The organism is Gordonia terrae, assembly GCF_051789125.1.
In the GTDB taxonomy this organism is placed as follows: Bacteria; Actinomycetota; Actinomycetes; order Mycobacteriales; family Mycobacteriaceae; genus Gordonia; species Gordonia terrae_A.
The window spans coordinates 3,436,903-3,550,490 of the sequence record NZ_CP196526.1; the positions used below are offsets into that span (position 1 = coordinate 3,436,903).

Consider the following 113,588-nt stretch of genomic DNA (forward strand, 5'->3'; position numbering starts at 1 on the left):
GGCTTCGGTGACGCTGACGTCCACTTGGCCTCCCGGCGCGTGTCTGGTGGCGTTCGCGAGGGACTCCTGCACGATCCGGTAGATCACCAGCGCGGCCGATTCACCCACGTCACCCGGTTGCACCTCGCGGCGCAGGGTGACCTCTGCTCCTGCGCGACGCGTCTCCGAGACCAGCGAATCGAGTTCTGCCATGCCGGGATTCGGCGCGCCGACGGCGTCGGCGCCCTCGACGCGCAAGACGCCGAGCAGCTGCCGCACCTCATCGAGGGAGGTGCGCGCGGCCTCGGCTATGGCCTCGAATTCCGCTGCGGCCGAGGGACTCACATCGGGCACCCGGTAGCGGGCGGTCTGCGACATCACCACGACCATCGACATGCGGTGTGCCACCACGTCGTGCAGGTCGCGCGCGATCCGGGCACGTTCCTGCAGTACGGCCGCCTCCGCCTCGGCAGCCTGCGTCTGTTCGGTGCGTACCGCCAGCTGGCGACGTGAGGCCATCAGCCCGCGCAGCAGCGCGACCACGACGGCGAGCACCGAGATGCCGAACACCCAACCGATCCGTGCGGACGGTTGTACGGCGAACGCCATCACGATCGACGTCGACGCCCACACGACGGGAATCCATCGGAGCGGGCACCGGAGGAAGGCCATGAACGTCAGGACGAGCAGTTCGATGAGGTGGGTGACCTGGATGGTCAGTTCCCATGAGTCCCTGGCCGGCACGATGATCCCGATAAGCTGCGCCGAGACCACCGAGACGCCCCAGCCGACCAGCGGCGCCGACCACGCCAGCGCGATCGGCAGCGCCGCGAACGCCGCGACCACGGGAAGCACGAATGCCGGCACCGCATGGGTGATGGGCAGCGTCGGCCACGAGACCGAATACATGACGAGCGCCACGAACAGGAAGAACCAGTTGATGCGCGACGAGAAGTAGTGCCGCACCGCGGGGTCCTGTGCCACCGGCGCGGTCGCCGCCCACTCCAGCGAGGACGCACCCACCTTGCGGAGTGTCTTGCGGTATCCGAACATGCCTCAACCCTAGGCGTGCCGACCGCGGGGACACCTCATACTTTCGGGGGATACGACCTCGCGCGGCGGTAGGGATCTCGGGCGGCCGAGCCCCCCTCAGGACGAGGACGAACGGCCCCGGCGAACGATGTGGCGTCGCGGTCGTGCGCCATAGCGTCGACGTCCATGACCAGATCGTTGTTGCTCCGAAATCACTCTTCCGACATCGACTTCCATCATCCGACGGGTTCAGCGGCGCGCGGGTACGCGCGGTGGTGGGTGGCCGCGCTGACGCTGTCCGTTCTCCTCACCGGGCAGTGGTTCTCGACCGCCCATGCCGTCGCCGGACCGTCGGCCGGCGGCACACCGGTGACCGCACCCCCGGCCGACGCCGGCAATCCGTATGCCGCAGTCGTCGTCGCGCTGGCGGGTCCGCGTCCGGTCGAGGCGGTGTCGGTCCTGCCCGGGTCGTTCGCGTCGACCCAGGGCTACTCTCCCGAGGTCATCGACGGATACCCGGTCGACCCGCAGGGCGACTGCTCCTCGCCGGTACCGCTCCCCGCGCACTTCACCCCGCTGTGTCGCACACATGACTTCGGGTACGACCTCCTCCGTGCCGCGCAGAAGGACGGTGATCCGCTGGGCCCATGGGCACGTTTCGCCCTCGATCGGATGCTCGTCGACCGCATGTACGCTGCCTGCGGGTCGCCCGGCTGCACCGCGGCCGCTTCGGCAACCCGCGTGGGGCTGGCGTGGAACACGTGGCGACAGCGTGGCGGACCACCGGCGGGCAACGAGTCGATCACCGCGCTCGTGACCACCACTCTCGAACGCGCACTGGTGGATTCGACCCACGAGGCGGTGCGATCATGACGCGCTGGCCCCACCCGGCGATCAGCGTCGCGGTCACCGTCGGTTACATCGCCGCCCTCTATCCGGGGAGCCTGCCCCGCGGCGCCGTCACCGCGGCGCTCGTCGCCGCGGGCGCCACCGCCCTGGGCGCGATCATCGGCATGCTGGTGCGGCAGCGGAGTTCTCGCACCGCCGACGAACAGGCGAGCCGGATCACCTTCGGGGCGGGCATCGTGGTGATGGCCTGCACCGCGGGCGTCGCGCTCTGGTGGCAGAACGTCGTGCGTTCAGCGGTCGGGGCGGTTCCGGCCGGTTGGGAATGGTGCGCGGCGATCACTCTGATCCCGGCGGCGGTCGTGGTGGCGATCGTCACCGCACCGCGCGTCGCCGCGGTGGGCGCGGCATGCGCACTCGCGCTGACGGCCGGGTTGCTGGCGCCCGCCGATGCGGGAGCCGACGAGGCGGGAGCCGACGAGCAGCGCGTCACCCGTGTCACCGCTGTCACGGAGGCACCGGGTCCGGTATTGCGAGGAGCCCTGAGCGTCGACGACTTCGACCGTGCCGCAGGACAATTGATGCAGAACTGGGTGGCGTCGGGCGGACTGTCGGCTCGAGCGGTCGTGCTGGCCGTGCCGACGGGGTCCGGGTGGGTGGATCCCGCTGCGGTCGACGGATTCACGCGCAGGTTCGGCGATGTACGGGTCCTCACGCTTCCCTACGCCGACGTCCCGTCCTGGCAGGCCTTCCTGTCCGGCCGGTCGGGTGCCTCGAAGTCGGCGATCGCGACCGCCCGTGCGCTGGCCGCCGCGTTGCGGCACGCACCGCCTGAGAACCGACCGACGGTCGTGCTCTACGGGCAGAGCCTCGGCGCGGTCGGAGCCGACGCAGCCCGGCTCTGGCTGGAGGAACACCACCCGGAGCTGGTCGACGAGACGGTGCTCACCGCACCGCCGGCCGGCACGGTGGCGTCATCGTCGCGCACGCCCCGCACGATTCTCGCCAATCACAGCGATCCCGTCGTGCGGTGGTCGGTGTCGGGCCTGTGGCGTCCGCACTCCGACACCGCCGACACCCGCCGCGGCGGCCCACGGGTGCCCCAGGCACCCTGGGTGCCGGTGGTCAGCTTCGTGCAGTCGAGCGTCGACCTGCTCGCCGCCCTGGACGGCGACGCCGGTGTGGGACACCGTTACGGGACGGATCAGGCCGGTCAGACGATCGGTCCGCGAGCCGCCTCATAGGACGCGCCGACCCGGTACAACCGGTCGTCGGCGAGAGCGGGCGCCATGATCTGCAGGCCGACGGGCATGCCGTCGTCGGCCGACAATCCCGAGGGCACCGACATCGATCCGATGCCCGCAAGGTTCACCGGCAGGGTGCAGAGATCGAACAGGTACATCGCGAGCGGGTCGTCGACCTTCTCGCCGATCGGGAATGCTGTCGTCGGCGTCGTCGGCGAGATCAGGACGTCGACCTTCTCGAATGCCGAGGCGAAGTCGCGCGCGATCAGGGTACGGACCTTCTGCGCCTGACCGTAGTAGGCGTCGTAGTAGCCCGAGGACAGGGCGTACGTACCGATCATGATGCGGCGCTTGACCTCTGGGCCGAATCCCTGCTCGCGACTGAGCGCCATGACCTCGTCTGCCGAATGCGAGCCGTCGTCGCCGACACGCAATCCGTAACGCATCGCGTCGAAGCGGGCGAGGTTCGAGGACACCTCCGACGGCAGGATCAGGTAGTAGGCGCCGAGGGCGTAGGTGAAGTGCGGGCAGCTGACCTCGACCACCTCGGCGCCACGCTCGGTGAGCAGTGCGACGGCCTGCCGGAAGGACTCGAGTACACCGGCCTGATATCCCTCACCCTGCAGTTCGTTGACCACACCGATCCGCACACCCTTGAGATCCTGCTCGGCGCCGGCGCGCGCGGCACCGACGACATCGGGGACGGCGACATCGATCGACGTCGAGTCCCGCGGGTCGTGACCGGCGATGACCTCGTGCAGCATCGCGGTGTCGAGCACCGTGCGGCCGCAGGGTCCGCCCTGGTCGAGCGACGAGGCACACGCGACGAGGCCGTAACGCGAGACGGTGCCGTAGGTCGGCTTCACACCGACCGTCGCCGTGACCGCGGCCGGTTGACGGATGGAGCCGCCGGTATCGGTACCGATGGCCAGCGGCGCCTGGTACGACGCGAGCGCGGCGGCGCTGCCGCCCCCCGAACCGCCGGGGATCTTGCTCACATCCCACGGGTTACGGGTGAGCTGGTAGGCGGAGTTCTCGGTCGAGCTGCCCATGGCGAACTCGTCCATGTTGGTCTTGCCCAGGATCGGGATGCCTGCTGCGCGAAGGCGTTCGGTGACCGCGGCGTCGTACGGCGGCACCCAGCCCTCGAGAATTCGTGAGCCACACGTGGTGGGGGCGTCGACGGTGGTGAAGACGTCCTTCAGTGCGATGGGCACGCCCGCCAGCGCGGAGGGAGCGTCCCCCGCGGCGATGGCGTCGTCGGCGGCCTTGGCGGCGACGAGCGCCTCCGCTCCGCTGACGTGCAGGAAGGCTCCGAGCTGGTCGTCGACCTCGGCGATGCGGTCGAGGTGGGCCTGTGTGACCTCCACCGAGCTGATCTCGCGGGCACCGATCCTGGTGGCGAGTTCGGCGGCGGACAGACCGGTCAGGTCACCGGCGTCGCGCGGCGTGGCGAAGTTCGTCTCGGCGGCACTCACTGCTCTTCTCCCAGGATCTGCGGAACGGCGAATCGGTCCTGTTCGACGGCGGGCGCGCCGGACAGGGCCTCCGCGGTCGACAGTCCGGGGACGACCACGTCTGGACGCAGCACGTTGGCGAGCTCGGCGGGATGAGCCGTACCCGGAACGTCGTCGGCGGCCACCTCCGACACCGACGCGACGTGGGTCAGGATCGAATCCAGCTGCTCGGCGTAGACATCGAGTTCGTCCTCGCTCAGCGCCAGTCGCGACAGTCGCGCCAGGTGCGCGACCTCGTTCCGCGAAATGGACTTCGGTTCGCCAGCCACTTCAGCGTCCTTCCTCACACAACTTGCTCGTGGTTGTCCGTCACTGCGCGTGGGTGTCGTTCGGCGATCTCGTCCGAACCGGTCACGACGCAGGGTGTGACACCCAGACTATGGGAACGCGCGATCCCCGCTGTCCCCAGCCACCGGTTGCCGACCCGGGCGGTGCGCGCGTAGCGGGCGCGGGTGCGAGAATGACGCCGTGTCCTACCTCTTGCGGGTCTCGCTCGAAGACCGCCCGGGCAGTCTCGGCGTGCTCGCCGTGCAACTCGGGTCCGTCGGCGCAGATATCCTGTCTCTCGAGGTGGTCGAGCGCGGGAACGGGTATGCGGTCGACGATCTCGTGGTGGAGGTCGCGCCCGGCGCACTCCCCGACAGCCTCATCACCGCGGCCGAGAAGGTCAGCGGCGTGCGCGTCGACTCGATCCGGCCCTATTCGGGCGTTCTCGACACCCACCGCGAACTCGAGCTGGTCGATCAGGTCGCGACCGCGGGTCGCGACCGGCTGCAGGTCCTGGTCGACAACGCCCCGCGTGTCCTCCGGGTCTCGTGGGCCATGGTCCTCACACCCGCCAGCGGCGGCGTCCTGCAGCTGTTCGGCTCGTCCGGCGCCCCGGAGACACCGTTGACCACGGCCGACTGGTTGCCCCTGGAGCACGCGGCACAGCTCGATGCGGAGGGTGACTGGGTGCCCGGCGCATGGCAGGACATGGACACCCGACTGGCGGCGGCGCCGCTGGGCACCGACTCGAAGGCCATCCTCCTCGGCCGTATCGGCGGTCCGGATTTCCGGCCGTCGGAGGTCGCGCGGCTCGGCTACCTCGCGGGCATCGTGAGTACCGTGCTCCGCTCCGAGAGTTAGGCACATCCGGCCCGGAGTACGGGCATGATGGATCGATGACGTCCATCGAGCTCGTGCAGGGCGACATCACGACGCAGTCGGTCGACGCGATCGTCAACGCCGCGAACTCCACCCTGCTCGGCGGCGGCGGGGTGGACGGCGCGATCCATCGGCGCGGCGGTCCGGCGATTCTCGCCGAATGCAAGCAACTGCGCGCCGGCGCCTATGCACGCGGACTCCCCGTCGGCGAGGCGGTGGCCACCACCGCGGGCGATCTGGACGCGCGCTGGGTCATCCACACCGTCGGACCGGTTCATTCGTACGACGAGGACCGGTCGGCACTCCTCGTCTCGTGCTACCGCGAATCCCTTCGCGTCGCAACCGAACTGGGCGCCACCACGATCGCCTTCCCCGCGATCTCGACGGGTGTCTACGGCTGGCCGATGGACGACGGCGCCCGCCGGGCTGTCGACACCGTCCGGGCGACCCTGCCCGAGACCTCCATCGACGAGGTGCGCTTCGTCCTGTTCGACCAGCGCGCATACCGCGCGTTCGAGGCCGCGCTGGGCTGATCGGTCACTCCGGTGAGCCGGTCTCCAGCAACTTCTTGAACGCGTCCTCGTCGAGGACCGGCACACCGAGCTGTTCGGCTTTGTCGGCCTTGGTACCCGGTGACTCGCCGACCACCACGTAATCGGTCTTCTTCGACACCGAACCCGACGCCTTGCCGCCTCGCTGCAGGATCGCCTCCTTGGCACCGTCCCGGGAGAAGTCGACGAGCGATCCGGTCACGACGATCGTCTTGCCCTCTAGGGTCCGCGGGATCGACTCGTCGCGCTCGTCCTCCATGGAAACGCCTGCGGCGCGCCACTTCTCGACGATGTCCCGATGCCAGTCGACGGTGAACCAGTCGTGGATGGACTGGGCGAGGGTCATCCCCAGCCCTTCGACCCGGGCGAGCCGCTCGACATCGGCCTCCTCGATCGCCGCCAATGACCCGAACTCGGTGGCCAGGGCCCGCGCGGCGGTGGGACCGACATGCCGGATCGACAGACCCACGAGTACGCGCCACAGCGCCACGTCCCTGGCGTTGTCGAGGTTGGCCAGCAGGCGTTTGCCGTTGGCCGAGAGCGCGCCCGCCTTGGTGGTGAACAGGTCGGTGCGGACCAGATCGTCGGCGGTCAGCGAGAACAGATCGCCCTCGTTGGTGAGCACGCCCGCGGACAGGAGCGCTGTCGCCGCCTCGTAGCCCAGCGCCTCGATGTCGAAGGAGCCGCGTCCGGCGAGGTGAAACAGTCTCTCCCGCAACTGAGCCGGGCAACTCTCCTGATTGGGACAGCGGACGTCGACGTCGCTTTCTTTTTCCGGCCGCAGTGGCGTTCCACATTCGGGACAATTCTCCGGCATCTCGAACGCGCGCTCGGTGCCGTCGCGGAGGTCGACGACGGGCCCGAGGACCTCGGGGATCACGTCGCCGGCCTTGCGGATCGTGACGGTGTCGCCGATCAGCACGCCTTTGCGCTTGACCTCGGAACCGTTGTGCAGGGTCGCGCGCGAAACCGTGGAGCCGGCGACGAGCACCGGCTCGAGGACCGCGAAGGGCGTGACGCGTCCGGTGCGCCCCACACCGACCTGAATATCCAGGAGCTTGGTGGTCGCTTCCTCGGGCGGATACTTGTAGGCGATCGCCCACCGCGGCGCGCGCGATGTGGACCCGAGGCGGCGCTGCACGGTGACGTCGTCGACCTTGACCACGATGCCGTCGATCTCGTGTTCGACGTCGTGGCGGTGTTCGCCCCAGTAGGTGATCTTGTCGATGATCTCGTCGGCGCCGGACGCCTTGGTGGTGTGCGTCGACACCGGCAGTCCCCACTCACCGAGCGCGAGGTAGGCGTCGTGGAGCGACGCCGGTCGCCAGCCCTCGGTGTGGCCGATCCCATGACAGATCATGCGGAGTTTGCGACGCGCGGTGATCTGTGGGTTCTTCTGCCGGAGTGACCCCGCGGCCGAGTTGCGCGGATTGGCGAACGGGGGTTTGCCCTCGGCGACCAGCGAGGCGTTGAGCGCTTCGAAGTCCTCCACCCGGAAGAAGACCTCGCCGCGGACCTCGAGGACCTCGGGGACGGGGTATTTCTCGGACGCACTCAGCCGCATCGGGATGTCGTCGATGGTGCGCGCGTTCAGTGACACGTCTTCTCCGGTGCGGCCGTCGCCACGGGTGACGCCACGTTCGAGGACACCGTTGCGGTACACGAGCGCGAGAGCCACGCCGTCGATCTTGAGCTCGCAGAGGAAGTCCACCCGGGTGCCGGCGTCGGCGACCACGCGGTCGACCCAGGTGCGCATCTCATCGTGGTCGAAGACGTTGTCCAGGGACATCATTCGTTCGAGATGGTCGACCGGGGAGAAGGCGGTCGAGAAGCCGCCGCCGACGAGTTTGGTGGGCGAGTCGGGCGCCGCGAGCTCGGGATGGGCGTCCTCGAGTGACTGCAGACGACGCAGCAGCAGATCGAACTCGCCGTCGGTGATGACCGGCGCATCTTTCACGTAGTAGCGGAACTGGTGCTCGCGGATCTCCTCGGCGAGCGCCGACCACTCCTCGCGCAACTCCGCCGCGGGTCCCGATTCCGTTGTTTCTGCCACGTTCCGAGGGTATCGGAGTGCTCGGACAGGTCCGAAGGGCCAGTTCAGCCGGCGTCGGCGTCGAGCTTGGCCACCGAACGCCTCGGCGCGATCTGGCGGTAACTGGCGTCGAGCAGTTCGGCCACCTCATCCCAGTCGGTGGCGTCATCGAGGATCAGGCCCAGCCACCCGGAGGGACCGAGGTAGGCGGGTACGAAGAACCGCGGGTCCTCCTGGAGCGCCGGACGTTCGGACTCCTCGGCGATGAACAGGATGGACTGGTCATGCCGCACCTTGGTGCCCTTGACCCCGCCGCCGTAGTTGCCGAACATCTTGCCGCACCGGAACGTCGGACGACCGTGCGCGACGACCTCGGTGGCATCGGGGAGCGCGAGCGCGATCTCTCGTACCCGGCCCAGGAGGGGGTCGGCGTCGTCGAACATGATCGGGTGCGGCATACCGATGAGGATAGGTCGGACCCCGGTGATCCCGCAGTGGATTCCTAGAGCGCCGCCGGGTCGGTACCGATGAGCTGGCCGGCTTCGGCGGTGATCGACAGGGCCCGCTTGGCCCAGCCCGACGACGCCTCCGCGAGGCCGCACGTGGGTGTGACGATGACGTTCTCCGCCAGCACTTTTCGGTTCAGGCCGATCCGGTCGGTGATGGCGGCGAGATCGGTCGCCACCGTCTCGGCCTCGAGTCGACGGTCCGGCGCGGTCGACGGCACGACACCCGCCACGAGGGTGTCGCCGCGGTCGACGAGCATCCCGATGCCGTCGAGATCGGCGTCGCGGGGCCGGGTGACGTCGACGGAGTAGGCCGTCGGGCGCAGGTGCTCCAGCAGATCCCAGCGCGGTCGCCCGCAGTTGTGCAGGATCACCGGTACCTCGACGTGGTCGAAGAGTTCGGTGAGGGCGCGCGCGACCTCGATCACCGGCACCGCCCTGATCGGATCGAAGCGGGTCAGCGGCTTCACGGTGCCGTCGATGACCTGCCCCACCATCGGCTCGTCGAGCTGGAGGACGACCCGTGCACCCAGGCGGCGTCGTACCTCACGGACGTGTTCGCGAATGCCCTCGGCGGTCGATGCGACGATGTCGCGCACCGCGCCGGGATCCTTCAGCACGCGTTGCCCGTTGGCGAGTTCGACCGATGCCGCGGTCGTGAACGGGCCCGCGACCTGGATCTTGAAGGGCCGGTCGGTGCTGACGAAACCCGCTGTCTCCCAGAGCTCTTCGATGACGTCGAGATCCTCGTTGAGCAGGTCGGTGGCGCGGCGGGTCAACAGCGAGGAACGTTGCGCGAGCCGGTAACCCCAGGTCGCGGTGTCCATCGGCAGATCGACGAGGATCGCCGCCATGCGGCCGATCAGGTCGGAGCCGATGCCCCGGCCGGGGAGTTCGACGAGGTGGGCGAGGTCGAGTTCACCGTTCACGATCTCGGCGGCCGAGCGCGGGTCGGTGCCGGGCATCGAGCCCACACCGGTGCCCAGGCCGGTGGGCAGGACGGGGTCGGTCACCGAGCGGAGACCGGAGTCGGCGCAGCCGAGGTGGTGGCGATGCGCCCGCACCCGACAACCTGGTCGCCGCGTCGGGCATCCGGGAGGTAGAGCACCGCGGCCTGCCCGCGGGCCACCCCGGTGAGCGGCTCCTGCAGCGCGATCTCGATGCCGGGTTCGCCGTCGACCGTGATCGGGGTCGCCCGCACCGGCGCGAGGCCGCCGTGCGCGCGGACCTGGACCATGGCGTCGAAGGGCTCGCCCGGGGTCACACCCGACGTCCAGACCGCGCGGGTGGCGGTGATCCCCCAGACCTGGAGGTCGGCGGCCGTCCCGACGGTCACCGTCCCCGAGTCGGGATCGATCTCGGTGACATAGCGCGGCTTGCCATCAGCCGCAGGTGCGTCGATGCCCAGTCCCTTGCGTTGCCCGATCGTGAAACCGTGTACGCCGTCGTGTTCGGCGAGGCGCTCACCCGACGAGGCATCGACCACCGCGCCGGGCCGGACGCCGATGCGCGCGCCGAGGAACGCACGGGTGTCCCCGCTGGGGATGAAGCAGATGTCGTGTGAGTCGGGCTTGTCCGCGACGGCGAGTCCGCGTCGTGCGGCCTCGGCGCGGATCTCGCTCTTGGGTGTGTCCCCGATCGGGAACATCGCGCGCGACAGTTGGTCACGCGTGAGGACGGCGAGCACGTAGGACTGGTCCTTGTCCGCGTCGACCGCGCGGCGCAACTCTCCGTCGACGAGCTGGGCGTAGTGGCCGGTGGCGAGCGCGTCGAAACCGAGGGCGACGGCCTTGTCCGCGAGGGCCGCGAACTTGATCTTCTCGTTGCAGGTCAGGCACGGATTGGGGGTGCGGCCGGCGGCGTAGGCCTCGACGAATTCGTCGATGACGTCGTCTTTGAACCGGTCGGCGAAGTCCCACACGTAGAACGGGATGCCCAGGACGTCCGCGGCGCGCCGCGCGTCCGAGGCGTCCTCACGGGAGCAGCAACCGCGCGAACCGGTCCGCAGCGCCCCCGGTGCGGTGGACAGTGCCAAGTGCACACCGACCACCTCGTGACCGGCCTCGACCGCCCGTGCCGCCGCCACCGCGGAGTCGACACCGCCGCTCATCGCCGCGAGTACACGCATCAGGAGATCCTTCCACCGGGCGCGGACACGAGACCCGCAGCGCGCGCACGGTCGACGACCTCGTCGATGACCGCGGCGACCGCGTCGATGTCGGCGTCGGTTGTCGTGGGAGCGAGGGAGAACCGCAGCGACGACCGGGCTTCGGCCATGTCGAGCCCCATCGCGAGGAGTACGTGGCTGGCCTGCGCGACACCCGCCGTGCACGCGGAGCCGGTCGAGCACTCGACACCCTTCGCGTCCAGCAGCATCAGGAGAGAGTCGCCCTCACACCCGGCGAAGGACACGTGGACATTGCCCGGCAGCCGCTGATCGGAGTCGGCGCCGTTGCGGGTCGTACCGTCGACGCCGAGGAGGACGTCGGTGAGCCGGTCCTGCAGTGCGCGGACGTGCGCGGTGTTCTCGGCGAGGTGCTCGACACACCACGACAGCGCCGCTGCCATGCCGACGGCGCCCGCGACGTCCTGTGTTCCCGACCGGACGTCGCGCTCGTGTCCGCCGCCGTGCTGCACGGGCACACAGCCGACGTCGCGGCCGAGCAGCAGAGCGCCGACACCCTGTGGTCCGCCGAACTTGTGGGCGGTCAGCGAGAGCGCCGACAGCCCACTCGCCGCGAAGTCCACGGGGAGGTGGCCCACGGCCTGGATCGCGTCGGAATGGACTGGTACGTCGAACTCGGCGCCGAGCGCGGCGATCTCTGCGATCGGCTGGATGGACCCGACCTCGTTGTTGGCCCACATGACCGAGATGAGTGCGGTCTCCTCGGCGTGGGTCTCGAGTTCGGCGCGCAGGTCGGCGGCCGAGACCACGCCGTCGGCGTCGACGGGCAGGAGGACGAGCTCGGCATCCGCGGCGTCGGCCAGCCATTGGGCCGGATCGAGGACCGCGTGGTGTTCGATCGCGGAGGTGATGATCCGACGGCGTCGCTCATCGGCCCGTCGCCGAGACCAGTAGATTCCCTTGATCGCCAGATTGTCCGATTCGGTGCCGCCGCCGGTGAAGATGACCTCCGAGGGTCGGGCGCCGACGGCCGCGGCGATCGCTTCCCGCGCTTCTTCGAGTCGCCGACGCGCGGTGCGGCCGGAGCCGTGCAGCGAAGACGCGTTGCCCGGCTGTGCGAAGACAGCGGTCATCGCCTCGACGGCTTCGGGCAGCATCTGCGTCGAAGCGGCGTGATCGAGGTAGACAGGCGCCCCCTTGCTGTTCGGCACGGGCGGTCGGCTTGAGTCGGGCATCGCTAGCAAGGATAAACGCGTGTCGGTCGCCGACAAATTCCGTGACCGGCGATCCGACCGGTCCTGGCGACGAGTCGGTCAGGCGCGCTTGAGGTAGAAGTACAGGTGGCGGCCGTCGATGACGCCACCCTTGCCGTTCATGATGCCCATGACCGTCGTGTCGTCGACCCGCTTGAAGTGGTCGATGACCGGCTGACCGTCGTAGACCATCGACGCGGTGATCTCACCCCGGAACTCGATCGCCCACAGGCTCGCCTCGCCCTTGCCGAGCTTGGTGTTGGAGTACAGGTTGCCGTTCTCGTCGCGGCACACCAGCGGCTGGACGTCGCTGCGCGAGGTGAAGGTCTTGCCGTACCAGCCGGCCTTCCCGAGCATCCCGTTGATGGCGTGCCCGGTGGTGAACTCGCCGCCCTTCCACGCGCCGAGCATCTCCTCGGGACGAAGGGTGGCCAAGCCCGCCCACACGGTGTCGAGATCGGCGTCGTCGACGCGGCCGTCGACGTCGCGCAGCTCGAAGAACTTGGCGCGCGCAGCTTCTCGGGTCTGGGTGGACGTCATCGTCGGCCTCCTGGGTACACATCAGATCGTCCGCAGGGTACGGAACGGTACCGGAGAAACCTATATGAGAGAACGGATGATGTCACTTTTGTCCGGGGTTGCCGGACCGGCCACCACCCGCTCGCAGCGTCCCGCCAGTTCGCGACGATCACGCCCGGGCGACTCGACGGGGTGGATCACCATCGTGAGGGCCAGCCCGCGAGTCCGCAGCACGCGCCGCAGGGTGTCCGCCGGGGTGTCGGCACCGATGAAGCTCGGCGCCGTGGCGGTGGTCCCGTCGACACCGACGAACCGCAGACGGACCGGCACCACCGGGACGTCGGCGTCGATGGCGGCCTGGAAGAACGCCGGCCGGAAGGCACCGCCGGTGCGTCCGCAGTAGGTCGTGCCCTCGGGGAACACGATGACCGAGGTGTGCCCGTGGAGGCGGTCGGCCACCTCACCGACTGTCGACGGCAGTCCGCGCAGTGTGGCGCGGTCGACGGCGATCACCCCGAACCGGCGGGCCAGGGATGAGACCACCGGCATCGCGACGACATCGGACTTCGCGACCACGTGGGCCGGACTGATGAGGGCCAGGGCGAGGACGTCGAGGAAGGAGATGTGGTTGGCGACCACCAGTCCCGGACCGGACGGATCGCCGCGGAGGTCCTCGACGTCGACGCTGATGCCCAGGGCCCTCAGCAGAGCTGCGGAGGCCGGCCCACGCAGTGCGCGGGGCGGGCGGTGGCGCAGTCGCGCGGACACGCCGGCCGTCGAGGCCGCCCACACGATCCAGGCCACGACCGCGGTCAGGCGGAACAGGCGCCACAGGACGACCGTCGCGTCCGAGATCGCGGTCAGTCGCCGCGCCATGCGTGGGGCGATACACGAGTCACCGCAGGTGCTGATGGGGAACCACGGGTGCGATCGGGGGCCGACGTCGCCCGGGGTCCGGCATCCGAGCGGCCGGGGCCGGGAGGTGTGCGCTTCCGCGACCCGGCCGCGCTGCCCGGTGCCACTGGGTTCCGAAGCGGCGACGGGATTCGGGACACCTGCGCGCGTCGGGACCCCTGCGCGTTCGGTGGCGACCGGTCCGATCAGCAGGGCGGTCATCGCGCCGGGGTCCCCGGGTCCGGGGTGGCCGCGGGGGTCCGCGCCCCACCGAGGCGGCGGGCGCTGGATCGAAGACGGTCGAGGTACCGCTTGTTGGCGCCTTCGCGGTCGAGCAGCGTGAGGAAGTCCGCGACGTCGAAGACGTCGTCGACGGCGGGCTCGCCGCAGACGCGGGCGCCCAGCCGCAGATAGCCGCGCATCAGCGGTGGCATCGCCACCGTGTCGGCGGGCTCGATGTCGTCGAGCAGGCGTCCGCCGACCCGGGCGGCGACGAGCGGGTGCGCACGGCGGTGGGGGTCGGAATGCTCGGCCCGCAGCCGATCACGGAGTGCACGCATCGCCGATCCGGGTAGCCACTCCCCCGGGCTGTGGAGGGGCACCGACACACAGCCCATGAGATACCGGAGATCGGCGTCCTCCATGTACTGCAGCAGGGCGGCCCACATCAGCGCGGTGACCGACCCGTCGCGATGATCCGCGCGCACACACGCGCGGCCCAGTTCGACTGTGGCCGTGACGATGTCGCTCATCTCTGCAAGATCGAACTCGGTGGCGGAGTACCACCCGCCGGCAGCGATCGCGCGTGCCGGCGACAACATGCGGGCGCACCCGACGACCCCGTGGTCGTCGTGCCGGACGATCAGGTGTTCACAGAACGCGTCGAAGCGGTCGGCGTCGCGGCCGGTGGCGGCGTCACCGATGCGGTTGGAGAACCCGGGTTCGGCGGCGAAGACGTCGTAGCGCAACCGTTGCGCCGCGACGATGTCGGCGGGGTCGTCGGACACGAGGACGCGCACTGGTCCCGCGGACAACAGGGTGGTCGGTACGGCCCGCGAGAACCGGGCGCGCGCGACATGATCGGTGCGGACGGAGGACTGCATGGCGTTCATGTCTCGAATGAAAGCCAGGGCGGGCATCGACGGGGCCACCGCAGCGTGTCGTGTCGGTGCGGGTTGGGTGAACAGGGTTCGCCCAGGAACGCACGATGGCCCCCGACGACGAGTCGGGGGCCATCGGGTCGAGCTCGGTGATCAGCCGGTGATCACTTGCGCTTCTTGACCTCTTCGGTCAGCTGCGGGGCGACGTTGAACAGGTCGCCAACGATGCCGTAGTCGGCGATCTCGAAGATCGGGGCCTCTTCGTCCTTGTTGACGGCCACGATGGTCTTCGAGGTCTGCATGCCGGCGCGGTGCTGGATGGCGCCCGAGATACCGAGGGCGACATAGAGCTGCGGCGACACGGTCTTACCGGTCTGACCGACCTGGAACTGGCCCGGGTAGTAACCGGAGTCGACTGCCGCACGCGACGCACCGACAGCCGCGCCGAGCACGTCGGCGAGTTCCTCGACGACCGAGAACTTGTCGGCGCTGCCGACACCACGGCCACCCGAGACGACGATCGACGCCTCGGTGAGCTCCGGACGGTCGCCGCCGACGTTCGGCTCGACCTTGGTGATCTTCACCGCGCCCTCGCCCTGTGCGGGGACCTCGACGTCGACACGCTCGCCGGCACCGGCCTGCGGAGCGGCCTCGACGCCACCCGGGCGGACCGAGAAGACCGGGACCTCACCCTTGGCCTGCGCGTCGACGGTGAAGGCGCCACCGAAGATGGAGTGGATGCCCACGCCACCCTCCTGGACGTCGACGATGTCGGCGAGCACGCCGGACCCGAGACGTACGGCCAGACGGCCGGCGATCTCCTTGCCGTCCGCGGTCGCCGCGACCAGGATTCCGGCCGGGGACGCCGACTCGGCGATCGAGGCCAGGACGTCGACCTGCGGGGTGATCAGGTAGCCGGCCGCGTCGTCGGACTCGGCGACGTAGATCTTCTCCGCGCCGGCTTCCTTGAGTCCGTCGACGATGCCGTCGGCCGAGCCGGGCTTGCCGACGACGACTGCCGACGGGGTACCGAGCGCGCGGGCGGCGGTGATGAGCTCGCTGGTGACCTTCTTCAGGGCGCCTTCGGCGTCCTGCTCCACGAGCACGAGTACTTCTGACATGGTGGTTTTCTCCTGAATGTCTGGGGGTTCGCCGGTGGTCTGCGTCGGGAGATCAGATGATCTTCTGGCCGACCAGGTATTCGGCGACCTTGGTGCCGCCGTCGCCTTCGTCGGTGACGCGCTCGCCCGCGGTCTTCGGCGGCTTCGGCTTGGACGCGGTCACGACCGACCCCGCGTTCTCCAGGCCCACATCGCTCGCCTCGACGTCGATCTCGGCGAGGGTGAGGACGGTGACTTCCTTCTTCTTCGCGGCCATGATGCCCTTGAAGGACGGGAAGCGCGGCTCGTTGATCTTCTCGTTGACGCTCACGATGGCCGGCAGGGTGGCCTCGACGTGGAAGATGCCGTCGTCGGTCTCCCGCTCGCCCTTGAGGGTCTCGCCCTCGAGGGTCAGCGCACGCAGGTGGGTGAGGTGCGGGAGTTCGAGGTACTCGGCGATCATCGCGGGGATGGCACCGACGCGACCGTCGGTGGCCTCGTTGCCGGCGATGACCAGCTCGACGCCCTCGACCGTGCCGAGCGCGCGGGCCAGCACGTAGGCGGTCTGGACCGCGTCCGAGCCGTGCATGAGGTCGTCCTTGATGTGGATCGCCTTGTCCGCGCCCATCGACAATGCCTTGCGGATGGCATCGGTGGCGCGCTCGGGCCCCGCCGTCAGGATGGTGACCTCGCCCCCATCGGCCTCCTTGATCTTCAGCGCTTCCTCGACGGCACGCTCGTTGATCTCGTCCAGGACGGCGTCGGCGGCCTCACGGTCCAGGGTGTAGTCGTCGTCGGACAACTTGCGCTCGGACCACGTGTCGGGAACCTGCTTGATCAGTACGACAATGTTTGTCATGGGTCTTCGTCGACCTCCTGCATCGGGTTCGGCAACTTACCGGCGGGTAAGGCCATGGGTCCCCACCACTTTAGCGTCTCCTATCCTCTCACTAAACATCGACTACCTCACACAATGCGCTCGACCGTTCGCTCGGTCGGTGCGACCGCCCCAGGAGGCCCGAACCCATGCCCTACGCTCTGTCAGATGACTGACGCAGACCTCGGGTCCCCGCGTACCCAGGGACCGGTCGGGACCGGTACCGGCGGTTTCGAGGCGCTCGACATCGACCAGCAGCTCGCCCTCACCGGCGAGCGGACGGTTCCCGGGATACCCGCAGAGAACTACTGGTTTCGACGCCACGAGATCGCCTACCGGCACATCGCCGCGGACTGCGCCGGCCTGGACGTGCTCGAGGCCGGCTCCGGCGAGGGGTACGGGGCCGCGATGATCGCCGACGCCGGGGCGTCGTCGGTGATCTGCGTCGACTACGACACCGCCGCGGTCGAGCACACGAGGCGCCGTTACCCGGGGCTCGTCGTCCACCAGGGCAATCTCGTCGACCTGCCGCTGGATGCCGCGTCGGTCGACGTCGTGGTGAATTTCCAGGTGATCGAGCACCTGTGGGATCAGCCGCGGTTCATCGCCGAGTGCCGGCGCGTCCTGCGCCCGGGCGGCCGGCTCCTGATCTCCACCCCCAACCGGATCACCTTCTCCCCCGGCCGCGACACCCCGCTCAACCCGTTCCACACCCGGGAGCTCGACGCCGCCGAGCTCACCGCCTTGCTCGTCGACGGTGGATTCGAGGTCGAGGCGATGCTCGGTGTCGTGCACGGGTCCCGGCTCAAAGCGCTCGACGCCACCTGGGGTGGCTCGCTCATCGACGCCCAGATCGAGCGCGCCCTCGCCGGCGAGCCGTGGCCGAAGGGCCTCGCGAACGATGTCGCGGGCGTGACCGCCGCGGACTTCGACGTCGTCGGCTCGCACGAGGCCGACATCGACGAGTCGCTCGATCTGTTCGCCGTCGCGACCCGGGCCTGACCGATGACGATCAGCACCACCGCGGTCCCCGGTCAGTTCACCCTGGTCCTGCACTCGCACCTGCCGTGGCTCGCCAACCACGGACGGTGGCCGGTGGGTGAGGAATGGCTCTATCAGTCGTGGGCGTCGTCGTATCTCCCGCTGTTCGACGTGTTCGGGCGACTCGCGGCCGACGGCTACACCGATCAGGTGAGCCTGGGTCTGACACCGGTGCTCGCCGCGCAGCTCGACGACCCGCACTGCACCTCGTCGATGTACGAGTGGCTCGCCGACTGGCAGCTCCGCGCGACCGAGGCCGCGATGAGTCGCGACGCCGACCGCGCGGAGGCCGGTCGCCGCGAATTCCTCGACGCCGGGCGGGCACTGGAGACCTTCGAGACCCGCTGGCGTCACGGTGGCTCCCCGTTGATCCGCGGTCTCGCCACGAGCGGCGTCGTCGAGATCCTGGGCGGTCCGCTCGCGCATCCGTTCGCGCCGCTGCTCGACCAGCGCCTGCGGCAGTTCTCGCTGACCGAAGGTCTTGCGGACGCGCACGCACGGTGGGGCTTCGACCCCGCAGGTATCTGGGCGCCCGAATGCGCGTTCGCGCCGGGTATGGAGACGGAATACGACCGCGCGGGTGTCCGCCATTTCATGGTCGACGGCCCGACCCTGCACGGCGACACCGCGCTCGGCCGGCCCGTGGCCGACAGCGACGTCATCGCCTACGGTCGCGACCTACAGGTCAGCTACCGGGTCTGGTCGCCGAAGTCGGGCTATCCCGGTCACGCCGCCTACCGCGATTTTCACACCTACGACCACGTGTCGGGGCTCAAACGCTTCCGCGTGACGGGTCGCGCGGTCCCGGGTGAGGAGAAGAAGCCCTACGATCCGGCGCGCGTCGATGCCGTCATCGACCGCCACGTCGAGGACTTCGTCGCCCATGTACGGCAGCGACTGGTCGACGAGTCCGCGCGGATCGGGCGTCCGGCACTGGTCGTCGCGGCCTTCGACACCGAGCTGTTCGGGCACTGGTGGCACGAGGGGCCGGTCTGGTTGGAGCGCGTGCTGCGGCGGCTGCCCGAGGTCGGGGTGAATGTCGGAACACTCGCGGGCGCAACACGATCGGGCTTGGTGGGCAGTCCCGTGGACCTACCGGCGTCGTCGTGGGGATCGGGCAAGGACTGGCGGGTGTGGAACGGTCCCGCCGTCCGCCATCTGGTGGACCTCAACACCGAGGTCACCGACACCGCGCTCGACGCGGTCGCCAAACTGCTCGACCGGCGGCGGGGCCGTAGCCGTGTCGCCGATCAGATCGTGCGGGAGACGCTGCTCACGGTGTCCTCGGACTGGCCGTTCATGGTCTCGAAGGACACCGCGGCCGAATACGCCGTGTCCCGCGCCCACACCCACGCGCACGCCACTCGCGAGATCAGCGACGCGGCGATGCGTGGACGCGACGACGCGGCCGCGACCCTCGCCGAAAGCTGGTCTCGCGCGGACAATCTCTTCCCCGCACTCGACGCGCGTCGGCTGCGCGCGATCGGAAATGCCGAGGGGGGCATCGGATGAGGGTGTTGTTCGTGTCGTGGGAGTATCCACCGGTCGTGGTGGGCGGACTCGGGAGGCACGTGCACCATCTCGCCACCGAGATGGCGGCGGCCGGCCACGACGTGACGGTGCTGACGCGCCGCCCCTCGGGTACCGACGCGGTCACACATCCGACCACCGACACCGTCGTCGAGGGGGTGCGCATCCTGGCGGTCGCCGAGGACCCGCCGGAATTCGACTTCGCCCAGGACATGATGACGTGGACGCTGGCCATGGGGCACGCGTTCATTCGTGCAGGCGCGCGAATCCTCGCCGGAATCGAGGCGAGCGGGTCTGGCGGACAGTGGATTCCGGATGTCGTGCACGCGCATGACTGGCTGGTCGCCCATCCGGCGATCGCACTGGCCGAGTTGTTCGACGTCCCTCTGGTGTCCACCATCCACGCGACCGAGGCGGGCCGGCACAGCGGCTGGGTCAGCGGTCGGATCAATCGGCAGGTGCATTCGGTCGAGTGGTGGCTGGTGTCCGAATCCGATGCGCTCATCACGTGTTCGGCATCCATGCGCGACGAGGTGCACCGGCTGTTCGGCTACGAGGCCGCCGACATCTCGGTGATCCACAACGGAATCGACATCCGGACATGGCCGTTCGCGGAACGTTCGCACACGAACGGGCCGCCGGAACTGTTGTTCGCCGGGCGCCTGGAGTACGAGAAGGGCGTGCAGGATCTGCTGGCCGCGCTGCCGCGTATCCGTCGCAGTCACCCGGGGACGACACTGACCGTCGCCGGCGACGGGACGCAACGCGACTGGCTGATGGAACAGGCCCGCAGACACCGCGTGACGAGATCGGTGAACTTCATCGGCGCGGTCGACCACGATCAACTCGTGACCCTCATGCACCGATGCGACGCCATCGTCCTACCCAGCCGCTACGAGCCCTTCGGCATCGTGGCACTGGAGGCTGCCGCCACGGGGGCACCGCTGATCGTGTCGACGGCGGGCGGGCTGGGCGAGGCCGTGCAGGAACCCGACACCGGACTGTCGTTCGCACCCGCCGATGTCGCGGGACTGGCGGCCGCCGTACGTGCCACCCTGTCTGACCCGGGCGCCGCCGCTCAGCGAGCGCGGCGCGCCCGGGCCCGTCTCACCGCGGAGTTCTCGTGGGCGGAGGTTGCCGAACGCACCGCAAGCGTGCATCTGGCGGCGAAGCGTCGGGTGCGCCACCCCGTCGGCCGTCCCGACATCCCTGTTCGCCCGCTTCCGGAGCGTGACCCGGGACAACCCTGAGCTACTCCCCCCGCTCCGCTGCTGCCTTCTTGCGTTCGATGTCGGCGAGCGCACGCTCGAGTTCGGCCCGCTCGGCGGCGTTCGATGCCCAGTCGTCCATGCGGTTCTTCACCACACGGGCGGGTGCCCCCACCGCGATCGAATAGTCGGGGATCGTTCCCTTGACGACGGCATGCGAGCCGAGCACGCAACCGCGGCCGACGATGGTGTTGCGCAGCACCGAGACCTTTGCGGCGACCCAGGTGTCCGGGCCGATGCGGACCGGACCCTTCACGATGCCCTGGTCCTTGATGGGCAGCGTGATGTCGTCCATCTTGTGGTCGAAGTCGCAGATGTAGCACCAGTCGGCGATGAGGGTGGACCCGCCGATCTCGAGGTCGAGATAGGAGTTGACCACGTTGTTGCAGCCGAACACGGTCTTGTCGCCGATGCGGAGGCTGCCCTCGTGGCACCGGATGGAGTTGCCGTCACCGATGTGGACCCATCGGCCGATCTCCATGCGGGCCAGCTCGGGCGTCGCGTGGATCTCCACATTGCGTCCGAGGAACACCATGCCGCGCAGCACGATGTGCGGGTTGGCCATGCGAAACCGCGCCAGCCGGTAGTAACGCACGAGGTACCACGGGGTGTAGGCGCGATTGCGTTTCACCCAGCGCAGGGAGTCGAGAGTGAGGAAACGCGCCTGCTCGGGGTCACGGCGGCGGCCCGCGCGCCGGCGGGACCGGTACGAGGCGTTCCACATGGTGGTCATGACGAGAAACCCTAATCGACGCGATTTCGGCGCACGATAGGCTCACTGCTGGCACGCCCCCGTGCCGTTTTCGATCGCGCACCCCGCGCGCGGACACGATCAAGAGGAGCAGGATGGCCTTGGCACGACCGCAGGTGTCCCGACACCGCCGATCTGCGCTGACCCGCCTGCTCGTCATCCTCACGGCCGTGTGCTCGCTTGCCCTCGCTGCGTGCTCGGACGGTCACATCGACGTCCGCTCGGTCCCGAGTGTGGGTTGGCCCAGCTACGGCGGCGCGCCGGGCAACGGCAACTTCGCCTACGCCGACGTACCCGATGACCTGACCCTGAGCTGGACGCGCCCCACGGGCGGACCCGTCACGGCGCCGGTCACTGTCTCCGGCAAGGGGAACGTGGGCGTCACCTCGAATGCGGCCGAAGGGTGCAACGTCCTGGTCCTCGACGGACAGTCGGGACGAAAGAACTTCTGCAAGGACATGCGTCCGGGAGTCGAGATCAACGCGATGCTCGTCGACCAGTACGACCAGCCGTACCTCGGCGAGGAGACCACCTTCCTGGCGTACAACGCCGGTGGGGCGATCCGATGGCGTGCCGGGGTCATCGGAGTGCCGCTGTCGGCGAAGTTCGCGGCACCGAGCGTCGTGCTGATCGCCACCACACAGGGTCAGATCCTGCTCGTCGACTCCCAGCGCAACGAGCTCGTCGCGCCGGAGGTCCGGTTGCGCGACGATGCCGATCCCGCGCAGCCGCTGCGCGGTTTCGGGGACTGCGTGCGCAACGGCCCGCAGTGCGCGATTCCCGCACCGGCGGCGGTCGACACCGGCCGGGAACGCTTCTACCTCAACTTCTTTCCCGCGGATGCAGCCACGTCGCAGATCCGTGCGATGAAGTACGGCGAGGTGGGCGGTGCCCGCGAGGTACGCACCGCGTGGGAGGCCGACATCCCCACCGGTGTCGTCGGCACGCCCACCCTCTCGGCTGACGGAGCGACGCTCTACGCGTTCTCACGCGACGGCAAGATCGTCGCCCTCGACACCGAGGACGGATCGACCAGGTGGACGCAGGACATCGGCGGTCATGGTTTCGCCACGATGACCGTCTCACCCGATGGTCTGATCATCCCGACCGGTTCACTCGGAGCTCCGCTGACGTTGCTTCGCGATCGCGGGGACCGCGCCGAACAGGTCTGGCAGCGTAAGGATCTGGCCACCGTCAGCCTCTCGGCGCTGACGCAGCAGCAGACGGCGTGGACCGTGGTGCGCGATCCCGGCAAGGACACGCTGTCGCTGGTCGAGGTCTCCACCACCGACGGCACGACGAAACGCACTCTGGCACTGCCGAATTCGGCGGGTTTCGCGACCGGGGTCTCGGTCTCCTACTCCGGCCAGATCGCCACCGCCACCAACCTCGGTGAGGTGTACTTCTTCGACAGCGCCGCCGCGATCGGATAGTCCTGCTGCAGGGTGCGGAGCTGATCAGAAACGGACTCCGGGCTCGCAGACGAAGGCGACACCTCTGCGCCCGATCCGCGTCAGCACCACCGACATCGGTCGTGAACCCTTGAGCTTGAGCTTCTTTCGCAACCGGTCAGGATCGACGTCGAGTCCGCGGACCAAGATCTCGAGCGGACCGCAATCGTGCGCCGCGAGCGCCTTGCGCAGCGCCTTCTCGGTGACACCGGTCTGCTCGACGACCCGGAACCCGCGCGCTCCGTCGGGTACGGAATGACCGGTGAGGTAGGCGATCTGGGGGTCGAGCTGCCAGAGCCCGAAGCGGTGCGCATAGTGCCGGACGAGCCCGGCGCGCACGATGGCGCCGTCCGGGTCCACGATCCACTCCCCCGCGTCGCCGGCATCGACGTCGTCGGATTCCCCGTCGGTCACCTCGAAGCGGGTCACGGTCCCGCCGTGTGTACGCAGCACCGTCGCGCGACGTCCCGGTTCCACGCCGGGTCCCGACCACAGGCACGCTTCCCGCACGCCGCCGTCGAGAGACGTGATCTGGACCTGACCGTCGAATCCGAATCTGTTCCGCAGCATCATATGGTCCAGGCCGGGTGCGCATTTCACGATCAGGACGCGCCCGGCATAGGTGGTCATCAGCTCGAGCAGCGGTGGTGTGAGCTGGTCGAGCCGGAAGACCCGGCCGGCCTCCGAGCGTCGAGCAGGGTCGGCGAGAACCACATCGGCGGTCGAGGTCGGGGTGAGCGCGTCCGCGTTGAGGAGCGTCGCCCCCGGGACGTTGTGCCGAGCCATCGCGAGCCGGACCTCGTCGAGGTCACTGCCGATCACACCAGCAATGTCACTGCTGCGCACCAACTCCCGTAGTTCGGCGCCGATGGAGCAGGTGACATCGTGTACCACCGCGCCCGGGAACCGTGCGGCGACCTCGGCGGTCCGGTCGGCCGCCACCGCCGACGCCGTCGCCTGTTGGAGCGCGGCGTCGTCGAGGAGCAGATCATCCGGTGCCCACAGCTTGGCGGCAGCACGGCGTCGGCACCGGACGGTTTCGATCAGTGCGGCGTCGTGGGGTGAGTACCTGCTGCGGACCTCGGGGACGTCGGCGATCATCGACGACGCCGAGAGCTCCAGACCGGACACCGTCTGCAGTGCCTTCTCACCGTGCCGCGACCGCAGGAACGCGACGTCGTCGAGACTGAAGGAGTAGCCCATGATGCTTGCAGGCTACCGTCGTCGGCGCTTGTCGACGGCGGACACCACCATCGGGGGTCACGTCCGACACATCTGCGACGATGGCGATGTGAATGTCCACGACGACCTGCCGCATCTGCCGCGTCGGATCGCGGTGGCGGGGGTCTCCGGGGTGGGCAAGACGACCACCGCACGTCGGATCGCCGCAATCGTCGACGCCCCGCACGTCGAGATCGACGCGTTGCACCACGGCCCCGGTTGGACCCCCAGGCCCGAATTCCTGTCCGATGTACGCACGTTCATCGACAAGGGCGCATGGGTGACCGAATGGCAGTACCACGACGCCCGACCACTGATCGCCGAGAACGCCGACATCCTGGTCTGGCTCGACCTGCCGTACTGGACGACGACGTTCCCCCGCGTCGTCCGCCGCACGATCCGCCGTCGAGTCCGCCGGGAAGTGCTGTGGAACGGCAACATCGAGCCGCCGATGAGGACCATCCTCACCGACCCCGAACACATCGTCCGATGGTCGGTGAGCCACCGGCACGCGTATGCGGACTCGGTGCCCCGGCTCCGCGACACCCATCCCGACCTGCCGATCGTGCGGCTGCGAACTCAGGCCGAGGTCGACGCCTGGCTCGCCGGGCCACTCGCCCGAGCCGGGCGGGTCTGACGAGAGCCGCCTACTGCGGCTTGGTGCCCGTCACCACGACGTTGTAGAAGAACTTCGGCGGCACGACCTTCCGCAGCACGTTCTCGTCGAGCCAGGTGAGGCGCTTCCAGCCGCCGAAGGCGAAGCGCGCCCAACCCCACCCCAGCTTCTCCGGCGGCACCGCGGCCTCGAAGGTGCGGACCGGCCAGCCGAGCATCGCGGCGGCCAGCTCCTCGGTGGCGGTGTCCACCTTGTGCGCGCCGGCGGCGCGGGCGATCCCGGCGAGTTCGTCCGGATCGAAGGTGTGGATGTCGACGACCGCTTCCAACGCTGCCGCGCGGGAGGACTCGTCGAGTTCTTCCTGGGGTCGACGCCACCCCTGGAGCGGGCCGAACTTGGTGATGTTGGTCGTCGCGAACCACGTCGCGCGGCTCATCCAGCGGGCGTAGAAGTCACCGATCGTCGACGGTTCGCCGGCGAAGATGAAGCGACCGCCCGGCTTCAGAACCCGTAGGACCTCGCGCAGCGCCTGCTCGACATCCGGGATGTGGTGCAGCACAGCATGTCCTACGACGAGGTCGAAGGTGTTGTCCTCGTACGGGATCTTCTCGGCGTCGGCGACCCGGCCGTCGACGTCGAGGCCGAGGTTCTCGGCGTTGCGCAACGCGACCTTCACCATGCCCGGCGACAGGTCGGTGACCGAACCCTTCTCCGCCACTCCCGACTGCATCAGGTTCAGCAGGAAGAACCCTGTGCCGCAACCGAGTTCCATCGCCCGACCGTACGGCAGCGACTCGTCGGTCGCGACCGCGTCGAACCGACCCCGCGCGTAGTCGATGCAGCGCTCGTCGAAGCTGATCGACCACTTCTCGTCGTAGGTCTCCGCTTCCCAGTCGTGGTAGAGGACCTGCGCGAGTTTGGTGTCGGTGAGCGCGGCCTTGACCTGCTCCTCGGTCGCGTGTGGGTTCGGCGCCGGGTCGATACCGGGTGTCGCGTCGGTGGTCATGATCGCTTCCTGTCGCGTGAGTGGGTGTGGAATGGTCGGTGCGTCGGGTCAGTGGCCGACGAATGTCGCCTTGCCGGGGCCGTTCTCGACGAACGACGCCATGCCGATGGCGCGGTCCTCGGTGGCGAACAAGGCGGAGAACAGTTGTTCTTCGATCTTGAGACCGGTGTCGAGGTCGACCCCGAGTCCCTGATCGACGGCCTTCTTGACGGCGGCGAGAGCCACCGACGCGGCGCCGGTGAACTGTCCCGCCCACGCCAGCGCCGCGTCGTAGACATCGTCGGGGGCGACGACCTCGTCGACGAGCCCGATGGCCAGGGCTTCCTCGGCGCCGACGAACCGCCCGGTGAACATGAGGTCCTTGGCCTTGGACGGACCGATGAGGCGCGCGAGCCGCTGGGTGCCGCCGCCGCCGGGGATCAGACCGAGGAGCACCTCGGGCAGCCCGAGCTTGGCGTTGTCACCGGCGATCCGCCGGTCGGCGCCCAGCGCGACTTCGAGGCCACCGCCGAGTGCGTAGCCGGTGATGGCCGCGACGGTGGGTTTGGGGATCTCGGCGATGGCTCCGAGGTCGCGCTGCAACCGGCCGGCGACCTTGCTCATCTCGGCGTACCCGATGTCCCGCATCTCCTTGATGTCGGCGCCGGCGGCGAGGACCTTCGGTCCGCCGTAGACGACGACGGCCTTGATGTCGTCGCGCAGCGTCGCCTCCTCGGCAGCGGCCGCCAGTTCTGCCTGGACCTGGCGGCTCAGCGCGTTCATCGGCGGTCGCTGCAGCAGGATGGTGCCGACACCGGGATGCTCGTCGGAGCATTCGAGGGTCACGAACTCAGGCATGGTCGAAGGCTACCGGTTGGTAAGTCCGCCCGGCGCCGCAGCCCGCAGACGCCGCCCCGAGGCCGCGGAGCGCCATAAAGTGGCGGTCATGGCGAAAACGTCGGGTTCCGCAGGTGACCCCATCGAGCTCGAGGTCGGCGGCCGCACCGTCCGGCTGTCGAGTCCGGACCGCGTGTACTTCACCGAACGCGGCGAGACGAAACGGGATCTCGTCGACTACTACATGTCGGTGGGCGACGGCATCGTCCGCGCACTCCGAGACCGTCCCTGCATGCTGCACCGGTTTCCCAAGGGGATCAGCGGCAACAAGGTCCACCAGAAACGTGTCCCCGCGGGGGCACCGGACTGGCTGGAGACCACCGAGATCTACTTCCCTCGCTACGGTCGCACTGCCGACGAACTGTGCGTCACCGAGCTGGCGTCGGTCGTCTGGGCGGTCCAGATGTCGACGGTCGAGTTCCATCCGTGGAACTCCCGCCGCGCCGATCCCGAGTCGCCCGATGAATGGCGCATCGATCTCGATCCGATGCCCGACTGCTCGTTCGACCGCACCCGGCGGGTGGCGCACGTCGTCGAGGAGGTTCTCGACGAACTGGGTATGCGCGGGTTCCCGAAGACGTCCGGCGGCCGCGGCCTGCACATCTACGTGCGCATCGCACCCGAGTGGGGCTTCCCGCAGGTGCGTCGCGCCGCGCTGGCGTTCGCCCGCGAGGTGGAGCGCCGCGCGCCCGACGATGTGACCACCACCTGGTGGCGCAAGGATCGCGACCCGGCGGCGGTTTTCGTCGACTACAACCAGAACACCCGAGATCACACGATGGCCTCGGCGTACTCCGTGCGGGGTAATCAGCGTGCCACGGTGTCGACGCCGGTGACATGGGACGAGATCGACGACATCGAACCCGACGACTTCACCATCGCGACGGTCCCCGAGCGCTTCGCCCAGCTCGGCGACCTGCATGCCGAGATCGACGACGTCGCCCACCGGCTCGACACCCTCATCGACTGGGCCGATCGCGACGACATCGGCGATGACGATGCCGGCGGCGAGGAGGCCGAGATCATCGATATGGATCGGTGATCTCGCGCAGTGATCGCAGCGCCTTCTCCAGGGCAGCGAACTGGTCCGCACCGAGATGCGCGCGCCACTCCTGTTCCTGTGCGTCGACCTCGCAGGCCGCGACCTCGCACAGAGCGACTCCCCTATCGCTCAGCGTGACGAGCCGGGCACGTCGGTCCGATGGGTCCGACACTCGCGTGAGGTACCCGGCCGCCTCGAGCTGATCGACAATGCCGCCTGCCGTCTGCTTCGTCACGCCCGCCTGTTCGGCCAGCTCGGTCAGCCGCATCGGCTCCGGGGCCAGGCGCTGGAGAATCCGCGACTGGGCCGGGGTGATGTCCGAGGCGCCTTCCTCGGCGATACGCGCCACCACCCGGCGTTCGGTCGCGCGGTGTGCGACATACATCAGGACGGCGATGTTCGGCTGCTCCTCGGGCACACCGTTGACTTTAGTACGGGAAGCTGACTAAAGTTGTCAGGGAACCTGACCAATGTTCTGGGGAGGGGTCATGGAGATCGACCTGATCTGGCAGCACATCGACCGACAGCGGCTCGAACTCGCCGCACTGATCGAGGGTTTCACTCCGTCTCAACTCGCCACACCGTCACTCTGCGACGGGTGGACGGTGCGCGACGTCGCGGTTCACCTGACGCACTCGCACACCTCGGCGCCGCGAGCGATTCTCGCCGCATGCAGGTACGGATTCCGCTTCAACACGATGATCCGCGAACTCGCCCTGCGCGACCGTTCATCGGCCGCGGACGCCGCCACGGCACTCCGCGGCATGGTCGGATCGCGGCGCCATCCCATCGGGACGACGCCGATGGCACCGCTGCTCGATTCGCTGGTGCACGGACAGGACATGACCGTGCCCCTGGCCATCGAACGGCCGATGCCCGTCGACGCGGCGTGCGCGTCGGCGGAGTACTTGTGGGAGACCGGGTTCCCGTTCCATGCACGACGCCATCATCAGGGTCGCCGGTACGTGGCCACCGACACCGACTTCGCCGTCGGATCGGGTCCCGTCGTCGAGGCGCCGGTCCGCGACATCCTGATGCTCTTCGGCGGACGCACCGGAGCCGCCGGGGTGCTGGCGCCGTCGGCCTGACAGCACAGGGTCTGCGCTCGCTCATTCGTAGGAAGCGCGGACGCTTGGCCCCCGGGAGCAAGCGGAGCGCGCCACGAGGGCACTCGCAACAGACCGATAGACCTCGTTTCGACTGATGGACTTCGATCGAGGTCCATCGGTCGAGGTGAAGTCTGTCGGTCAGCAACGAAGCGGGTGCGCGCGAGCCAGGATCGACGGTTCTCTCGGACCAGAGGGTTGCGACCACCCCTCGTCAGAGGGTGATCTCCGGCGGCTTCTGATCGCCGAGTGTCCGGAAATACTCGTCGGAGTTGGGGAAACCGAGGCCGGCGAGTCCGGCACCGGGCGTCACGTTCGGCAGGATCGGCTCGATGACCCGCTCGTCCGCCAGCAGTTCGTCGACGGTGGCGAAACCGGCGACGTAGTGGAGCTGCGACCACGTCGGCGGCATCAGAAAATGATGGCCTGCGGCCCACGAGTCGATGGCCACTCGCGCGTTCACCCAGCGGGCGACGTCGGCTTCGGTGGTCTCGCCGTCGGCCTGTTGACCGTCGGGCATTGCGGCCAGGAAGAACCGGGTATCGTAGCGTCGCTTCTCGTTGACCGGGGTGATCCAGTGCGCGAGCGGACGCAACAGGTCGGCACGCAGGGTGAGCCCTCGCGCGGTCAGGAACTCGGCGAAGGACAACGACTTCTCGACCAGTCGCTGACGATCACCCGCGAGACCCGACGGGTCCGCGAACGAGCCATCGGTGTCCGTGGCGAGCAGGACCCCGCACTCCTCGAACGTCTCCCGGACCGCCGCGCACACCAGCGCCTGCGCCACCTCGGCGTCGCTGGAGAACTCGGCTGCCCACCACGCCGCGTCCGGCCCCGTCCACGCGAGGTCCGCGTCGGCGTCCCGCTTGTCGACGCCACCACCGGGGAAGACCGTCATGCCACCGGCGAACGCCATCTGCTTCACCCGGCGTTGCAGGAACACCTCGATGCCGTCGGCGGCATCGCGGACGAGAACGACGGTCGCCGCGTCGCGCAACGGCGCGGACACGACCTCTGGGCCTGACTGGGTCGACGTCATCTAACTACCTCCTGCTGCCCGTCGATGGCCACCCGCACGGCGTCGGCGCCGTGCGAAGTACCGACCGTCGACCTTGTCCAGAACGATCTGCTGCCGGAAGGCAGCGGTCAGGTTCTCACTGGTGAGTACCTCATCGAGCAGTCCCTGCGCCACCACTCCGCCCTCGGACAGGATGAGAGCGTGCGTGAAACCCTCCGGGATCTCCTCGACATGGTGGGTGATCAGCACGATGGCCGGTGCGTCCGGATCGGCCGCGAGACGTGCGAGTCGGTCGACGAGTTCTTCACGACCGCCGAGGTCGAGGCCGGCGGCGGGCTCGTCGAGCAGCAACAGTTCGGGATCGGTCATCAGTGCGCGGGCGATCACGACGCGCTTGCGCTCGCCTTCGGACAGCGTGCCGAAGCGACGATCCGCGAGGTGCTCGGCACCCATCGATTCCAGCGACTCGACGGCCTGCGCGCGGTCCATCGCGTCGTAGCTCTCCCGCCAGCGACCGAGAACCGCGTAGCCCGCGGAGATCACGACATCGCTCACGATCTCCTCCGGCGGCACCCGATCGACCAGCGACGGGCTGGAGACACCGATCCGGGTCGACAGTTCACGGATCTCGACCCGACCGAGTTTCTCGTTGAGCACGAAGGCGGTACCCGAGGTCGGATGGATCTCTGCACCGGCCAGCCGGATCAGCGTCGTCTTGCCCGCTCCGTTGGGCCCGATGATCACCCATCGTTCGTCCAGTTCCACTTGCCAGGACAGCGGTCCGACGAGGGTCTCACCACCGCGAACCACGGCGACGTCACGGAAATCGATCAGGAGGTCGGGATCGGAATCGGTCACTCCCCCATCCTGCACCACGACCCCGTGTTCGGACGTGTCGACTCTCGGCGTCATCGAGGTGATCGGAAAACCGGAGCCGAACGGGAATAGGAACGGGCGCGCAGACGGTTGATCACGGTCGTGACGCCTTCAAACCTCCCCTTGTCGATCCTCGACCTCGCGCAGATCGGTCGCGATGAGACGGCTGCGCAAAGCCTCTCCGCCAGTGTCGATCTCGCGCAGCATGCGGAGAAGTGGGGCTACCGCCGGATCTGGTATGCCGAGCACCACAACATGTCCGCCATCGCCTCCTCGGCGCCCGCGGTGCTCATCGCGCACATCGCCGCGCACACCTCGACTATCCGGCTGGGAGCAGGCGGCGTGATGCTGCCCAACCACTCCCCGCTCACCATCGCCGAACAGTTCGGCACTCTCGCCGAGCTCCATCCCGGCCGCATCGACCTGGGCCTCGGACGCGCGCCCGGCAGCGATCAGCAGACCTTCGCCGCGCTGCGCCGCACCCATGCCTCGGCCGAGCGGTTCCCCCATGACGTCCTGGAACTGCAGGCCTTCCTCGGCGACGAATCCCGCATCGAGGGCGTCCGCGCCACCCCGGGCGCCGGGACGCACGTCCCGCTCTACATCCTCGGGTCGTCGTTGTTCGGCGCGCAGCTGGCCGCCGCCCTCGGCCTGCCCTACGCCTTCGCCTCCCACTTCGCTCCGCAGGCGCTGACCGAGGCGGTGGCGTTGTACCGCCGCGAGTTCCGGCCGTCGGACGCGCTGGCCGAGCCGTACGTGATCGCGGGTGTCGGTGCGATCGCCGACGACGACGCAGACCGCGCCCGGGAACAACTGCAGATCGCGAAGCGTCAGCGGGTGTCCCTGCTCTTCGGACGCGGCCGCACGTTCACCGACGAGGAGGCCGATGCCATCTTGTCGATGCCGCAGGGTCGCCAGATCGACGAGATGACCACCTATTCGGGCGTCGGCACCCCCGCCGAGGTCCGCGACTACCTCACCTGGTTCGCCGGTCACGCCGACGCCGATGAGCTGATCGTCGCGTCGATGGCACCCGACCGCGAGGTCTGGCTGAACACGTTCGGACATCTGGCCCCGGCAAACTCGCCGGTCGCGGCCGCTCGGTAACGCTGGCTTTCAGTCGAGCCGGAAGTCCTCGAAATCGAAGCCGGGGACGACGATGCAGCTGACGAGTGACGGCTCGTCACCGACGGCCCGGGCGCGTTGCCACACCCTCGGGGGCACCAGGGCTTGCGGTTGCTGTCCCGCTTCGATGTCGGGTCCGACGACGACCGGCGTCACGTCGCCCGGCCGGTCGGCATCACCCCCGAGGTCGAGGTGTACCGGGGCGCCGCGATGATGCAGCCACAGTTCGGCACCCCGGACCGTGTGCCATGCCGATGTCTCGCCCGGCAGCAGGACGAAGTAGATGGCGGTACCGGCCGCACGGACGTCGGTGTAGTCGCCGGGCAGCGAGTCCCGCGGCACGACGACGTCGCTGCGCCACGTCTCCCGGAACCAGCCACCCTCCGGATGCGGTTGCAGGTCAAGCGCTTTCACCCAGTCCGGATGTTCAGCGGCGCTCATGTGGACTCCTGTTCGCGAATGACCTCGGCGATGACCGTCACCGACCCCGGCGCGATCTCGGTGTATCCCGCATCGCGCACGGCGACCGCGGTGCCGGCGGAGTCCGCGACGAGGAGCTCGCGCCATCGTTCGGGCGACGACTCTCGCACGGCCAGGGGACACTCCTCCAGACGCCACCGGATCGCCTCGTCGGTGGTGAGGAGTTTGGGCGCGAGCATGGCGGCATGACCGACCTGCGCGGCCAGTTTCCCGACCGTCATCTCGAGTCCCGGATTGGTCCAGAGGACCACACCCCGACCCGGTGAGGACGTGGGCATCCTGCCCTCCACCTCGGTCCCGCCGATCTGCAGACGTGCGATCCGCCGGTCCAGGTCGCCCACACGCCCGGGCACGAAGGCCCTCGCCGACGCGTGGCCCTCGGTCGTCGTCACACCCCAGACCTCTTGTGCCGCACTCCATTGCGCACCCCTCGCGCGTCGGGCGATCTTACGGATACGGGCGTTGCACCAGTCGTCCATCGCTTCGGCCCAGGGGCCGTCACCGGCGCTGCGTTCGTCGAGGCACAGAAGCGCGACCGCACGAGCGGCAGCGGTCAGCAGGTCGGTGCGGTCGGGTGGGTCGTTCTTCTCGATGCGCAACACCATTGCCATCGCCAGCACATCGGCGGGGTCCGCGGGATCGTCACCCCCGCCGCCATATCCGACGAGCCGTCGGTGGTCGGCCGCGATCGCCTCGACATCCATACGGGGCGTCAGCCCTCAGCCCAGTGGGACCCGGCGGTACACACCGTCGGCGGCATCCGCGGCCTCGATCTCGTCGCGCGAGACACCGAGGATGAACAGGACACCGTCCAGGAACGGGTGATTGAGCGTGGCGTCGGCGACCTCGCGCAACGCGGGCTTGGCGTTGAACGCGATACCGAGACCCGCGACGCTGAGCATGTCGATGTCGTTCGCGCCGTCGCCGACGGCGATGGTCTGCTCCATCGGAACCCCGACCTGGTCGGCGAAGGACCTCAGGGCGTCGGCCTTGCCCATCCGGTCGACGATCTCGCCGATGACCCGGCCGGTGAGTTTGCCGTCGACGATCTCGAGGGTGTTGGCACGCACGAAGTCGAGTTCGAGCTCATGGGCCAGGCCGTCGATGACCTGGCGGAAACCGCCCGACACGAGACCGCAGTGGAATCCCAGTCGATGCAGTGTGCGGATCGTGGTCCGAGCCCCGGGCGTCAGTTGCAGCGACTGGGCGACCTCGTCGAGGACGCTCGCATCGAGCCCGGCCAGGGCCTTCACACGTTCGTGGAGCGACTGCGCGAAGTCGAGTTCGCCGCGCATGGCCGCCTCGGTGACGGCGGCGACCTCGGCCTCGCGACCGGCGTGCGCGGCGAGCATCTCGATGACCTCGCCCTGGATGAGCGTCGAGTCGACATCGAAGACGATGAGGCGCTTGGCGCGTCGGGCCAGTCCGCCGCGCTCGACCGCGATGTCCACCGAATGCTTCGCCGCGACCTGCGCGAGACCCTTGCGGAGTGCGGCGTCGGCGGCGACGCCACCCCTCCCGGCAACGCTCACCATCAGCTCGAGGCCGGTCAGGGGGTAGTCGGCGATCCCGCGGATGGAGTCGATGTTGCCGCCCTGGCTGGCGAGCTTCGCGGCCACCGCGCTGAAAGCGGTGGCCGTGACCGGGCTGCCGAGGAGCACCACGGCGTGTGAGGACGGGGACCGGCTGCCGGGATCGACACCGATCTCCACCCGCACCTCGAAGCCGATGGACGCCATCGCCTGCTCGACGACCTCTTGCAAGGTCTCGGGATCACCGTCGGCGGACACCAGCACCCCGAGGGTCAGCTGTCCGCGGATGACCACCTGTTCGACGTCGAGCAGTGCAACGGCCTGACCGGCCAGGGCCCCCATGAGAACTGAGGTGACGCCTGGCCGGTCAGGACCGGTGACGGTGACGAGAACGGTCGTACCGGGACTTGCTGTCGTTTCTGTGGCCACCGGGTCAGCGCGGGTCGGGATCCGGAGATCCCTCGTGCGTACCCACGGTGAAGGGCTCGCGTCGAGCCTCTTCCATCTGCCGGTCCTTCCCCGCATCGTGACCCGGGCCGACGTGCGCCTCGGCGCGCATCCGATCGATCATGTGCGGGTAGTGCAACTCGAACGCCGGACGCTCCGACCGGATGCGGGGCAGCTCGGTGAAGTTGTGGCGCGGCGGCGGGCACGACGTCGCCCACTCGAGCGAGTTGCCGAAGCCCCACGGATCGTCGACGGTCACGACCTCGCCGTAGCGGTAGCTGCGGAAGACGTTCCACAGGAACGGCAGGGTCGACAGACCCAGGATGAACGCACCCGCGGTGGAGATCATGTTCAGCGTCGTGAAGCCGTCCGACGGGAGGTAGTCGGCGTAGCGGCGCGGCATGCCCTCGTTGCCCAGCCAGTGCTGCACCAGGAACGTCATGTGGAAGCCGATGAACGTCAGCCAGAAGTGGATCTTGCCGAGCCCCTCGTCGAGCATGCGTCCGGTCATCTTCGGGAACCAGAAGTAGATACCCGCGTAGGTGGCGAACACGATGGTGCCGAAGAGCACGTAGTGGAAGTGCGCGACCACGAAGTAGCTGTCGGACAGGTGGAAGTCCAGCGGCGGGCTCGCGAGCAGGACGCCGGTCAGACCACCGAAGAGGAACGTCACGATGAAGCCGACCGAGAACAGCATCGGCGTCTCGAACGTGATGTGACCTCGCCACATCGTTCCGATCCAGTTGAAGAACTTCACGCCGGTGGGGACCGCGATCAGGAACGTCATGAAGGAGAAGAACGGCAGCAGCACGGCGCCGGTGACGTACATGTGGTGCGCCCAGACCGCGGCGGAGAGAGCGGCGATGGCGAGGGTCGCGTAGATCAGGCCCGAGTAACCGAAGATCGGCTTACGCGAGAAGACCGGGAAGACCTCGGACACGATGCCGAAGAACGGCAGGGCGATGACGTACACCTCGGGGTGACCGAAGAACCAGAAGAGGTGCTGCCACAGGATGACGCCGCCGTTGGCGGGGTCGTAGATGTGGGCGCCGAACTGGCGGTCGACCTCGAGACCCATGAGCGCCGCGGTCAGCAGCGGGAAGATCAGCAGGATCAGGACGCTGGTCACCAGGATGTTCCAGGTGAAGATCGGCATGCGGAACATCGTCATGCCGGGCGCACGGAGACAGATGACCGTGGTGACCATGTTGACGCCACCGAGGATGGTGCCGAGGCCGGAGACGGCCAGGCCCATGATCCAGAGGTCGGCGCCGATGCCCGGGCTGTGCACGGCGTCGGTGAGCGGCGTGTAGGCGGTCCAGCCGAAATCGGCGGCACCGCCGGGGGTGATGAAGCCGGCGATCGCGATCGTCGAACCGAAGACGAACAGCCAGAAGCCGAGAGCGTTGAGTCGCGGGAAGGCGACGTCGGGCGAGCCGATCTGCAGCGGCAACACGAAGTTGGCGAAGCCGATCACGATCGGGGTCGCGTACATCAGCAGCATCACGGTGCCGTGCATCGTGAAGAGCTGGTTGAACTGCTCGGTGGACAAGAACTGCATGCCCGGCATCGCGAGCTCACCGCGCATCAGGAGGGCCATGAGGCCACCGATGAGGAAGAACGCAAAGCATGCAGTGATGTACATCATGCCGATCAACTTGTGATCGGTCGTGGTGAGCAGCTTGTAGATGAACGAACCCTTGGGCTGATAGCGCTCCGGGAACGGACGCACTGGAGCCACTTGCGTGGTGGGTTGGTCTACCGCGGTCACAGATCCTCCTCTTGCCCGAACTCGACGCCGAACCCCTTCGGCTGTCGGTCGGCACATGAACAAACCGAGCGCTGGTTACTGATCCTAAACCCTCACCGACGCCCGGGCCGACCGGGTCCTACGATCTGTCGTATTCGATTCCGGATTCGTCATATCGACAGTGCTCACCGCCTGTTTCTCGACGACTCGCCCGGCTCTGCGAACGTACCTCGGGGACCCTGTGTCGAAGGGCCCCTGCGCACGGGTCCGAGCCTACGCCGGGCGCCGACGGGCCGGTGCTAGGTTGGGCGGGTGCAGCGCAGGGTGACGGGGGTCGTGAACGTGGTGGCCAGAGGTGTCGACTCGCGCTCCAGCGGTTCCGGCGTCTCCTTTCTGCGCCGTCTCGGTTTGTCCACGGCGATCGGGCTGGCCGTCGTCGCCGCAGCCGCCTGCTCGGGCGAGGAACCGCTGACGACGCCCGACGGCTCACCCATCTCGACGAGCGTCACGCGCATCGCCGAGGTCAACATCGTCTCCGCGGACCGCGACTACGCGAAGACCTGTCTCGCGCCGACGGCACCCGACCCGGGAGTGCAGGACGTGGCCCGGGTCGTCGTGACCGATCCCGCGCTGCTCGACGCCGTGTGTGCGCTCGGGATCGGCGCCAAGGTGACGGCGGTGACCGCCGAGCCGGGCTCGGTGCCCGCATATCTCGGACCACAGCTCGCATCGGTGCCCGCGATCGGGTCGTCGCCCGACTCCGCGGCCGTCGCCGCAGCCGACGCGGACCTCGTTCTGACAACCCCCGACACCGCCGACTCTGCGCGCGCCTTCGATGGCGTGCGGTCGGTGACCGTCCCCGTCGGCCCCGATGGCGATGCCGAGGACTGGAAGGAACAGTTCCAGGCCGTCGCCGACGCCCTCGGGCGCAGCGAGGCGGGCGCGAGTCGTCTCGCCGAGTACACGACCGAGGCCCGTAAGACCGGCAGGCGGATGGACGCGTCGCACACGCAGGTCTCGCTGGTTCGGTTCGGGGACGATTCGGAGACCATCGCCGGGATGAACACCTTCGCCGGCCAGGTCCTCGGCGACATCGGCGTCCAGCGCCCCGGCCCCCAGCGCGTTCCCGACTCGTTCGCCGTCACCGACGAGAACTTCCGCGACGCCGACGCCGACCTCATCTATGTCAGTTTCGAGGGCGAGAAGGGCAAGGCCCACGGCGAAGACGTTCTGTTGAGCGACGAATGGCTCAGCCTCGGGGCGCCCGTCTGGAAACGCGTCCTCGCCGTCGACGACGAGGTCTGGTACCAGACCTCGGGTCTCGCCGCCGCCTGGCTGGTCCTCAACGACGTCAAGGGTTCGCTCGACGGGAATTCCTGATCCCTGCGTGACCGCACGTCCGCACATGTCGTGCTTCGTGACGATGAGCGCCACGAAGTGCGACATCTGCGGCTTGCTGATCCGACCATTCGGATCACCGCCGTCCAAACCCTCGCCGGGGCGGTGGGAACCCATCAGGATCAGCGCATGAGTGTCACCGACGAATACCTCGCCAACAACGCCGAATACGCCAAGACCTTCACCGGACCACTACCCCTCCCGCCGGCCAAGCATGTGGCGGTGGTGGCCTGTATGGACGCCCGCCTCGACGTCTACCGCATCCTGGGGCTGAACGCGGGCGAGGCCCATGTCATCCGCAATGCCGGAGGCGTGGTGACCGACGACGAGATACGGTCGCTGGCCATCAGCCAACGACTGCTCGGCACCACCGAGATCATCCTCATCCACCACACCGACTGCGGCATGTTGACGTTCACCGACGACGACTTCAAGCGGCAGATCCAGGATGAGATCGGACAGAAGCCGGCTTGGTCGGCCGAGGCGTTCGGCGATCTCGACGAGGACGTCCGTCAGTCGATCACCCGTATCGCCAACAGCCCGTTCGTCACCAAGACCACCTCACTGCGCGGGTTCGTTTTCGACGTGGCGACCGGACTCCTACGCGAGGTCGCCTGACCCGGCTGCTCAGTCGTCCGTCGAGTCGCCGGACCGCTGCACCGCCTCGGGGGCGTTCTCCCGGGTGGCCATGCCTCCGTCGCGCCCGTGATCCTTGGGTCCGGGCGGGTCGGTCTGTACTTCTTCCGTTGCGGCCTTGTCGGCTGTCTTGTCCTCGGCTGACGTGTTCTCGGCGGACTGTGCCATCACTGCCTCCTCGCTCGTTCGCGCTGATCGTTCCGCCAGAGCATCGTGCCCTGGTCTGCGACCTTCGGCGATACCCCGGCCGCTGCGCGCACAAACCCGTGGGGCGCAGTGCAGGCCGATCTCGGACACCGACTCGTGTCGGACGCCGCCGCTAGACTGGCCTGCGATTCTCGATGCCTATACCAGCGCCACGCAGCGGGCAGACCTCACCGGACACGGCCCCCACGATTCGCACCACCGCACCCCTGCACGCCTTGTGGCGGCCGGGGATCGGGATGGCGGTCTGGGTCGACGGCGAGGTGTCCGACCTCCCACAACCACTGCGCGACGTTCTCTCCGGCCGTCGGTTCCGCAGCGAGATCCCCGTCGTCGACGCCGACGGGCGCCGACGGTTCGTGCGGGCTGCGACGCTGGGCGTGACGTCGGCGGTCACGCTTCTCGACGCGTCACGATCGGTTCCGGTCGCGGGGGACGTGCGGTGGTACCGCTATCTCCTCGACGGTGCGCGCGCGTTCATCGGCGCCGGCGCGGTGGTGCCGACGGTGGTGCAGGTCGCGGGCGAGTGGCTGATGCGGTGGTCCGTCATCCCGACCCCGACGTGGCGCAGCTGGCACGCCGTCGTGGTGGGCGGCTCCCCGGATGCGTTGCTGGACAACGGATCGGTTGCCGCGCTGGACGACTTCCTCGGCGAGGCCGTCGACCACGAGTGCCGGTCGACGATCGCTCGTTCGGCTGCGCGGCTCGGGGATCCGAGCCCGGCGTCGCCCATCGTCCGCGCTCTGTTGCCCGACGCCGACTCGCGCCCGCCCAGCTCTCCCGAACGTCTGGCCGCCGCGACGGGAAGTTGGTCGCGGTGGGGGGCGGGAGCGCCCCGCGATGATCGTTCGCTCATCCTGCGCCTGCACGAGCCGGAGTACGACGACCCGGTCGAGAGCCAGTGGGATGACGCATGGGACGACGACACGTTCGCGACGCCGACCCGGCATGAGGTCGCCGAATCGTCCCGGTGGCGTCTACAGGTCTGCCGCCAGAGCATCGACGGTCAGGTCGAACCCGTCGCGCCGCATCGGCTCGACGCCCACGAACTCGATGAGCTGACCACCGAACTGGCCACCGCGGTCCGCGAGTTCCCCGACCTCGCCCGCGCCGATCCGGATCGCACCTCTTTGGACTTCCTCCTCCCCACCGACGTGGCCGAGTCGCTGTTCGCCACCGGCGCCGCGGCACTCGGCGCCGCCGGTATCCCTGTCCTACTCCCCCGCACGATCGCCGAGGTCCGGCCCAGCCTCACCCTGCGCGCCCTCGCCCCACCCGGCGGCGGCGCTCCGGCCGCGATGGTCGGACTACGCGAGATCCGCGAGTTCGAGTGGCGTCTCGCGCTCGGCGACTCGCCGGACGCGATCACCCTCACCGACGCCGACCTCGACGAATTGTCCGGCCAGAAGGGCGATCTGGTCCGGGTCCGCGGCGTGTGGGTACGCGCCGAAGGTGCCGCGCTCACCCGCGCCGCGACCTTCGTCACGGCCCAGCGCGCGCTGGCTGCCACCGAACCCCCCAGCGACTTCGGCGAACTGTTCAACCTGGTCACCGGCGGCTCCGACCAGCTACCCGCTCCCGTCACCCGCGTCGAAGGACTCTCCTGGCTCGACGACGTCGCCGAGACCGGCGCCCTCCGGCCCGAGACAGTCTCTCCCCCCGAGCAATTGGTCGCGACCCTCCGGCCCTATCAGCAGCGGGGCCTGGACTGGCTCGCCCATCTGTCCGACCTCGGCGTCGGAGGCGTACTGGCCGACGACATGGGACTCGGGAAAACCCTGCAGGTCATCGCCCTCGAATGCCACGAACGCGAACCGGCCACAGCCGACGACGATGCGCTCCACGCACCCACCCTCGTCGTCTGCCCGATGTCGTTGGTGGGCAACTGGGCGCGGGAGTTCGCCCGGTTCGCACCGACCCTGCGGGTCGCCATCCACCACGGACCCGCACGTGCTTCCGGCGCGGCGTTCGAGGCGATCCGCGATTCCGTCGACGTGCTCGTCACCACATTCGCGATCGTCGGCCGCGACCACGAACTGCTGTCGGCAAGGCCCTGGCACCGGATCGTCGTCGACGAGGCGCAGCATCTGAAGAATGTGAACACCATCGCCGCCAAGGCCGTCCGGTCCATCCCGGCCGGTCGCCGGTTGGCCCTCACCGGCACGCCGGTGGAGAACCGGCTCGAGGACCTGCGCGCCGTCATCGACCTGGTCAACCCCGGTCTACTCGGGTCGGCGTCGGTGTTCCGGGCCAGGTACGCCGAGCCCATCGAGCGGGACCGTGACCCGGTCGCGCTCCGACGACTCTCCGCGATCACCCGACCGTTCATCCTGCGACGCGAGAAGACCGATCCCGCCATCGCCGCAGACCTTCCGGAGAAGGCGGACTTCGCGGTCCGTGCCAATCTGACCGTCGAACAGGCGGCCCTGTATCGGGCGGTCATCGACGAGCTCATGGTGGCGTTGCGGGACAAGCAGCAACGCACCCTGCGTCGCCGCAACGTGCTCGCCGCCCTGACCCGCCTCAAACAGGTGTGCAACCACCCCGCGCACTACCTCGCCGACGGCACCGACCTCGTGCGCGACGGTGAACACCGTTCCGGGAAGGTCGAATTGCTGGCTGACATCGTCTCCACCGTCACCGACGAAGGGGATCGCGCACTGGTGTTCACCCAGTTCGCCGCGTTCGGCGAGATGCTGTCGTCATGGCTCGGCGAACAGTTCGGCACCGAGATACCGCTGCTCCACGGGGGTCTCGGCCGCACCGAACGCGACCGACTCGTCGCCGACTTCCAGTCCGACGGTGGCCCGCCGGTCTTGCTGGCGACGTTGAAAGCCGGCGGTACCGGCCTCAATCTGACGGCGGCCAACAACGTCATCCACGTCGATCGCTGGTGGAATCCCGCAGTGGAGGATCAGGCGACCGACCGCGCGTACCGAATCGGTCAGGATCAGAAGGTGTCCGTGCACCGCTTCGTGTGTGTCGGCACCATCGAGGAACGGATCGACGACATGATCGCGAAGAAGCGGGAACTGTCGCGGCTCACGGTCGCCGCCGGCGAGAACTGGGTCTCCGACCTGGCCGACGACGAGTTGTTCGAGCTGTTCCGGCTACGCGATGAGGCGGTCAGCGAATGACCGTACGCAAGAAGGGCACACAACGCGCTTCGCGCGGGACCATCGCGGTTCGGGGTTACGGGCTGACGCCGTGGTCGCGCGCCTTTGTCGACGTGGTCGAGGGCCGGGGCGCCGACGGCGAATCGGTCGCTGACAGCCGTCACATCACTAAGGCGCGCAGGTATTTCCGCGACCGGCACGTCCGCGGCCTACGGATCGGGGCGGGTCAGGTCTCGGCGTCGGTCGAGGGCACTCAACTCGATCCGTTCGACGTCATCCTGACCACCCGCAGCGTCGACACCGCGACGGTCGCAGGACTCCTGCGTGAGCGCGGGGCGGTCGAGGAACTCATGCGGCTGACGCGCGGTGAACAACCCCCGACGCTGGGCGAACTGCTGGTCCCGACGGAGTCGGCGGACGTCGGCACCGACTGCACGTGTCCGGACGAGGCGCCCCGCTGTATCCACGCCCTCGTCACGTGTTACGAGGTGGCCGCGGAGATCGACCGGTCGCCGCTCACCCTGCTCACCGTGATGGGCACCGACCTCCGTGCCCTGCTCGCCGAGATCGATTCGCGCCCAGCGGCGTCTCCGAGCTCGAACGATGCCGGGTCATCGGAATCGTTGCGCCCGGACGACTTCTACGGCACCGCGTCGGCACTGCCGCCGCTGCCGTCGCCCCCGCGGATGAATCCGCTGACCGCACTGGACGGAACCGAGTTGCGTGCAGCGCTGCGGGCGACGGGTGTGGCACCCGCGGACATCGCCGAGACCGTCGACGAGCTCGGCGACCTCTACGACCGCCTCACCGCCGGCGATTCGTAGCGATAATGCGCGCTATGAGCGCATTATCGCTACGAAATCCGGTGCGGGACTAGAAGTCCCAGTCCTCGTCCTCGGTGTTGACGGCCTTGCCGATGACATAGGAGCTGCCCGACCCGGAGAAGAAGTCGTGGTTCTCGTCGGCGTTGGGCGACAGCGCCGACAGGATGGCCGGGTTCACGTCGGTCTCGTCGCGCGGGAACATCGCCTCGTAGCCGAGGTTCATGAGGGCCTTGTTGGCGTTGTAGCGCAGGAACTTCTTGACGTCTTCGGTGAGACCGACCTCGTCGTAGAGCGTCTCGGTGTAGTCGCTCTCGTTGTCGTACAGCTCGAACAGCAACTCGAAGGTGTAGTCCTTCAGTTCCTGGCGGCGCTCCGGGGTCTCGACCTCCAGCGCACGCTGGTACTTGTAACCGATGTAGTACCCGTGGACCGCCTCGTCGCGAATGATGAGACGGATCAGGTCGGCGGTGTTGGTGAGCTTGGCGCGGCTCGACCAGTACATCGGCAGGTAGAAGCCGGAGTAGAACAGGAACGACTCGAGCAGGGTCGACGCGACCTTGCGCTTCAGTGGGTCCTCGCCACGGTAGTAGTCCATGACGATCTGCGCCTTGCGCTGCAGCTGCGGGTCCTCCTCCGACCAGCGGAACGCCTCGTCGATCTCCTTCGTCGAGCACAGCGTCGAGAAGATCGAGCTGTAGCTCTTGGCGTGCACCGACTCCATGAACGCGATGTTGGTGAGCACCGCCTCCTCGTGCGGGGTGGTCGCATCCGGGATGAGCGACACCGCGCCCACCGTGCCCTGGATGGTGTCGAGGAGCGTCAGACCGGTGAAGACCCGCATGGTGAGCTGCTTCTCGTACTCGGTGAGCGTGCCCCACGACGGGATGTCGTTGGACACCGGCACCTTCTCGGGAAGCCAGAAGTTGCCGGTGAGGCGATCCCACACCTCGGCGTCCTTCTCGTCGGGGACGCGGTTCCAGTTGATCGCCGACACGCGGCTGACCAGCTTGATGGGCGCTCCGTCGGCGGGGCTGTGGCTTGCGGTGGAGGTCATCTGAGTCCCTTGGTCGATAGTCAAGCATCCCAACTCTAGCCTTTGCGAGCCTTGCCAGACATTCAAACAATTACGAAGCCCAAAGGTTCGGCATACGTTAGGAATTACTCTGAGCCTAGATCGCTTGGCCCAGATTTCAAAGACTGGAACGACAGTGTGTTGCGGACCTCAATTCGAGCTCGAAACCGTTGCACGGCAACGAAATATGGCGGAGGGGCACACCCTCCGCCATATTTCACTCGCGCCCTAGACGCGCTGAGTTATTGTCTCGCCGGGGTTCCGCTTCGCGGCGTCGCCGGTGACAAATTGACCCGTCGCAGCGGACCGATGGATCGACTTCCCATTCGATGTCCCTGGGCCGACGGTTTCAGTAACCGTTTTGGTTGGCCAGCGAGCTGCCGCAGCCTTGCTGACGAACCTGCCTGAGCCAGCGCTCCGATTAACCCTCTTCGACATTATTTTCTCCGTCGAAGTTGCGCCCCGGCCGGAGCCTCGCTAGATGGGCGAGTGTCAACTCATATAGTGTGGACGAATCCGCCAAGGACGTTCCGCACACTGTGCCGGGACTAGAGGGGCCGAGCGTTAGCGCACTCGGCCCCTCACGCTTCTCTACAACATGCAGCTGACGCAGCCCTCCACCTCGGTCCCCTCGAGCGCGATCTGGCGCAGACGGATGTAATACAGCGTCTTGATCCCCTTGCGCCATGCGTAGATCTGCGCCTTGTTGACGTCGCGCGTGGTCGCGGTGTCCTTGAAGAAGAGCGTGAGGCTGAGGCCCTGGTCGACGTGCTGCGTGGCCGCGGCGTAGGTGTCGATGATCTTCTCGTACCCGATCTCGTACGCGTCCTGGTAGTACTCCAGGTTGTCGTTGGTCATGTACGGCGCCGGGTAGTAGACGCGACCGATCTTGCCTTCCTTGCGGATCTCGATCTTCGCCGCGACCGGGTGGATCGAGCTCGTCGAGTGGTTGATGTAGCTGATCGAACCGGTCGGCGGCACCGCCTGGAGGTTCTGGTTGTAGATGCCGTCGCGCTGGACGGCGTCTTTCAGCTCGCGCCAGTCGTCCTGGGTGGGGATGTGGATTCCGGCCTGGCCGAAGAGGTCCCGAACCTTCTGGGTCTCCGGCTCCCACACCTGGTTGGTGTACTTGTCGAAGAACTCACCGCTGGCGTACTTCGACTTCTCGAAGCCGGTGAACGCCGTGCCGCGCTCCCGCGCGATCTTGTTCGACGCCCGCAGGGCGTGGAACAGCACCGTGTAGAAGTAGATGTTCGTGAAGTCGATGCCCTCGTCACTGCCGTAGAAGACCCGCTCGCGCGCCAAATAACCGTGCAGGTTCATCTGCCCGAGGCCGATGGCATGGGAGTTGTTGTTGCCGAACTCGATCGAGGGCACGGAGGTGATCGAGGTCTGATCACTCACCGCAGTGAGGCCCCGGATCGCGGTCTCGATGGTCTGACCGATGTCGGGCGAATCCATGGTCTTGGCGATGTTGAGTGAACCCAGGTTGCACGAGATGTCCTTGCCCACTTCGGCGTAGGACAGGTCGTCGTTGAAGGTCGACGGCGTCGACACCTGCAGGATCTCCGAGCACAGGTTGGAGTGCGTGATCTTGCCGTCGATCGGGTTGGCCCGGTTCACCGTGTCCTCGAACATGATGTACGGGTAGCCCGACTCGAACTGGAGCTCGGCAAGGGTCTGGAAGAACTCTCGCGCCTTGATCTTGGTCTTGCGGATACGACGATCCTCGACCATCTCGTGGTACTTGTCCGTGACGTTGACGTCGGCGAACGGGACGCCGTAGACGCGTTCGACGTCGTACGGACTGAACAGGTACATGTCGTCGTTGGCCTTGGCCAGCTCGAACGTGATGTCGGGGATGACCACGCCGAGTGACAGCGTTTTGATGCGGATCTTCTCGTCGGCGTTCTCACGCTTGGTGTCGAGGAAGCGGTAGATGTCGGGGTGGTGGGCATGCAGGTACACCGCACCCGCCCCCTGCCGCGCACCGAGCTGGTTGGCGTAGGAGAACGAGTCCTCGAGCAGCTTCATGATCGGGATGACACCCGAACTCTGGTTCTCGATCTTCTTGATCGGCGCGCCGTGCTCGCGGATGTTGCTGAGCAGCAACGCGACTCCGCCGCCCCGCTTCGACAGCTGCAACGCCGAGTTGATCGACCGGCCGATCGACTCCATGTTGTCCTCGATGCGGAGCAGGAAGCACGAGACCGGCTCACCACGCTGCTTCTTGCCGGAGTTGAGGAAAGTCGGCGTCGCCGGCTGGAACCGACCCGAGATGATCTCGTCGACGAGGTTGCGGGCGAGCGCGGTGTCGCCGTCGGCCAGGGTCAGCGCCACCATGCACACGCGGTCCTCGAAGCGCTCGAGGTACCGCTTGCCGTCGAAGGTCTTCAGCGTGTAGCTCGTGTAGTACTTGAACGCCCCGAGGAAGGTCGGGAACCGGAACTTCTTGCCGTAGGCGTAGTCGAACAGTTCGTTCACGAAGGCACGGTCGTACTTCGCGAGGACCTCGGGCTCGTAGTAGTTCTCCTCGATGAGGTAGTCGAGCTTTTCGTCGCGGTCGTGGAAGAAGACGGTGTTCTGGTTGACGTGCTGCAGGAAGTACTGATTGGCCGCTTCGCGATCCTTGTCGAACTGGATCTTGCCGTCGGCGTCGTACAGGTTGAGCATCGCGTTGAGCGCGTGGTAGTCGAGCTCGCTCGGATCATGGCCCGAGGGACCGGCGTGTACGCCCGACTTGCTGGCTGAAGTGGTGTCCGAGACGGCGGCGGTGGGCGACACGACAGATGACTCCTGCAGGTAGTGGTGGCTGAAACCGAGGGCCGGTGCGGCCAGAGTATTGGTGGGGTGTGACAGGGGCCGGGCCGACGCTGGGCGCAGGTCAGGCAGGCGAGGCGTGCAACGACATGTCTGCCGCGAACGCCGGACTCAGGGCGAAATCGGCGAGCCCCGCGCGAACGCGGTCGACGTCGTCGGGCGTGCCCATCAGCTCGAATCGGTAGAGGTAGGGCACGCGGCATTTTCGCGCGATGATGTCGCCGGCGTAGCAGAACTCCTCACCGAAGTTCGTGTTGCCCGCCGCGATCACCCCCCTGATCAGCGAGCGGTTGTGCTCGTCGTTGAGGAAGCGGATGACCTGCTTGGGCACGTGACCGCCGGGTTGCCCCGTCGCCTTGCCGCCGCCGTAGGTCGGGCACACGAGCACGTACGGCTCGTCGACACGAAAATCACCGGTCCGATCGAGGACCGGGATGCGCATAGCGCGCATGTCCAGCTTCTCGACGAACCGGTGGGTGTTCTCCGAGACAGAGGAGAAGTACACGATCAACGGCGATTCAGCCGCCATGTCTCCTCCAACGCTGCTCGGTCTCGTGGACGTCCCGCGTCCGACGCTGCGGTGCGGGGGTCGTGATGTTCAACGCCGTGAGCGGCGCGACCATTTCCTCGATGGACTTCCGCGACGCGGTGGTCGGGATCCGGCTTCCCCGTCGGACCTCGACCCGCGTCGCCGGCCGGCATCACCGTCGTGGTGACACCGACGGCTCAGGCTGCTGCGGTGGCGAGCGCCTTGATGCGGTCGGGACGGAAGCCCGACCAGTGGGAGTCACCGGCGACCACGACGGGCGCCTGGAGGTAACCGAGGGCCATGACGTAGTCACGCGCCTCGGGGTCCTCGGTGATGTCGACGATGTCGTAGGCCAGCCCCTGCTTGTCGAGGGCCTTGTAGGTGGCGTTGCACTGGACACATGCCGGCTTGGTGTAGACGGTGATCGACATTCGGTGGTGCTCCTCGGGTCGTAGTAATCGCCGGTGACGTGCGGTTTCCCAGCGTGAAGATAGTGATCTGCATCACCAGCTCCGGGGCTTTCTCCGAGTGGTCCAACCGCATCTCGTCGTCTGCCTGACTGGTGAACCAAACACTACACCTAGTGGGTGACATTTCTGTCCACCACAAGGGGTTGTGAATAACATTGATGGAAGACATGCAGGTCGGAGGGGTGCACGATCACAAATCCGGGCGTGTCCAGCGCGTGTTCGGCGTGTCGCTCACAAGTTGTCCCGAGGCGGTCCACAACATGTCCACCGACCATCCACACCCCGGGGCGGCACCTACCCCGAACACCCCCGGACACGACGCCGCCGCGCCGGGCAGTGCCCGGACGCGGCGGCGACGGAAGAACGGTGCGGACTCAGGCGCTGACGGCGACCTCGTCGACCAGGCGGGTCACCGAGGCGACGACCTGCTCCACGACGGCCGGGTCGGTGAGACCCCCCTCGGGCAACGCCGGGATCTGCAGTCCCAGATCGGCCTCTTCCACCGCGCGGCCGCCGGCCACGCCCACGGACTTCCGGGTGTCCTCGCGCGTCCACGCGCCGCCGTACTGCCCCAGTGCCGCGCTCAGGACAGCGACGGGCTTGCCGGACAGCGCACCGACGCCATAGGGCCGCGAGAGCCAGTCGATGGCGTTCTTCAGAGCTGCCGGGATGGTTCCGTTGTATTCCGGGGTGGCGATCAGCACCGCGTCGGCCGCACCGACGACCTTGCGCAGTTCCTCGACACCCGCGTGGAGCTGATCCTCGACATCGATGTCCTCGCTGTAGAACGGCAGCGAGCCGAGGTTGTCGACCACGGTGATGTGAACGCCGGCGGGCGCGTTGTCCGCCGCGACATGTGCGAGCTGACGGTTGATCGATGCAGCACGCAGACTTCCGACCAGGGCTACCAGTTCGACGACTCGTTCCGACATGTGATTCCTCTCGATGGGGGCACGGGGTCCGTGACGGACCGTGGCTACAGCACTTGGTAACCGGACCAGAGTCCGATTGATTCCGGGTCGGGGTCAAGAGTTACGCTCATCACGTGCCGAATGGGCCCGACCACTCCCCGCTCCACATCTCTCTCGACTCACCGGGGACCGAACGTGCCGACGCCGCGCGTAATCGGCGTCTGTTGCTGGCTGCCGCCAAGAACCTGATCGATCACCACGGTGCCGCCGCGGTGACGATGGAGGCGGTCGCCCGCGAGGCCGGCGTGGGCAAGGGCACGGTCTTCCGCCGCTTCGGCAGCCGCACCGGTCTGATGCTCGCGCTCCTCGACCACAGTGAATCCGAGATCCAGCAGGCCTACCTGTCCGGTCCGGAGCCGTTGGGTCCGGGCGCGCCCCCGCTCGATCGTTTGCGCGCATACGGTCGCGCTCGCCTCAAACTCACCGCCGATCACCTCGACATCCTGCTCGAGGCCGGAGCGGGCGCGGAGGACTTCATGACGCACCCGGTGGCCCGGACCTCGACACAGCACGTACAGATCCTGCTGCGCCAGTTGGGTTTCGACGACGCTCTCGACTTCATGTCGCTGGCAGTACAGGGTCCGCTCTCGGCGAGTTCGGTCCGTTACCTCATGGTCGACGTCGGCCTGGACCTCGAGACGATCACCGAGCAGTGGCAGGAGATGGTGACCGCGCTCGTCGCCGGCCACGACCGTTTCTGAGCGTCGCCCACCGTCGACGGTGAGTGCTCCGCCACTCGCCGCGCGCCGGGGCCTGCGGGCACCTAGCCTTGGTTCCTGTGAAAGCAGTGATCATCGGCGCGGGGATGGGCGGGACGTCCGCGGGCATCGCGCTACGGCAGCTCGGACACGACGTCGAGGTGTATGAACAGGTCACCGAGAACAAGCCGGTCGGAGCGGCGATCTCGGTGTGGTCCAACGGTGTCAGGTGCCTCGATCACCTGGGTCTGGAGAACGAAACGGCCGCGCTCGGCGGCATCATCGACTCCATGAGCTACGTCGACGCCTTCACCGGCGAGACGATGTGCCGCTTCAGCATGGCCCCGTTGATCGACGAGGTGGGCCGGCGCCCCTACCCGATCGCGCGCGCCGAACTGCAGCTCATGCTCATGAACGCCTTCGGGCACAACGACATCCACTTCGGTAAGAGAATGGTCGCCCTGCACGACGGACCCGACCACGCGACCGTCGAGTTCGCGGACGGCACAACCGCTTCCGGCGACATCGTGATCGCTGCCGACGGAGCGCGGTCACTGGCCCGCGACCACGTGCTCGGCCGGCCGGTCGAGCGGCGTTACGCCGGTTACGTCAACTTCAACGGACTCGTGCCGATCGACGAGCGCATCGGATCGGCAACCGAATGGACGACGTACGTGGGTGATTCGAGACGGGTGTCGGTGATGCCGGTGGCCGACAACCGTTTCTACTTCTTCTTCGATGTCACCGTGCCCGAGGGCCTTCCGTTCGAACGCGGGACCGCCCGCGACGTGCTCGCCGAAGAATTCGCGGGCTGGGCGCCGGGAGTGCAGACCCTCATCGAGGCACTGGACCCCGACACCACCAACCGGGTCGAGATCTTCGACGTCGACCCGTTCCACACCTGGGTCAAGGGTCGGATCGCCCTGCTCGGCGACGCCGCGCACAACACGACCCCCGACATCGGGCAGGGCGGGTGCTCGGCGATGGAGGATGCGATCGCCCTGCAGTTCGCGTTCCGCGACAATCCGGACGATCCGCTCGCGGCTCTGTCGGCCTACGAGTCGTCGCGTACCGAGCGGGCCGCGGACCTCGTGCTCCGCGCCCGCAAGCGCAGCGACGTCACCCACGGCAAGGACCCCGAGGCCACCGCCGCCTGGTACGAGGAGCTCCGGCACGAGGACGGAACGAACGTCATCCGCGGGATCGTGGGCAACATCGTCGGGGGTCCACTCACCTGACCGGCGGACCGGCCGGCATCACTCGCCCGCCGGTGCGAGGCCGGTGGTCTGGAGTCCGTCGTGGGCGACGAGCGCCGCGTCACGCGACAGCGTGGGACCGGGCGCGAGCAGCGACACGACCGACCACGGAGCGCGCGCGGGCGAGTCCCCGAGCCCGAGCACCCCGCCCGTCTCGAAGTCCGGGACGCCGAAACGTACGCCGGAATCGTTGACGTAGAACAGTGATTCGGTGCGCGAGCTCGTCGGCTCGTCGCCGGTCACCTGCAAGTACTCCCCCGATCCCGGCGGGACGTACACCGCGTCGAGTCCCGGACCTGCACCGTCTGCCGAGGTGAGCCGCACCGGAACCGCATCATCGTCCAGCGGGAGTCCGCGGCCGGTGAGCAGGGTGGTCTGGGCGCGGGGCTCACCGCCACCGCGGGTCCAGGTCCGGCACAGTGTCGGATCGTCGCCGACAGAGAGCAGCGACGGCGACAGTTCGGGGAAATCCGCGACCGGTACCGTGCGAACGTTCTCCAGCGCCGCCAGCCGACCGGGCGGGACGGTGGTCACCGGCGCGGCGCCGTCGGAGTCGGCGAGCCGCAGGATCTCTGCCGTCGGGGCGCTGATCTCCTGCACACCCTCGCGCAGGACAAGGTGATAGGTCGGTGTGTCGTCGACCCCGACCGATTTCACCACCGATCCCACGGTCGATCCCTCGACGGCACCGGGTTGGCCTGCGCCGGGAATCGTGGGGACCTCGAGCGGGTCGACGAGGGGGAACGTGTTGAGCAGTCCCGCGGTCATCCGGCGAGGGGCGACGCCGTCGAGCCCGAGCGCCCGGAGCACCGGTGCGCTGCTGGTGTCGACCGAGGCGCGGACCGGACCCCACGCGTCGTCGCGGAACAGCTGATAGACCAGGAACGTCTCCGCGCCGTCGGTGACGAGAGCGGCGTCCGCGGGACGCGCGAGACCCACGGAGTCGTCGAGGTGCGGAGCATCGGCGATGACCGTCTGCTCGATCGACTCGGAGGTCGTGTTCGCCGATACCGTCGACGAATCACACACCGTCCACGTGGAGGTACCCGAATGGGTGGACCCCGGCAGCGACGCCGGCGCGCCGGGGATACCGAGCAGCGGGCCGCGCGGATAGGGCTTCAACTTGTTGTCCCCGACCGACGTCGGCGACTCCGAACTGCCGGTGATCAGGCGCGCCGAGGCCAGGTTCAACACCGGGTGCAGCGTGTCCTCGATGAGCACGTAGGTGCTGCCGCTGTTCTTGCTGACCACGATCGAGGCGTCGCCGACCGAACCCTGCGGCCGGATGAGTCCCCAGATCCCGCACCCGCCGAGGACCAGCAACCCGAGGACCGTTCCGACGACCAGCGCCTGCAGCTGCGACCGCATCGGATCGTGCAGCATGCGCACGTCGCGGCGGACGAGTGCGTGCTCGAGTCGCTTGATGAGGAAGCGGTAACCGTTGACCTGGGCCTTGGTCGTCAGCTGACGTGCCACGACTCCCCCTGTCCGAACCCGTCTCCCGTCGCGGCGCAGCGTCGGCGGGGAAGGGTTGTGATCTCCTGCGGCATACCCCCTGCCGCGCGGTAGTAGCCTAACCGACAACCGGGCCCCCGACGTGTGGGGCTCCACTGCCTGTGCACACCCGCGAGCTGCGGGTCGACAGGCGATCGGCGACGGTGATCGAGGGGGTCGAACCGTGGATCGGAACACGCGCGCGATGGGACTGCGCACGTTCGTGGTGATCGAGGTGATCCTCGCCACCGGGTTGGCGGCCTGGGCGTTGTCCGGTCACATGTGGGGGATGTCGGCCCTCGTCGTCGCAGCGCTCGGCGCGGCCGGGCTGGTGTCGATCGGCGGCCGCCGGTCGCTGTTCGGCCGTGCCGGCGGGCGACTGTTGTTCTCCTGGTCGAGGACGCGCCGCGATCACACCGACCTCGCACCTGCGCCGTTCGACATCCCACTACCCGCACCGGCGGCGCACGCCGCGGCCCGCCGGTCGTCGGCCCCGACCACCATCGGCGCGCGCTGGGTCGGGGACACACTCGTGACGGTCGTCCGGGTCGATCCGGGCGCACCGGCGGTCACCTATCTGACCCCGGGGAACAACACCCTGGGCGACGAGACCGGCCAGGTGGTGCCGCTCGACGTCCTGGCCGAGTGCATAAATCCCTACGACATCCAGCTCAGCTCGATCGAGGTGATCAGTCACGGTGTGCGCGTGTGGGGTTCGGGTGTCGCCCCGTCGACCTACGAACGCACGCTCGGTCCGTTGTCGGCGACCGCCCAGCGGTCCGTGCTGGTGGTTCTCCGCCTCAACCCGCTCGACTGTGCCGATGCCGTGGCACGTCGTGGCGGCGGTGCGACCGGCGCGTTGCGGACTGCGACCATCACCACCCGCCGGGTGGCGAAGAGACTTGCGGAGAAGGGTCTGTCGACGACGATCCTGTCCGCCGCCCAGATCACCGCCATCACCACTCAGCTGACCGAGGGCGCGCCCCTGGAGTCGTTGTCGGAGGAGTGGGATTCCGTCGGCGTCACCGGCCTGCAGATGCGCAGTGCCGCCATCGAACCCGCGGCCCTGCCCGACGTCCTGCGCACCATCTGGGTCAATCCCGCGGTCTCCACGACGGTCACCCTCCGGCTCCGTCACGTCGACGCCGAGCTCCGGCGCCGAGCCGACCGCGCGACGGTGGAGGTGTCCGGCTTCGTCCGATTCAACGAATTCCCCACCGCTGCGCGGGCTCTCAGCGAATGGCCGGCGGGTCTGGTACCACTCGACGGACGCCAGTTCGACGCACTCGCCGTCAGCCTGCCGATAGCCACACCTGGCAGGTTGGACCGCAACGTACCGTCGGTCACCGGACCGGACGCCGAGGCGTTCCTGTCATCGACACGCCTGCCCGCAGGCGGTTGCGGCCAGCTCATCGGCGCCGACCACGCGGGCCGGGCCGTGGCCACCCGGTTGGTCGGGCCGGGGATCCCGACCGTCTCGGTCGCCGCGGGCATCCATGTCGTGGCCCAGATCGCCCTGCGGGCCGTCGCCGTCGGCGCGGCGGTGCGCGTACACACCGACCGGCCCCACCGGTGGACGCCGCTGGTCACCGCGGTGGGCGACCCGAGCGCCTTGTCCCTTGCCGCGGACCGGACGCCGACCCGGGCCGGACCCGCGCTGATCATCGTGGACGGAGTGTCTCCGCCCCCTCCCCAGCCCGACACCACGCGGATGATCGTCGTGGCCCCCGGTCTGTCTGACCCCGCCGACGGTGCGACGGTCGCGCTCCGGCAGAACCCGCGGACACCGCAGGACATCACGCTCGACGTGGGCGGTCAGCCGGTGCTGGTGACGATGGTGGCGACCCCGGACGAGTGGAATCTGATCGGCGGGTACCCCGAACCGGCGGCGACCTCACAGGCACAACCGCTCCGGCGCTGAGGTTCCGCGACCCCGGGTGCGGTCCGGGGCGGCGCGGACCGGCCTACTCGGAGGCGGAGGCGAATGATGGTGGTACTCCTGGGCTGGCGTCCGCGGCAACCGGGACCAGTGCGCGATAGAACACCGCCCGAGCCGATGCCGCGCGAACGATGACGTCCGGATCGTCGTCGGTGATCCACATCGCCCGGCCCGCGCTGACCGTCAACGGCGCACCGCCCGCAGGCCGTACCTCCACCGCGCCGCTGAGGACGGCCAGGATCTGGGGCCCCGGCATGTCGAAGCAGATCGACGAGGCATGCCGAAGGCCGGTGCCGTCCAGTTCGATTCGCGACAAACGGAACTCGGGCGCCGGGGTGAGATAGACACGTTCGGCACCGATGGTCCGGACCTGGGGCGACAGTGCGGCGACATCGACGGGCGTGAAGTCCAGGACGCGCAGCAGTTCGGGGACGTCGATGTGCTTGGGCGTCAGACCGCCGCGCAACACGTTGTCCGAGTTGGCCATGATCTCCACGCCGGTGCCGCGGAGATAGGCATGGAGATTGCCCGCTGCGAGATACAAGCCCTGGCCGGGTTCGAGGTGGATGTTGTTGAGCAGCAGCGAGGCCAGCACACCCGGGTCATTCGGATACGCCTCGCCGAGTTCACACACCGTGCGCAGCTCGGCCGTGAACTCGGACTCCCCCGCGCTCAGCGCATCGACCGCCCCGCCGAGCACGGCGGGCACCAGCTGCCGCAGCAGCGACTCCGGCAGCGTGAGCCATGTGGTGAACAGGGCTCGCAGACCCTCCGAATCAGGTTGTCCGGCAAGCATCCCCAGATATGGGTCGAGTGCACTGACCTGCAGTTCACGAAGCAACCGGATGGTCTGCTCGGGTGCGCGGAAACCCGCCAGCGCGTCGAACGGTGTGGTGGCGACGATCAGTTCTGGTTTGTGCCAGGGATCGCGGTAGTTCCGATCCCGTGCATCGAGGGCGACGCCGCGAGCGTTCTCCCGCTCGAAACCCGCGCGCGCCTGCTCCGCCGACGGATGGGCCTGCAGCGACAGCGGCTCATCCGCGGCCAGGACCTTCAGCAGGAACGGGAGCCGGTCGCCGAACGCGGCGGTGCAGGACGGTCCGAGGCTGCCGATCGGATCGGCGTCGATGACGTCGACGAGGTCTTGGCCGACACCGGCGACGTCGACACATCGGGCCGAGCCCGCCGGATGGGAACCGAACCACAGTTCGGCCTCTGGATGCGCGGACGGCACCGGCCTGCCCTGCATGGACGCGATGGCCGTACGAGAACCCCACGCGTAGGGGCGCACCACACCGTCGATGATCCTCATTGCATCGTGTTCCCAACCAGACGGAGGTACACCGCCGCCATCTCGATCCGTAGTGCCACGATCAGGAAATCCAGCATGTCCCCCGGGCCGTCGGCCACCGGATCCTCCCCCGGCGCCGGACGCCGGTCATCCCACTGCTGTCCGGCCCCGCCCCCGGCGGCCGGCACCCCCTCGGCCGGTTCGCCACCGACCAGCAGATCGACGTCGCCCAGCCCCGTGACCCGTTGCCGGGTGTACCACTCACGGCGCGCGGTCGAGACGACCTGCACACGGGGAGCGGTCGACTGCGGCGGGCCGTCGAAGTCGGGATCGTAGAAGATCGAGTCCGCGGCCGGCGCGGCATCACCGCGCGCAGCCAACAGCTGGGTCATCCGCGACACATCCGCGAGTTCGGCTGCCGCGCTGACGATTCCGGACAGGCCGACCAAGCCTGAAGCCGCGTGGCGGGCGATGACCGCACCGCCCGGACTGTCCGCGGTCCACACGGTGGGACGACCCTGGACGCGCAGGGCGAGCGACTTGGCACGGTTGCGGAACGCGTCTCGGTCGGGATGGCCCGCGGAGGCCTCGGCGTCCAGCGCGTCGGCCAGGTCGTCGAGTTCGGGGGCCGCACCGGTGAAGCGCACCTGGGTGAGCGCCCGGAACACGGCGAGCAGCGCGGCGGCGAAACCCACGAAACGGAAGCGCGGCTCGATGTCGAATCGCGGTGAGAGATCGATGGCGTTGCCGCCCAGCGCATCCTGCAGGGGTCCCGCGATCGGCGCGATGACGACCACCTCGGCGCGGCGGCGAAGCGCGCGGGCCGCGGCGTCGGCGAGGGCCATGTCGCCTGCGTCATCGCCGGCCACCACGACCACGTCGAGCGGGCCCGTCCAGCCGGGGAGCACCGGGCCGCTGACCACCGGCACGTCCACCCGGGAGGCCAGCGTCGCCACCGCGAACTCCGCCGCGCGGTGCGACACACCGCTCGACCCGTGGACGACGACCACGCTCCGGGGACGCAGATCGGCGAGCGGCGCCAGGACGCCTTCGCGCACCGCCTCCGCCACCGCACGAACCTGGGCGCCGGCGAGGGCAACGGCCCTCAGCAACCCGTCGACGTCGGCCGAGATCAGCTCCTCGGCGTTGTCGAGGTCGGGGAAACCGGTGCGCATGTCACCAGGGTAGCCAGCTCGCCGGGTCGGCGCGCACGTACGAGGCACTGTCCCCGTAAGCGTGGAGTCCGCGACGCAATCCGCCCCACCGAAGTGGTCACCCCCGACGGCGACAACGGGTTCCACGCCCCCCGCGTGGTGATGACCGGTCAGTCGACCGGGTCCGGCAGCACCCGGAGATGACCGCGTCGACCCGGGCGAGGACGCGTCTGATGACGCGGCGCACCGGAGCCCGGAGCGGACTGCGACGGCGGATCGACGGGCCCCGCGCGGTGCCGTCCGGAGCGACGGTCCTCGACGGATCCGAATCCACCTCCGGTCGCGTCGAACTGCTGTCGAGCGCGCTCGACGGGCCCGTCCGGGCCCATCCCGGCGAAACGCGGGTCGTCGAAGGCGTCGAGCGTGTCGACCGGACCACGGTCGACGAAGCGCGGGCGTCCGCCGCCTGCGACCGCGCCGGCCTCCCGGACCGCCTCGGCCAGTGCCGTCAGTTCCTGGTCCTCGGCAGGCGGCGCGGAGAAGCCACGCTCGCTGCGCAGCATCTCCCAGCCCCGCGGAACCGTGATGCGTCGGGCGTGGTCGTCGCACAGATCCCAGGAGTGCGGCTCGTCCGACGTCGCGAGCGGACCGATGACCGCGGTCGACTCCGCGTAGACGAAGGTCAGGGTAGCCACCGCAGATCGGGCGCAGCCGGGTCGGCAGCACAGACGGGGAAGCTTCACGTGACGAGATTAGCCCTCGGCGCCGGCAACCACGTCGGCGACACGCTCACGAGGACGGCGACCGGACGAGACACGGGTTCATCCGACCTCCTACACTCTCGCCATGCGTATCGACCCCAAGCCGACTCCTCGCGGCGCATCCGGTTTGCCGGGGCCGCGGCGGGGTCGACGCCGCGCGGGTCGTCATCGCGACCGACGTGGACGCGGGCTTCGCTCGCCGTTGCTACCGCAGGGCGTGCCCGCACACAACAGCCGTTCCGACGAGTTCGACGCGGTGGCCCTCGAGGCCTTCGCCGAGATCGATGCCCAGTGGCATGACCAGATCGCCGGCCTCGACATCGCGGTGGACGAGATCCCCCGGTTGCTCCCCAAGGATCCGGAGACCGTCGAGTGGCCCGACGAGGTGACCGCCGACGGTGCCGTACCGCTGGCACGGCTGATCCCGGCGGGAATGGACGTCAGCGGAGCGCCGACGCGGGCGCAGATCATCCTCTTCCGACGCCCTCTGGAGGCCCGGGCGAAGAAGGGTACCGAGTTGCTGGACCTGATCCACGAGGTCCTCGTGCAGCAGGTGGCGACCCATCTGGGCGTCGACGAAGACACCATCGACCGCGGACCAGAGTGATCCGCGGTCGATAGGCGTGCCTGTGTGGACCCGAGGGTCCCGGACGCCGGAGATGGTGATGCGCCGCCGGGAGTCCGGCGAGCGTTCGTTCAGATGATGCCGCGCTTGAGGCGACGGCGCTCACGTTCGGACAGTCCGCCCCAGATGCCGAACCGTTCGTCGTTGTGCAATGCGTACTCGAGGCACTCGGACTTCACCTCGCACCCCTGGCAGATCCGCTTGGCCTCGCGCGTCGATCCGCCCTTCTCGGGGAAGAACGCCTCGGGGTCGGTCTGCGCACAGAGCGCGCGGTCCTGCCACTGCTCCTCGACGGCGTCGAAGAGATCGTCGAAGTCGTTGGGAACCAACGAGAGATGACGGCGGCTCTGGTCCGCGTCGTCGGCGGGATGCTCCACCGGCGCGGCGAGGTTGGTCCCGAATCCGGTGAGCGGAGCGACAGCGGTGCCGCCGATCATCGAATCGTCAACGGGGCCAAGGGTGTTGAACTCGGCAATGAATTGCGGGCGATCATGTGGTTCAAGCGGATTGCCGATCGGGTTTTCCAAAGCCATCGTCGGCGCCTCCTAGCTCGGGATGTTGGTAGTTTCTGCGTCCTCTGCGAACACGGCCTGTGCGCCGCACCCACCACTGTTGCCACACCACTAGTACTACGGGTCGGGAAACCACCCTCACCATTCGTACACAGCGCCCGAGCGACGGCCCGCGAAGTGCCGGTACCGACCCTCACCCGAGTTCGAACACATGATCGAATCCGTTGGAGTCCAGCGGTTTTCGATCTCGAAGGTTCTCGATCTCAAACTCGGAATGACACTGATGTGATTACACACGCCAGAGGCGGTCGCGGTCAAGTTGAAGTCAAAGATTCCCTAATACCACCGGGATCCGACATCAGTGTGACTCGACACGACATTGCGTGCAGAGCGCTACGAATCTCACACCGATCCGGCGATCGTCCCGACGTCGAGGTCCTCGCCGACAGCCGCTGACCACCGTCGCACGCCGCCCACTAGAGTGGCGGTGTGAAGGGATACCTGCTGTGAAGGTGACCGTACTCGTCGGGGGCGTCGGAGGAGCACGATTCCTCCTCGGACTGCGCGAACTGCTCGGTCCGACGGCGTTCCCGCTCCCCCAGGACGATGCGTCGGCAACCCACCCGACCGACCACGACATCACCGCGATCGTGAACGTCGGCGACGACGCATGGATGCACGGCGTGCGGATCTGCCCTGATCTCGACACCTGCATGTACACGCTCGGCGGCGGCATCGACCCCGAGCGCGGTTGGGGCAGGCGCGACGAATCCTGGCATGCCAAGGACGAACTCGCAGCCTACGGAGCCGACCCGGACTGGTTCGGCCTCGGTGACCGCGACCTCGCGACGCACCTGATCCGCACCCAGATGCTCGACGCGGGCTACCGCCTGTCCGATGTCACCGCCGCCCTGTGCCGGCGATGGAGTCCCGGCGTTCGTCTGCTGCCGGTCACCGACGACCGGCACGAGACGCACGTGGTCGTCGCGAAGCCCGATGCCGAGGACGGCGAACGCGTGGCGATCCACTTCCAGGAGTGGTGGGTACGGCACCGGGCCCAGATCCCGTCGTTCGGTTTCGCCCAGGTCGGATCGGATGACACCGCACCAGCTCCCGGCGTCCTCGACGCGATCGCCGAGGCCGACGTCGTCCTCCTGGCGCCGTCGAACCCCGTCGTGAGCATCGGCGCGATCGTCAGCGTCCCGGGGATGCGCAGCGCACTCCGCCAGACCAAGGCCCCGGTGGTCGGCATCTCGCCCGTGATCGACAACCGGCCCCTGCGCGGCATGGCCGACGAATGCCTGTCGGTGATCGGTGTCGAGTCCTCGGCGCAGGGCATCGCCGAGCACTACGGCGCACGCAGCGGGAACGGCATTCTCGACGGCTGGCTGATCGCCGACGGCGACCATGCGTCCGTCGACGGCATCGCGGTCGGCGCGGCTCCCCTGCTGATGACCGACCCCGCGGCGACCGCCCAGATGGTCCGCGCCGCCTGCGCATTGGTCGACGTGCGCCTGCCCGACGCGAATGCGGGCACCGCGTGACACCTCGTCCGGATCATCGCGCTCCCGGCAGTCTGGACATCCGGCCGGTCGCCGGCCTCCCGGAGTTCACCACCGATTCCGATGTCGCCGCCGAGATCCTCGCCGCCGCACCGTGGTTGGAGTCGGGTGATGTGCTGGTGGTCACGAGCAAGATCATCTCCAAGGCCGAGGGGCGGATGGTGGACGCACCGACCGACCCCGAGGAACGCGACGCGCTGCGCCGACGGCTCGTCGAGGCGGAATCGGTGCGTGTGATCGCCCGCAAGAACCGCACCCTGATCACCGAGAACCGGCTGGGCCTGGTTCAGGCCGCCGCGGGCGTCGACGGTTCCAACGTACGTTCGGATCAGCTCGCGCTGCTCCCGGAGGACCCCGACCGCAGCGCCGCGCAGTTGCGGCGCGCCATCGGCGAGGCCGCGGGCATCGACGTCGCGGTGCTCATCACCGACACGATGGGGCGCGCCTGGCGCACGGGTCAGACCGATGTGGCGATCGGCGCTGCGGGCATCGCCGTCACCCACCCCTACGAGGGTGGCGTGGACGACTACGGCAACCCCCTCGTCGTCACCGAGATCGCGGTCGCCGACGAACTCGCCGCGGCCGCCGATCTCGTGAAAGGCAAGCTCGCCGCGGTACCGGTCGCCGTCGTACGCGGATTCGCCCCGGCCGACAACGGGACGACCGCGGCCGACCTCATCCGACCCCCCGACGAGGACCTCTTCCGGCTCGGCACCGAGGAGGCCATCGCGCAGGGTCGGCGGGAAGCGATCCGCACGCGGCGCTCGGTCCGCACCTTCGACGACCGTCCCGTCGATCCCGACCTCCTCCGGGCCGCCCTCGGCGAAGCCCTCACCGCGCCGGCACCGCACCACACCCATCCCGTCCGGTTCGTGTGGGTCCGCTCGGACTCGCGACGGCGCGAACTGCTCGACGCGATGACCGACGACTGGCGCGCCGACCTCGAATCCGATGCCAAGACCCGGGAATCCATCGACAAGCGTCTGCGTCGCGGTCAGATCCTCTACGACGCCCCGGAACTGGTCATCCCGTTCCTGGTGCCCGACGGCGTGCACGAGTATCCCGACGACCGGCGTAACGCCGCCGAGCACACCATGTTCACGGTCGCGGCCGGAGGCGCGGTCGCCACCTTGCTGACCGCGCTGTCGGTCCGCGAGATCGGGAGTTGCTGGGTGGGATCCACCATCTTCGCGGCGCCGACCGTCCGTCGCGTCCTCGATCTGCCCGCGTCCTGGGAACCGCTCGGGGCGGTCGCCGTCGGCCATCCGCGCCACCCGGCGCCGCTGCGCGATGCCGCACCGACCCGGGACTGGGTGATCGAGCTGTGAGCGCCCGATCGCTGCACGCATCCGCGGTGGAGGCCCTGACCGGTTGGGCGACACCCGATCCGCATCAGGACAGCATGCGGCACGCCTACCTCGCATTCCTCGCGGCATCGCCCGACGCCTGCCTACGTGCTTGCGCTGCAGGCCATCTCACGGGGTCGGCCATCGTCTTCGACGCCGACCGCCGACACGTCCTGCTGACCCTGCACCCCCGAGTGGGCAGATGGATACAGCTCGGCGGCCACTGCGAGCCGTCCGACACCACGATCGCCGACGCCGCACTGCGTGAGGCCCGGGAGGAGTCCGGCATCCCCGGGCTCGAACTCGACACGTCCCGAGACGGTGACCCGGGGGCCGGCATCGTGCACCTGCACACCCATCCGATCACGTGCTCGCTCGGCGTCCCGACGCGTCACCTCGACGTCCGTTACCGGGTGATCGCGGCGGCGACGCCCGACGGCGGGTTGCCCGAGTTCGTGCGCAGCGAGGAGTCGGTGGACCTGCGCTGGTGGCCGGTCGACGCCCTGCCCGCCGATGTCGGCGACGACATCGCGACCCTCATCGAGGCCGCCACCACCGCCCCCTGAGGTACGAGCGCAGCGCGCCACGGAGGGTCGCCGACGCCGACCCTCCGATCAGGATTCCGTCGACTGGACCCGGATGTTCTTGCCGACGGTCACCACGCCACCGGCACTGACCGAGAAACGCTCGCGGTCCGCGGCCGCGTCGACGCCGAGCTGCTCACCGTCGCCGACGACGACGTTCTTGTCGAGGATCGCCTTGCGGACAACGGCACCCTTGCCGACGCGTACGCCCGGCATCAACACGCTGCCCTCGACGAGGGCCCCGTCTTCGACGATGACATTCGACGACAACACCGAATTGCGCACGGTCCCAGCGGAGATGATGCAACCGGACCCGACGACGGAGTCCTCGGCGACACCGCCCTGGACGAACTTGGCCGGCGGGAGGTTGTGGGTCTCGCCGCGGATCGGCCAGCGACCGTTGTAGAGATTGAAGATCGGATGCACCGACACCAGGTCCATGTGGGCCTCGTAGAAGGCGTCCAGGGTGCCCACGTCGCGCCAGTATCCGGTGTCGCGTTCGGTCGCCCCGGGCACCAGGTTGTCCTTGAAGTCGTAGACGAACGCCGTGTCGCGTCGGACGAACGCCGGGATGATGTCGCCACCCATGTCGTGGTCGGAATCGGAGTCCGCCGCGTCGGCCCGCAGTGCGTCGACCAGGGCCTCGGTGGTGAACACGTAATTGCCCATCGACGCGAAGGTCACGTCGGGATCGTCCGGGGTGCCCGGCGGGTCGGTCGGCTTCTCCAGGAACCGGGTGATCTTCCCGCTCTCGTCGGAGTCGATGCAACCGAAGGCGACGGCTTCGGCACGAGGCACCCGGATACCGGCAACGGTGACGTCGGCGCCGGACTCGATGTGCGCGGCCACCATCTGCGAGGGGTCCATGCGGTACACGTGATCGGCGCCGAACACGACGATGTACTCGGGCCGCTCGTCGGAGATGAGGTTCATCGACTGGAAGATCGCGTCGGCGCTGCCGGTGAACCAGCGCGGGCCGAGCCGTTGCTGCGCCGGGACCGGGGTGATGTACTCGCCATGGAATCCCGACGTCCACCAGGTTTGCGAGATGTGACGGTCGAGTGAATGCGACTTGTATTGTGTCAGCACGCAAATGCGCTCATAACCGGCATTGACCAGGTTGGACAACACGAAATCGATAAGCCGGTAGGCGCCGCCGAACGGCACCGCGGGTTTGGCGCGGTCCATCGTCAGCGGATACAGACGCTTACCTTCGCCGCCTGCGAGGACGATGCCGAGGACGTGCGGCTCAGATCTCACCCCCTCAACTTAACCGCCATCTTCCGCGTCGGCCAGGTGACCGGGCCGGAAGAAGCGGCTGTCTTCCTCCCACCGCGCCATCCGCCGGGCCCGATGGCGAACTCTGCGCGATGGCACTAGCGTCGAGGACATGCGGGTGGCGATGATGACACGGGAGTATCCACCTGAGGTGTACGGCGGCGCCGGCGTCCACGTCACCGAATTGGTCCGTCACCTCCGCGATCTCGCGACCGTGGACGTGCACTGCATGGGTGCCGAGCGCGAGACCGCGCACGTGTACTCGCCCGACCCCGGCCTCGCCGGTGCGAACGCCGCCATCACCACGCTCTCGGCCGACCTGCGGATGGCCGTGGGCGCCGCGGACGCCGACGTGGTGCATTCGCACACCTGGTACACCGGGCTCGCCGGACATCTCGCGGCGCAGCTCTACGACGTGCCGCACATCCTCACCGCCCACTCCCTGGAGCCGTCCCGGCCGTGGAAGGCCGAACAGCTCGGCGGCGGCTACCGGGTGTCGAGCTGGGTCGAACGCAACGCCGTGGAGTACGCCGACGCCGTGATCGCGGTCAGCGCGGGCATGCGCACCGAGATCTGCGACACCTACCCGCGCCTGGACCCCGAACGCGTGCACGTGGTGCGCAACGGCATCGACACCACCCAGTGGTATCCGGTCGACGACCCCTTCGGCCCGGACTCCACGCCCACGGCACTCGGGCTCGATCCCGATCGTCCCGTCGTCGCGTTCGTCGGTCGTATCACCCGGCAGAAGGGCGTCGCCCACCTCGTCGCCGCGGCCCACCGTTTCGATCCCGACATCCAGCTCGTCCTGTGCGCCGGCGCGCCGGACACTCCCGAGATCGGCGCCGAGATCGAGAGCGCCGTCGGCGAACTCTCGGCGTCACGACCCGGCGTGCACTGGGTGCGCGAGATGCTCCCACTCCCCCGCATTCGCGAGATCCTGACCGCGGCAACCGTTTTCGTGTGCCCGTCGGTGTACGAGCCGCTGGGTATCGTCAACCTCGAGGCCATGGCCTGCGGTACCGCGGTGGTGGCGTCGGAGGTCGGCGGTATCCCCGAGGTGGTGCGCGACGCCGTCACCGGGCGCCTCGTGCGCTACGACCCCGTCGACCCGCAGACCTTCGAGCACGATCTCGCCGACACCGTGAACACGGTCGTCGGGGATCCCGCCACGGCGACGGCCATGGGCTCGGCGGGCCGTGAGCGCGCCGAGGCCGAGTTCTCGTGGGCAGCGATCGCCGAACAGACCCTGGAGGTCTACGAGTCGGTTCGCCGCTGAGGTCGCGATGACGGGTCGGCCGCCGGGCGACACGTCGTCACCACCACCGACGCGGTGACCGGCACCGTGCCGTCCCCGGCGAGTGCTTCCGCGCGCGAGCGGATGTCGGCTTCGTCGGCGTGGAAGGCCGAGGGGCCCATCGCAACCAGATCGCCGATCGTCTGCGCGTCGATCTCCCTGGTGTAGCGCAACGGTGTCTCGTCGACGAGATCGAAGCCCTCGTCGAGTGCGGCATGAAGTCGCGCCGACTTCGACGAGTCGACCCGCAGCATCTGCATCGGTTCGATGATCTCGGCGAGATGATCGGCCGCCGGGCTGACGACGATCAGGCCGCCGCCGGGTGTGAGCACGCGGGCGAACTCCGGGGCATTGCGGGGTGCGAACACCGAGAGGACCACCGACACAGCGTCATCGGCGACGGGTAGGCCCCGCCAGACGTCGGCGACCACGGCTGCGAGCGGTCCCCGGCCGCGGGCGATCGCCCGTGCACAGTACTTGGACAGATCGACACCGATGCCCAGAGCGGAACCGTCGGCATCCGAGGAAGAACCCGACAGGGCCGCGACCGCGGCGCGAAGATGGTGTCCGCCACCGGCACCCGCGTCGAGGACGATGCGGCGTTCGGCAGTGGGGTCGAACTGGCCGGCGCGGCGGGCGACGGCGTCTACGACAGGCCCGAAGAAATCAGCGTCGTGCACGCGGGCACGGGCCGCGACCATTGCGGCGGTGTCGGCGCGTAGTGCCCCGGAACGACCGTCGAGCAACGAGACATAGCCCTGCCGGGCGATGTCGAAAGAATGGGCGTCAGGGCAACGCAGCGAGGTGTCGACGACCGAGAGCGCTCCGGTACAGACCGGGCATCGAAGGACTCCGGCGACAGCCGAGAGGTGGTGCGCCCGGTGCGGTGTCGGTGGGTCCGCCCGGGCCTCAGCAGAACTGCCCTCGTGGGGCCGGTTCAGCCGGTGACCCCGCGGAGTTCCTCGCCCAGTGCGGCGGCTTCGTCGGCGGTCAACTCGACGACGAGACGACCTCCACCCTCGATCGGAATCCGGACAACGATTCCACGCCCTTCCTTGGCCGCTTCGAGGGGGCCGTCCCCAGTACGTGGCTTCATTGCCGCCATTCTCAAGCTCCCTTCAATGTCCCTGCTCCGAACATGATACGTGTCCGGGTCGCACGCGAACGCGAGAGCGCCACACGCGCGGCGCGTCGACCTCGTGGATTCAGTGTTCCGGCGGTACGAACGTCCCGGGATCCGACGATTCCGCCTCGCGCTCGCGCAGCCGAACGATCACCGAACGCAGGTCATCGACCTCGCGGGCGAGACGTGCCAGCGCCCAGTCGACTTCGCTCTGCTTGTAGCCGCGGGCGGTCTGCGCGAACCGGAGCGCGGTGATGTCCGCGCCACTGATACCCGCCGACGGCAGGCGCGTGAGCGTGGTGTCGGGTTCGACGGGTGGCAGGTCCTCGCCACGGCCGAACACGAACCAGACAACGGCGAAGACGGCCGCCACGACGAGGGCCATGATCAGCAGGTACAGCAACAGCGTCTGCATGCCCTACATCCTGACAGAGCCGGCGTCGTGGCCCGTCGGGTCCGCGTGAGGCGGGCGTAGTCCGGAACTGTCTACGAGGCCATCTCCTCGGCCTTGGCACCCATCACCCGCACGGTGTTCATCGGCGGACGGTCCTCGAGGTAGACATCGGTGGTGTGCGGCGTGAACGACCCGTCGGGTTCGGCGGTGAACTGCGTGAGCCCCACGCCGGAGTCCTCGATACCGCAGCGACGCATCAGCGTCCCGACGATCTGCCGGCTCATGACGCCGAGTTCGATCAGCGGCCGGTTGCGGTGGGTCCGCACACCGAGATTGACCTGACCGATCCCGGCCATGCCGCAGCGGTCGTAGGTGTCGATCAGCAACCCGATCTCGACGCCGTACCCGGGCGCGAACGGCACCGACGACAGGAGTTCCCTCGTCCCGGCGTACTCGCCGCCGAGCGGTTGGAGGACCGCGGTCAGGTCCGGCTTCTGGGAGGCGAGCAGCGGACGTGCCACCAGTTCGGTGACGCGGCCGCCACCGTTGGCGTCGTGCGTACCACCGGTGCGCAGCGGGCGGCGGTAGTAACCCTTCACGAGCTGGATCTCCGGATTCACCAGCAGCGGTCCCAGCATCTTCGGCACGAACATCGGGTCGGGATCGATGAGGTCGGAGTCGACGAAGGCGATGATGTCGCCCGTGGCGACCGCGACCGAACGCCAGAGCACCTCACCCTTGCCCTTCACCGGCTCGAGTTCGGGAACCGCCTCCTCGCGCGTGATCACTTGGGCACCGGCGGCCCGCGCACGTTCGGCGGTGGCGTCGGTGGAGCCCGAGTCGAGGACGATCACCTCGTCGACGAGTGTTCCGTACAACGGCATGATCGTGGCGATCACATCGGCGACGGTCTCTTCCTCGTTCAGGGCGGGCAGCACGACCGAGATCGTGCGCCCGTTCTTGGCGGCGACGAGGTCGTCGATCGTCCAGTCCGGCTGTTCCCAGGTGTGGGTCGCCGACCAGCGCTGTTCATTGCCCAGGGTCTGGGCGGCCGTCGGCCACAACGCGGCCTTGTCCCGACTGCTGATGGTGCTGGGCGTCCGTCGCTTCTGCTGCTTCGTCATGCGAGTCCCCTGACTGTTCGGGCGGGAGGTCTCGTTCCCGCGATGGCAGCGACCATGTCGACCACGCGTCGGGTGGCAGCGACCTCGTGAACGCGAAAGATCCGGGCGCCTTGCGCGGCGGCCAGACTCGTCGCGGCCAGAGTTCCTTCCAACCGTTGCTCTAGGTCTGTACCCAGAGTCTCCCCTACGAAATCCTTGTTGCTCAGCGCCATCAGCACCGGCCAGCCCGTGTTAACAAGATCTTTCACGTGGCGTAACAGAGCCAGCCCGTGGTGGGTGTTCTTCCCGAAATCGTGCGTCGGATCGATGACGATCGAGTCTCGGCGCACCCCCGCGGCGAGCGCCCGCTCCGCCGCTGCGGTCACCTCGGCGATGACATCGGCCACCACGGCGTCGACGGAGTCCCCGTATCCCACCCGGTGCGGCCGCGTGCGTACCACCGCCCCGCCCGTGTGCGAGCAGACGATGCCCGCGCCCCGATCGGCGGCCACGGAGACGACCTCGGGGTCGACGCCGGCCCACGTGTCGTTGATCAGGTCGGCGCCCGCCGCGCATGCCTTGTCGGCCACCTCGCTTCGCCAGGTGTCGACACTGATCAGCACGTCGGGATGGCGATCCCGGATCCACGAGATCATCCCGACGACGCGATCGGCCTCGGTCCTCGCGTCGACCTCACGACCCGGCCCGGCCTTGACCCCGCCGACATCGATGATGTCGGCGCCCTCGGCGACCACCCGGTCGACGTGGCGCTGCGCAGCGGTGTCGTCGAAGCTGGCGCCACGGTCGTAGAACGAGTCCGGAGTCCGGTTGACGATCGCCATCACCAGCGCGCGGTCGGTGGCCACCGGACGCCCGCACAGCGTTGGCGGGACACCGGACTCCGGAGAGTCGGTCACCCCTTGGGAACCTTGGCCGCGGCCACGTCGTCGGCGTAGCCCTCGTAGTACTCCACGTAACCCTTGTCGCGTCCGAGCAACACGTAGATCCGCTCGGCGTCGGCCTCGGTGTACCCCTCTTTACGCAGTTCGACCTTGCGGTTCTTGAAGGTCGACGTCTGCTCGAAGTCGTCGACGATCCGCACGAACAGCGGTACCGCGTAGGACGGCAGGGCGTCGTAGAGGTGGCGGGCGAGCTTGCCCGGATCGAGATCGGAACCCTCGCGGAGCTTGACCGCGATCATTCCCGCGCGACCGTCGGTGCCGGGCACCTCGACGCCGTAGGCGACCGACTGGGCCACGGCGTCGTAGGAATCCACGGCGCCCTCGACCTGGGTGGTGGCGACGTTCTCGCCCTTCCACCGGAAGGTGTCGCCGAGCCGGTCGACGAACGCGATGTGGGCGAAACCCTGGTCGCGGACGAGGTCGCCGGAGTTGAAGTAGGCGTCGCCGTCCTTGAAGGCGTCGCGGATGATCTTCTTCTCGGTCTCCTCGGAGTCGGTGTACCCGTCGACGGGGACCCGATCGCTGATCTGTGCGAGCAGCAGACCGGTTCCGCCGCGACCCACCTTGGTGAGCCGACCGTCGTCACCGCGCTTGGGGTTGCCCTCCTCGTCGTACTCCACGATCTTGTACGGGAGTGGACAGAAACCGGCGGTCTTGTCGACGCTGAACGCGTTGACGAAGGCCAGGTTGAGCTCACTGGCCCCGTAGAACTCGACGACGCGGTCCACACCGAAACGCTCGCGGAACTCGTCCCAGATGTCGGGGCGCATCCCGTTGCCGACGACCGTGTGCACCGAGTGCTGCCGGTCGGTCGGCTTCTCCGGCTGCGCGAGGAGATAACGGCACAGCTCCCCGATGTAGCAGAACGCCGTGGCGCGGTTCAGGATCACGTCGTCCCAGAACTTCGACGCCGAGAACGACCGGCCGATCGCGATGCACGCCCCGGAGGCGAGCACCGACGACAGCGACACCGACAGTGCGTTGTTGTGGTAGAGCGGCAGCGGCACGTACATGGTGTCGCTGTGGCGCAGACGCACGGCGAGGCCGCCGATGCCGGACATGCTCGCAAGCCACCGATTGTGGCTCATCACGCTCGCCTTGGGCATCCCGGTGGTCCCCGAGGTGAAGATGTAGAAGGCCTTGGTGGACGCGGGCAGCTGTTCGGTGATCTCCGGGTCGGCCTCGGACAGGCCCTCCGCGGCCGCGTCGAACTCGGCGAAGTCGTAGACGTGTTCGGGCAGCGCCGATTTCGGAATGGAGTCGAACGCCTCGGCACAGTCGGGATCGTGGACCAGGACCTTGGCCTCGAGCAGTTCGACGCTGTGCTCGATCACCTCGCCCCGCTGGTTGTAGTTGATCATCCCGGCGATCGCACCCAGTTTGACCGTGGCCAGCATGAGCAACAGGTCGGTCGTGCAGTTCTTCGACAGCAGCGCGACGACGTCGCCCCGGCCGACGCCGGCCTTCGAAAGTGCTGCGGCATAACGGTTGACCCGGCGATTGGCCTCACCGTAGGTGGTGGTGCGGCCCTCGAACCGGACGAAGGGGCGATCGGGGTGTTCGGCGGCGTGTTTCTGGAACACCGAGCCGATGGTCCGCTTGGCCTCCGGTGGGCGCCGGATCAGACCCGGTGCGTGTTTGATCATCCCGGTCGCGTGTGGCGCCATCTTGACCACGCCGCGAAGGAGGTCGGGAATCCCGACGGTCTTCTTCACACTCTCTTGACGACTGTCCTGCTGCTCGACGTCTGGGGACATCTGGCCTCCGCTCTCCCACTGGGCGTCACGAGTGCCCCGCGCACTCTCGCGCTACCTTACCGGCCGGTAGCAAAGCCTCACCGCGATGTCGCACAACGCACCGCCTCGGACACCGTGTCGGTGACCTGGAGCCGGTCCAACGAACGTTGCGCGACGAATCCGGTTGTCGACAACTCTCGCAGCCAGTCGAGCAGCGGCGCGTAGAAATCGAAAGGATCGAGCAGGACGACCGGCTTGTCGTGCATCCCGAGGTATCCGCCGGTCCACGTCTCGAACAGTTCCTCCAGCGTGCCGATGCCGCCGGGGAGCGTGATGAAGCCGTCGGCCCGTTCGTCCATGAGTCGCTTGCGTTCCCGCATCGTCTCGGTGATCACCAGCTCCGACGATCCGAGGTCGGCGACCTCGTGCTGGACCAGTGCGCGCGGGATGATCCCGACGGTGTGGCCGCCGGAGTCCCGAGCGGCGGTGACCAGCGCGCCCATCATCGAGATGTTGCCGCCTCCCGAGACGACGACGTGCCCGGCATCGGCCAGGGCCCGGCCCACCTCGGACGCGAGGTCGAGGTAACGCTGATCGACGGGACCGGACGCACAGTAGACACAGACAGCACTCACCGGGCAATCGTGCCATCGAGTCCGGACGCGCTCACACTCCGCACCTCAGGGCGTGGCGGCCTCGATCGCCTTCACCACGTCGTCCGGGTCGTCGACGACGGTCAACAGGTCGAGATCCTCCGGCGAGATCATCCCCCGGGCGGCGAGCACGTCGCGCATCCAGGTGAGCAGGCCACCCCAGAAGTCGCTGCCCACCAGCACGATCGGGAACCGCACCACCTTCTTGGTCTGCACCAGCGTCAGCGCCTCGAAGAGCTCGTCGAGGGTGCCCATGCCGCCGGGCAGGCACACGAACGCCTGCGCGTACTTGACGAACATGGTCTTGCGGACGAAGAAGTAGCGGAAGTTCATCCCGAGGTCGACATACGGATTGAGTCCCTGTTCGAACGGCAACTCGATGTTGAGGCCGATGGACTGTGCCCCCGCCTGGCGGGCGCCCTGGTTGGCGGCCTCCATCGCGCCGGGCCCGCCTCCGGTGATGACCGCGTAACCGGCTTCGCCGAGCGCGCGCCCGACGCGGACTCCGAGTGCGTATTCGGGCGATTCCGGGGCGAGGCGGGCGGAGCCGAACACGGTGACGGCCTCGGCCACCTCGCTCATGGCGTCGAACCCGGCCACGAACTCCGATTGGATGCGCAGCACGCGCCACGAATCGCGCATGGTGCGCTCGGAGCGCCGCTCAGCGTCGCGCGGGTCGACCCACTCGAGCAGCCGGCGGTCAGTGGTCTTGCCCTGCTGATCACGGCGGATGCGGATGGGCCCGACGTAGCAGGTGTCGGGGTCCGTTCCGTCCCCGACGGATTCCGGCTCAGGCATGCTCGACATGGCGGCCACGCTAGCAGCGCCGCCCCGACGTGCGGCGGCGAGTCGGGACTGCCCGTGGGTCAGGACAGATAGCTGCGCAGGAGGTCGGTCACCGCGCGGATCTGCGCCACCGGAACGCGTTCGTCGACGCGGTGTGCGAGGTTGGGGTCACCGGGACCGAGATTGACCGCGGGGATGCCGAGTGCGGAGAACCGGGAGACGTCGGTCCAGCCGTACTTGGCCCGGAAGCGTCCGCCCGCGGCCTCGACCAGCGCGGCGGCCGCCGGGTGTGCCAGACCGGGCAGCGCTCCCGCGGCCGAGTCGGTGACCTCGAGCGAGACGCCGTCGGCGAGATCGGCGGCGAAGACCTCGCGTACGTGATCGAGCGCCTGATCGACCGAACGATCCGGCGCGAAGCGGAAGTTCACGTCGACATACGCCGCATCCGGGATCACGTTGCCCGCGACACCTCCCGAGACCGCAACGGCCGACAGGCCCTCGCGGTACTCGCATCCGTCGATGTCGACCCGGCGCGCCTCGTAGGCCGACAGCGTCGTCAGCAGTCCGCCGAGCTTGTGCACGGCGTTCTCACCCATCCACGACCGCGCGGAATGCGCACGCGTACCCGTCGTCGACAACCGGACCCGCAGCGTGCCCTGGCATCCTGCCTCGATGAGGCCGGCGGTCGGCTCGCCGAGGATCGCGACGTCGCCGGTCAGCCACTCGGGGAGCTCGCGCTCGATGTCGTTCAGGCCGTTGAACTCCGCGGCGATCTCCTCGCAGTCGTAGAAGATCAGCGTCAGATCGGAAGCCGGCTCGTCCAGCGTCGCCGCGAGATGCAGGAACACCGCATCGCCGGACTTCATGTCGACGGTCCCGCATCCGTGCAGGACATCTCCCTCCTCGGGATGGGTCTCCCGGCGATGTGGGAGGTTCCCGGCAACCGGGACCGTGTCGAGGTGTCCGGCGAGGATGACGCGCCGCGCCAGACCGCGGTTGGTCCGGGCCAGTACCCGATTGCCGTGCCGGAGGATCTCGAAACCGGTCGTCTGGCGGCGCAGCGCCTCCTCGACCGCGTCGGCGACGGCCGCCTCGTTGCGCGACTCGCTCTCGATGTCGACCAGGGCGGCGGTGAGGTCGACGGGATCGGCGGCCAGGTCGAGGACGGGGTTGCTCACGCTCCCACCGTAGTACCCGCGTCGGGTCAACCGACGGGACCGAGTTCCGTCGCACCGAAGGAGACGCTGAACTTCACGCACCACAGGAACACCGCGGGGTACTCGTCGAGATCGACGTCGGCCGGGATCTCGTAGACCTGATCGCCCTTGTTGCCCTTGATCATGCCGAGATCGACATGCGGCGCGTCCGCGGCGGTGCGCCAGCCGGCGAACCCCTCGACCACCTCGGCCCCCGACAGCCACACGTGGACATCGGGGCCGGTGGTGGTGTCGAGGTTCTCGATCGCGAGAATCCTTGAGCCGTCCGGTTTCTCGATGACAGAGACCGCCCCGGTGGTCGAGTGCTCGTGGCTGATGAGGGTGCCGCGCGAGGTCACCACGGGCCCGGCGGGCGGCGCCTGCCCCGGTGTCGACGTCGTGGGGGTCACCGCGACCGGGATCGCGTCGTCGACTTCGGTGTCGACGAAGAGCAGCCAGGGCTGGAAGATCACCGCCCCGACGGTGAGCGCGACGACGACCGCCAGCCCGAGTCCGCCGAGCACCCACGGCCAGCGGCGGCGTCGCCGCGGCGGTGGGGGCGGGTGCGGATGGCCGGTCATGGCAACGAATCTACGAGCGCCCAGCCGGCCCCGACCAGGGGTTTGGGTCGAACGGATGACGCTCGGCACCCGGCGCTGCGCAGGGTGGCGAGCCGGGCGGGCACCGCCGATCACCTAGACTCACCTGTCGTGACATCAACTGGCGCACACGCAACTGGCATCGCGACCGTCATCGACGGGGGCTCGACCCCCGGCGTCGTCCTCGACGTGTGGTTCCCCGAACCCGAACTCGACGGCGTGGACACGGCGGAGACCGTCACGCTCGACGACGAGTCGACTCCCGCGCACCTCCGCGACCTGGTCGGCGTCGATGCCGTCCGTGGTGTGAAGACCATCGCGGTCCGCACCGGCATCGCCGATCTCGCGGCCGCACCCGTCGACGCCTACGACGTCTACTTGCGCCTGCACCTGCTGTCGCACCGGCTCGTCACCCCCCACGGCGCCAACCTCGAGGGCATCTTCGGGATGCTCGCCAACGTCGTGTGGACCAATCACGGCCCGTGCGCCGTCGACAACTTCGAGTCGGTGCGGGCAAAGCTCCGCGCTCGCGGGCCGGTCACCGTGTACTCGATCGACAAGTTCCCGCGCATGGTCGACTACGTCGTCCCCGGCGGCGTGCGCATCGGCGACGCCGACCGCGTCCGCCTCGGCGCCCATCTCGCGGCGGGTACCACCGTCATGCACGAGGGCTTCGTGAACTTCAACGCCGGCACGCTCGGGTCGTCGATGGTCGAGGGCCGCATCTCGGCGGGGGTCGTCGTGGGCGACGGTTCCGACATCGGCGGCGGCGCCTCGACGATGGGCACGCTCTCGGGCGGCGGCAAGGAGATCATCGCGCTCGGAAAGCGGTGCCTGCTGGGCGCCAACTCGGGCTGCGGCATCCCCCTCGGCGACGACTGCGTCATCGAGGCCGGGTTGTACGTGACCGCCGGCACCAAGGTGACCGGCCCCGACGGCACCCAGATCAAGGCGCGCGACCTGTCCGGCCAGTCCAACCTGCTCTTCCGTCGCAACAGCCTCACCGGCGCGGTCGAGGTCGTCCCCTGGAAGGGTGACGGCATCGCGCTCAACGAGGCGCTGCACAAGAACAACTGAGCCCACTGCGACCAGCTCTCGCTCACCATTTCCGTTCCCGCTCACACAGAGCGGGTGAGCGGGAACGGAAATGGTGAGCGAACGGGTCGCGACGAGTCGCTCACTGGCCGGATTCCCGAAGGCGACGTATGGTGGGCTCATGAGCACATCGAACAACCGTTCGACGAACGGAACCGACGACGTCCTCGGCGCGGGTGCGGGCAACAGCACCGAGAAAGACCCGGACGACTGGGTGACCGGTGACGAGCCGATGACCGGAGCCCAGCGCAGCTACCTCGACACCCTCGCACGGGAGGCCGGCGAGACGATCTCGGCCGACCTCACCAAGGCCGAGGCCTCCGAGGAGATCGACAGATTGCAGCAGAAGAGCGGCCGCGGCTGATCCGGTCGGAACTCAATCGGCCAGACGAGCGACGGCCGCGCCGATCCGCTCGTCGGTCGCGGTGAGCGCCATGCGAACGTGGCGTTCGCCCGTCGGACCATAGAAATCGCCGGGGGCGCAGAGGATTCCACGCGCGGCGAGCCAGTCGACGGTCTCCCGGCACGGCTCGTCCCGGGTGGCCCACAGATACAGGCCGGCCTCGGAATGATCGACCCGGAAGCCCGCACCCTCGACCGCGGCCTTCAACAGTCGCCGACGCGCGGCGTAGCGTTCGCGCTGCTCGTCGACGTGCGCGTCGTCGCGCAGCGCGGCGGTCATCGCTCCCTGGATGGGAAACGGCACGATGAATCCGGCGTGCTTGCGAACTGCGAGGAGCTCGGCGATGAGTTCGGTGTCGCCTGCAAGGAATCCCGCCCGGTACGACGCGAGGTTCGAGATCTTCGACAGCGAGTGCACGGCGAGCAGTCCGGTGTGGTCCCCGTCGCAGACACGCGGGTCGAGGATGGAGAGCGGTTCGCCCTCCCAGCTCAATCCGAGATAGCACTCGTCGGACACCACGACGGTGCCGCGTTCTCGCGCCCAGCCGACGACCTTGCGCAGATGGTCGACACCCAAGACCTTGCCGGTCGGATTCGACGGCGAGTTGATGAACATCAGCGCCGGATTCATCGGTCCGAGCGCAACGGTCGAATCCGCACGCACAGCGCGCGCACCCGCCAACAGCGCGCTCACCTCGTAGGTCGGGTAGGCGACTTCGGGGATGACCACGTCGTCGCCCGGTCCCAGCCCGAACGTCGACGTCAGACCGGCGATGACCTCCTTGGTCCCGATGACCGGCAGGATCCCGGACTCGTCGAGTCCGGTGACACCGTGTCGTCGGCTGAGCGACTCCGCTGCCGCCTGCCTCAGTTCACGGGTGCCGACCGTCAGCGGATAGCCCGGAAAGTCCGCGGCCGCGGCGAGGGCGTCCCGGATCAGCTCCGGCACCGGGTCGACGGGCGTGCCCACCGACAGGTCGACGATGCCGTCGGCGTGCGCTTGCGCTGCGGCCTTGGCTCCGGCGATCGTGTCCCACGGGAAGTCGGGCAGGCGCCCGCTCACACGGGTCGAGGTGACGCGCAGCGGCACCGCGGCGCGGGAGACTGGACTGCTCATGCGCAGCGGGTCAGTCCTCTTCGTTCATGGGCGGGAGACCCTTGATGAAGGCGGGGTCGGCGTCGGTCTTGCCGACCTTGCTGGCACCGCCGGGCGAGCCGAGGTCGTCGAAGAAGTCGGCGTTCGCGCTGACGTACGGCTCCCACTCGTCCGGCACATCATCTTCGTAGAAGATCGCCTCGACCGGACACACCGGTTCGCACGCACCGCAGTCGACGCACTCATCCGGCTGGATGTAGAGCATGCGTCCACCCTCGTAGATGCAGTCGACGGGGCATTCCTCCACGCAAGCCTTGTCCAACACGTCGACGCAAGGCTCCGCGATGATGTAGGTCACCACTCACTCCTTCGCTAGGGAAGATCCGGGTCGGCGCGACACGATGAACTGTTCGGCGTCGAACGGCTCTCCGGCGTCGGCGCCGGTGCGGCCCGAGGGCTGGTCGAACCGCACCCCACAGTATCCGCCCCGGTGGTGCCCACGACGAAATCGCCCCCTGCCGGATCGCGCCCGGAGCGGAGCGGGAGTAACGAGAATCACACTTCGGCCCCACTCACAGAACCCGCCGGGACCGGGGTTTCGCTCACTGTGCCGACAACCCTCGACGCCGGGCCGTTCCCCGGGCATGGTCACCCGCATGATCGTCATCGACGAATCCGTGATCGCGGGAGACCGCGCCGACGCCGAGCGCGCCGGCGTGGAGCACGAACCGGTTCGACGGTCGATGTGCATGTGTTGTCGCTGATCGACCTCATCGACCGCCATCGCCGCCCCTCCCCAAGGATTCGCCATGACCTCGACCCTCGCCCGCACCGCGCCGAGCACATCGCGTGATCGGCTCCGGACCGCCGCCCCGCGCGCCCTCGGTCACCTCCCGACCCGACTGCGGCCCGCCGATCTCCTCCGCATCACCGACCAGGGCGTGGCCGACGTCCTCGACGGCCGTCACGACGCGCTCCTCCCGTACACATGGGATCCCCGTCATCGGTGGTCGACGCGATTGCACGCCGACGACGACGTCGACGTCTGGCTGATCAGTTGGACCCCCGGCGAAGCCACCGAACTCCACGACCATGCGGGCTCACTCGGTGCGCTGACGGTGCTGTCGGGTTCCTTGCGCGAGTACCACTGGACGGGGGACGATCTGGCGGTGCGCATTCTCGACGCGGGCGACCAGGCCGCCTTTCCCCTCGGTTGGGTCCACGATGTCGTGCAGAACCCGGCGATCCGGCTCGCCGACACCGCCGATACGGCGACGCTCCCGGCGGTCCCCACCCTGAGCGTGCACGCGTATTCGCCACCGCTGACCGCGATGTCCTATTACGACATCTCCGAGGGCGGGCATCTGCGTCGCAAGCGCACGATCCTCACCGACGAACCCGAATGAGCGGGTCCCGCCACACCCGGACCATCGCCGACGTGCTCGCCGAGGCGCGGTCGCGCATCGAACGCATCGAGGCCGCGGACGTCCCCGGCGAACTCGCGGCCGGCGCGATCCTCGTCGACATCCGGCCTGCCGCCCAGCGGGCCGAGGAGGGTGAGGCCGCGGGCGCACTCGTGATCGAACGCAACGTCCTGGAGTGGCGATGCGACCCGGCCAGCGACGCGCGTATCGCACCGGCCGTCGACCATGACGTCCGCTGGATCATCCTGTGCTCGCAGGGCTACACGTCGAGTCTCGCCGCGGCAGCGCTGCAGGATCTCGGTCTGCACCGGGCCACCGACGTCATCGGCGGGTACGAGGCCCTCGCGCCGCTTCTGGACTGAGTCGAACCGGCTGAGAACGACCGGCCGCCGGTCAGGCGACCGCCGGCCAGGGACGTGGTGCGGGTCGGGCGTCGGCGGCGAGGCCCGTCACGGGATCGGCGAGTGCGGCGACGTGGCGGGCCAGCGCCGGATCGATCCACTCGTCACCGGCGAGCACGTACGGCGGCTGCGCCGTGATGCGTTCGGTGAGAACGAAATCCGACTCGGCGGTCCGGGCGGCCAGGGCGTCGAGATTCGGCCAGGGGCGTTCGGGATTCACGTGGTCGGGTGTCAGCGGCGACACACCGCCCCAGTCGTCCACCCCGGACGCGATGAGAGCGGCACATTCGGCGGGCGACACCAGGTTCGGCGGTGCCTGCACACGCATGTGCGGTCCCAGGACGATGCGGGCCACCGCGACCGCGGCGAGGAATTCGGTCATCTCGGCATCCGGGGTCGATCGCATGGCGGTGTCGGGTTTCGCCCGGAAGTTCTGCACGATCACCTCCTGGAGGTGGCCGCCCTGCGCATGCACTTCGGCGAGCGCGAGCAGCGATTCGGCACGCTCACGGAGGGATTCGCCGATCCCGACGAGGATTCCGGTGGTGAACGGGACCCGCGCGGCGCCGGCGTCGCGCAGCACCTGCATGCGCACGAGCGGATCCTTGTCGGGACTGCCGTAGTGCGCCTGCCCCTTCTCGGTGAACAGCCGGCGCGAGGTCGTCTCGAGCATCATGCCCATCGAGGGGGCGACCGGGCGCAGGTGGAGGAGCTCGTCGAGGCTCATGACTCCCGGATTGAGGTGCGGCAGCAGTCCCGTCTCCGACAGGACCGCGACCGCCGCGGCCCGCACGTAGTCGAGGGTCGAGCTGTATCCGCGTTCGGCCAGCCATTCGCCGGCCTGCGGCCAGCGGTCCTCGGGACGGTCGCCCAGGGTGAACAGTGCTTCTTTGCAGCCCAGTTCGGCGCCGCGGCGCGCGAGGTCGACCACCTGGTCGAGCTCGAGGTAGAGACCTTCGCCCGCACGCGCCAGCTTGCCCGGCACCGTCACGAAGGTGCAGTAGTGGCATCTGTCGCGGCACAGTCTGGTGAGCGGGATGAAGACCTTGCGCGAGTAGGTGATCTGGCGCGGCCGCCCCGCCGCGGCGAGCCCTTCGTCGCGGATCTCCGCGGCGATGGACTGCAACTCGGTCAGTTCGTCTCCCGAACTGGACAGGAGCGCGACGGCGTCGTCGACACCGATCGGCGCACGGTCGCGGGCGGCCGACAATGCGGCACGAATGGTCGTCGGGTCGGTCATCACTCCCCCTCCATGGTGGTCACGGCGTTCGTCCGGTGGTGTGCGGTGCTCTCGTACGGGGCGGGATCGAAGGTCCCGTTGCGTTCTCGGAACGACACCGCCGTCCCCGGCCACAGCAGCGTCAGGCGGCCGCTCTCCGGATCGACGTACCAGCTGTCACATCCGGTGAGCCACACCGTCGACTCACTGCGTTCGTCGATCTCGCGGGTGTAGGCGGCTTCTGCCTCGGCCGAGACGACGAGCGTCCGAATGTCGTTGTCCCGCATGTGATCGAGTGCGCCGGCCACGTAGTCGAGCTGCGTCTCGATCATGTAGATCGCCGAATTGTGCCCGAGCGCCGCATTCGGCCCGTCGAGCACGAACATGTTCGGGAACCCACTGACGACGGTGGACGCGTACGACGTCATACCCGCCGCCCAGTGCTCGGAGAGCAGGCGGCCGGACCGGCCCACGATCAGCGATGCGGCGGGCGGGCGCGCGGCCTCGAATCCGGTGGCCATCACCAGGACGTCCACATCGTAGGTGTGCCCGCTGCGCGCGGTGGCCTTCGACTCGGTGACCGATGTCAGCGCACTGGGTTCGAACACCACGTTGGCGCGTTGCAACGCGGGATAGAAGTCGTCGCTGAGAAGTATTCGCTTGCAACCGATCTCGTAGTCGGGCGTCAGCTGGTCCCGCAGGACCGGGTCGGAGACCTGCGCGCGCAGGTGACCGGTGGCCCGCGCCCGGATCTCGTCGATGTCGGGCGAGAGGCCGAGGCGCTGGCGGAACGCGACATCGGCTTCGGCGAGGAGGCGGTTGCGTACCTCGTCGGCGACGACGGGGTCGAGCAGCTCTGCGCGTTCGGCGTCGGAGTACCGACGGTCATCGCGCGGCACGACGTAGGGCGGTGTCCGGCAGAAGACCACCAGGTCCTCGGCCACCTCCGCGAGATGAGGGATGAGCTGGACCGCCGAGGCGCCGGTGCCGACGACGCCCACCCGGGCACCCGCGACGGCCACGTCGTCGCGCCATGCGGCGGTGTGGACGACCTGACCGGGAAAGCCGTCCAGACCGTCGATGTCCGGGATACGCGCCTCCGAGAGCCGGCCTACGGCCATCACGAGGGAACGGGCGCGAAACGCTGCGACCGTGCCGTCCGGCCTTCCCGCGCTGATCACCCAGTGCGCGTCGGCATCATCCCAGACGGCTCGACACAGTTCGTGTTCGAGCAGAATCCGGTCCGCGAGCCCCTCGTCGACCACGGTCTGTTCGAGGTAGTCCCGGATCTCGGCGCCGCTCGGGAAGCGCGACGACCAGTCCGCCGGGGGCCGGAACGAGAACGAGTAGAGGTGAGCCGGGATGTCACAGGCAATGCCCGGATAGGTGTTGTCCCGCCAGGTGCCCCCGACCGCGTCGGCGCGCTCGAGGACGACGAACGACTCTCGCCCGGAACGCGCGAGGGTGGTGGCCATGCCGAGACCGGCGATGCCCGCACCGATGATGGCGACGTCGACATCACTGATGGGGGTCGCGATCGGCTCACGGGCGGTCGATGCGGTGCCGGTCACGGACGCACCTGAGGAAGCGCTGTCTGGCGGTGGGGCTCCGGTTGCCGGTAGCGCGTGGTGCGCTGGCGCGGTGTGCGGCCCGCACGCGCGGCGATGTCGACGAGGGTGTCGACGTCGAGCACCCGGCCCGCCTCCGGGCCCGCCCCGGGCATCAGACCGCCGTCGAGCAGCAGCCCGCCGATGTCGTCCGCGCCGCCGCGCAGCAACAGGTCGACGGTGTCGGTGGGCAGTTTTGTCCACGCCACCTGGATGTGGTCGATGAGGCCCGCGGCCATGAGCCGGGCGACCGCATGGAGTGCGCGCGTCTCGCGCTGCGACGCGTCGGCCGTCGCGACGCCGACCAGGTGCGGCGGGACGTTCTCGCGGAGCAGCGGCATGAGGATGAGTTCGGTGAATCCGCCGGTCCGCCGCTGGATGTCGAGCAGGGTGCGCAGATGCGCGACCTGCTGCGCGGGTGTCTCGATGTGCCCGTAGAGCATCGTGGCGGTGGAGAACAGCCCGGTTCGGTGTGCCGTCTCGATGACATCGACCCACTCGGCTACCGGCGGCGCCGAGCCGGAGGGGGACAGTTCCGCCCGGACCGTGTCGTCGAGGATCTGCGCCGCGGTGCCGGGCACGGAACCGAGCCCCGCCGCCCGCAGCCGCCCCAGATGCTCGGCCACCGATACCCCGGACCGGGCGGCGCCATCGACGATCTCGGGTGCTCGATAGGCATGTAGGTGCAGGCCCTCAGCCGCGCCGGTGATCTCCGCGACGAGCCGGACGTACTCGGTGGCGGGCAGGTCGGCGGGCAGCGGACCCTGCATGCAGATCTCGGTGGCGCCGAGTTCGACGGCCTCGGCGACGAGGTCGGCGAGTGTCGGGTCGCCGGGCCCGAGGCGGCTGACGACGGCGGTGTCGAAGTTGCGGTTGACGACGAACGTGAGTGAATCCGGATCGGTCACCCGGCGGCGCACGGCGTCGGCGAGGTCGCACAACTCCTCCAGGTGCGGTCCGGAGGCACCCAGCAGCGCGGCCCAGCCCTGGTCGTCGAGGGCATCGGGACCGAGGGCGGCCGGGTCGTCACGAACACGGCGGAGTGCGGCCGTGACGCGCTCGATCGGGGCCGTGATGTCGTCGGCCCACGCGCGCAGAACCATGTCCCTCACTCTAACGTTCGGCCGCCGCGGTCCCCGCGCCGACAGTTCAGCGGTTCCCGCGCCGACGGTTCAGCGCGATGTGGCTGCGCTACGGCCGGGTTCGGGTAGCCGGCCGGACCAGATCAGGGCGACGGTCGGGCCGGCGCCCAGCACGAGGAGCAACACGGTCTGCCACAGGAAATTCCCGCTGGGTGTCAGGACGACGTCACCGCCGGGGCCGGGGAGGCCGCCGGCCACGAGGACCACGAGTCCCCACGCGCCGAGCGGTCCGTAGCGCCAGGCCGTGGCCGTGAACCCGGCGGCGAGCCAGAGCAGTACCACGTTGAGCAGGCCGGCGACGATCGCGGCGACGGGCAGCGCGACGCCCCCGAATCGCTGGTAGGTGAAGGCCACCGAGAGAAGACCGACGACGAAGCCGTCGAGGACGAGGAACCCGAGCAGCGCACGGTCGAGGGCGCGGCGTCGCGTGGGGCCGGTGGGAGCGGTCATGGCCTGCGGTCCTCAGTCGATCCCGGCGAACAGGTCGGTTTCGCGGGTTCCGGCGCGCACGTCGTGCCGGTGCGGCTCGGTCAGGAGGAAGTGCTCGTGGTCGGCGATCGGTTGCAGGATGTTGTTCGACAGCGCGTATTCGGTGCCCGACTCGGCGACGGTGACCTGCGTGGCGTGCGCCGTCAGGGCGGCGACCTTGTGCGGGAGGTACGAGCGGATGTCGATCTCGGTGGTGATGGCGTCGTCGGGGTACCTGGGCAGTTCGCCGTCCGCCGGCATGCGCCAGCCGTCGGGCACCGAGGAGACGCCGGCCAGTCCGGCTTGCAGCGCGCTGTGCTCGGTCACGGATTCGTACACCTTGAGCGGACCGGTGCCGAGGTCGCGGACGCGGCGGACCGCGGCGGCGGTGACTTCGTGGACGAGCTTGTGGTCGGGATGCCCGTAGGTGCCTGCGGCGTCGTAGCTGACGACCACCTGCGGTGCGAAGTCGGCCAGGACCTCGACCAGTGCGCCGACGGGTTCGTCGAACGGCGCCCGGACGAGAGCGCGCGGATGATCGGCCGACGGCGAACCGGCCATGCCGGAGTCCCGCCATCGTCCCGCTCCCCCGAGGAATCGGGGCCGCAACGCCGGTTGGTCTGCGGGGCTCAGCGCCGCCAGCGCGCGGGTGAGTTCGAGGATGCGGAACCCGCCCAGCTGATCGGCGCCGCCGTCGGCGACCAGTTGCGCCCACTCGTCGCCGATGACCTCGCCCTCCTCTCCGAGTGTGAAGGTGAGGACGCGGACGTCGACACCCTCGGCGAGGTAGCGCGCGATGGTGCCGCCGGTCATGATCGTCTCGTCGTCGGGATGGGCGTGGACGAGGAGCAGCCGGCGCGCGGCGACCGTCGCGGTCACCTCAGATCCCGGTTCATGACAGTTCCCAGTTCACGGCCGTCCCGAAGATGGACACCTGGATCGGTCCGGTGAGCGGAACGTCGCGCACGGCCGGCGTGGTCCCGGTGACCATCGAATCCTGGTACAGCGGAAGGTAGATGGCCTGCGCGGCCAGCAGCGGTTCGGCCTGGTTCAGCGTGGCGACCGGGTCGTCCTCGGACAGCGCGGTGCGCGCCAGGTCGATCAGTCGCGGATCGCAGAGACCGGAGATGTTGCTGGCGTAGCTGTCGCCCGGATCGCCCCCGCTGGGTGCGATGCTGGTGGGCGTCGGTGGCGTGGCGGGCGACGGCTCGGTGCCGGGCTTGGGCTGGTTGCAGTCCACCTGCGAAGCCAGGGACGCCGCGGCCGGGACCCCGAGACCTGTCCAGCCGACGACGAGATCGACTCGCCGGTTGGTCAGCGCGGAGCCGTACAGCTCGCCGTTGGGCAGGGTCACCACCTGGGCGCGGACTCCCGCGCCGCGCAGCTGGTCGACGATGCTCGACGCGGCCGAGATGGTCCGCGGATCACCCGCGACCGCACCTACGCGCAGGATCAGGTCCTGGCCGTCCTTCTGGAACGGCAGGATTCCCTCCGGCAGATCGGGCACCTCGGCGAGGCCCTCGACCGGCGTCTCGCTCGGACCCGGCGTCGTCGACTCTCCCGACGCCGACGGGGCCGGTACGACCGGCGAGGATGATTCTCCCGATGTCGGGGACTCCTCCGAGGCAGAGGGAACCGGAGACGCGGAGCCGACGGGTTCCGGCGCGGCGCGACGGTAGCCCGCCGAGCCCAGCAGCGCGTCGATCTCGGCCGGCGGGGTCCGCGGGCGCGAGACCGGCGTGTACCCCGGGTCCGACGGGGCGAAGACCGTGTTGGCATACGGCTGCACGACCGAGTCCCCGGCGCCGGCGAACGTGGTCAGGCGGGGATCGATCAGGCCGAGAATTGCGCGACGGACCTCCACCGAACTCATCGCCTCGGTACGCGCGTTCACACTGACGCCGAGCGATCGTGAGGTCAGACTGCGGGCCGTCTCGAGACCCGGGAGGGCGCCGAGTTCGGCTTCGGTCGCCGGTGAGGCGCCGAGTGCCACGATCGAGGAGTCACCGGACCGGATGGAGTCGAGCATCTGCGCGGAGGTGCCCGCGCGACGCAACACCACCTGATCCAGTCGGGGCGGGGTGACCCAGTAGCGGTCGTTGCGTGCGAGGCGTACCTCGTCGCGTGTCTTGTCGATACCGACGATCGCGTACGGCCCGGCGGAGACGGGCTTGCCGGTGTCCATGCCCGTCTGGAAGCCGGCGGGCGCGCCCTTCAGGACGTGACTGGGCAGCAGACCGGTGAACAGTTCGCGCCACGCCGGATACGGACGCTCGAACCTGACTTCGACGACCTTGCCACCCTGGCTGGACTGGACCGAGTCGATGAGGCGGTATCCCGCCGGAGCGACCACGTTGGGCTGGCGCGACATCTGCTGCCACAGGTAGTTGAAGTCGTCACCGGTGACGGGCAGACCGTCGGACCACTGTGCATCGGTGTGGATGCGATAGGTCACGGTGAACGGTGCCCGCGAGGTGACCTCCGCGGAGGTGACGAACGACCGCTGCAGTTCCCACACCGTTCCGCCCGGCGTCTGGACCGGCACGAACGCGCTGGGCAGCGTCATCGCCGCGACGGCCGTCGTCACCGGATTCTGGTCCGCCGCGATGTGCGGGTTGAACCCCGCGCCGACCGAGTCGGTGGCGACATAGATCGTCTTCGCCACCGGATACTCGGTCGGGGTGGGCGGCGGGCCGGTGTCCCGGACGGGTGGCGGCGGATCCGACATGCACGCGGTCAGGGCGACGAGCAACGCCGCACCGCACGAGAGCAGTCCGAGCGTGCGGCGCCGGACCGGGTGCGCGGCCGCGCTCCCCGTCCGACCCTCCGCACAGCGCTCTGGTCTCACGCGATTCACCTCGGATACCCCCATGAAGAAGAAGCTTCTCGGCCCATCGGACGTGTCGGCCCCACCGCCCCGGCCACCGGTCGCGCGCGGGTCAGGAACCGACGGCGGCGTCCCGGGACTTGGCCCGCGAACGCTCGCGTGCCCGCGTGTTCGAGTCGAGGTGCACCTTACGCACGCGAACGACCTCCGGGGTCACCTCGACACACTCGTCGGCAGCACAGAACTCCATGGCGGCCTCGAGGTCGAGCTGCATCGGCTTGGCGAGGGTCTCCATCACGTCGGCCGAGGACTGACGCATGTTGGTCAGCTTCTTCTCACGGGTGACGTTGATGTCGAGGTCTTCCTGACGCGGGTTGATACCCACGACGTGGCCCTCGTAGCTGTCGTCACCGGGGTTGACGAAGAAGGTGCCGCGGTCGGCGAGCTGGATCATCGCGAACGGCGTGACCGTGCCGGCGCGGTCGCTCACCAGTGAGCCGGTGTGGCGGGCGCGGATCTCGCCGGCCCAGGCGTCGTATCCGTCGAAGACGGCGTTGGCGATGCCGGTGCCGCGGGTCTCGGTGAGGAAGTCGGTGCGGAAACCGATCAGGCCGCGCGAGGGCACGATGAACTCCATACGGACCCAGCCGGTGCCGTGGTTGTTCATCTGCTCCATGCGGCCCTTACGCGCTGCGAGCAGCTGGGTGACCGCGCCGAGGTACTCCTCGGGCACGTCGATCGTCAGGTGCTCGAACGGCTCGTGCACCTTGCCGTTGACCTGCCGGGTGACCACCTGCGGCTTGCCGACGGTCAGCTCGAAGCCTTCACGGCGCATCTGCTCGACGAGGATGGCCAGAGCCAGCTCACCACGGCCCTGCACCTCCCAGGCGTCCGGACGGCCGATGTCGAGCACGCGCAGCGACACGTTGCCGACCAGCTCCGCGTCCAGGCGCGACTTGACCATGCGGGCGGTCAGCTTGTGACCCGAGACGCGACCGGCCAGCGGCGACGAGTTGGTTCCGATCGTCACCGAGATGGCGGGCTCGTCCACGGTGATCCGCGGGAGCGGCTGCGGGTTGTCGACGTCGGCCAGCGTGTCGCCGATCATGATCTCCGGCATACCGGCGACGGCGACGATGTCGCCGGCCGATGCCGACTCGGCGGGTGCGCGCTCGACGCCGACAGTGGCGAGGAGTTCGGTGATCTTGGCGCGTTCGACGACGGCCTCGCCGTCGACCTCTCGGCACCAGGCCACCTGCTGACCCTTGCGCAGGGTGCCGTTGTGGATGCGGACGAGCGCCAGACGACCCAGGAACGCCGAGGCATCGAGGTTGGTCACGTGCGCCTGCAGCGGAGCCTCCGGATCGCCCTTGGGCGCCGGGACGTGCTCGAGCAGGACATTGAAGAAGTCGTCGAGGTTCTCCCCCGACGGGACCTCGCCGTTGGCGGGCTGGACGGTGCTGCACTTGCCCGCGCGGCCCGAGGCGTAGAGCACCGGGAGCTCGAGGACGAGCTCGGCGGCCTTCGCGGCTTCTTCGTCGAGATCCGAGGCGAGGTCGAGCAGTAGATCCTGGGTCTCGTCGACGACTTCCTGGATGCGGGCGTCGGGACGGTCGGTCTTGTTGACGACGACGATCACCGGCAGCTCGGCGGCGAGCGCCTTGCGCAGCACGAAGCGTGTCTGCGGCAGCGGGCCCTCCGAGGCGTCGACGAGCAGGACCACTCCGTCGACCATGGACAGGCCGCGCTCGACCTCGCCGCCGAAGTCGGCGTGGCCGGGGGTGTCGATGACGTTGATGACCACCTCGGTGCCATCCGGCTGGCGCCGGTGGACCGCGGTGTTCTTGGCGAGAATGGTGATGCCCTTCTCACGTTCGAGGTCACCGGAGTCCATCACCCGGTCGACGACCTCGGCGCGCTCACCGAAGACGCCGGACTGGCGCAGCATGGCGTCGACGAGAGTGGTCTTTCCATGGTCGACGTGCGCGACGATCGCGACGTTGCGGAAGGTGGGGGCAGCGCTCACTGGCTCTCTTTCGTGTGGTTGGGGACCGGCATCGGCGGCCGGCGGTCGGCACAGCCGAACGTCTACGACGCTCACGGCCGAACAGCTCTGACCGGCGTGGGGAGCAGATCACCTAGGGATTCAAGGTCACAGAGTATCGGCTATTGCGGTGAGACCGCGATCACAGCTCCCGGAAGCGCTCGAGTTAGGGCCTGCTAACCTCGCGTCATGGGCAAGGTCGACCCGACCAGAGTGGGCTCGCTGAAGCCCAAGAAGAAGTGCTGCAAGAGCTCCACGCGCTGCGTTCGCTGCCCCGTGGTGATCCACCGTATGCGCAAGCTGGACACCTCGGACATGTCGAAGAAGGAGCTGCGGAAGGCGTTGAAGAAGGCGCGTGCCGCCTGAGGCCGCTCAGTTCGGCGGCACCTCCTCCCCCTCGTCGGCGGACCTGACCGCGACAGCGAGCGCGACCGCCGCGATCCCGACGGCCTCCAGCGGCCGCGGCACCTGGCCGAGCGCGACCAGTCCGATGACCGACGCGGTCACCGGCAGCAGCGCCAGCAGGATCGCGAACCGCGCCCGGCCCACGCGCCGGAGCACGATCTGGTCCAGGGCGTAGGGCACCGCCGTCGAGGCGATGCCCAGGAGCAGACCCTGACCGAGGACCACGGGCAACGACGCCCCGGCGCGTACGGCGTCGGCGACCCACCACGCCAGCGGTGCGGTGACGAGCGCGGCGACCGCGAATCCCGTGGCGAGATCCTCGACGCCCGAACCGCGGGCCGCCACCCGCTTTCCCAGGACGATGTAGCCGGCCCAACAGGCTGCCGCGGTCAGGGCGAGGATCACCCCCAGCGCCGTCCCCGACCATCGGACGTCGGCGATGAGGAGCACACCGACCACGGCCAGGACGAGTGCGGCGGCGTCTCGTCGCGTCGCCGAGCCCAGCGCGGCCACCACGACCGGACCCAGGAACTCCAGCGCGACGGTGGTGCCGAGCGGCAGATGCACGAGCGCTTCGTAGAAGGCGATGTTCATCCCTGCGGTGATCAGGCCGAAACACCCGGCGAGCCGCAAGCGCTCCCAGCGCCAGGCGGTTCGCGGCGGCCGCACCCACAGCAACAGGACGAGGGCGGCACCGGCTATACGCAGCCACGCCACCGCCGCCGGCGAGATCACGTCGAACAACCCCACGGCGACGGCGGCGCCGAGGTACATCGACGTCGCCCCGACGATCATGAGCCCGGGCGGCACGAGGAGATCGCGGCGAGCGGTGCTCACCCCCCGATCACCGCGACGCGCTCGGGCACCAGCCGGATCCGCACCCGGTCGCCGACGACGACCGGTTCGTCGGCCACCGCGTCGATCTCGCCGGCCACGGTGGCCACACGCACCCGCGGCCCCGCGGGCAACTCGGCAACGAGCCGGACCGTGCCCTCGACCGCGTCGCCGGTGGGCTCTCGGCCGTCGGGGAGGTTGCCCACCTCGACCGACTCCGGACGCAGCCCGAGTCGTCGGGAACCGTCGGGCACAGCGAGAGGCAGCGCACCGAGAACGGTGTCGGCGACCCCGGCGTCGATCCGCGCGTCGAGAACTGTCGTGACACCGAGGAACCGTGCGGTCCACTCGTCGACGGGACGGCTCCACAACTGCGCGGGCGCGCTGGTCTGGATCATCGCGCCGTCACGCATCACGCTGATCACGTCGGCCATGGTCGCGGCTTCGGCGTGGTCGTGGGTGACCACCACGGTCGGGACTCCCGCGGCCCGTACGATCTCGGAGATCTCCACCGCCAGTTCGTCTCTCAGCCGCCGATCGAGGGCGGCGAGCGGCTCGTCGAGGAGGAGCAACCGCGGTCGTGGAGCCAGCGCGCGGGCGAGTGCGACGCGCTGCGCCTGCCCGCCGGACAAGGTGTCCACCTGCCGCTTCCCGTAACCCGGGAGGCCGACGACGTCGAGCATCTCGTCGACGCGTTCGGCGATGCGCCGTCGTGACCACCGGCGCACGCGCAGCCCGTAGCCGATGTTCGACGCGACGCTGCGCCCGCTGAACAACTGTCCGTCCTGGAACACGACGCCGAAATCCCGGCGATGGACCTCGATCCCGGCCAGGTCCACCCCGTCGAATCGGACCGAGCCCCGGGTGGGTACCTCGAGTCCGGCGACCGCCCGCAGCAGAGTCGACTTGCCGCACCCGGAGGGGCCGAGGATCGCGGTCACCAGGGAACCTTCTGTGCCGACCTGCCACGACAGACCGTCGATGACGGTGTCGGCCCCGTAGGCGACGGTGAGATCGGAGATCGCCAGCACGCCGCCGTGCGATGCACGGTCATCCGCCTGTGCTCCGCTGTCATTCACAGGAGCGGCACCTCCGTGCGCGGCCGGAACGCCTCCACCGCCACCACCGCGACGGTGGTGGCGACCACCAGGACGGCCGAGGCGGCCATCGCGGTGGCGAGGTTGTCGGCGCCCGGGCGGTTGAGCGCGGAGCCGATCAGGACGGGAAGGGTCGTCGTGTCGGCGCGGGCGAGGAAGCTCGTCGCCCCGAACTCGCCGAGCGCCATCACGAAGGCGAAGCCGCCCGCCGCCGCCATCGACCTGCCGACGATCGGCATGTCGACGGTCGCGAAGACGCGCCACGGCGTGGCGCCGAGGGTTGCCGCGGCCTGCCGCTGCCGGGCCGGCACCGAGTCCAGGGCGGGCAGCATGATGCGGACGACCACCGGGATCGCGATGAGCGCCTGGACGAGCGGGATGACCGCGGGCGACGCGGCGATCTCGTACGGCATCGACGCCAGGACGATCAGGTATCCGAAACCCAGTGTGACAGCGCTGATCCCGAGCGGGACGAGGGAGATCGCCGAGCCGAGCGTGCCGAGGAGTCCGTGCGATCGGTGCAACGCCATCGCGGCCAGTGTGCCGACGGCCATCGCGATCGCGGTGGCGGCGACCGCGGTGAGCAGCGAATATCGCAGACTCTCCAGCGGAGTGACCCCGTTGACCGGTTCGGCGAGCGCGCGGTATCCGGCGAGTGTCCAGGCTCCGTCGGCGGCGGGCCGCACCGACCGCACCATGAGCACGACGACGGGCCCGACGAGCAGGACGACGGCCCAGACACCCGTCGCCCACATGGCCGGCCGCGTCCACCGCCCGCGGGTGGCACCCCCGGCGTGTCGACGACCACCGGTCGCCGAGCCTGCACCGGCCGGGTCGGCGAAGACCCGGGTGAGCAGTAGCGCTGCGACGACCACGACGATCTGCAACGTCGACAGCGCCACCGCCTCCGGAATACGGAAGTAGCCGATGGCCTGGGTGTAGATCTCGGTCTCGAGGGTCCGCAACTCCCCCGCGCCCAAGATGATCACGACGCCGAAGCTGGTCGAACAGAACAGGAAGATCAGTGCCGCCGCGGAGGCGATCGACGGCATCAGCCGCGGCAGGACGACCGTCCGCACCGCTCGTAGGCGACCCGCGCCGAGCGTCCGCGCCGCTTCGAGTACGCGAGGGTCGAGCCCACGCCACGCGCCGCCAACCACCCGTACGACGACCGCGACGTTGATGAACATGTGTGCTGCGAGCACGGCCGGGAGACCGGACTCGATGTGCAGAAACGCCAGCGGCCCCGAGAGCAAGGAGCGGAAGGCGATGCCGACGACCACGGTGGGCAGCACGAACGGCACCGTCACGACCACGGCCAGGACGATCGCCGTCCGGCCCCGGACCCGGGCGAACAACCACGCGATCGGCGCAGCGGCCAGAAGCGCGAGCACGGTGGACGCCGCCGCCTGACCGAGGGTGATGGCCAGCAGGCGGAGCGCGTCGGTGCGATCGATCAGATCACCGAGACCCGAACCCGCATCGCCCGCGAGGGCGACGGCGCGACGGACCAGCGCGACGACGGGCCAGGCGAACAGTACGACGACGAAGACGGCAGGGATCAGTCGCAACGCCACGCGCCCGGCGAGGGCCGCTGCACGCGTGGCGGGCGTCACCGACCGGCCGCGGCTCGCCACTGATCGAGCCACATCTCGCGGTTGTCCGCGATGGTCGCGGGAGGTAGCGAGGCCATCCAGGCGGGCACCTCGGCGCGGGCGGGCCAACCCTCGGGCAGCGGGGTGTCGCGCTGCACGGGGTAGACGTACATCGACGACGGCAGTTCTTTCTGGACGGTCGGACTCAGCATGAAGTCGACCAGCTTGCGCGCGCCCGTCGAGTTCCGTGTGCCCTTCAGGATGCCGACATATTCGACCTGCGGGAAGCAACTGTCCAGCAGCGCGCTGGTGCCCGGGGTCGCCGCCGGCGAGGAGGCATAGGACAGCACGATCGGCTTGTCGCCGCGCCCTTCTCCCGCACTGAACAACTGGTTGTAGGCGATCTCCCACCCGGAGACCACGGTCGCACCGCCGCCGATGACCTGCTTCCAGTAGTCCTGCCAGCCGTTACCCAGCGCACCGACCGTGGTCAGCATGAAGGCTGTGCCCGGTGAGGAGGTCGACGGGTCCATGAGCACGGTCTGCGCCGCGTATTCGGGTCGGGTCAGGTCGCGAAAACTGGCCGGCGGAGCGAGTGACCTCTGCTCGAACCAGGTGTTGTCGACGTTCAGGCACACATCTCCGCGATCGATGGCGGTGAGTTGATCGCCCGCACCCGGTACCGCGTACTCGGCCGCCCCCTCGGCTGCGGCGGGCGATGCGTAGGGCTCGAGAGCACCGGCCTCGATGGGCCGCGACGCGAAGGTGTTGTCGATGCCGTAGACCGCGTCCCCCTTCGGCGCGCCGGGCGTGAGGGACACGGTCGATGCCAGTTGTCCCGCGTCGCCGGACCGCACGATCTTCAGGGTGAGGCCGGTGTCCTGGCGGAAGGCGTCCAGTACCGACTCGGGGAGTTCGAACGAGTCGTGGGTCAGCAGGGTGACCTGGCTTCCCGTGGCGGACTCGTCGGCGCAGGCCGTCCCCAGCGACATGGCCATCGCGGCGGCGAGCACGGCGGTCATACCGCCGGTCATCCGGAATCGGCGCCGGACGCGACCGTCGTCGTTGCGCTGTTCTCTCACCCGGGACACCCCATCAATCGTCGACTCGTGGACCGTCAGTCGTCTCGCACCGCGTCGTCACCGACTCCGGTCCATCCAACCAGGTGGGGAAACCGGGCACTATTCGACTCCGCCGTACGTCACTTGCATAACAATTGCATCAATAACCTCAATAAACGCACCTGTAACAGCCCTCCTGGCTGGACATTGGATCCCGCCGGGGGCTTAGACTGGCCCGCGACGACCCGGGTGAGAAGATGGGCTGTCCGCTACCCGACACCCGGGCGGATGACACGACCACGAGGCGCACGACGGTTTTTCGGCCGGCGCCGCCACGACCGTTAGGACACACCAGTGCGTTTCACTCGGCCACTGAGGATGCGATCCGACAAGGCCCCGCGTCGATCCCGGACCCGTCGCGTCGTCGTCGCCGTCTCGGCTCTCGCGGCGGCCACCTCGCTCGCGCTGCCCATGACCGCGCAGGCCGCCCCGGCTCCCAAGGTCGACCAGCGGGTGCTGGACTCGCTCGGCGCATTCGCGCCGGCCATCATCGGCTCGGTGGCGACGCCCGGTCCGGACGGCAAGGTCTCGGCCGACCTGCTCCGTCAGGCACAGTCGTTCGCCGACGCCCCGGGTATGCCCGCCGAGGTCAGCAAGATCTGGCGGTCGATCGCCGACTTCCTCGGCGAGCCCGGCCGCAAGCAGGCCGCGCGTGAACTGGCGGCCGAGCGCAAGCCCGGCGATCCCGAGATCCCGCAGGGCCCGAACGCTCCGAAGATCCAGGAATTCCTCTACCCCACTTTCGGTCTCGGCTGCATCCCGGGCGGTGGCTCACTGGGCCGCGCACTGGTGACCGCCGGTCCGCAAGAGGCTCCGGCGCCCGGCCCCAAGCGGGGCGAGAGCGGTTACGTCTACACCTCGCTCGGCACCGGTCCGGCGATCGACAACAAGGCCGCCCCCCTGACGGTGAGCTGGTTCAACGTCGACACCGGCCGTACCGGCACGACGACCCTCAAGCGCAATCCGAAGATCAACGTCAAGGAGGGTCCGGGCACCTTCACCGGCATCTCCCGTACCGGCAAGGGTCGCGTCATCTCGGCGATCCACGGCAACGTGACCACCAAGACGAAGGGCCAGATCGTGTCCTGCACGATCGTCCCGGTGATCGGACTCGCGATCATCTGACCTTCTCCCTCTCACCGACGAAGGCACCCCGGCTCACCGCCGGGGTGCCTTCGTCGTGAGTGGGCCCGGCCTGGGCGACCCACTCGACCCGCTCCAATACGGGGCATGATGCGCAGGTCGTCGAGGGTTTGGTCTCTCGCCGATCGCGCGCATGTCACGGGTCGGACTCACGACTTGCCGTTGTCGAGCGCGGCATGGTCTCGTGTAACTCAAGCCCCATCTGTCACACCCGCCACACGTGGCGGGTGTGCTCGGTTGTCATAGCCGGTTTGCCCCAAGGAGAGCCATGTCCATCTCGTCTCGGTTCACTCGCCCCGACGCGAACGTTCGCGTCACTCGTCACCGCGCGATCCGGCGCTGTGGAGCGGGCCTCATGGGCGTGGCGATGGCTGCGGCCACGCTCACGGCCACCTCGGCACCCGCGACCGCGGAACCCCTCATCCCGGGGAACTTGCTCGGTGCGTTGTCGATCCCGTTCGACGCCGAGCTGGCCGGGGCCGTTCGCCTGCTGAAGGCGGCCGGTGTCGACAAGATCGCCGTGGAGGCGGCCCAGACGATCATGGGAAGCGCAGGCCAGCTCTCCGTGGAGGACATCGCCGGACGGGCGGGCGCACTTCCGCTGCCGGCGGCCGCACCCGCGGCGGCCGACGGTGCACCCGCCCCGACCCCGGTCGCGACGACGGACCCGATCGCGCTCCTGCGAACCCTGGGCATCCAGACGCTCACGCCCTCGGTGTCGCCGTTCTGCACCGCTCCGACCGCGGACAACCCCCTCGGTCTCGTCACGGCGGGCGCCGGAGCCGTCGCCGGCCCGTGGCCGATGAAGACCGATCCCCTCACCCCGCTCAAGCCGCTGCTCGACATGATCCCGGGCGTGAAACTGCCCGAGAAGCTCAACCTCGTCGACAAGGGTGAGACGGCCTACGCATTCGTCCCGGCCTCGCCGACGGCAGGCAGCGGCGGCACCATGCAGGTCGCGTGGTTCAACACCAGCACCTTGCAGGGCGGTTTCGCAGATCTCGACCCGATCACCGACAACACCGCCCTCACCGCACTACCCCTCCTGTCGGGGGTGCGCCTCGCACCGGTGAAGACCGGAAGCGGGACGATCCTGTCGGCGGTGTTCGGCAACGCGAGCAACGGCACCCAGAACTGCTGGTTCCTCCCGGCCGTCGGCGTCGTGAACGCCTGACCCGCACCATCTTCCACGTACACCCTGAGCAGAACTGGTACGACATGAACCCGCACGGCACGACTTCGAAACCACGGAGCGCCCCCCTCGCCCGCACGGTCGCGTTCGCCGCGGCCCTGACGATGGCGGTGGCCCCGGCCCTCGCATTCGGAGCAGCCGCCCCGGCGGCCGCCGAACCGGCGCCCATGAGCCCCACGACGTCGAGCCCGGCAACCCCCGGCACCCCTGAAGGTTCCGCCACGGAGGACTCCGGCGCGCCCGCCGACGACAATGCGGGCACCGTCGACACGCGCGGCCCCGGTCAGACGCCGGGTGCGGTCTACGCCAATCGCGACCTGCCGCGGGGACGCATGGTGGCCGGAGCCGCCTCGGGCAACGACTTCACCTACTGGAGCACCGGCGCCGACGACAAGGCGCATCTGTCCTCCGGGGTGCTGATGGTGCCGGCCGGGCGAGCACCGGCGGGCGGGTGGCCGATCGTCGCGTGGGCGCACGGATCACGCGGGATCGCCGACAAGTGTGCGCCGTCCTCACGCCCCATCGCCGAGGACACCGAGGAGCTGCGCCGCTGGCTCGACCGCGGCTACGCCGTCGTCAGCACCGACTATGCCGGTGTGGGGACACCCGGCACACCGCAGTACTACGACCTCGAGGCCACCGCCCGCAACATCGTCGACGCCGTGCGGGCATCCCGCGACATCGCCGACGACCTGTCTCGTTCCTGGGCCGTCGTCGGCGAGGGTCAGGGCGCGGCCGCCGCCATCACGCTGGCCCGCCTCGCCCCGGGCATCCAGGGCGGCAAACTCGACTTCAAGGGCGCCGCGGCGAGCTCCATCCCCGCCGAATTCGGTTCGCTGGTGGCGAATCTGGGCCCGACGTCGACGACGGTGCCCTCCGGACTGGCGGCCGACGCGCTGTACACCCTGAGCGCCATCCGGAATGCCAAGCCGGACCTCGACATGAACGCCTACCTGTCCGACGCGGGCAAGAAGTGGCTCACCAAGGCAGCGTCGACCTGCGTGACCGAATTGACCCGCGAGGCCGACGGACTCGCGATCGGCTCGCTGTTCACCAAGCCGCTCTCGGGCAACACCGAACTCACGGGACTGTTGACCAAGGCCACCGAACTGCCGACCGGCGGGTTCGAGCGACCCGTCCTGATGACCCAGACCCTCCAGGACACCTCGGTGGTCGTGCCGCTGACCCTCAAGTACCTCAACGACGCGCGCGCCGGTGACTCGAAGGTGTCCGCACGCACGTACCTGACCCTCGACGGCGCACACTCGAAGCGCCTGTCCGACACGGACATCCGCGGCTTCGTCGCGCGTGTTCTGCGGTGAGTCGCGCGTTTCGGATCGCGTATGCGACCGCAGCTGCGGTCGCGACGGTCAGCGGGTCGTCGACCTCGCGCCGCGCGGCGGCCCTGACCAAACCGTTGCCGATGGTGTTGTTGGCGGGACGGGTCGCGGCGGACGCCCGTCACCGCAGCGTCGCCGACAACGTCGCGCTGGCGGCCGTCATCGGATTCTCGGCGGCCGGTGACCGGTTGATGCTGTGCGAGGAGTTCACCCACGATGACCCGGTCGCCAAGGATCGATATCTCCGTTGGGGTGCAACGCTGTTCGCAGGTGCGCAGCTGAGTTTCGCCACCGCGATGTGGCGTGCCGGCGCCCGGCCGTCGGCGCGTACCCTGCTACCCCGGCTCGGCCTGCTCGGCGAGTCGGCCACCGTTCTGGCACGGCACCGCCCGAACCTGCTCCCCACTCTCAGCACCTACGGCAACACGCTGGCGACGATGTCGGCACTGGCGTCGGACATGCCCGGACCACAACCGCGGATGCGCGCGGGCGGATGGGCCTTTCTCCTGTCGGACCTCGCCATCATCAACCGACGGCACCTGGTGACCGATCCGCGCCTTCGGGTGGCCGGTGAGACCTGGGTGCTCGCCAGCTACTTCGCCGCGCAGTACCTGCTGATCGGCGGGCTCGCGGACCGGTCGCTCACGCGACCGCGCGGCCTCGGCACGTCGAATACTGCGGGTTGGTCATGGGGAAGAAGGCCAGGGCGCCGAGCTTCTGCCGGATGGTGAACACCACCGGTCCGCTGCCCGGGTGCAGATCGACCTGCCACTTGACCGTGAGCCCGCGGCCCGGAACCGTCGTGACACCGGTCCGTCCGGTGCGGAGATTGCGCCACGAGACCGACACCTCGTAGGTGTATTCCAGTGCCACCGGGCGAGCCCGGTCGGTGCCGATGAGTGAGATGACGGGCCCGGGCAGGCCGTCGGCGGGGTGCCGGATCTGGTTGAAGACGTCGACGCGGACCTTCACCGTCCCGGCCGGCCACGGGTTCACGCTGTCGCACCGCAGCGTGGTGACGTAGTTCGCTCCGTCGTCGACGGGGGCGGCCGCCGCACCGCCGACGCCGATCAGGGATGCGGCCAGTCCCAGCACGACTCCCACCACCGTCGCCATCGACACCACTGCGTTGCGCGCACCGCGGCGCCTGCCGTTCTCCCCGCTGACCATGGGGGCAGTCTAGAGCCTGCGTGCGCGCCGTCTGCCAGAATCGATCCATGCCGAAGATCCAGATCGCCCAGGACGCCGCGGCCGACGAACTCCTCTCCAGCGATTCGTTCGCACTCCTGACGGGGATGCTCCTCGACCAGCAGTTCCCGATGGAACGCGCCTTCGCCGGCCCGGCGAAGATCCGCGACCGTTTCGGCACGATGGACCCCGTCGAGATCGCCGACGCAGATCCCGAGTCGTTCGCCGATCTGTGCGCCACTCCCCCGGCGATCCACCGCTACGGGCGGTCGATGGCGGGACGGGTTCAGGCCCTCGCGAAGGTCGTGGCGGACGAGTACGGCGGGGACGCCTCACGGATCTGGACCGAGGCGTCCAGCGGCGCCGACCTGATGGCCCGGCTCCGCGCGCTGCCGGGTTTCGGAGAGCAGAAAGCCAAGATCTTCGTGGCACTCGTGGCCAAACAACTCGACGTCAAACCGTCGGGCTGGACCAAGGTGGCCGGCGACTACAGCAAGAAGGGTTTCCGGTCGGTCGCCGACGTGACCGATCCGCACTCCCTGCAGAAGGTGCGCGACTTCAAGAAGGCGGCGAAGGCTGCCAAGGCCGCGCAGACGCCCGGCACCGACGACTAGGAGCGACACCGCCCGTCGGAATCCCGCAACCCTCACCCCGATTGCACACCTGTTGGCCTAGGGTCGAACACCATGGAGTCCCTTCCGGATCGGTCTCTCCCCGACCGCCCCGTCCCCGGTCGACGCGACGTCGAGCGGCGGCAGGCCGCACTCGATCCCGGTCGTGCTCTCGTCGAGATGCCGTTCCGGGTCGGATTCGCCGTCACCGGCGTGGTGCTGAGTGCAGCCGAATCGGCCGTCACCATCGCTCGGGTCACCGCCAGCAGCGTCCAGCACGAGCTCGCGCTGGCCGTCGGGGTCGACGCCGACGAGTTGGGCAGTGCCCGCACGCCGCTCGCCCTCCTCAACCAGTTGTCGGAGCTACTCGGGCCCGACCGGCCGTTCGGGCGCATCCTCGCCAACGGCGGTCCGCTGGAACGGTTGCTGAACCCGGGTGGCGTCATCGACCGTTTGACCGCATCCGACGGCCCGCTCGAGAAGCTCACCGCCAAAGGCGGGCTCCTCGATCAGATGGCCGACGAACGCGGCATTCTGATCCGTCTCACCGCCAAGGACGGCCCCCTGGACCGGTTGACCCGCGCGGGCGGCGTCGTCGATCAGTTCACCGAGAACGAGGGCATCCTCGAGCGTCTCACCTCCGAGGGCGGGATCGTCGACAAGCTGACGGCACCGGACGGCGTGCTGGAGAAGGTCACCGCGGCCGGGGGCATCCTCGACCGGCTCGCCGCGGACGGCGGGCTGCTCGATCAACTCGTCGGTGAGGACGGCGCCGTCGAACGGGCCATCGCACCCGGCGGTCCGCTGGACCGGATCACCGAGCTGACCGAGGTCATCGGCCAGCTCGCGCCGAACCTGCTCGCGATGCAGGACACGGTGCACGAGTTGGCCGAGACCGTGGAATTGCTCAATCAGACGGTCGCGCCTCTCGGCGGCCTCGCCGAACGACTTCCCAAGCGGCTCACCCGTCCGCCGAAGGGGTCGGGCGGCAACGGCAACGGGGATGCCACCCCCTCCGACTCGAACGGGTACCCGCAGGCGTAGCCACGATCCACCGAACGGCTTCCGCGTGTGTCGGCGCGGAACGTGCCCGCATCGAGGGTTTTCTCCGGTCCGCAAACGCGAAACCCTCGACCGTGCGTCGATTTTCGTTGACCGTGCGTCCATTTTCGTCGACCGTGCGTCCATTTTCGTCGACCCTGCGTCTACCGATCCCAGGGACGAGCTCCAGCCACATCCGTTTCGGTTTTGTTCCGAGCGGGTCGGATTCGGTGGCGGGTCGGCGGACCCCCGCCGGCCGCGCAGAGGCGGATCATCGAAGGTCTCCGAGGTGCCAGACCGGCTGAAGCGGCGTATCGGACCGAACCTCAACCCCCGGACGCCAACGCCCGCGCGAGCAGCTCCACGTACCGGTCCACATCGTCCATCACGTCGGGACTCGTGGTCACCGAGACGGCGATCCGGTCGCCGATCCCGTGCACACCGTGAGTCAGCCCCTGAGCGGCTGACAGAGCGGGAAATCCTGTCGTGAACAGGATCTCGCCACCGTCGAGGTCGAGGTCGGCAGGACCACGGTCCACCGACGAGACCACCGTGACGCCGGTGACCGTCTCGGGCGGTGTGTCGAGATCGACAGTTCCGATCCCCCATCGGGTCAGGATCGCGGGCGTCGACTCCGACGCCCGACGCTGTGCGACGCGCAGTGGGTCCGTCTCGGACGTGCGGGCGGCGGTGACGTCGGCGCCGATGAGCCGCGCACGCTCGTCCAGGTCGTCGACGCCGACGTGAAGATCCACACCCGCGTTGCGGAAATGATTGCGGGCCTGGGCTTCTCCCGACCGTCCGATCGTCAGCTCGACGCCGAGACGCCGTCCGGTCTCTCCGAGGTATTCCGGGAGCGCCACCGAGATCGCGGTGAGAACCGCGACCGTGACCGGATGACCGCGGCCGGTGAGCACATCTCGGTCGAGCACCAGGACCCGCAGCGTCCGCCGCGGTCCGGGCGGGGTGTTCAGCCGGGTCGGTGCGTAACCCGACGTCGGCGGCGCCGACGCCGAGGCGAGGCGCGCCGCGCGGAGCCCTCGCCGTGCGGTCGTGGCGAATTCGCCGGGGAATCGAAACACTCCGCCGAGGACCGTCCCGGCGTCGACCAGCAGCTCGCGATGGGGCGACCGCGTCACGGCCACTCGTCGTCGTGGCGTTGCGGGAGCCGTGAACCATTCGCGCACGATCTGTGACGCGCGACGCCCGTCGCCCAGTGCGTGGCAGATCTGCACGACGACGACGTAGGCCGCGCCCGCGGAGCCCGGGCCGTCGACGACGGGACCGAACAGATGCGCCCGCCACGCTTCTCGGGTCGGATCGAGCGGTTGCGAGATGAGTCCGGCGATCTGCGAGAGGCACGACGACCAGGTCCGGCGTGTGGGGTCCGCGCGGATCTGGTCGTCGGCGGGAAGGACGGATTCCCAGTACGGGCGGTCGGCTGTGCCCGGGACATCTCGTATCCGGAGGCACAGATCGTCGACGGACGCGGCACGGAGCCGGAGGCGCGCCGCACAGTTCTCGATCGAACTGTGCGGCGCGGCAAAGCAGTACACCAGCAACTGGTCGTTCGGGATGCGTTGCGACATCCAGTACGACACCGCATCCGCAGCGGCCATCCGGTGCATGGCCGCCAGCGTAACGACGCGGCTCGCCTTACTTCTGGCCGGCGCTCCAGGCATAGGGCAGGTCGGTGCCGTTGAGCACGTGATCGCCGACGGCCTGCAGCTTGAAGATCAGTGGATTGTGGACCGAGATCACCCGGGCATTGCGCCAGTGACGATCGAACCGCAGGCGTTCGGAGGTGATCGACGCACCGCCCACCTCGAACAGCTGTGTCGTCGCGTCGAGGACGCTCGGGATGATCGCGGCCTGGGCTCGCGCCACGTCGAATTCCACCCGGTCCAGCAGCTGTTCGTCTTCCCAGCCGGCCGATGCGAGCTCGTCGAGCTCATCGGCGATGTCGAGGACGAGGGTTCGCGCGGCGTACGCGGCCGCCGACAGCCGGCCGATCACCTGCTGCACGAGCGGATCGTGCCGGGGCAGATCGGCGGTCGAATGGGTGAACGTGCGGGTCCGGTCCCGCACCCAGCCGACGACGTCGTCGGTCGCGCGGGACGCGATTCCGGCGAGCACCGCCAGCTGCACCAGCTGTAGGTACGACGTCGCATAGGTCCGCCCCTCGCCGCCGTAACCCGGGCCGAGAATGCGATCGGCGGGCACGCGCACGCCGGCGAACTCGGTGGTACCGCTGGCGGTCAGGCGCTGCCCGAATCCGTCCCAGTCGTCGTGCTGGGTGACGCCCTCGGCGGTGGCGTCGACGAGGACCGACACACGCTCACCGTCGCGGTCGGCGGCGACGAGGATGTGATCGGCGTAGAGGCTGCCGGTGCTGTAGTACTTGGTGCCGTCGAGCCGGTAGGCACCGTCGGTCTCGGCGTCGGGCGTCAGACGGGTCTGGTAGCGGTCGATGGCGCCGACGCCCGGCTCGGTGATCGCGTTGCCCACGAGCGTGCCTTCGCCGACCTTCCGCAACCACCCCTGCGCACCCTCGTCCGGCAGGGCCGCGAGCTGGTCCTCGACGAAGGACCAGTGCACGCGCAGGGCCTGGGGAAGATTGGACTCGGCCGCGGCCAGGTCGATCAGCAACCGGAAGAGTTGACGAATCGACGCGCCGTATCCGCCGAGTTCCACCGGCACGCGCAGGGCGCCGAATCCGGCGTCGCGCAACCAGGGCACCTCCTCGTGCGCCAGGCGTCGGTCGTCCTCTCGCCGGACGGCGTCCTCGGCGATACGCGCGAAGATCGGGGCGAACACCTCGTCGAGTTTCTCGTCGGCGGTGCCGGGGGCCGTGCGGGTGCCGGGCAGGGTGGACGTCATCGATGGTCCTTTCGGTCGCGGGCTGCTCGGCCGACAGTCTGCTCGGCCGCCGAATCCGCGGCCACGATTGAAACCGGGCTGAACGCAACACCCACGGTCGGGCACGCGGCACCGCACACTGGCGGGGCGCCCGGGGCACCTCCGATGAGACGTCGGACACCCAAGTGTGTATTTGTATTGGGTATGCCAACAACGCCCGTTGATATCGATCCGAACACTCCCGTCGTCGTCGGCGTCGGCCAGGCGTCGGAGCGCTTGACCGATCCGGGCTACGAGGCGCTCGGTGAGGCCGATCTCGCGGCGCGCGCGGTCACCGCCGCATTCGCCGACACCGGAGCCGAGGTCGCGACGACGATCGACACGATCGCCGCCATCCGCTCCTTCGAGATCTCCAGCCCGCTGTCGTCCTCGCCCCTGGGGCGCCCGGACAACATGCCCCGCGCCGTCGGCAACCGGGTGGGCGTCGATCCACGCCGTGCCATCCAGGCCGTGACCGGTGGGCAGAGCCCGCAGACGATGCTGACCGAGCTCGCCGGCACCATCGCCGCGGGCGAGTCGGAGGCCGCACTCATCTTCGGCGTCGAGGTCATGTCGACCGTCCGTCATCTCATGTCCCAGCCGGAGGATTCGCGTCCGAGCTTCGCCGAGGAGGTCGGCGGCCAGCTCGAAGACCGCGGGTTCGGACTCAAAGGCATCATCTCGGTTGCCGAGATGCGCCACGGACTGGCGTCGGTGCTCCCGCAGTACGCGTTGCTGGAGAACGCCCGCCGGCACGATTCCGGGCTCGGTCGCGACGCCTACATCGCCACGATGGGCGAGCTGTTCGCACCGTTCACCGACGTCGCCGCGGCCAACCCGCATTCGGCCGCGCCCACCGCTCGCGGTGCCGCTGAACTCGTCACCGCCACACCGGAGAACCGGGTGGTCGCCGACCCGTTCACGCGCTACATCGTGGCGCGCGATCAGGTCAACCAGGCCGCGGCGGTCGTCGTGATGTCGGTGCGTGCGGCGCAGGCCGCCGGCATCGATCCCTCACGATGGGTGTTCCTGCACGGTCATGCCGCGACGGTCGAACGCACGGCTCTGGCGCGACCCGACCTCGGCGCCGCGCCCGCCGCGCCGGCCGCGGTCCGGCACGCGCTGCAGGTCGCCGGGATCGGACTCGACGACATCGCCGTCCTCGACATCTACAGCTGTTTCCCGATCGCCGTGTTCAACGTCCTCGACGGTCTCGGCATCGCACCCGATGATCCGCGCGGCCTCACGGTCACCGGCGGCCTCCCCTTCTTCGGCGGCCCCGGGAACAACTACTCGATGCACGCGATCGCCGAGATCGTCGCGCGCGTACGGCAATCCCCCGGCGACTTCGGCCTCGTCGTCGCCAACGGCGGAGTCCTGAGCAAGCATGCGGCCGGGGTCTATTCGACGACGCCCGCGCCATGGCGTCCCGACACCAGCGCGGAGGTGCAGGCGGCCCTCGATGCGGTGCCCACCGTCCCCACGATCGCCGACGCCGACGGCGCCGCCGTCCTCGAGACCTATACCGTCATCCCGCAGAAGAACGGCCGCCGCACCGGTGTGGTCATCGCTCGACTCGTCGATCCGGACGCGAAGGACGGCCTCGGCGCCCGGTTCGTCGCCAACCTCGACTCCGACGACGACGAGTTCTTCGACCTGCTCCTCACCTCAGACGACCCGGCCGGCACGCCCATCGTGGTGCGGTCGTTCGACAAGGGCAATCGGGTGAAACTCACCGGCGCGGCAATGGCCGCAAAATATCCGGTCACCGCACCCGCGTTCCGCGACTCCTATGAGCACGTGGAGATCAGGCGGGACGGCCACCTCCTCGAGGTGACCATCAACCGTCCCGACGCCCGCAATGCCCTCAACCCGGCCGCGAACGCCGAACTCGACTCGATCTTCGACGCCTACTTCGCCGACCCCGAACTCTGGGTCGCGATCCTGACGGGCAAGGGCGACAAGGCTTTCTCGGCCGGCAACGATCTCGCCGCCACCGCGAGCCCGGCCGCGCTCTCGGTGCCCAAGAACGGATTCGCGGGGCTGACGTCGCGACGGAACCTGCCCAAGCCGGTCATCGCCGCGGTCAACGGTTTCGCCCTCGGCGGCGGTTGCGAGATCGCGATGGCGTGTCACGTCGTCGTGGCCGACGAGGACGCATCCTTCGGCCTGCCCGAGGTGAAGGTCGGATTGGCCGCCGCCGCAGGCGGTCTGGTGCGCCTGCCGCGTATGGTTCCGCCGGCGTTGGCCCGCGACATGATCCTGACCGGACGCCGCATCTCCGCCGCCGAAGCCGTCGCCGCGGGACTGGTGAGCCGAATCGCCCCCGCCGGAAAGGTTCTCGAGACCGCCCGCGGTGTGGCCGAGGAGATCCTGGCCGCCTCGCCCACCTCGGTGCGCGCGTCGATCGCCACCATGGAGCAGTCCGACGCCATCACCGACACCGTCGACGCGGTCCATGCCAGCGCCTCGGTGCTCGACTCGCTCATCATCAGCGGCGACACCCTGGAGGGGATCATGGCGTTCGTGATGAAGCGGACGCCCAAGTGGACGGGGCACTGAAGCTCGTCGAAATCGCGCGGATGGTCGCCGGATCCTGAAGACTCGACGGTGGCCACTCCGCGCGTTCGCGTGTCGGGGGGCCGCTGTTTCGACGATTCAGTCGTGTCCAGAAAGGCGGCACAGCATGTCCGGACGCAGTGGGGAGAGCAGCACCAAGACCCAGAAGCGCACTCCGCCGCAACCCGCCTACCGCGTCGACCCGCCCGATTGGACACTGCCGCGGGGCACCATCGTTCTCCTCACCATCGCCGGCCTCGTCGTCGCCATCGCCGGCATCAAGTCGGTGGCGTCGCTGGCCGGCCCGGTGTTCCTCGCGCTGATGCTCACCGTCGCCGTGCAGCCGGTCCCGACCTGGTTGCGCAAGAGGGGCTTTCCGCGGTGGGCGGCCTTCGTCACGACCGTGCTCCTGGTCTACGGGATCCTCATCGGACTGTTCGCGGCGCTGGTCTTCTCCGTCGCGCGCCTGGCGTCGATCCTGCCGCAGTACGACGACAAGTTCGACGACCTCGTCACCAGCTTCCAGAATTTCCTCACCAGTCACGGCGTCAGCCACGACAAGGTGCAGGACATGATCTCCCACGTCGACACCAGCAAGGTCGTCGGCGCGGTGACCGACGTGCTGGCCAGCACGTTCGGCGTCGCCTCGGCACTCGTGCTCGTCCTCGCCCTGTTGCTGTTCATGGCCGCGGACTCGGTCGGCTTCGACGACCGGATGAACGTCCTGGACCGGATGCGTCCCGACATCGCGTCGGCGTTCCGCTCCTTCTCGCAGGGGACGCGTAGCTATCTGTGGGTGTCGACGGTCTTCGGCCTCATCGTCGCCGTGCTCGACAGCGTGGCCCTCGCGCTCCTGTCCATCCCACTGCCCATCCTGTGGGGACTGCTGTCGTTCATCACCAACTACATCCCGAACGTCGGCTTCATCATCGGCCTCGTCCCACCCGCGCTGCTGGGCCTCCTCGACGGCGGGCCGACCACGATGCTCATCGTCATCGTCGTCTACAGCGCCATCAACGTCGTCATCCAATCGGTCATCCAGCCGAAGTTCGTCGGTGACGCGGTCGGTTTGTCGACGACTCTGACGTTCTTGTCCCTGCTCTTCTGGGCCTGGGCGATCGGACCGCTGGGTGCGATCCTCGCGGTCCCCCTCACCCTGCTCGCCAAGGCCCTGCTCATCGACATCGACCCCGCGACCCGGTGGGCGGACGTGCTGCTGTCCTCCGGCAGTCGCCCCGACGAGCCGGACCCGCCGGGCGATGACACCCCCGACGACGGCGCCCTCGCTCCCGCGGACACCGCCGACGCAACAGCGCCGGATATCGACCCACGATCGGCGGCGGACGTCACACCCGAACCCGAATCATGAGGCGGGCTACGCTCCGGGCCGATCATTGGGTAGATTCCCTTTCGACCCCCATCTGACCACAACCGTTTACAGATAGGTTGCGCACCGCTCATGGACATGAACTGGTCTCCGGACGACGCCGCGTTTCGCGACGAGGTCCGCGCGTTCCTCGACGAGAAACTGACCCCCGACCTACGCGCGGCGGGCACGCTGCGCACCAGCGTCTACTCCGACCACGAGGCCTCGATGACGTGGCAGGCCATCCTGCACGAGCGCGGTTGGGCGGCGCCGGCGTGGCCGGTGGAGTACGGCGGTTGCGACTGGTCGCAGTCCCAGCACTACATCTTCAGCCGTGAGTCGATCCTCGCCGGAGCACCGTCGCTGTCGCCCATGGGCATCCGGATGGTGTCGCACGCGATCATGGCGTTCGGGACCGACGAGCAGAAGAACTTCTTCCTGCCGGGCATCCTCGACGGCAGCGTCTTCTTCTGCCAGGGCTATTCCGAGCCGGAGTCCGGGTCCGACCTCGCGTCCCTGTCGATGGCAGCGGTCGACGACGGGGACGACCTCGTCGTCACCGGGTCGAAGATCTGGACGACACACGCCTCGGAGGCCAACTGGATCTTCTGCCTGGTGCGGACGTCACGCCAGGAGCGCAAGCAGCAGGGCATCACCTTCGTCCTCATCGACATGAACTCACCGGGCATCGAGGTGCAGAACCTGGTTTTCGCGTCCGGCGAGCAGGTGCAGGCTCAGGTGTTCTTCGACGGTGTCCGCGTCCCCAAGAAGAACGTGCTCGGCAAGATCGACGACGGCTGGACCGTCGCCAAGTACCTGCTCGTGTTCGAGCGTGGCGGAGGCGCCGCGGCGCCGGCCCTGCAGGTGATGGCCGAGCAACTCGGTCGCGACGCGGCGTCGGTGACCGCCCCGAACGGCGGACCGCTGTCGGAGGACCCCGCGTTCGCCGCCAAGCTCACCGACATCCAGATCCGCGCGAAGATCCTCGAGGTGCTCGAATACCGTGCCCTGGCCGCGATGAGTTCCGGCAAGGACCCGGGATCGATCGCGTCGATGCTGAAGATCCTGGGCACCGAGCTGAGCCAGGAGATCACCACGCTGAGCCTGGAGGCCTCCGGTCCCCACGGGCGCGTCTTCCAGCCCCACGCGACCCGGCCGGGCGGACCGATCTTCCAGTACACGCCGCCCACCGACGGCTATGTCAGCGGCGAGCCGTGGCAGGCCGTCGCGCCGCTGCACTACTTCAACGACCGTGCGGGATCGATCTACGCCGGCAGCAACGAAATTCAACGAAACATCCTCGCCAAAGCGGCTCTGGGTCTCTGACGGTCACAGGAGAGAACTGATGGACTTCACACTCACACCCGAACAGCAATTGCTGTCCGACGGCCTCAACAAGTTCCTCGACGCACGCTACGACCTGCAGGTGAGCCGCGACGCGGCCAAGGTCGGCGAGGGTTGGCAGCCGAAGATCTGGAAGGCGTTCGTCGAGGACCTGGGCGTCGTCGGCGCGAGCCTGCCCGAGGAGATCGGCGGATTCGGTGGCGGCGCAGAGGAATTGATGGTGGTCACCGAGGCCCTCGGCCACGCCCTCGTCGTCGAACCGTTCGTCGACTCGGTGGTCCTGGGCGCCGGCCTGTTGCACGCCACCGGGAACCCCGCCGCGCTCGCCGCCGCCGGTCGTATCGCCGAGGGTGAGGCGCTCAGCGCACTTGCGGCACTGGAGGACGGTTCCGGCGGTGTCCTCTCGCGCATCGAGACGAGCGCCGACCGCAACGGCGACGAATGGGTCCTGAACGGCAGCAAAGCAGTCGTGACCACCGCCCCCATCGCCGACTACCTGATCGTCACGGCGCGCACGGCCGGCGAGCCGCATGATCCGGCAGGCCTCTCGCTGTTCCTCATCGACCTCGCCGGCGGCGCGCCGGAGGGCCTCGAGCTGCACAGGCTAAGGACCATCGACGACCGACAGGCCGCCGACATCACGTTCACCGACGTGCGCCTGCCCGCAGACGCCCTGATCGCCGACGACGGCGCGATCGAGATCCTCGAGAAGGCCTGGGACACCGCGATCGCCGCGGTCGTGTCGGAGGCGGTCGGATTGATGCGCAAGGTCTTCACCGACACCGTGGAGTACTCCAAGCAACGCGAGCAGTTCGGCGTGCCGATCGGCAGCTTCCAGGTCCTGCAACACCGGATGGTCGACATGCACCTGCAGCTCGAACAGTCCGTGGCCGCACAGTATTTCGCGATCCTGTCCCTCGACGGGGAGCCTGCCGAGCGGGCTGCCGCGGTGTCGGCCGCCAAGGCGACGATCAGCCGCGCCGCCCGCTTCATCGGGCAGAACGCGGTGCAGCTGCACGGCGGCATGGGCATGACCGAAGAGCTGGCCATCGGCCACTACTTCAAGCGGCTCACCGCCATCGAGTACGAGTTCGGCACCGCGGACGCACATCTGGCGCGTTTCGCCGCGGCCACCACGCAGATCGACGCCTGACCACCACGCAACGCCGACGAATCGCCACCTCCGTTCTTAGCGCCGTCTCCCACCGGCGCCGGGGTTCCGGGGTGGCGATTCGTCGTCGGCGCAGTTCTCCGCCGCAGGCGACTGGCTGTTGCTGGCCATGAGGTTGTTTACACGTCGGACTGGTGGCGGCGGATACGGGTAAGGTGAGCGGCATGTCGAGCCCTGAATCGGACACTCAGGGGCTTTCGGTCACGCCGTCAGCCCCTCACCTCCGCTGAGTCCGTAACCCCGCTGCTGACCGCGCTACGCGCAGCACGACCTACGGGTGCCATTCGGGCGCTGACCGTGGTGACGAGACGTTCTCTTGTTCGTACTCTCACTTCGGAGCTATCTCGATGCCTTTTGCTCTCTATCTCCTTGCCCTGGTGGTTTTCACCATGGGCACTTCTGAATTCATGCTTGCTGGCCTCGTGCCCGACATCTCCACGTACTTCGGTGTTTCCGTGGGGACTGCTGGTCTCCTGACATCGGCGTTCGCCGCAGGCATGGTGATCGGTGCGCCTGCCGTGGCCGCGTTCACTCGTCGTCTCCCTGTGAAAGCAACCCTCCTGGGGTGCGTGCTCGTATTCGCCCTGTCCCATGTCGTAGGAGCACTCACACCCGACTTCACGGTCCTGTTCATCACGCGCGTGATCGCGGCGATCGTGAACGCGGGCAGTTTGGCGGTCGCGCTGGGCGCGGCGGCGAAACTCGTTGCGGCCGACGCTAAGGGCCGGGCCGTGGCGGTTCTGCTCGCGGGTACCACCGTCGCCACCGTTGCTGGTGTCCCAGCCGGTGCACTGCTCGGGGCCGCACTCGGCTGGCAGTCGACCTTCTGGGCGATCGCTCTGCTCTGCATCCCCGCCGCGATCGGCATCGCAGCAGGCTTCACCACCCGAGCTGACGACTCGACAACTGAGGGAGCGTCCTCGCCGTCTCTGCGCTCGGAGCTGGCGCAGCTCTTGTCCCCGCGCCTCGTTCTGACGATGCTGCTCGCTGCCCTGGTGAATGCAGGAACTTTCGCGACCCTGACGTTCCTTGCGCCGATCGTGACGGACACCTCTGGCCTGAGTGAGTGGTGGGTATCGGTGGCGCTCGTGCTCTTCGGAGTCGGTTCCTTCATCGGTGTCACTGTTGCGGGACGGCTCTCGGATGCCCGACCCCGACTCGTCATCGTGGCCGGTGGCAGCATTCTTGTGCTGGGGTGGATCGCGTTGGCGCTCTTCGCGACGACTCCCGTTGCCCTGCTCGGGCTCGTCTTCGTCCAGGGCGTCTTGGGGTTTGCTGTCGGGAGCACGCTGATCACGCGAGTGCTCTACGCGGCATCGGCTGCGCCGACGATGGCTGGGTCGTACGCGACCGCGGCACTCAACGTGGGTGCAGTGGTTGGTCCCCTCCTCGGCGCTGCCGCGCTCGGCGTGATGCCCGGCGCGCTCGGGCCTGTTTGGGTGGCCGTCATCGCAACGGCAGCGGCATTGCTCTTGGCCGTACCTCTTCTCAGGCGGATCGCTCCCACGGAGAGCGAAGTGACCAAGTGACGCATGCGAACTCGCCCTTGACAGTCGAAGGTCGTCGTCGGCTCGTCAACCGTTGTCGGACTCGGGCGGCCGCGTTCGCCGCCTCGATAGGCGAGGGCCGGCACCAGCGCATCACGCCCTACACGCCACGTCACAACGGGAAGATCGAGCGCTACAACCGCATCCCCGCCGAAGAATTCCTCTACGCCCGCACCTGGAACAGAACAGCAACGGGCCGCAGCACTCGAGGTCTGGAACCGTCACCACAACTACCACCGACCACACGGCGTGCACGGCGGACAACCACCGGCCTCGGCGACGCCGTCACGCGTCAACAACGTCCTAGCCTCTTACAACTAGCTGTCGGTCCAGACCGGCTCGCGCTTCTCGAGGAAAGCCGAGATGCCCTCCTGCGCGTCACAAGTCATCGCGTTGGTCGCCATCGTCTCGCCCATCTCGTCGTACGCAGCCGCCTCGGCCAGTTCGATCTGACGATAGAAGGCCTGTTTGCCGATCGACACCGTCCGCGCGCTCGACCCGGCGATCCGCAGGGCGAGTTCCCGGACCGTTCCGGCCAGGTCCGCGTCGTCGGCCACCCCGCTCAGCAACCCCCAGTCGAGAGCGGTCTCGGCGTCGACGACCTCCCCGGTCAACAACATGTGCATCGCCCGCTTGCGGCCGACGGCGCGGGACAACGCGACCATCGGGGTGGAACAGAACAGCCCGATCCGCACACCGGGCGTGCTGAACCGGGCACTGCGTCCGGCGACAGCGAGATCACATGTCGCGACGAGCTGACAGCCCGCGGCGAACGCCATTCCCGCGACTTCCGCGATGACCGGTTGCCGGACCTCGTGGACGGTCCGAATCAGTTCGGTGCAGGTCGCGAACACCGCCCGCTCGTCGTCGAGGGTCCGGTCGACGAGTTCACCGAGATCATGCCCGGCGGAGAACGCCGGCCCGAGCGCGCGGATCACGATCACCCGTACGCGCGGGTCGTCGTCGAAGTCGCGCAGAGCGGTCGTGATGGCACGCATCGTGTTGGTGGACAACGGATTCCGCCGTCGCTCGTCGCCCAGCGTGATCACGCCCACCGATCCGTCGACCTCGACCGACACCGCTTCCCCGACCGCCACCGAATCGCTCATCGCCGAAACCTCACTTTCTCTCGGGAATCGTCTCCCCCAGGGACGCGGTAACGTCCGCCCACCGCGACGTACGCGGTGTAGCCGAGCAGCGCCACGAGGTAAAGCACGACCGGAACCACGAAACTCCACCCGCCCGCCGAGGTCTCACCCGACGCGGAGAAAACCGTGGTGGCCGCAAGTAACCAGGCCAGCAGCACCATGGTTGCCGCCCCGAGTACCTGGAGGTCGGCGCTCATCCTCCGGTTGAACTCGTCGCGGTTCGCCGGACGCATCCAGTACTCCTTGCGGCGCCGCCCGGGCAGGTTGATCGCACCCGCGGGCAGCCGCGCCAGCAACCATCCCGACGAGCCGAACAACACCGCGAACGCGACCCCGACGACGCCGAGACCTCCCAGCACGACCCACTTCGAATCCCACCGGGTGACCTCGCCAGAGGCGTCGATGTGACCGGCGATCTCGGTCGGGCCTGCGACGGCGCCCGCCACCCACACCGCAGCGAACACGACCGCGGCGAGCACGAAGGTCCATCGCTGCGGTGTTGACGAGGATTCGGTCACGCCTCGACGATATGACAGCGCACCGGGAATACGCCGCACGACCGATCGTTGAGTCTTCTCGTGACGAATACCTCGCTGTTCGAACCGATCACCCTCCGCGGCGCCGAGATCCCCAACCGCATCTGGCTGGCGCCGATGTGCCAGTACAGCTGTTTCGCCGGGGACGGCGTGCCCACCGACTGGCACCTGACCCACCTGGGCGGACGCGCGGCGGGCGGGTTCGGGCTCATCCTCACCGAGGCCGCGGCCGTCGTCCCTGAGGGCCGCATCAGTCCGCAGGACGCCGGCCTCTGGAACGACTCGCAGGCCGACGCGTGGCGGCGCATCGTCGACTTCGTACACGGCCAGGGTTCTGTCATCGGCACCCAGCTCGCGCACGCCGGCCGCAAGGCCTCCACCTACGCGCCGTTCGACGACCGCTCGGGCGCGATCGCAGACGCTGACGGCGGATGGACGACGGTCGGCCCGTCCGATGTCGCCTTCGAGGGACTGCCCGCCCCCACCGCGATGACGACCGACCAGATCGCCGAGGTCGTCGACGCGTTCGCACAGGCCGCCCGCCGCGCCGATGACGCGGGGTTCGACGTGGTCGAGGTCCACGCGGCGCACGGTTACCTGCTCCACCAGTTCCTGTCGCCTTTCTCGAATCACCGCACCGACGCCTACGGCGGAGATTTCGAGGGGCGCACCCGGTTCACCGTCGAGGTCGTCGACGCAGTCCGCGAGGTGTGGCCAGCGTCGAAGCCGCTGTTCGTGCGCGTCTCGGGCACGGAGTGGACCGACGGTGGCTGGGATGTTGACGAGTCGGCTCGGCTCGCGACGCTGCTGGCCGAGCGAGGTGTCGACCTGATCGATGTGTCCTCAGGCGGCAACGTGCTCGCCGACATTCCGGTCGGGCCCGGCTACCAAGTCGACCTCGCGCGATCGATCCACCGCGATTCGGGCGTACCGACCGCGGCAGTGGGACTCATCACCGAGCCCGATCAGGCCGAGAAGGTCGCGGGCGACGACGACATCACGGCAGTGTTCTTCGGTCGCGTCGCACTGCGGGAGCCGTCGTGGCCGCTGCGCGCCGCACACGAACTCGGCATCGACCGACGTGAGGCGCCCTATCCCCCGCAGTACCAGCGCGGTTCCTGGCACTGAACCGCGGACTCAGCGCGGCGCCACCAGCGCGAGTGACGCCGCGGTGGCCGGTTCGACTATCGACGACAGCGGGGCGCCGGATTCGACAGCACCGGCGGTCAGCTCCCGGAAACCACCCCACAGGAAGATCGCACGCTGGCGGTCCATCGGGGTCACCCCCGCTGCGGCCATCGTCGGGGTCGAGGTGAGGCCGACGAAGAGTGCGATCCACGCTTCCAACGCCTCGTCTATGACCGTCTGGGCCGCGCTGCCGAGTGCGGGCAGCTCGCGAATCCAGCTCAAGGTGAGACCCGGATACCGCTCGCTCGCAGTGACGTACGACGAGACCGCTTGCCGCACTTGCTCTTCGATGGATGCTTCCGGATCGACGCGCCGTGCGATCTCGGCGATGAGGAATTCGTTGGTGACGGTCAGCAGTGCGAAGAAACATGTCTGCTTGTCGGCGAACTCCTGGTAGAACGATCGCCTCGAGGTCCGCGCGACCCGCACGATGTCGGCGACGGTGGTGTCGCGGTAGCCCGCCTCGGCAATGCACTCGAGCATCGCCGCGAGCAGCCGATCGCGAGCACTCGCCGTTGAGATCAGCCACGGCGCCGGGAGAGGAGCGGGCGGGCCCAGTCCAGCATTCACACGTTCGAGCATAGGGCCTTGTCCCCAGTGGTACGTGAGCGTACCGTCGCTGGTACGTCCACGTACCAGCGATCCGGAGTGTCGATGCCATGAGCGCGCCCACCCTGAGCACCAGCGCCGATCTGCCGCCCGCGACCAGGATGCCGTCCGCGCTCCAGGGCGTTGCCGCCGTCGTGTCCCGGCGGCACTTCTTCGCCCGCCTGCATCGACGCCTCGGCCCCGCGTTCACCGTGCGACTACCCGTCTTCGGCCCGGCGGTCGTGATCTCCGATGCCACCCTCGCCCGTCGACTGTTCACCGCAGGCGACCAGGTGAGCAACATCCAACCGAACCTGGGCCGGATACTCGGCGCCCGGTCGATGTTCGCCCTCGAGGGCAACCGGCACCGCGCACGCCGCAAGTTGTTGACCCCGCCCCTGCACGGCAAGCGGATGAAGGCCTACGAACAGATCGTCGTCGACGAGGTCCGTGCCGAGACCGCCACCTGGCGACCCGGCGTCGAATTCGCCTCGCTCGAACCGATGATGCGGATCACCCTCAACGTCATTCTGCGCGCGGTGTTCGGCGCCGAGGGCGACGACCTCGATCGGCTCCGCCGGATGATCCCGCCGATGGTCACCGTCGGTTCGCGCGCCGCGACCACCCCGGCCCTTCCGCGCTTCTTGCGTCCGATCGACCCCAATCACCGGTTCGCGCGGATGCACACCGAGTACCGGTCCTGCATCGACCGCGTGATCACCAAGGCGCGCAACGACTCCCGGTTCGATGAGCGCGACGACATCCTCGCGCTCATGCTGCGCAGCCGATACGACGACGGCAGTTCGATGACCGACGACGAGATCGCCGACGAGTTGCTCGCAATGCTCGCGGCCGGTCACGAGACCACCGCCACCACCCTCGCATGGGCATTCGAGCGGTTGCGCCGGCATCCCGACGTGCTCGCCCACCTGGTCGCCGAGGTCGACGAAGGCGGACACGAGTACCGCCACGCGACGATCCTGGAGACCCAGCGGAGCCGCCCGGTCATCGACTTCGCCGGACGGCATGTGGTCGCCGATCAACTCGAACTGGGCGACTGGCGCATTCCCCGTGGTCACAACGTCCTGGTGTCGATAGCCCTTCTCCACGACGACAGCCGCGAATTCGAGCACCCGGAACGCTTCGACCCCACCAGGTTCCTCGGGACCGCACCTTCACCCGCCTGGCTGCCGTTCGGTGGCGGCACGCGCCGCTGTATCGGCGCCGCCTTCGCGACCATGGAGATGGACGTGGTCCTGCGGACGCTGCTCCTCGACCACCAACTCCTGACGACGACAGCCCCTGCCGAGCGCTGGTTCTCCCGCGGCGTGGCGTACGCCCCGTTGCGCGGCGGTCGGATCGCCGTACGGCCGCGCTGATACCCACCGCGTGGGGCCCGCACAAGTGACGGGCCCCACATTCGTGTTGTGACCTTCCTCATCGAACGGTCCGAACACCGCCGCCGCGCCGGAGGTGGCGAAACCCGGGGATGCGCTGGGCATTCGGCGCAAGCTAACACCGTTATCCGAGCGTTATCCGATGCCCGCAGGTCACGACCTCGACGTGACCTAGCCGTTACCGAGCCCGTATGGTCGCCCACGGTCCGAGATCAACCGCCCTGCCAACCCCGGGGTGGTGAGGAGGAACGAAGACCATGCGAATGACCAAGACCCACATGACCAAGCTCGTCGCCCGCGCCGCAGTT

General features: G+C 68.7%; 108 protein-coding genes and 1 pseudogene (2 of these 109 only partly in view). 44 read left to right on the plus strand and 65 right to left on the minus strand.

Features of this window, described 5'->3' with window-relative positions; all coding sequences use genetic code 11:
• A protein-coding gene (locus ACSUZC_RS15600; RefSeq protein ID WP_439029420.1) for a sensor histidine kinase crosses the window boundary here: on the minus strand, positions 1-1,032 show its 5' portion. Its footprint begins 258 nt before the window's first position; 1,032 of the gene's 1,290 nt are visible here — the first part of the coding sequence; its start codon is at positions 1,030-1,032; its stop codon lies off the left edge, out of view.
• 165 nt (positions 1,033-1,197) lie between these two features.
• On the opposite strand from ACSUZC_RS15600, the gene ACSUZC_RS15605 reads away from it, so the two are divergent.
• The gene (locus ACSUZC_RS15605) at positions 1,198-1,884 is read left to right on the plus strand and encodes a hypothetical protein (RefSeq protein ID WP_439029421.1); all 687 of its coding nucleotides are present in this window, start codon (positions 1,198-1,200) and stop codon (positions 1,882-1,884) included.
• Positions 1,881-3,101: an alpha/beta-hydrolase family protein gene (locus ACSUZC_RS15610; protein ID WP_439029422.1), complete on the plus strand. Its 1,221-nt coding sequence runs from the start codon at positions 1,881-1,883 to the stop codon at positions 3,099-3,101. The genes ACSUZC_RS15605 and ACSUZC_RS15610 overlap by 4 nt, the downstream gene beginning before the upstream one ends.
• On the opposite strand, the gene gatA is transcribed toward ACSUZC_RS15610, so the two are convergent.
• Together gatA and gatC are read right to left on the minus strand one after the other, a co-directional pair.
• Positions 3,071-4,579, minus strand: a complete 1,509-nt coding sequence (gatA, locus tag ACSUZC_RS15615) for an Asp-tRNA(Asn)/Glu-tRNA(Gln) amidotransferase subunit GatA (RefSeq protein ID WP_439029423.1) — start codon at positions 4,577-4,579, stop codon at positions 3,071-3,073. The two genes, ACSUZC_RS15610 and gatA, sit on opposite strands and share 31 nt — an antisense overlap.
• A complete protein-coding gene (gene gatC / locus ACSUZC_RS15620) occupies positions 4,576-4,887 on the minus strand; it encodes an Asp-tRNA(Asn)/Glu-tRNA(Gln) amidotransferase subunit GatC (protein ID WP_439029424.1) in 312 nt (103 codons plus the stop codon). Before gatC ends, gatA begins: the two co-directional genes overlap by 4 nt.
• Before the next feature lie 199 nt (positions 4,888-5,086).
• Here gatC and ACSUZC_RS15625 point away from each other — a divergent pair, with 199 nt between their 5' ends.
• Positions 5,087-5,746 (plus strand): amino acid-binding protein, encoded by a 660-nt coding sequence (locus ACSUZC_RS15625; protein ID WP_439029425.1) that lies wholly within the window; start codon positions 5,087-5,089, stop codon positions 5,744-5,746.
• Positions 5,747-5,781: 35 nt separating this feature from the next.
• Positions 5,782-6,297: an O-acetyl-ADP-ribose deacetylase gene (locus ACSUZC_RS15630; RefSeq protein WP_439029426.1), complete on the plus strand. Its 516-nt coding sequence runs from the start codon at positions 5,782-5,784 to the stop codon at positions 6,295-6,297.
• A 4-nt stretch (positions 6,298-6,301) separates the two neighbouring features.
• Here ACSUZC_RS15630 and ligA read toward each other — a convergent pair whose 3' ends face one another.
• The 10 genes from ligA to ACSUZC_RS15680 form a co-directional block, all read right to left on the minus strand.
• Positions 6,302-8,368, minus strand: a complete 2,067-nt coding sequence (gene ligA / locus ACSUZC_RS15635) for an NAD-dependent DNA ligase LigA (protein ID WP_439029427.1) — start codon at positions 8,366-8,368, stop codon at positions 6,302-6,304.
• 44 nt (positions 8,369-8,412) lie between these two features.
• Positions 8,413-8,805 carry an MmcQ/YjbR family DNA-binding protein gene (locus ACSUZC_RS15640; protein ID WP_439029428.1) on the minus strand — a complete coding sequence of 131 codons (393 nt, stop codon included), beginning with the start codon at positions 8,803-8,805 and terminating at the stop codon, positions 8,413-8,415.
• Positions 8,806-8,849: 44 nt separating this feature from the next.
• Positions 8,850-9,866, minus strand: a complete 1,017-nt coding sequence (locus ACSUZC_RS15645; RefSeq protein ID WP_439029429.1) for a vitamin-B12 independent methionine synthase — start codon at positions 9,864-9,866, stop codon at positions 8,850-8,852.
• Positions 9,863-10,981, minus strand: coding sequence for a tRNA 2-thiouridine(34) synthase MnmA (mnmA, locus tag ACSUZC_RS15650; protein WP_439029430.1), 1,119 nt, complete (start codon positions 10,979-10,981; stop codon positions 9,863-9,865). The genes ACSUZC_RS15645 and mnmA overlap by 4 nt, the downstream gene beginning before the upstream one ends.
• Positions 10,981-12,213 carry a cysteine desulfurase family protein gene (locus ACSUZC_RS15655; RefSeq protein WP_439029431.1) on the minus strand — a complete coding sequence of 411 codons (1,233 nt, stop codon included), beginning with the start codon at positions 12,211-12,213 and terminating at the stop codon, positions 10,981-10,983. The genes mnmA and ACSUZC_RS15655 overlap by 1 nt, the downstream gene beginning before the upstream one ends.
• A gap of 78 nt (positions 12,214-12,291) precedes the next feature.
• A complete protein-coding gene (locus ACSUZC_RS15660) occupies positions 12,292-12,771 on the minus strand; it encodes a DUF4334 domain-containing protein (RefSeq protein ID WP_439029432.1) in 480 nt (159 codons plus the stop codon).
• Between the two features lie 60 nt (positions 12,772-12,831).
• Entirely contained in the window at positions 12,832-13,866 is a 1,035-nt protein-coding gene (locus tag ACSUZC_RS15665) for a lysophospholipid acyltransferase family protein (RefSeq protein WP_439029433.1), read from the minus strand.
• Positions 13,863-14,783, minus strand: a complete 921-nt coding sequence (locus tag ACSUZC_RS15670) for a GNAT family N-acetyltransferase (protein WP_439029434.1) — start codon at positions 14,781-14,783, stop codon at positions 13,863-13,865. The genes ACSUZC_RS15665 and ACSUZC_RS15670 overlap by 4 nt, the downstream gene beginning before the upstream one ends.
• A gap of 125 nt (positions 14,784-14,908) precedes the next feature.
• Positions 14,909-15,865, minus strand: coding sequence for an electron transfer flavoprotein subunit alpha/FixB family protein (locus ACSUZC_RS15675; RefSeq protein ID WP_439029435.1), 957 nt, complete (start codon positions 15,863-15,865; stop codon positions 14,909-14,911).
• Between the two features lie 52 nt (positions 15,866-15,917).
• The gene (locus tag ACSUZC_RS15680; protein ID WP_238420032.1) at positions 15,918-16,703 is read right to left on the minus strand and encodes an electron transfer flavoprotein subunit beta/FixA family protein; all 786 of its coding nucleotides are present in this window, start codon (positions 16,701-16,703) and stop codon (positions 15,918-15,920) included.
• A 186-nt stretch (positions 16,704-16,889) separates the two neighbouring features.
• On the opposite strand from ACSUZC_RS15680, the gene ACSUZC_RS15685 reads away from it, so the two are divergent.
• The 3 genes from ACSUZC_RS15685 to ACSUZC_RS15695 are packed head-to-tail and all read left to right on the plus strand — an operon-like array spanning position 16,890 to position 20,542.
• Positions 16,890-17,723 (plus strand): class I SAM-dependent methyltransferase, encoded by an 834-nt coding sequence (locus ACSUZC_RS15685; RefSeq protein WP_439029436.1) that lies wholly within the window; start codon positions 16,890-16,892, stop codon positions 17,721-17,723.
• 3 nt (positions 17,724-17,726) lie between these two features.
• The gene (locus ACSUZC_RS15690; RefSeq protein ID WP_439029437.1) at positions 17,727-19,274 is read left to right on the plus strand and encodes a 1,4-alpha-glucan branching protein domain-containing protein; all 1,548 of its coding nucleotides are present in this window, start codon (positions 17,727-17,729) and stop codon (positions 19,272-19,274) included.
• Positions 19,271-20,542: a glycosyltransferase family 4 protein gene (locus ACSUZC_RS15695; RefSeq protein WP_439029438.1), complete on the plus strand. Its 1,272-nt coding sequence runs from the start codon at positions 19,271-19,273 to the stop codon at positions 20,540-20,542. The genes ACSUZC_RS15690 and ACSUZC_RS15695 overlap by 4 nt, the downstream gene beginning before the upstream one ends.
• Position 20,543: 1 nt before the next feature.
• Here ACSUZC_RS15695 and ACSUZC_RS15700 read toward each other — a convergent pair whose 3' ends face one another.
• Positions 20,544-21,293: an acyltransferase gene (locus ACSUZC_RS15700; protein WP_439029439.1), complete on the minus strand. Its 750-nt coding sequence runs from the start codon at positions 21,291-21,293 to the stop codon at positions 20,544-20,546.
• A gap of 113 nt (positions 21,294-21,406) precedes the next feature.
• Here ACSUZC_RS15700 and ACSUZC_RS15705 point away from each other — a divergent pair, with 113 nt between their 5' ends.
• Entirely contained in the window at positions 21,407-22,744 is a 1,338-nt protein-coding gene (locus ACSUZC_RS15705) for an outer membrane protein assembly factor BamB family protein (protein WP_439029440.1), read from the plus strand.
• Positions 22,745-22,768: 24 nt separating this feature from the next.
• On the opposite strand, the gene ACSUZC_RS15710 is transcribed toward ACSUZC_RS15705, so the two are convergent.
• On the minus strand, positions 22,769-23,965 hold the full coding sequence (locus tag ACSUZC_RS15710) for a THUMP-like domain-containing protein (RefSeq protein WP_439029441.1): 1,197 nt from the start codon (positions 23,963-23,965) through the stop codon (positions 22,769-22,771).
• Between ACSUZC_RS15710 and ACSUZC_RS15715 the strand changes: the two genes are divergently transcribed.
• Positions 23,964-24,620 (plus strand): AAA family ATPase, encoded by a 657-nt coding sequence (locus tag ACSUZC_RS15715; RefSeq protein WP_439029442.1) that lies wholly within the window; start codon positions 23,964-23,966, stop codon positions 24,618-24,620. The genes ACSUZC_RS15710 and ACSUZC_RS15715 overlap by 2 nt on opposite strands.
• A gap of 10 nt (positions 24,621-24,630) precedes the next feature.
• On the opposite strand, the gene ACSUZC_RS15720 is transcribed toward ACSUZC_RS15715, so the two are convergent.
• Together ACSUZC_RS15720 and ACSUZC_RS15725 are read right to left on the minus strand one after the other, a co-directional pair.
• Entirely contained in the window at positions 24,631-25,605 is a 975-nt protein-coding gene (locus ACSUZC_RS15720; protein WP_439029443.1) for a class I SAM-dependent methyltransferase, read from the minus strand.
• Between the two features lie 48 nt (positions 25,606-25,653).
• Positions 25,654-26,442 carry an enoyl-CoA hydratase/isomerase family protein gene (locus tag ACSUZC_RS15725; RefSeq protein WP_439029444.1) on the minus strand — a complete coding sequence of 263 codons (789 nt, stop codon included), beginning with the start codon at positions 26,440-26,442 and terminating at the stop codon, positions 25,654-25,656.
• 88 nt (positions 26,443-26,530) lie between these two features.
• On the opposite strand from ACSUZC_RS15725, the gene ligD reads away from it, so the two are divergent.
• The gene (gene ligD, locus ACSUZC_RS15730) at positions 26,531-27,523 is read left to right on the plus strand and encodes a non-homologous end-joining DNA ligase (protein WP_439029445.1); all 993 of its coding nucleotides are present in this window, start codon (positions 26,531-26,533) and stop codon (positions 27,521-27,523) included.
• Here the strand turns inward: ligD and ACSUZC_RS15735 are convergent.
• Complete coding sequence (locus ACSUZC_RS15735; RefSeq protein ID WP_439033146.1) at positions 27,504-27,908, minus strand: MarR family winged helix-turn-helix transcriptional regulator; 405 nt, start codon at positions 27,906-27,908, stop codon at positions 27,504-27,506. The genes ligD and ACSUZC_RS15735 overlap by 20 nt on opposite strands.
• Positions 27,909-28,011: 103 nt before the next feature.
• On the opposite strand from ACSUZC_RS15735, the gene ACSUZC_RS15740 reads away from it, so the two are divergent.
• Complete coding sequence (locus ACSUZC_RS15740) at positions 28,012-28,611, plus strand: maleylpyruvate isomerase family mycothiol-dependent enzyme (protein WP_439029446.1); 600 nt, start codon at positions 28,012-28,014, stop codon at positions 28,609-28,611.
• A gap of 232 nt (positions 28,612-28,843) precedes the next feature.
• Here the strand turns inward: ACSUZC_RS15740 and ACSUZC_RS15745 are convergent, their stop codons facing one another.
• Both ACSUZC_RS15745 and ACSUZC_RS15750 read right to left on the minus strand, forming a co-directional pair.
• Entirely contained in the window at positions 28,844-29,668 is an 825-nt protein-coding gene (locus ACSUZC_RS15745; protein WP_439029447.1) for an NUDIX hydrolase, read from the minus strand.
• Complete coding sequence (locus ACSUZC_RS15750; protein WP_439029448.1) at positions 29,669-30,505, minus strand: ABC transporter ATP-binding protein; 837 nt, start codon at positions 30,503-30,505, stop codon at positions 29,669-29,671.
• A 120-nt stretch (positions 30,506-30,625) separates the two neighbouring features.
• Between ACSUZC_RS15750 and ACSUZC_RS15755 the strand changes: the two genes are divergently transcribed.
• Positions 30,626-31,630, plus strand: a complete 1,005-nt coding sequence (locus ACSUZC_RS15755) for an LLM class flavin-dependent oxidoreductase (RefSeq protein ID WP_439029449.1) — start codon at positions 30,626-30,628, stop codon at positions 31,628-31,630.
• Positions 31,631-31,639: 9 nt separating this feature from the next.
• Here the strand turns inward: ACSUZC_RS15755 and ACSUZC_RS15760 are convergent, their stop codons facing one another.
• Genes ACSUZC_RS15760 through ctaD form a run of 4 tightly spaced genes read right to left on the minus strand, consistent with a single transcriptional unit; the run spans position 31,640 to position 35,878 of the window.
• Positions 31,640-32,089, minus strand: a complete 450-nt coding sequence (locus ACSUZC_RS15760; RefSeq protein WP_439029450.1) for a cupin domain-containing protein — start codon at positions 32,087-32,089, stop codon at positions 31,640-31,642.
• Entirely contained in the window at positions 32,086-32,832 is a 747-nt protein-coding gene (locus ACSUZC_RS15765; RefSeq protein WP_439029451.1) for a peptidyl-tRNA hydrolase, read from the minus strand. The genes ACSUZC_RS15760 and ACSUZC_RS15765 overlap by 4 nt, the downstream gene beginning before the upstream one ends.
• A gap of 15 nt (positions 32,833-32,847) precedes the next feature.
• The gene (serB, locus tag ACSUZC_RS15770) at positions 32,848-34,089 is read right to left on the minus strand and encodes a phosphoserine phosphatase SerB (RefSeq protein ID WP_439029452.1); all 1,242 of its coding nucleotides are present in this window, start codon (positions 34,087-34,089) and stop codon (positions 32,848-32,850) included.
• Between the two features lie 4 nt (positions 34,090-34,093).
• Positions 34,094-35,878: an aa3-type cytochrome oxidase subunit I gene (gene ctaD, locus ACSUZC_RS15775; RefSeq protein WP_439029453.1), complete on the minus strand. Its 1,785-nt coding sequence runs from the start codon at positions 35,876-35,878 to the stop codon at positions 34,094-34,096.
• 291 nt (positions 35,879-36,169) lie between these two features.
• On the opposite strand from ctaD, the gene ACSUZC_RS15780 reads away from it, so the two are divergent.
• Both ACSUZC_RS15780 and ACSUZC_RS15785 read left to right on the plus strand, forming a co-directional pair.
• Positions 36,170-37,237: an ABC transporter substrate-binding protein gene (locus ACSUZC_RS15780; RefSeq protein ID WP_439029454.1), complete on the plus strand. Its 1,068-nt coding sequence runs from the start codon at positions 36,170-36,172 to the stop codon at positions 37,235-37,237.
• Positions 37,238-37,384: 147 nt separating this feature from the next.
• A complete protein-coding gene (locus tag ACSUZC_RS15785; protein ID WP_439029455.1) occupies positions 37,385-37,873 on the plus strand; it encodes a beta-class carbonic anhydrase in 489 nt (162 codons plus the stop codon).
• Between the two features lie 9 nt (positions 37,874-37,882).
• Here ACSUZC_RS15785 and ACSUZC_RS15790 read toward each other — a convergent pair whose 3' ends face one another.
• Positions 37,883-38,059, minus strand: a complete 177-nt coding sequence (locus ACSUZC_RS15790; RefSeq protein WP_439029456.1) for a hypothetical protein — start codon at positions 38,057-38,059, stop codon at positions 37,883-37,885.
• A 275-nt stretch (positions 38,060-38,334) separates the two neighbouring features.
• Between ACSUZC_RS15790 and ACSUZC_RS15795 the strand changes: the two genes are divergently transcribed.
• Both ACSUZC_RS15795 and ACSUZC_RS15800 read left to right on the plus strand, forming a co-directional pair.
• Positions 38,335-41,232, plus strand: coding sequence for a DEAD/DEAH box helicase (locus ACSUZC_RS15795; protein WP_439029457.1), 2,898 nt, complete (start codon positions 38,335-38,337; stop codon positions 41,230-41,232).
• A complete protein-coding gene (locus tag ACSUZC_RS15800) occupies positions 41,229-42,035 on the plus strand; it encodes an SWIM zinc finger family protein (RefSeq protein ID WP_439029458.1) in 807 nt (268 codons plus the stop codon). The genes ACSUZC_RS15795 and ACSUZC_RS15800 overlap by 4 nt, the downstream gene beginning before the upstream one ends.
• 49 nt (positions 42,036-42,084) lie before the next feature.
• On the opposite strand, the gene nrdF is transcribed toward ACSUZC_RS15800, so the two are convergent.
• From nrdF to ACSUZC_RS15825, 5 genes are all read right to left on the minus strand, one after another.
• On the minus strand, positions 42,085-43,089 hold the full coding sequence (gene nrdF / locus ACSUZC_RS15805; protein ID WP_439029459.1) for a class 1b ribonucleoside-diphosphate reductase subunit beta: 1,005 nt from the start codon (positions 43,087-43,089) through the stop codon (positions 42,085-42,087).
• Between the two features lie 609 nt (positions 43,090-43,698).
• The gene (gene nrdE / locus ACSUZC_RS15810; RefSeq protein WP_439029460.1) at positions 43,699-45,891 is read right to left on the minus strand and encodes a class 1b ribonucleoside-diphosphate reductase subunit alpha; all 2,193 of its coding nucleotides are present in this window, start codon (positions 45,889-45,891) and stop codon (positions 43,699-43,701) included.
• Between the two features lie 100 nt (positions 45,892-45,991).
• Positions 45,992-46,456, minus strand: a complete 465-nt coding sequence (gene nrdI / locus ACSUZC_RS15815; protein ID WP_439029461.1) for a class Ib ribonucleoside-diphosphate reductase assembly flavoprotein NrdI — start codon at positions 46,454-46,456, stop codon at positions 45,992-45,994.
• 197 nt (positions 46,457-46,653) lie between these two features.
• On the minus strand, positions 46,654-46,887 hold the full coding sequence (locus ACSUZC_RS15820) for a redoxin NrdH (protein WP_439029462.1): 234 nt from the start codon (positions 46,885-46,887) through the stop codon (positions 46,654-46,656).
• Positions 46,888-47,300: 413 nt separating this feature from the next.
• Entirely contained in the window at positions 47,301-47,858 is a 558-nt protein-coding gene (locus ACSUZC_RS15825; protein WP_439029463.1) for an NAD(P)H-dependent oxidoreductase, read from the minus strand.
• 113 nt (positions 47,859-47,971) lie between these two features.
• On the opposite strand from ACSUZC_RS15825, the gene ACSUZC_RS15830 reads away from it, so the two are divergent.
• Both ACSUZC_RS15830 and hpxO read left to right on the plus strand, forming a co-directional pair.
• Positions 47,972-48,598, plus strand: coding sequence for a TetR/AcrR family transcriptional regulator (locus ACSUZC_RS15830; RefSeq protein ID WP_439029464.1), 627 nt, complete (start codon positions 47,972-47,974; stop codon positions 48,596-48,598).
• A gap of 77 nt (positions 48,599-48,675) precedes the next feature.
• Positions 48,676-49,833, plus strand: a complete 1,158-nt coding sequence (gene hpxO / locus ACSUZC_RS15835) for an FAD-dependent urate hydroxylase HpxO (RefSeq protein ID WP_439029465.1) — start codon at positions 48,676-48,678, stop codon at positions 49,831-49,833.
• A gap of 18 nt (positions 49,834-49,851) precedes the next feature.
• Here the strand turns inward: hpxO and eccB are convergent, their stop codons facing one another.
• The gene (gene eccB / locus ACSUZC_RS15840; RefSeq protein ID WP_439029466.1) at positions 49,852-51,327 is read right to left on the minus strand and encodes a type VII secretion protein EccB; all 1,476 of its coding nucleotides are present in this window, start codon (positions 51,325-51,327) and stop codon (positions 49,852-49,854) included.
• 202 nt (positions 51,328-51,529) lie between these two features.
• Here eccB and eccE point away from each other — a divergent pair, with 202 nt between their 5' ends.
• Positions 51,530-53,266, plus strand: coding sequence for a type VII secretion protein EccE (eccE, locus tag ACSUZC_RS15845; RefSeq protein WP_439029467.1), 1,737 nt, complete (start codon positions 51,530-51,532; stop codon positions 53,264-53,266).
• Between the two features lie 43 nt (positions 53,267-53,309).
• Here the strand turns inward: eccE and manA are convergent, their stop codons facing one another.
• The 3 genes from manA to ACSUZC_RS15860 all read right to left on the minus strand — a co-directional run bounded on the left by manA (position 53,310) and on the right by ACSUZC_RS15860 (position 56,472).
• Positions 53,310-54,596 carry a mannose-6-phosphate isomerase, class I gene (gene manA, locus ACSUZC_RS15850; RefSeq protein WP_439029468.1) on the minus strand — a complete coding sequence of 429 codons (1,287 nt, stop codon included), beginning with the start codon at positions 54,594-54,596 and terminating at the stop codon, positions 53,310-53,312.
• A complete protein-coding gene (locus ACSUZC_RS15855) occupies positions 54,593-55,750 on the minus strand; it encodes a hypothetical protein (protein WP_439029469.1) in 1,158 nt (385 codons plus the stop codon). Before ACSUZC_RS15855 ends, manA begins: the two co-directional genes overlap by 4 nt.
• Positions 55,751-55,899: 149 nt before the next feature.
• A complete protein-coding gene (locus ACSUZC_RS15860; protein WP_439029470.1) occupies positions 55,900-56,472 on the minus strand; it encodes a DUF3499 domain-containing protein in 573 nt (190 codons plus the stop codon).
• Between the two features lie 103 nt (positions 56,473-56,575).
• Here ACSUZC_RS15860 and ACSUZC_RS15865 point away from each other — a divergent pair, with 103 nt between their 5' ends.
• A complete protein-coding gene (locus ACSUZC_RS15865) occupies positions 56,576-57,097 on the plus strand; it encodes a metallopeptidase family protein (protein WP_439029471.1) in 522 nt (173 codons plus the stop codon).
• Between the two features lie 89 nt (positions 57,098-57,186).
• Here ACSUZC_RS15865 and ACSUZC_RS15870 read toward each other — a convergent pair whose 3' ends face one another.
• Positions 57,187-57,444 (minus strand): WhiB family transcriptional regulator, encoded by a 258-nt coding sequence (locus tag ACSUZC_RS15870; RefSeq protein WP_171011557.1) that lies wholly within the window; start codon positions 57,442-57,444, stop codon positions 57,187-57,189.
• A 689-nt stretch (positions 57,445-58,133) separates the two neighbouring features.
• Between ACSUZC_RS15870 and cofD the strand changes: the two genes are divergently transcribed.
• From cofD to ACSUZC_RS15885, 3 genes are read left to right on the plus strand one after another with little or no spacing between them, the layout of a single operon-like run.
• Complete coding sequence (cofD, locus tag ACSUZC_RS15875; RefSeq protein WP_439029472.1) at positions 58,134-59,171, plus strand: 2-phospho-L-lactate transferase; 1,038 nt, start codon at positions 58,134-58,136, stop codon at positions 59,169-59,171.
• Positions 59,168-60,517: a coenzyme F420-0:L-glutamate ligase gene (locus tag ACSUZC_RS15880; protein ID WP_439029473.1), complete on the plus strand. Its 1,350-nt coding sequence runs from the start codon at positions 59,168-59,170 to the stop codon at positions 60,515-60,517. Before cofD ends, ACSUZC_RS15880 begins: the two co-directional genes overlap by 4 nt.
• Positions 60,514-61,101 carry an NUDIX hydrolase gene (locus tag ACSUZC_RS15885; RefSeq protein WP_439029474.1) on the plus strand — a complete coding sequence of 196 codons (588 nt, stop codon included), beginning with the start codon at positions 60,514-60,516 and terminating at the stop codon, positions 61,099-61,101. The genes ACSUZC_RS15880 and ACSUZC_RS15885 overlap by 4 nt, the downstream gene beginning before the upstream one ends.
• Before the next feature lie 48 nt (positions 61,102-61,149).
• On the opposite strand, the gene glgC is transcribed toward ACSUZC_RS15885, so the two are convergent.
• The gene (gene glgC, locus ACSUZC_RS15890) at positions 61,150-62,379 is read right to left on the minus strand and encodes a glucose-1-phosphate adenylyltransferase (RefSeq protein WP_439029475.1); all 1,230 of its coding nucleotides are present in this window, start codon (positions 62,377-62,379) and stop codon (positions 61,150-61,152) included.
• A gap of 130 nt (positions 62,380-62,509) precedes the next feature.
• On the opposite strand from glgC, the gene glgA reads away from it, so the two are divergent.
• Positions 62,510-63,676 (plus strand): glycogen synthase, encoded by a 1,167-nt coding sequence (glgA, locus tag ACSUZC_RS15895; RefSeq protein ID WP_439029476.1) that lies wholly within the window; start codon positions 62,510-62,512, stop codon positions 63,674-63,676.
• Here the strand turns inward: glgA and ACSUZC_RS15900 are convergent.
• The 10 genes from ACSUZC_RS15900 to ACSUZC_RS15945 all read right to left on the minus strand — a co-directional run bounded on the left by ACSUZC_RS15900 (position 63,655) and on the right by ACSUZC_RS15945 (position 72,171).
• On the minus strand, positions 63,655-64,635 hold the full coding sequence (locus ACSUZC_RS15900; protein WP_439033147.1) for a putative RNA methyltransferase: 981 nt from the start codon (positions 64,633-64,635) through the stop codon (positions 63,655-63,657). The genes glgA and ACSUZC_RS15900 overlap by 22 nt on opposite strands.
• Entirely contained in the window at positions 64,632-64,799 is a 168-nt protein-coding gene (locus ACSUZC_RS15905) for a DUF3117 domain-containing protein (RefSeq protein ID WP_004019232.1), read from the minus strand. Before ACSUZC_RS15905 ends, ACSUZC_RS15900 begins: the two co-directional genes overlap by 4 nt.
• A 100-nt stretch (positions 64,800-64,899) precedes the next feature.
• Positions 64,900-65,232 (minus strand): DivIVA domain-containing protein, encoded by a 333-nt coding sequence (locus ACSUZC_RS15910; protein ID WP_439029477.1) that lies wholly within the window; start codon positions 65,230-65,232, stop codon positions 64,900-64,902.
• A 71-nt stretch (positions 65,233-65,303) separates the two neighbouring features.
• The gene (locus ACSUZC_RS15915) at positions 65,304-66,335 is read right to left on the minus strand and encodes a glucosyl-3-phosphoglycerate synthase (protein WP_439029478.1); all 1,032 of its coding nucleotides are present in this window, start codon (positions 66,333-66,335) and stop codon (positions 65,304-65,306) included.
• Positions 66,332-67,156 (minus strand): dihydropteroate synthase, encoded by an 825-nt coding sequence (folP, locus tag ACSUZC_RS15920; protein ID WP_439033148.1) that lies wholly within the window; start codon positions 67,154-67,156, stop codon positions 66,332-66,334. Before folP ends, ACSUZC_RS15915 begins: the two co-directional genes overlap by 4 nt.
• A gap of 71 nt (positions 67,157-67,227) precedes the next feature.
• Entirely contained in the window at positions 67,228-69,033 is a 1,806-nt protein-coding gene (locus ACSUZC_RS15925) for a long-chain-acyl-CoA synthetase (RefSeq protein WP_439029479.1), read from the minus strand.
• Positions 69,034-69,110: 77 nt separating this feature from the next.
• Positions 69,111-69,647, minus strand: a complete 537-nt coding sequence (locus tag ACSUZC_RS15930; RefSeq protein ID WP_439029480.1) for a TIGR00730 family Rossman fold protein — start codon at positions 69,645-69,647, stop codon at positions 69,111-69,113.
• 45 nt (positions 69,648-69,692) lie between these two features.
• Entirely contained in the window at positions 69,693-70,472 is a 780-nt protein-coding gene (locus ACSUZC_RS15935; RefSeq protein ID WP_439029481.1) for a TIGR00730 family Rossman fold protein, read from the minus strand.
• Between the two features lie 59 nt (positions 70,473-70,531).
• Complete coding sequence (gene dapE, locus ACSUZC_RS15940) at positions 70,532-71,629, minus strand: succinyl-diaminopimelate desuccinylase (RefSeq protein WP_439029482.1); 1,098 nt, start codon at positions 71,627-71,629, stop codon at positions 70,532-70,534.
• 26 nt (positions 71,630-71,655) lie between these two features.
• Complete coding sequence (locus tag ACSUZC_RS15945; protein ID WP_439033149.1) at positions 71,656-72,171, minus strand: DM13 domain-containing protein; 516 nt, start codon at positions 72,169-72,171, stop codon at positions 71,656-71,658.
• A gap of 186 nt (positions 72,172-72,357) precedes the next feature.
• Here ACSUZC_RS15945 and dapD point away from each other — a divergent pair, with 186 nt between their 5' ends.
• Both dapD and ACSUZC_RS15955 read left to right on the plus strand, forming a co-directional pair.
• Positions 72,358-73,323 carry a 2,3,4,5-tetrahydropyridine-2,6-dicarboxylate N-succinyltransferase gene (gene dapD / locus ACSUZC_RS15950; RefSeq protein ID WP_439029483.1) on the plus strand — a complete coding sequence of 322 codons (966 nt, stop codon included), beginning with the start codon at positions 72,358-72,360 and terminating at the stop codon, positions 73,321-73,323.
• 139 nt (positions 73,324-73,462) lie between these two features.
• Complete coding sequence (locus ACSUZC_RS15955) at positions 73,463-73,705, plus strand: DUF3072 domain-containing protein (RefSeq protein WP_439029484.1); 243 nt, start codon at positions 73,463-73,465, stop codon at positions 73,703-73,705.
• Positions 73,706-73,717: 12 nt separating this feature from the next.
• Here the strand turns inward: ACSUZC_RS15955 and dapC are convergent, their stop codons facing one another.
• Both dapC and fdxA read right to left on the minus strand, forming a co-directional pair.
• On the minus strand, positions 73,718-74,860 hold the full coding sequence (gene dapC, locus ACSUZC_RS15960; protein WP_439029485.1) for a succinyldiaminopimelate transaminase: 1,143 nt from the start codon (positions 74,858-74,860) through the stop codon (positions 73,718-73,720).
• 10 nt (positions 74,861-74,870) lie between these two features.
• Complete coding sequence (gene fdxA, locus ACSUZC_RS15965; protein WP_004019217.1) at positions 74,871-75,200, minus strand: ferredoxin; 330 nt, start codon at positions 75,198-75,200, stop codon at positions 74,871-74,873.
• Positions 75,201-75,648: 448 nt separating this feature from the next.
• Here fdxA and ACSUZC_RS15970 point away from each other — a divergent pair, with 448 nt between their 5' ends.
• Together ACSUZC_RS15970 and ACSUZC_RS15975 are read left to right on the plus strand one after the other, a co-directional pair.
• Positions 75,649-76,245: a cysteine dioxygenase gene (locus ACSUZC_RS15970; protein ID WP_439029486.1), complete on the plus strand. Its 597-nt coding sequence runs from the start codon at positions 75,649-75,651 to the stop codon at positions 76,243-76,245.
• Entirely contained in the window at positions 76,242-76,625 is a 384-nt protein-coding gene (locus ACSUZC_RS15975) for a rhodanese-like domain-containing protein (protein ID WP_439029487.1), read from the plus strand. The genes ACSUZC_RS15970 and ACSUZC_RS15975 overlap by 4 nt, the downstream gene beginning before the upstream one ends.
• Positions 76,626-76,656: 31 nt before the next feature.
• Here ACSUZC_RS15975 and cofG read toward each other — a convergent pair whose 3' ends face one another.
• From cofG to typA, 7 genes are all read right to left on the minus strand, one after another.
• Positions 76,657-77,904 (minus strand): 7,8-didemethyl-8-hydroxy-5-deazariboflavin synthase CofG, encoded by a 1,248-nt coding sequence (cofG, locus tag ACSUZC_RS15980; protein ID WP_439029488.1) that lies wholly within the window; start codon positions 77,902-77,904, stop codon positions 76,657-76,659.
• Positions 77,904-79,454 carry a flavin-containing monooxygenase gene (locus ACSUZC_RS15985; protein ID WP_439029489.1) on the minus strand — a complete coding sequence of 517 codons (1,551 nt, stop codon included), beginning with the start codon at positions 79,452-79,454 and terminating at the stop codon, positions 77,904-77,906. Before ACSUZC_RS15985 ends, cofG begins: the two co-directional genes overlap by 1 nt.
• Positions 79,451-80,593: an FO synthase gene (locus tag ACSUZC_RS15990; RefSeq protein WP_439029490.1), complete on the minus strand. Its 1,143-nt coding sequence runs from the start codon at positions 80,591-80,593 to the stop codon at positions 79,451-79,453. Before ACSUZC_RS15990 ends, ACSUZC_RS15985 begins: the two co-directional genes overlap by 4 nt.
• 69 nt (positions 80,594-80,662) lie before the next feature.
• Complete coding sequence (locus ACSUZC_RS15995) at positions 80,663-81,082, minus strand: facilitated glucose transporter (RefSeq protein ID WP_439029491.1); 420 nt, start codon at positions 81,080-81,082, stop codon at positions 80,663-80,665.
• A gap of 12 nt (positions 81,083-81,094) precedes the next feature.
• Positions 81,095-81,979 carry an N-acetyl-1-D-myo-inositol-2-amino-2-deoxy-alpha-D-glucopyranoside deacetylase gene (gene mshB, locus ACSUZC_RS16000; RefSeq protein WP_439029492.1) on the minus strand — a complete coding sequence of 295 codons (885 nt, stop codon included), beginning with the start codon at positions 81,977-81,979 and terminating at the stop codon, positions 81,095-81,097.
• A gap of 13 nt (positions 81,980-81,992) precedes the next feature.
• Positions 81,993-83,972 (minus strand): ABC transporter substrate-binding protein, encoded by a 1,980-nt coding sequence (locus tag ACSUZC_RS16005; protein ID WP_439029493.1) that lies wholly within the window; start codon positions 83,970-83,972, stop codon positions 81,993-81,995.
• Between the two features lie 67 nt (positions 83,973-84,039).
• Complete coding sequence (gene typA / locus ACSUZC_RS16010; RefSeq protein WP_439029494.1) at positions 84,040-85,953, minus strand: translational GTPase TypA; 1,914 nt, start codon at positions 85,951-85,953, stop codon at positions 84,040-84,042.
• A 207-nt stretch (positions 85,954-86,160) separates the two neighbouring features.
• Between typA and ACSUZC_RS16015 the strand changes: the two genes are divergently transcribed.
• Entirely contained in the window at positions 86,161-86,337 is a 177-nt protein-coding gene (locus ACSUZC_RS16015) for a hypothetical protein (protein ID WP_439029495.1), read from the plus strand.
• A 6-nt stretch (positions 86,338-86,343) separates the two neighbouring features.
• On the opposite strand, the gene ACSUZC_RS16020 is transcribed toward ACSUZC_RS16015, so the two are convergent.
• The 4 genes from ACSUZC_RS16020 to ACSUZC_RS16035 are packed head-to-tail and all read right to left on the minus strand — an operon-like array spanning position 86,344 to position 90,936.
• Positions 86,344-87,171 (minus strand): EamA family transporter, encoded by an 828-nt coding sequence (locus ACSUZC_RS16020; protein ID WP_439033150.1) that lies wholly within the window; start codon positions 87,169-87,171, stop codon positions 86,344-86,346.
• 38 nt (positions 87,172-87,209) lie between these two features.
• Positions 87,210-88,241 (minus strand): ABC transporter ATP-binding protein, encoded by a 1,032-nt coding sequence (locus tag ACSUZC_RS16025; RefSeq protein WP_439033151.1) that lies wholly within the window; start codon positions 88,239-88,241, stop codon positions 87,210-87,212.
• A gap of 44 nt (positions 88,242-88,285) precedes the next feature.
• The gene (locus ACSUZC_RS16030; RefSeq protein WP_439029496.1) at positions 88,286-89,944 is read right to left on the minus strand and encodes an ABC transporter permease; all 1,659 of its coding nucleotides are present in this window, start codon (positions 89,942-89,944) and stop codon (positions 88,286-88,288) included.
• Positions 89,920-90,936 carry a thiamine ABC transporter substrate-binding protein gene (locus tag ACSUZC_RS16035; RefSeq protein ID WP_439033152.1) on the minus strand — a complete coding sequence of 339 codons (1,017 nt, stop codon included), beginning with the start codon at positions 90,934-90,936 and terminating at the stop codon, positions 89,920-89,922. Before ACSUZC_RS16035 ends, ACSUZC_RS16030 begins: the two co-directional genes overlap by 25 nt.
• A 381-nt stretch (positions 90,937-91,317) precedes the next feature.
• On the opposite strand from ACSUZC_RS16035, the gene ACSUZC_RS16040 reads away from it, so the two are divergent.
• The 4 genes from ACSUZC_RS16040 to ACSUZC_RS16055 all read left to right on the plus strand — a co-directional run bounded on the left by ACSUZC_RS16040 (position 91,318) and on the right by ACSUZC_RS16055 (position 95,429).
• Complete coding sequence (locus ACSUZC_RS16040) at positions 91,318-92,148, plus strand: Rv1157c family protein (RefSeq protein ID WP_439029497.1); 831 nt, start codon at positions 91,318-91,320, stop codon at positions 92,146-92,148.
• Between the two features lie 286 nt (positions 92,149-92,434).
• Positions 92,435-93,340 carry a hypothetical protein gene (locus tag ACSUZC_RS16045; protein WP_439029498.1) on the plus strand — a complete coding sequence of 302 codons (906 nt, stop codon included), beginning with the start codon at positions 92,435-92,437 and terminating at the stop codon, positions 93,338-93,340.
• A gap of 44 nt (positions 93,341-93,384) precedes the next feature.
• Positions 93,385-94,680, plus strand: a complete 1,296-nt coding sequence (locus ACSUZC_RS16050) for an alpha/beta hydrolase family protein (protein WP_439029499.1) — start codon at positions 93,385-93,387, stop codon at positions 94,678-94,680.
• The gene (locus tag ACSUZC_RS16055; RefSeq protein ID WP_439029500.1) at positions 94,677-95,429 is read left to right on the plus strand and encodes a lysoplasmalogenase family protein; all 753 of its coding nucleotides are present in this window, start codon (positions 94,677-94,679) and stop codon (positions 95,427-95,429) included. Before ACSUZC_RS16050 ends, ACSUZC_RS16055 begins: the two co-directional genes overlap by 4 nt.
• Here the strand turns inward: ACSUZC_RS16055 and ACSUZC_RS16060 are convergent.
• Positions 95,341-95,868 carry a hypothetical protein gene (locus tag ACSUZC_RS16060; RefSeq protein ID WP_439029501.1) on the minus strand — a complete coding sequence of 176 codons (528 nt, stop codon included), beginning with the start codon at positions 95,866-95,868 and terminating at the stop codon, positions 95,341-95,343. The genes ACSUZC_RS16055 and ACSUZC_RS16060 overlap by 89 nt on opposite strands.
• Before the next feature lie 47 nt (positions 95,869-95,915).
• Between ACSUZC_RS16060 and ACSUZC_RS16065 the strand changes: the two genes are divergently transcribed.
• Both ACSUZC_RS16065 and ACSUZC_RS16070 read left to right on the plus strand, forming a co-directional pair.
• Positions 95,916-96,500, plus strand: coding sequence for an HhH-GPD-type base excision DNA repair protein (locus ACSUZC_RS16065; RefSeq protein WP_439029502.1), 585 nt, complete (start codon positions 95,916-95,918; stop codon positions 96,498-96,500).
• A 72-nt stretch (positions 96,501-96,572) separates the two neighbouring features.
• Positions 96,573-97,541 (plus strand): hypothetical protein, encoded by a 969-nt coding sequence (locus tag ACSUZC_RS16070; protein WP_439029503.1) that lies wholly within the window; start codon positions 96,573-96,575, stop codon positions 97,539-97,541.
• A 323-nt stretch (positions 97,542-97,864) separates the two neighbouring features.
• Here the strand turns inward: ACSUZC_RS16070 and ACSUZC_RS16075 are convergent, their stop codons facing one another.
• Positions 97,865-99,166, minus strand: a complete 1,302-nt coding sequence (locus ACSUZC_RS16075; RefSeq protein WP_439029504.1) for a wax ester/triacylglycerol synthase domain-containing protein — start codon at positions 99,164-99,166, stop codon at positions 97,865-97,867.
• Between the two features lie 28 nt (positions 99,167-99,194).
• A complete protein-coding gene (locus ACSUZC_RS16080; RefSeq protein WP_439029505.1) occupies positions 99,195-100,418 on the minus strand; it encodes an acyl-CoA dehydrogenase family protein in 1,224 nt (407 codons plus the stop codon).
• 183 nt (positions 100,419-100,601) lie between these two features.
• Here ACSUZC_RS16080 and ACSUZC_RS16085 point away from each other — a divergent pair, with 183 nt between their 5' ends.
• From ACSUZC_RS16085 to ACSUZC_RS16110, 6 genes and pseudogenes are all read left to right on the plus strand, one after another.
• A complete protein-coding gene (locus ACSUZC_RS16085) occupies positions 100,602-102,998 on the plus strand; it encodes an acetyl-CoA acetyltransferase (protein ID WP_439029506.1) in 2,397 nt (798 codons plus the stop codon).
• 124 nt (positions 102,999-103,122) lie between these two features.
• Complete coding sequence (locus ACSUZC_RS16090) at positions 103,123-104,364, plus strand: AI-2E family transporter (protein WP_439029507.1); 1,242 nt, start codon at positions 103,123-103,125, stop codon at positions 104,362-104,364.
• A 90-nt stretch (positions 104,365-104,454) separates the two neighbouring features.
• Positions 104,455-105,687, plus strand: coding sequence for an acyl-CoA dehydrogenase family protein (locus ACSUZC_RS16095; RefSeq protein ID WP_439029508.1), 1,233 nt, complete (start codon positions 104,455-104,457; stop codon positions 105,685-105,687).
• A 19-nt stretch (positions 105,688-105,706) separates the two neighbouring features.
• The gene (locus ACSUZC_RS16100) at positions 105,707-106,858 is read left to right on the plus strand and encodes an acyl-CoA dehydrogenase family protein (RefSeq protein WP_439029509.1); all 1,152 of its coding nucleotides are present in this window, start codon (positions 105,707-105,709) and stop codon (positions 106,856-106,858) included.
• Positions 106,859-107,223: 365 nt separating this feature from the next.
• Positions 107,224-108,405, plus strand: a complete 1,182-nt coding sequence (locus ACSUZC_RS16105; RefSeq protein ID WP_439029510.1) for a Cmx/CmrA family chloramphenicol efflux MFS transporter — start codon at positions 107,224-107,226, stop codon at positions 108,403-108,405.
• A 62-nt stretch (positions 108,406-108,467) separates the two neighbouring features.
• Positions 108,468-108,744 (plus strand): annotated as a pseudogene (locus ACSUZC_RS16110) (integrase core domain-containing protein); the annotation flags it as partial.
• Here the strand turns inward: ACSUZC_RS16110 and ACSUZC_RS16115 are convergent.
• Together ACSUZC_RS16115 and ACSUZC_RS16120 are read right to left on the minus strand one after the other, a co-directional pair.
• Complete coding sequence (locus tag ACSUZC_RS16115) at positions 108,741-109,532, minus strand: enoyl-CoA hydratase (protein WP_439029511.1); 792 nt, start codon at positions 109,530-109,532, stop codon at positions 108,741-108,743. The pseudogene ACSUZC_RS16110 and the gene ACSUZC_RS16115 sit on opposite strands and share 4 nt — an antisense overlap.
• Positions 109,529-110,089, minus strand: a complete 561-nt coding sequence (locus ACSUZC_RS16120) for a hypothetical protein (protein ID WP_439029512.1) — start codon at positions 110,087-110,089, stop codon at positions 109,529-109,531. The genes ACSUZC_RS16115 and ACSUZC_RS16120 overlap by 4 nt, the downstream gene beginning before the upstream one ends.
• 60 nt (positions 110,090-110,149) lie before the next feature.
• Between ACSUZC_RS16120 and ACSUZC_RS16125 the strand changes: the two genes are divergently transcribed.
• Complete coding sequence (locus ACSUZC_RS16125) at positions 110,150-111,235, plus strand: NADH:flavin oxidoreductase/NADH oxidase (protein ID WP_439029513.1); 1,086 nt, start codon at positions 110,150-110,152, stop codon at positions 111,233-111,235.
• A 9-nt stretch (positions 111,236-111,244) separates the two neighbouring features.
• On the opposite strand, the gene ACSUZC_RS16130 is transcribed toward ACSUZC_RS16125, so the two are convergent.
• A complete protein-coding gene (locus tag ACSUZC_RS16130; protein WP_439029514.1) occupies positions 111,245-111,877 on the minus strand; it encodes a TetR/AcrR family transcriptional regulator in 633 nt (210 codons plus the stop codon).
• Between the two features lie 77 nt (positions 111,878-111,954).
• Between ACSUZC_RS16130 and ACSUZC_RS16135 the strand changes: the two genes are divergently transcribed.
• Entirely contained in the window at positions 111,955-113,262 is a 1,308-nt protein-coding gene (locus ACSUZC_RS16135; protein WP_439029515.1) for a cytochrome P450, read from the plus strand.
• Positions 113,263-113,537: 275 nt separating this feature from the next.
• On the plus strand, positions 113,538-113,588 hold the 5' end (the start) of the coding sequence (locus ACSUZC_RS16140; protein ID WP_439029516.1) for a transglycosylase family protein. The gene runs 285 nt beyond the window's last position; only the first 51 of its 336 coding nucleotides appear in the window; the start codon lies at positions 113,538-113,540; its stop codon lies off the right edge, out of view.

Excerpts from the sequence above, each read along its gene's own strand:
- ACSUZC_RS16035 (WP_439033152.1), bottom strand. The coding sequence starts at position 90,936 with ATGACCGGCGGTATGACCGCCGTGCTCGCCGCCGCGATGGCCATGTCG.
- ACSUZC_RS16070 (WP_439029503.1), top strand. The coding sequence starts at position 96,573 with ATGGAGTCCCTTCCGGATCGGTCTCTCCCCGACCGCCCCGTCCCCGGT.
- ACSUZC_RS15735 (WP_439033146.1), bottom strand. The coding sequence starts at position 27,908 with ATGTATGTCGCACACCGCGCGACCGAACGCCGGGTGGTGGCGCGTATC.
- ligD (WP_439029445.1), top strand. The coding sequence starts at position 26,531 with ATGGCGAAAACGTCGGGTTCCGCAGGTGACCCCATCGAGCTCGAGGTC.
- ACSUZC_RS15790 (WP_439029456.1), bottom strand. The coding sequence starts at position 38,059 with ATGGCACAGTCCGCCGAGAACACGTCAGCCGAGGACAAGACAGCCGAC.
- ACSUZC_RS15690 (WP_439029437.1), top strand. The coding sequence starts at position 17,727 with ATGACGATCAGCACCACCGCGGTCCCCGGTCAGTTCACCCTGGTCCTG.
- ACSUZC_RS15935 (WP_439029481.1), bottom strand. The coding sequence starts at position 70,472 with ATGTCGAGCATGCCTGAGCCGGAATCCGTCGGGGACGGAACGGACCCC.
- ACSUZC_RS16020 (WP_439033150.1), bottom strand. The coding sequence starts at position 87,171 with ATGATCGTCGGGGCGACGTCGATGTACCTCGGCGCCGCCGTCGCCGTG.
- ACSUZC_RS16050 (WP_439029499.1), top strand. The coding sequence starts at position 93,385 with ATGAACCCGCACGGCACGACTTCGAAACCACGGAGCGCCCCCCTCGCC.
- nrdF (WP_439029459.1), bottom strand. The coding sequence starts at position 43,089 with ATGACCTCCACCGCAAGCCACAGCCCCGCCGACGGAGCGCCCATCAAG.
- ACSUZC_RS15795 (WP_439029457.1), top strand. The coding sequence starts at position 38,335 with ATGGCGGTCTGGGTCGACGGCGAGGTGTCCGACCTCCCACAACCACTG.
- ACSUZC_RS15665 (WP_439029433.1), bottom strand. The coding sequence starts at position 13,866 with ATGACCGCCCTGCTGATCGGACCGGTCGCCACCGAACGCGCAGGGGTC.
- ACSUZC_RS16105 (WP_439029510.1), top strand. The coding sequence starts at position 107,224 with ATGCCTTTTGCTCTCTATCTCCTTGCCCTGGTGGTTTTCACCATGGGC.
- ACSUZC_RS15630 (WP_439029426.1), top strand. The coding sequence starts at position 5,782 with ATGACGTCCATCGAGCTCGTGCAGGGCGACATCACGACGCAGTCGGTC.
- ACSUZC_RS15745 (WP_439029447.1), bottom strand. The coding sequence starts at position 29,668 with ATGACGTCGACCCAGTCAGGCCCAGAGGTCGTGTCCGCGCCGTTGCGC.
- ACSUZC_RS15705 (WP_439029440.1), top strand. The coding sequence starts at position 21,407 with ATGGCCTTGGCACGACCGCAGGTGTCCCGACACCGCCGATCTGCGCTG.
- ACSUZC_RS15990 (WP_439029490.1), bottom strand. The coding sequence starts at position 80,593 with ATGGTTCTGCGCGCGTGGGCCGACGACATCACGGCCCCGATCGAGCGC.
- ACSUZC_RS15910 (WP_439029477.1), bottom strand. The coding sequence starts at position 65,232 with ATGCAGACGCTGTTGCTGTACCTGCTGATCATGGCCCTCGTCGTGGCG.
- ACSUZC_RS15825 (WP_439029463.1), bottom strand. The coding sequence starts at position 47,858 with ATGTCGGAACGAGTCGTCGAACTGGTAGCCCTGGTCGGAAGTCTGCGT.
- ACSUZC_RS15760 (WP_439029450.1), bottom strand. The coding sequence starts at position 32,089 with ATGAGCGCCGCTGAACATCCGGACTGGGTGAAAGCGCTTGACCTGCAA.
- ACSUZC_RS15905 (WP_004019232.1), bottom strand. The coding sequence starts at position 64,799 with ATGGCGGCAATGAAGCCACGTACTGGGGACGGCCCCCTCGAAGCGGCC.
- ACSUZC_RS15785 (WP_439029455.1), top strand. The coding sequence starts at position 37,385 with ATGAGTGTCACCGACGAATACCTCGCCAACAACGCCGAATACGCCAAG.
- ACSUZC_RS15670 (WP_439029434.1), bottom strand. The coding sequence starts at position 14,783 with ATGCCCGCCCTGGCTTTCATTCGAGACATGAACGCCATGCAGTCCTCC.
- ACSUZC_RS15610 (WP_439029422.1), top strand. The coding sequence starts at position 1,881 with ATGACGCGCTGGCCCCACCCGGCGATCAGCGTCGCGGTCACCGTCGGT.
- ACSUZC_RS15865 (WP_439029471.1), top strand. The coding sequence starts at position 56,576 with ATGCGTATCGACCCCAAGCCGACTCCTCGCGGCGCATCCGGTTTGCCG.
- ACSUZC_RS15915 (WP_439029478.1), bottom strand. The coding sequence starts at position 66,335 with ATGACGAAGCAGCAGAAGCGACGGACGCCCAGCACCATCAGCAGTCGG.
- ACSUZC_RS16115 (WP_439029511.1), bottom strand. The coding sequence starts at position 109,532 with ATGAGCGATTCGGTGGCGGTCGGGGAAGCGGTGTCGGTCGAGGTCGAC.
- ACSUZC_RS15970 (WP_439029486.1), top strand. The coding sequence starts at position 75,649 with ATGACCTCGACCCTCGCCCGCACCGCGCCGAGCACATCGCGTGATCGG.
- ACSUZC_RS15720 (WP_439029443.1), bottom strand. The coding sequence starts at position 25,605 with ATGACCACCGACGCGACACCCGGTATCGACCCGGCGCCGAACCCACAC.
- glgA (WP_439029476.1), top strand. The coding sequence starts at position 62,510 with ATGCGGGTGGCGATGATGACACGGGAGTATCCACCTGAGGTGTACGGC.
- ACSUZC_RS15660 (WP_439029432.1), bottom strand. The coding sequence starts at position 12,771 with ATGACGTCCACCCAGACCCGAGAAGCTGCGCGCGCCAAGTTCTTCGAG.
- ACSUZC_RS15700 (WP_439029439.1), bottom strand. The coding sequence starts at position 21,293 with ATGACCACCATGTGGAACGCCTCGTACCGGTCCCGCCGGCGCGCGGGC.
- ACSUZC_RS16060 (WP_439029501.1), bottom strand. The coding sequence starts at position 95,868 with ATGGTCAGCGGGGAGAACGGCAGGCGCCGCGGTGCGCGCAACGCAGTG.
- ACSUZC_RS16135 (WP_439029515.1), top strand. The coding sequence starts at position 111,955 with ATGAGCGCGCCCACCCTGAGCACCAGCGCCGATCTGCCGCCCGCGACC.
- ACSUZC_RS15675 (WP_439029435.1), bottom strand. The coding sequence starts at position 15,865 with ATGTCAGAAGTACTCGTGCTCGTGGAGCAGGACGCCGAAGGCGCCCTG.
- ACSUZC_RS15725 (WP_439029444.1), bottom strand. The coding sequence starts at position 26,442 with ATGCCTGAGTTCGTGACCCTCGAATGCTCCGACGAGCATCCCGGTGTC.
- folP (WP_439033148.1), bottom strand. The coding sequence starts at position 67,156 with ATGGCGATCGTCAACCGGACTCCGGACTCGTTCTACGACCGTGGCGCC.
- ACSUZC_RS16130 (WP_439029514.1), bottom strand. The coding sequence starts at position 111,877 with ATGCTCGAACGTGTGAATGCTGGACTGGGCCCGCCCGCTCCTCTCCCG.
- mnmA (WP_439029430.1), bottom strand. The coding sequence starts at position 10,981 with ATGCGTGTACTCGCGGCGATGAGCGGCGGTGTCGACTCCGCGGTGGCG.
- ACSUZC_RS16015 (WP_439029495.1), top strand. The coding sequence starts at position 86,161 with ATGGGCAAGGTCGACCCGACCAGAGTGGGCTCGCTGAAGCCCAAGAAG.
- ACSUZC_RS15680 (WP_238420032.1), bottom strand. The coding sequence starts at position 16,703 with ATGACAAACATTGTCGTACTGATCAAGCAGGTTCCCGACACGTGGTCC.
- ACSUZC_RS15925 (WP_439029479.1), bottom strand. The coding sequence starts at position 69,033 with ATGTCCCCAGACGTCGAGCAGCAGGACAGTCGTCAAGAGAGTGTGAAG.
- ACSUZC_RS15765 (WP_439029451.1), bottom strand. The coding sequence starts at position 32,832 with ATGGATGTCGAGGCGATCGCGGCCGACCACCGACGGCTCGTCGGATAT.
- ACSUZC_RS15685 (WP_439029436.1), top strand. The coding sequence starts at position 16,890 with ATGACTGACGCAGACCTCGGGTCCCCGCGTACCCAGGGACCGGTCGGG.
- ACSUZC_RS15820 (WP_439029462.1), bottom strand. The coding sequence starts at position 46,887 with ATGTCGATCACCGTCTACACCAAGCCGGCATGTGTCCAGTGCAACGCC.
- nrdI (WP_439029461.1), bottom strand. The coding sequence starts at position 46,456 with ATGGCGGCTGAATCGCCGTTGATCGTGTACTTCTCCTCTGTCTCGGAG.
- ACSUZC_RS16045 (WP_439029498.1), top strand. The coding sequence starts at position 92,435 with ATGTCCATCTCGTCTCGGTTCACTCGCCCCGACGCGAACGTTCGCGTC.
- ACSUZC_RS16095 (WP_439029508.1), top strand. The coding sequence starts at position 104,455 with ATGGACATGAACTGGTCTCCGGACGACGCCGCGTTTCGCGACGAGGTC.
- ACSUZC_RS16005 (WP_439029493.1), bottom strand. The coding sequence starts at position 83,972 with ATGGGGGTATCCGAGGTGAATCGCGTGAGACCAGAGCGCTGTGCGGAG.
- ACSUZC_RS16100 (WP_439029509.1), top strand. The coding sequence starts at position 105,707 with ATGGACTTCACACTCACACCCGAACAGCAATTGCTGTCCGACGGCCTC.
- ACSUZC_RS16085 (WP_439029506.1), top strand. The coding sequence starts at position 100,602 with ATGCCAACAACGCCCGTTGATATCGATCCGAACACTCCCGTCGTCGTC.
- dapC (WP_439029485.1), bottom strand. The coding sequence starts at position 74,860 with ATGAGCAGTCCAGTCTCCCGCGCCGCGGTGCCGCTGCGCGTCACCTCG.
- manA (WP_439029468.1), bottom strand. The coding sequence starts at position 54,596 with ATGAGGATCATCGACGGTGTGGTGCGCCCCTACGCGTGGGGTTCTCGT.
- ACSUZC_RS15995 (WP_439029491.1), bottom strand. The coding sequence starts at position 81,082 with ATGACCGCTCCCACCGGCCCCACGCGACGCCGCGCCCTCGACCGTGCG.
- ACSUZC_RS15715 (WP_439029442.1), top strand. The coding sequence starts at position 23,964 with ATGATGCTTGCAGGCTACCGTCGTCGGCGCTTGTCGACGGCGGACACC.
- ACSUZC_RS15695 (WP_439029438.1), top strand. The coding sequence starts at position 19,271 with ATGAGGGTGTTGTTCGTGTCGTGGGAGTATCCACCGGTCGTGGTGGGC.
- cofG (WP_439029488.1), bottom strand. The coding sequence starts at position 77,904 with ATGACCGACCCGACGACCATTCGTGCCGCATTGTCGGCCGCCCGCGAC.
- ACSUZC_RS16075 (WP_439029504.1), bottom strand. The coding sequence starts at position 99,166 with ATGCACCGGATGGCCGCTGCGGATGCGGTGTCGTACTGGATGTCGCAA.
- ACSUZC_RS16065 (WP_439029502.1), top strand. The coding sequence starts at position 95,916 with ATGCCGAAGATCCAGATCGCCCAGGACGCCGCGGCCGACGAACTCCTC.
- ACSUZC_RS15605 (WP_439029421.1), top strand. The coding sequence starts at position 1,198 with ATGACCAGATCGTTGTTGCTCCGAAATCACTCTTCCGACATCGACTTC.
- ACSUZC_RS15975 (WP_439029487.1), top strand. The coding sequence starts at position 76,242 with ATGAGCGGGTCCCGCCACACCCGGACCATCGCCGACGTGCTCGCCGAG.
- ACSUZC_RS15710 (WP_439029441.1), bottom strand. The coding sequence starts at position 23,965 with ATGGGCTACTCCTTCAGTCTCGACGACGTCGCGTTCCTGCGGTCGCGG.
- ACSUZC_RS15740 (WP_439029446.1), top strand. The coding sequence starts at position 28,012 with ATGGAGATCGACCTGATCTGGCAGCACATCGACCGACAGCGGCTCGAA.
- ACSUZC_RS15855 (WP_439029469.1), bottom strand. The coding sequence starts at position 55,750 with ATGCGCACCGGTTTCCCCGACCTCGACAACGCCGAGGAGCTGATCTCG.
- ACSUZC_RS16090 (WP_439029507.1), top strand. The coding sequence starts at position 103,123 with ATGTCCGGACGCAGTGGGGAGAGCAGCACCAAGACCCAGAAGCGCACT.
- ACSUZC_RS15655 (WP_439029431.1), bottom strand. The coding sequence starts at position 12,213 with ATGCCCGACTCAAGCCGACCGCCCGTGCCGAACAGCAAGGGGGCGCCT.
- ACSUZC_RS15955 (WP_439029484.1), top strand. The coding sequence starts at position 73,463 with ATGAGCACATCGAACAACCGTTCGACGAACGGAACCGACGACGTCCTC.
- ACSUZC_RS16080 (WP_439029505.1), bottom strand. The coding sequence starts at position 100,418 with ATGACGTCCACCCTGCCCGGCACCCGCACGGCCCCCGGCACCGCCGAC.
- ACSUZC_RS15640 (WP_439029428.1), bottom strand. The coding sequence starts at position 8,805 with ATGCCGCACCCGATCATGTTCGACGACGCCGACCCCCTCCTGGGCCGG.
- ACSUZC_RS15800 (WP_439029458.1), top strand. The coding sequence starts at position 41,229 with ATGACCGTACGCAAGAAGGGCACACAACGCGCTTCGCGCGGGACCATC.